This is a genomic window from Halorubrum sp. FL23 (assembly GCF_052439115.2).
Classification (GTDB): Archaea; Halobacteriota; Halobacteria; order Halobacteriales; family Haloferacaceae; genus Halorubrum; species Halorubrum persicum.
Genome location: NZ_JBQVRO020000007.1, coordinates 1 through 110,237 on the forward strand (window position 1 = coordinate 1; position 110,237 = coordinate 110,237).

General features: G+C 70.0%; 108 protein-coding genes and 2 tRNA genes (1 of these 110 running past the window's edge). 41 read left to right on the forward strand and 69 right to left on the reverse strand.

The genetic code is table 11. The features are described 5' to 3' along the window. Window positions 1–124: 124 nt before the first annotated feature. Window positions 125–538, forward strand: a complete 414-nt coding sequence (locus ACT4MF_RS10035; RefSeq protein WP_444682525.1) for a DoxX family protein — start codon at window positions 125–127, stop codon at window positions 536–538. Between the two features lie 20 nt (window positions 539–558). Here the strand turns inward: ACT4MF_RS10035 and ACT4MF_RS10040 are convergent, their stop codons facing one another. From ACT4MF_RS10040 to ACT4MF_RS10060, 5 genes are all read right to left on the reverse strand, one after another. After that, window positions 559–1,635 (reverse strand): CNNM domain-containing protein, encoded by a 1,077-nt coding sequence (locus ACT4MF_RS10040; protein WP_444682526.1) that lies wholly within the window; start codon window positions 1,633–1,635, stop codon window positions 559–561. Window positions 1,636–1,723: 88 nt separating this feature from the next. Further along, on the reverse strand, window positions 1,724–3,046 hold the full coding sequence (gene hisS / locus ACT4MF_RS10045; protein ID WP_099253992.1) for a histidine--tRNA ligase: 1,323 nt from the start codon (window positions 3,044–3,046) through the stop codon (window positions 1,724–1,726). Window positions 3,047–3,146: 100 nt separating this feature from the next. After that, window positions 3,147–3,602, reverse strand: a complete 456-nt coding sequence (locus ACT4MF_RS10050) for a DUF892 family protein (RefSeq protein ID WP_099253991.1) — start codon at window positions 3,600–3,602, stop codon at window positions 3,147–3,149. Window positions 3,603–3,706: 104 nt separating this feature from the next. Beyond that, a complete protein-coding gene (locus ACT4MF_RS10055) occupies window positions 3,707–4,300 on the reverse strand; it encodes a DUF7411 family protein (RefSeq protein WP_099253990.1) in 594 nt (197 codons plus the stop codon). After that, window positions 4,301–4,654: a DNA-binding protein gene (locus ACT4MF_RS10060; protein WP_444682527.1), complete on the reverse strand. Its 354-nt coding sequence runs from the start codon at window positions 4,652–4,654 to the stop codon at window positions 4,301–4,303. It abuts the gene before it with no gap. A gap of 123 nt (window positions 4,655–4,777) precedes the next feature. Here ACT4MF_RS10060 and ACT4MF_RS10065 point away from each other — a divergent pair, with 123 nt between their 5' ends. Then, the gene (locus ACT4MF_RS10065; protein ID WP_444682528.1) at window positions 4,778–5,884 is read left to right on the forward strand and encodes a 60S ribosomal export protein NMD3; all 1,107 of its coding nucleotides are present in this window, start codon (window positions 4,778–4,780) and stop codon (window positions 5,882–5,884) included. 90 nt (window positions 5,885–5,974) lie between these two features. On the opposite strand, the gene ACT4MF_RS10070 is transcribed toward ACT4MF_RS10065, so the two are convergent. Next, on the reverse strand, window positions 5,975–6,166 hold the full coding sequence (locus tag ACT4MF_RS10070) for a DUF7317 family protein (protein ID WP_099254016.1): 192 nt from the start codon (window positions 6,164–6,166) through the stop codon (window positions 5,975–5,977). Between the two features lie 377 nt (window positions 6,167–6,543). Next, window positions 6,544–8,457, reverse strand: a complete 1,914-nt coding sequence (locus ACT4MF_RS10075; protein WP_099253987.1) for a helicase C-terminal domain-containing protein — start codon at window positions 8,455–8,457, stop codon at window positions 6,544–6,546. 103 nt (window positions 8,458–8,560) lie between these two features. On the opposite strand from ACT4MF_RS10075, the gene ACT4MF_RS10080 reads away from it, so the two are divergent. Next, window positions 8,561–10,630, forward strand: coding sequence for an AMP-dependent synthetase/ligase (locus ACT4MF_RS10080; RefSeq protein ID WP_444682529.1), 2,070 nt, complete (start codon window positions 8,561–8,563; stop codon window positions 10,628–10,630). A 48-nt stretch (window positions 10,631–10,678) separates the two neighbouring features. On the opposite strand, the gene ACT4MF_RS10085 is transcribed toward ACT4MF_RS10080, so the two are convergent. The 10 genes from ACT4MF_RS10085 to ACT4MF_RS10130 form a co-directional block, all read right to left on the reverse strand. Next, on the reverse strand, window positions 10,679–11,989 hold the full coding sequence (locus tag ACT4MF_RS10085; RefSeq protein WP_444682530.1) for a tRNA (N(6)-L-threonylcarbamoyladenosine(37)-C(2))-methylthiotransferase: 1,311 nt from the start codon (window positions 11,987–11,989) through the stop codon (window positions 10,679–10,681). A 112-nt stretch (window positions 11,990–12,101) separates the two neighbouring features. Continuing rightward, window positions 12,102–12,419, reverse strand: coding sequence for a helix-turn-helix domain-containing protein (locus tag ACT4MF_RS10090; protein ID WP_099253984.1), 318 nt, complete (start codon window positions 12,417–12,419; stop codon window positions 12,102–12,104). A gap of 107 nt (window positions 12,420–12,526) precedes the next feature. Then, complete coding sequence (locus tag ACT4MF_RS10095) at window positions 12,527–15,073, reverse strand: PAS domain-containing sensor histidine kinase (protein ID WP_444682531.1); 2,547 nt, start codon at window positions 15,071–15,073, stop codon at window positions 12,527–12,529. 113 nt (window positions 15,074–15,186) lie between these two features. Next, complete coding sequence (gene sucD, locus ACT4MF_RS10100) at window positions 15,187–16,056, reverse strand: succinate--CoA ligase subunit alpha (RefSeq protein WP_099253982.1); 870 nt, start codon at window positions 16,054–16,056, stop codon at window positions 15,187–15,189. Continuing rightward, window positions 16,053–17,198, reverse strand: a complete 1,146-nt coding sequence (sucC, locus tag ACT4MF_RS10105) for an ADP-forming succinate--CoA ligase subunit beta (RefSeq protein WP_099253981.1) — start codon at window positions 17,196–17,198, stop codon at window positions 16,053–16,055. The genes sucD and sucC overlap by 4 nt, the downstream gene beginning before the upstream one ends. A gap of 143 nt (window positions 17,199–17,341) precedes the next feature. Next, window positions 17,342–18,751 carry a class II fumarate hydratase gene (locus tag ACT4MF_RS10110; RefSeq protein ID WP_099253980.1) on the reverse strand — a complete coding sequence of 470 codons (1,410 nt, stop codon included), beginning with the start codon at window positions 18,749–18,751 and terminating at the stop codon, window positions 17,342–17,344. 200 nt (window positions 18,752–18,951) lie between these two features. Beyond that, window positions 18,952–19,275 carry a BolA family protein gene (locus ACT4MF_RS10115; RefSeq protein WP_444682532.1) on the reverse strand — a complete coding sequence of 108 codons (324 nt, stop codon included), beginning with the start codon at window positions 19,273–19,275 and terminating at the stop codon, window positions 18,952–18,954. 96 nt (window positions 19,276–19,371) lie between these two features. Continuing rightward, window positions 19,372–19,725, reverse strand: a complete 354-nt coding sequence (locus ACT4MF_RS10120; protein ID WP_444682533.1) for a hypothetical protein — start codon at window positions 19,723–19,725, stop codon at window positions 19,372–19,374. Between the two features lie 168 nt (window positions 19,726–19,893). Next, window positions 19,894–20,994: a copper-containing nitrite reductase gene (nirK, locus tag ACT4MF_RS10125; RefSeq protein WP_444682534.1), complete on the reverse strand. Its 1,101-nt coding sequence runs from the start codon at window positions 20,992–20,994 to the stop codon at window positions 19,894–19,896. 195 nt (window positions 20,995–21,189) lie between these two features. After that, a complete protein-coding gene (locus tag ACT4MF_RS10130; protein ID WP_444682535.1) occupies window positions 21,190–21,849 on the reverse strand; it encodes a helix-turn-helix domain-containing protein in 660 nt (219 codons plus the stop codon). 368 nt (window positions 21,850–22,217) lie between these two features. Here ACT4MF_RS10130 and ACT4MF_RS10135 point away from each other — a divergent pair, with 368 nt between their 5' ends. Beyond that, window positions 22,218–24,800: a heavy metal translocating P-type ATPase gene (locus tag ACT4MF_RS10135; RefSeq protein ID WP_444682536.1), complete on the forward strand. Its 2,583-nt coding sequence runs from the start codon at window positions 22,218–22,220 to the stop codon at window positions 24,798–24,800. Between the two features lie 53 nt (window positions 24,801–24,853). Here ACT4MF_RS10135 and ACT4MF_RS10140 read toward each other — a convergent pair whose 3' ends face one another. The 6 genes from ACT4MF_RS10140 to ACT4MF_RS10165 all read right to left on the reverse strand — a co-directional run bounded on the left by ACT4MF_RS10140 (window position 24,854) and on the right by ACT4MF_RS10165 (window position 31,538). Next, window positions 24,854–25,543, reverse strand: coding sequence for a hypothetical protein (locus ACT4MF_RS10140; protein ID WP_444682537.1), 690 nt, complete (start codon window positions 25,541–25,543; stop codon window positions 24,854–24,856). Window positions 25,544–25,628: 85 nt separating this feature from the next. Next, window positions 25,629–27,353 carry a cytochrome c oxidase subunit I gene (locus ACT4MF_RS10145; protein WP_444682538.1) on the reverse strand — a complete coding sequence of 575 codons (1,725 nt, stop codon included), beginning with the start codon at window positions 27,351–27,353 and terminating at the stop codon, window positions 25,629–25,631. A gap of 1 nt (window position 27,354) precedes the next feature. After that, on the reverse strand, window positions 27,355–27,897 hold the full coding sequence (locus tag ACT4MF_RS10150; protein ID WP_099253972.1) for a cupredoxin domain-containing protein: 543 nt from the start codon (window positions 27,895–27,897) through the stop codon (window positions 27,355–27,357). A gap of 304 nt (window positions 27,898–28,201) precedes the next feature. Then, window positions 28,202–29,590 (reverse strand): heme o synthase, encoded by a 1,389-nt coding sequence (locus ACT4MF_RS10155; RefSeq protein ID WP_444682539.1) that lies wholly within the window; start codon window positions 29,588–29,590, stop codon window positions 28,202–28,204. A 135-nt stretch (window positions 29,591–29,725) separates the two neighbouring features. Then, complete coding sequence (locus ACT4MF_RS10160; protein WP_444682540.1) at window positions 29,726–31,051, reverse strand: 5'-deoxyadenosine deaminase; 1,326 nt, start codon at window positions 31,049–31,051, stop codon at window positions 29,726–29,728. Between the two features lie 88 nt (window positions 31,052–31,139). Then, on the reverse strand, window positions 31,140–31,538 hold the full coding sequence (locus ACT4MF_RS10165; protein ID WP_099253969.1) for an SHOCT domain-containing protein: 399 nt from the start codon (window positions 31,536–31,538) through the stop codon (window positions 31,140–31,142). 119 nt (window positions 31,539–31,657) lie between these two features. Between ACT4MF_RS10165 and ACT4MF_RS10170 the strand changes: the two genes are divergently transcribed. Beyond that, on the forward strand, window positions 31,658–32,305 hold the full coding sequence (locus ACT4MF_RS10170) for a non-canonical purine NTP pyrophosphatase (RefSeq protein WP_099253968.1): 648 nt from the start codon (window positions 31,658–31,660) through the stop codon (window positions 32,303–32,305). Window positions 32,306–32,321: 16 nt separating this feature from the next. Here ACT4MF_RS10170 and ACT4MF_RS10175 read toward each other — a convergent pair whose 3' ends face one another. From ACT4MF_RS10175 to ACT4MF_RS10190, 4 genes are all read right to left on the reverse strand, one after another. Then, window positions 32,322–33,662, reverse strand: a complete 1,341-nt coding sequence (locus ACT4MF_RS10175; protein WP_099253967.1) for an aminotransferase class III-fold pyridoxal phosphate-dependent enzyme — start codon at window positions 33,660–33,662, stop codon at window positions 32,322–32,324. 235 nt (window positions 33,663–33,897) lie between these two features. Then, on the reverse strand, window positions 33,898–34,173 hold the full coding sequence (locus tag ACT4MF_RS10180) for a PadR family transcriptional regulator (RefSeq protein ID WP_004046948.1): 276 nt from the start codon (window positions 34,171–34,173) through the stop codon (window positions 33,898–33,900). Between the two features lie 373 nt (window positions 34,174–34,546). Next, a complete protein-coding gene (locus tag ACT4MF_RS10185; protein ID WP_180271692.1) occupies window positions 34,547–34,693 on the reverse strand; it encodes a DUF8555 family protein in 147 nt (48 codons plus the stop codon). Between the two features lie 131 nt (window positions 34,694–34,824). Further along, window positions 34,825–35,049, reverse strand: coding sequence for a hypothetical protein (locus ACT4MF_RS10190; RefSeq protein ID WP_444682541.1), 225 nt, complete (start codon window positions 35,047–35,049; stop codon window positions 34,825–34,827). A 208-nt stretch (window positions 35,050–35,257) separates the two neighbouring features. Here ACT4MF_RS10190 and priS point away from each other — a divergent pair, with 208 nt between their 5' ends. The 4 genes from priS to ACT4MF_RS10210 are packed head-to-tail and all read left to right on the forward strand — an operon-like array spanning window position 35,258 to window position 39,411. After that, window positions 35,258–36,421, forward strand: coding sequence for a DNA primase small subunit PriS (priS, locus tag ACT4MF_RS10195; RefSeq protein ID WP_444682542.1), 1,164 nt, complete (start codon window positions 35,258–35,260; stop codon window positions 36,419–36,421). Beyond that, window positions 36,418–37,503 carry a DNA replication complex subunit Gins51 gene (locus tag ACT4MF_RS10200; RefSeq protein ID WP_444682543.1) on the forward strand — a complete coding sequence of 362 codons (1,086 nt, stop codon included), beginning with the start codon at window positions 36,418–36,420 and terminating at the stop codon, window positions 37,501–37,503. The genes priS and ACT4MF_RS10200 overlap by 4 nt, the downstream gene beginning before the upstream one ends. Window positions 37,504–37,514: 11 nt before the next feature. Further along, window positions 37,515–38,141 carry a DUF998 domain-containing protein gene (locus ACT4MF_RS10205; protein ID WP_444682544.1) on the forward strand — a complete coding sequence of 209 codons (627 nt, stop codon included), beginning with the start codon at window positions 37,515–37,517 and terminating at the stop codon, window positions 38,139–38,141. Between the two features lie 25 nt (window positions 38,142–38,166). Next, entirely contained in the window at window positions 38,167–39,411 is a 1,245-nt protein-coding gene (locus ACT4MF_RS10210) for an MBL fold metallo-hydrolase (protein ID WP_444682545.1), read from the forward strand. Window positions 39,412–39,440: 29 nt separating this feature from the next. Here ACT4MF_RS10210 and ACT4MF_RS10215 read toward each other — a convergent pair whose 3' ends face one another. Next, window positions 39,441–40,319 (reverse strand): hypothetical protein, encoded by an 879-nt coding sequence (locus tag ACT4MF_RS10215; RefSeq protein WP_444682546.1) that lies wholly within the window; start codon window positions 40,317–40,319, stop codon window positions 39,441–39,443. Further along, window positions 40,316–40,903, reverse strand: coding sequence for a DUF7344 domain-containing protein (locus tag ACT4MF_RS10220; protein WP_444682547.1), 588 nt, complete (start codon window positions 40,901–40,903; stop codon window positions 40,316–40,318). The genes ACT4MF_RS10215 and ACT4MF_RS10220 overlap by 4 nt, the downstream gene beginning before the upstream one ends. Window positions 40,904–41,354: 451 nt before the next feature. Here ACT4MF_RS10220 and ACT4MF_RS10225 point away from each other — a divergent pair, with 451 nt between their 5' ends. From ACT4MF_RS10225 to ACT4MF_RS10235, 3 genes are all read left to right on the forward strand, one after another. After that, complete coding sequence (locus ACT4MF_RS10225; RefSeq protein WP_444682548.1) at window positions 41,355–42,152, forward strand: hypothetical protein; 798 nt, start codon at window positions 41,355–41,357, stop codon at window positions 42,150–42,152. Between the two features lie 384 nt (window positions 42,153–42,536). Then, entirely contained in the window at window positions 42,537–42,992 is a 456-nt protein-coding gene (locus tag ACT4MF_RS10230) for a hypothetical protein (RefSeq protein ID WP_444682549.1), read from the forward strand. Between the two features lie 166 nt (window positions 42,993–43,158). Continuing rightward, a complete protein-coding gene (locus ACT4MF_RS10235; protein WP_444682550.1) occupies window positions 43,159–44,712 on the forward strand; it encodes a hypothetical protein in 1,554 nt (517 codons plus the stop codon). 108 nt (window positions 44,713–44,820) lie between these two features. On the opposite strand, the gene ACT4MF_RS10240 is transcribed toward ACT4MF_RS10235, so the two are convergent. Next, window positions 44,821–45,078 (reverse strand): hypothetical protein, encoded by a 258-nt coding sequence (locus ACT4MF_RS10240; RefSeq protein ID WP_099256260.1) that lies wholly within the window; start codon window positions 45,076–45,078, stop codon window positions 44,821–44,823. 147 nt (window positions 45,079–45,225) lie between these two features. Here ACT4MF_RS10240 and ACT4MF_RS10245 point away from each other — a divergent pair, with 147 nt between their 5' ends. Continuing rightward, complete coding sequence (locus ACT4MF_RS10245) at window positions 45,226–46,044, forward strand: inositol monophosphatase family protein (protein ID WP_444682551.1); 819 nt, start codon at window positions 45,226–45,228, stop codon at window positions 46,042–46,044. Between the two features lie 13 nt (window positions 46,045–46,057). Here ACT4MF_RS10245 and ACT4MF_RS10250 read toward each other — a convergent pair whose 3' ends face one another. From ACT4MF_RS10250 to ACT4MF_RS10265, 4 genes are all read right to left on the reverse strand, one after another. Then, entirely contained in the window at window positions 46,058–46,675 is a 618-nt protein-coding gene (locus ACT4MF_RS10250; protein ID WP_444682552.1) for a metal-dependent hydrolase, read from the reverse strand. Between the two features lie 69 nt (window positions 46,676–46,744). Then, complete coding sequence (locus ACT4MF_RS10255) at window positions 46,745–47,530, reverse strand: ABC transporter permease (RefSeq protein WP_444682553.1); 786 nt, start codon at window positions 47,528–47,530, stop codon at window positions 46,745–46,747. Further along, complete coding sequence (locus ACT4MF_RS10260; RefSeq protein WP_444682554.1) at window positions 47,523–48,473, reverse strand: ABC transporter ATP-binding protein; 951 nt, start codon at window positions 48,471–48,473, stop codon at window positions 47,523–47,525. Before ACT4MF_RS10260 ends, ACT4MF_RS10255 begins: the two co-directional genes overlap by 8 nt. Next, window positions 48,463–50,052: a COG1361 S-layer family protein gene (locus ACT4MF_RS10265; RefSeq protein ID WP_444682555.1), complete on the reverse strand. Its 1,590-nt coding sequence runs from the start codon at window positions 50,050–50,052 to the stop codon at window positions 48,463–48,465. The genes ACT4MF_RS10260 and ACT4MF_RS10265 overlap by 11 nt, the downstream gene beginning before the upstream one ends. Before the next feature lie 223 nt (window positions 50,053–50,275). Between ACT4MF_RS10265 and ACT4MF_RS10270 the strand changes: the two genes are divergently transcribed. Next, window positions 50,276–51,355 carry a pyridoxal-phosphate-dependent aminotransferase family protein gene (locus ACT4MF_RS10270; RefSeq protein ID WP_444682556.1) on the forward strand — a complete coding sequence of 360 codons (1,080 nt, stop codon included), beginning with the start codon at window positions 50,276–50,278 and terminating at the stop codon, window positions 51,353–51,355. A gap of 302 nt (window positions 51,356–51,657) precedes the next feature. Here the strand turns inward: ACT4MF_RS10270 and ACT4MF_RS10275 are convergent, their stop codons facing one another. From ACT4MF_RS10275 to tbsP, 8 genes are all read right to left on the reverse strand, one after another. Then, window positions 51,658–52,785 (reverse strand): putative sulfate/molybdate transporter, encoded by a 1,128-nt coding sequence (locus tag ACT4MF_RS10275; protein WP_444682557.1) that lies wholly within the window; start codon window positions 52,783–52,785, stop codon window positions 51,658–51,660. An 87-nt stretch (window positions 52,786–52,872) separates the two neighbouring features. Next, complete coding sequence (locus ACT4MF_RS10280; protein WP_444682558.1) at window positions 52,873–53,565, reverse strand: DUF8135 domain-containing protein; 693 nt, start codon at window positions 53,563–53,565, stop codon at window positions 52,873–52,875. Further along, window positions 53,562–54,527: a hypothetical protein gene (locus ACT4MF_RS10285; protein ID WP_245851713.1), complete on the reverse strand. Its 966-nt coding sequence runs from the start codon at window positions 54,525–54,527 to the stop codon at window positions 53,562–53,564. The genes ACT4MF_RS10280 and ACT4MF_RS10285 overlap by 4 nt, the downstream gene beginning before the upstream one ends. Before the next feature lie 117 nt (window positions 54,528–54,644). Next, window positions 54,645–55,481: an RAD55 family ATPase gene (locus tag ACT4MF_RS10290; RefSeq protein WP_099256252.1), complete on the reverse strand. Its 837-nt coding sequence runs from the start codon at window positions 55,479–55,481 to the stop codon at window positions 54,645–54,647. A 60-nt stretch (window positions 55,482–55,541) separates the two neighbouring features. After that, on the reverse strand, window positions 55,542–56,543 hold the full coding sequence (locus tag ACT4MF_RS10295; RefSeq protein WP_444682559.1) for a beta-ribofuranosylaminobenzene 5'-phosphate synthase family protein: 1,002 nt from the start codon (window positions 56,541–56,543) through the stop codon (window positions 55,542–55,544). Window positions 56,544–57,014: 471 nt separating this feature from the next. After that, window positions 57,015–57,353 (reverse strand): cupin domain-containing protein, encoded by a 339-nt coding sequence (locus tag ACT4MF_RS10300; RefSeq protein ID WP_444682560.1) that lies wholly within the window; start codon window positions 57,351–57,353, stop codon window positions 57,015–57,017. Between the two features lie 85 nt (window positions 57,354–57,438). Then, the gene (locus ACT4MF_RS10305) at window positions 57,439–59,130 is read right to left on the reverse strand and encodes a YcaO-like family protein (RefSeq protein WP_444682561.1); all 1,692 of its coding nucleotides are present in this window, start codon (window positions 59,128–59,130) and stop codon (window positions 57,439–57,441) included. Between the two features lie 83 nt (window positions 59,131–59,213). Then, window positions 59,214–60,029 carry a transcriptional regulator TbsP gene (gene tbsP / locus ACT4MF_RS10310; RefSeq protein ID WP_444682562.1) on the reverse strand — a complete coding sequence of 272 codons (816 nt, stop codon included), beginning with the start codon at window positions 60,027–60,029 and terminating at the stop codon, window positions 59,214–59,216. A gap of 224 nt (window positions 60,030–60,253) precedes the next feature. On the opposite strand from tbsP, the gene glyA reads away from it, so the two are divergent. The 4 genes from glyA to ACT4MF_RS10330 all read left to right on the forward strand — a co-directional run bounded on the left by glyA (window position 60,254) and on the right by ACT4MF_RS10330 (window position 63,573). Then, window positions 60,254–61,501 (forward strand): serine hydroxymethyltransferase, encoded by a 1,248-nt coding sequence (gene glyA, locus ACT4MF_RS10315; RefSeq protein WP_444682563.1) that lies wholly within the window; start codon window positions 60,254–60,256, stop codon window positions 61,499–61,501. A gap of 78 nt (window positions 61,502–61,579) precedes the next feature. Continuing rightward, window positions 61,580–61,990, forward strand: a complete 411-nt coding sequence (locus ACT4MF_RS10320) for a DUF3054 domain-containing protein (protein WP_099256246.1) — start codon at window positions 61,580–61,582, stop codon at window positions 61,988–61,990. Window positions 61,991–62,176: 186 nt separating this feature from the next. Next, window positions 62,177–62,479 (forward strand): DUF8015 family protein, encoded by a 303-nt coding sequence (locus tag ACT4MF_RS10325; RefSeq protein WP_444682564.1) that lies wholly within the window; start codon window positions 62,177–62,179, stop codon window positions 62,477–62,479. A 95-nt stretch (window positions 62,480–62,574) separates the two neighbouring features. Then, on the forward strand, window positions 62,575–63,573 hold the full coding sequence (locus ACT4MF_RS10330) for an ornithine cyclodeaminase family protein (protein ID WP_099256244.1): 999 nt from the start codon (window positions 62,575–62,577) through the stop codon (window positions 63,571–63,573). A gap of 46 nt (window positions 63,574–63,619) precedes the next feature. On the opposite strand, the gene ACT4MF_RS10335 is transcribed toward ACT4MF_RS10330, so the two are convergent. The 3 genes from ACT4MF_RS10335 to ACT4MF_RS10345 all read right to left on the reverse strand — a co-directional run bounded on the left by ACT4MF_RS10335 (window position 63,620) and on the right by ACT4MF_RS10345 (window position 66,390). Beyond that, complete coding sequence (locus ACT4MF_RS10335; protein WP_444682565.1) at window positions 63,620–64,015, reverse strand: hypothetical protein; 396 nt, start codon at window positions 64,013–64,015, stop codon at window positions 63,620–63,622. A 73-nt stretch (window positions 64,016–64,088) separates the two neighbouring features. After that, window positions 64,089–65,156, reverse strand: coding sequence for an mRNA surveillance protein pelota (locus ACT4MF_RS10340; RefSeq protein WP_099256243.1), 1,068 nt, complete (start codon window positions 65,154–65,156; stop codon window positions 64,089–64,091). A 25-nt stretch (window positions 65,157–65,181) separates the two neighbouring features. Then, on the reverse strand, window positions 65,182–66,390 hold the full coding sequence (locus tag ACT4MF_RS10345; RefSeq protein ID WP_444682566.1) for a DUF4013 domain-containing protein: 1,209 nt from the start codon (window positions 66,388–66,390) through the stop codon (window positions 65,182–65,184). 308 nt (window positions 66,391–66,698) lie between these two features. Between ACT4MF_RS10345 and ACT4MF_RS10350 the strand changes: the two genes are divergently transcribed. The 3 genes from ACT4MF_RS10350 to ACT4MF_RS10360 all read left to right on the forward strand — a co-directional run bounded on the left by ACT4MF_RS10350 (window position 66,699) and on the right by ACT4MF_RS10360 (window position 68,441). Continuing rightward, window positions 66,699–67,127: a DUF8159 domain-containing protein gene (locus tag ACT4MF_RS10350; protein ID WP_444682567.1), complete on the forward strand. Its 429-nt coding sequence runs from the start codon at window positions 66,699–66,701 to the stop codon at window positions 67,125–67,127. Then, window positions 67,124–68,059 carry an alpha/beta hydrolase gene (locus ACT4MF_RS10355; protein ID WP_444682568.1) on the forward strand — a complete coding sequence of 312 codons (936 nt, stop codon included), beginning with the start codon at window positions 67,124–67,126 and terminating at the stop codon, window positions 68,057–68,059. Before ACT4MF_RS10350 ends, ACT4MF_RS10355 begins: the two co-directional genes overlap by 4 nt. A gap of 70 nt (window positions 68,060–68,129) precedes the next feature. Continuing rightward, window positions 68,130–68,441 (forward strand): thiamine-binding protein, encoded by a 312-nt coding sequence (locus ACT4MF_RS10360; RefSeq protein ID WP_444682569.1) that lies wholly within the window; start codon window positions 68,130–68,132, stop codon window positions 68,439–68,441. 18 nt (window positions 68,442–68,459) lie between these two features. On the opposite strand, the gene ACT4MF_RS10365 is transcribed toward ACT4MF_RS10360, so the two are convergent. The 3 genes from ACT4MF_RS10365 to ACT4MF_RS10375 all read right to left on the reverse strand — a co-directional run bounded on the left by ACT4MF_RS10365 (window position 68,460) and on the right by ACT4MF_RS10375 (window position 71,373). Further along, window positions 68,460–69,968: an RtcB family protein gene (locus ACT4MF_RS10365; RefSeq protein WP_444682570.1), complete on the reverse strand. Its 1,509-nt coding sequence runs from the start codon at window positions 69,966–69,968 to the stop codon at window positions 68,460–68,462. A gap of 95 nt (window positions 69,969–70,063) precedes the next feature. Next, window positions 70,064–70,495, reverse strand: a complete 432-nt coding sequence (locus ACT4MF_RS10370; protein ID WP_444682571.1) for an archease — start codon at window positions 70,493–70,495, stop codon at window positions 70,064–70,066. Further along, entirely contained in the window at window positions 70,492–71,373 is an 882-nt protein-coding gene (locus ACT4MF_RS10375) for a DUF502 domain-containing protein (RefSeq protein ID WP_444682572.1), read from the reverse strand. The genes ACT4MF_RS10370 and ACT4MF_RS10375 overlap by 4 nt, the downstream gene beginning before the upstream one ends. 184 nt (window positions 71,374–71,557) lie before the next feature. On the opposite strand from ACT4MF_RS10375, the gene ACT4MF_RS10380 reads away from it, so the two are divergent. Both ACT4MF_RS10380 and hmgA read left to right on the forward strand, forming a co-directional pair. Continuing rightward, the gene (locus ACT4MF_RS10380) at window positions 71,558–72,031 is read left to right on the forward strand and encodes a GNAT family N-acetyltransferase (protein WP_099256235.1); all 474 of its coding nucleotides are present in this window, start codon (window positions 71,558–71,560) and stop codon (window positions 72,029–72,031) included. A 183-nt stretch (window positions 72,032–72,214) separates the two neighbouring features. After that, window positions 72,215–73,438, forward strand: a complete 1,224-nt coding sequence (gene hmgA, locus ACT4MF_RS10385; protein ID WP_099256234.1) for a hydroxymethylglutaryl-CoA reductase (NADPH) — start codon at window positions 72,215–72,217, stop codon at window positions 73,436–73,438. 25 nt (window positions 73,439–73,463) lie between these two features. On the opposite strand, the gene ACT4MF_RS10390 is transcribed toward hmgA, so the two are convergent. The 3 genes from ACT4MF_RS10390 to ACT4MF_RS10400 form a co-directional block, all read right to left on the reverse strand. Then, window positions 73,464–73,781 carry a DUF2250 domain-containing protein gene (locus ACT4MF_RS10390; protein WP_099256233.1) on the reverse strand — a complete coding sequence of 106 codons (318 nt, stop codon included), beginning with the start codon at window positions 73,779–73,781 and terminating at the stop codon, window positions 73,464–73,466. A gap of 90 nt (window positions 73,782–73,871) precedes the next feature. Next, a complete protein-coding gene (cofH, locus tag ACT4MF_RS10395) occupies window positions 73,872–75,299 on the reverse strand; it encodes a 7,8-didemethyl-8-hydroxy-5-deazariboflavin synthase subunit CofH (RefSeq protein ID WP_099256232.1) in 1,428 nt (475 codons plus the stop codon). Between the two features lie 118 nt (window positions 75,300–75,417). Then, window positions 75,418–76,347 carry an HFX_2341 family transcriptional regulator gene (locus ACT4MF_RS10400; RefSeq protein ID WP_099256231.1) on the reverse strand — a complete coding sequence of 310 codons (930 nt, stop codon included), beginning with the start codon at window positions 76,345–76,347 and terminating at the stop codon, window positions 75,418–75,420. A 167-nt stretch (window positions 76,348–76,514) separates the two neighbouring features. Between ACT4MF_RS10400 and ACT4MF_RS10405 the strand changes: the two genes are divergently transcribed. The 4 genes from ACT4MF_RS10405 (at window position 76,515) to ACT4MF_RS10420 (ending at window position 83,027) form a co-directional block, all read left to right on the forward strand. Further along, window positions 76,515–80,039 carry a pentapeptide repeat-containing protein gene (locus tag ACT4MF_RS10405; protein WP_444682573.1) on the forward strand — a complete coding sequence of 1,175 codons (3,525 nt, stop codon included), beginning with the start codon at window positions 76,515–76,517 and terminating at the stop codon, window positions 80,037–80,039. 108 nt (window positions 80,040–80,147) lie between these two features. Beyond that, window positions 80,148–81,455 carry an acetamidase/formamidase family protein gene (locus tag ACT4MF_RS10410; protein WP_444682574.1) on the forward strand — a complete coding sequence of 436 codons (1,308 nt, stop codon included), beginning with the start codon at window positions 80,148–80,150 and terminating at the stop codon, window positions 81,453–81,455. Window positions 81,456–81,523: 68 nt separating this feature from the next. Continuing rightward, window positions 81,524–82,603, forward strand: coding sequence for an aminopeptidase (locus tag ACT4MF_RS10415; RefSeq protein ID WP_444682575.1), 1,080 nt, complete (start codon window positions 81,524–81,526; stop codon window positions 82,601–82,603). A gap of 139 nt (window positions 82,604–82,742) precedes the next feature. After that, window positions 82,743–83,027 carry an amphi-Trp domain-containing protein gene (locus tag ACT4MF_RS10420; RefSeq protein WP_099256227.1) on the forward strand — a complete coding sequence of 95 codons (285 nt, stop codon included), beginning with the start codon at window positions 82,743–82,745 and terminating at the stop codon, window positions 83,025–83,027. Window positions 83,028–83,043: 16 nt separating this feature from the next. On the opposite strand, the gene ACT4MF_RS10425 is transcribed toward ACT4MF_RS10420, so the two are convergent. Continuing rightward, window positions 83,044–83,604 carry a response regulator gene (locus ACT4MF_RS10425; RefSeq protein WP_099256226.1) on the reverse strand — a complete coding sequence of 187 codons (561 nt, stop codon included), beginning with the start codon at window positions 83,602–83,604 and terminating at the stop codon, window positions 83,044–83,046. Window positions 83,605–83,811: 207 nt separating this feature from the next. On the opposite strand from ACT4MF_RS10425, the gene pan2 reads away from it, so the two are divergent. The 3 genes from pan2 to ACT4MF_RS10440 all read left to right on the forward strand — a co-directional run bounded on the left by pan2 (window position 83,812) and on the right by ACT4MF_RS10440 (window position 86,129). Beyond that, entirely contained in the window at window positions 83,812–85,035 is a 1,224-nt protein-coding gene (gene pan2, locus ACT4MF_RS10430) for a proteasome-activating nucleotidase Pan2 (protein ID WP_099256225.1), read from the forward strand. A 91-nt stretch (window positions 85,036–85,126) separates the two neighbouring features. Next, entirely contained in the window at window positions 85,127–85,672 is a 546-nt protein-coding gene (locus ACT4MF_RS10435; protein WP_444682576.1) for a pyruvoyl-dependent arginine decarboxylase, read from the forward strand. A 79-nt stretch (window positions 85,673–85,751) separates the two neighbouring features. Next, window positions 85,752–86,129, forward strand: coding sequence for a DUF5811 family protein (locus ACT4MF_RS10440; RefSeq protein ID WP_095637418.1), 378 nt, complete (start codon window positions 85,752–85,754; stop codon window positions 86,127–86,129). Window positions 86,130–86,136: 7 nt separating this feature from the next. Here the strand turns inward: ACT4MF_RS10440 and ACT4MF_RS10445 are convergent, their stop codons facing one another. From ACT4MF_RS10445 to ACT4MF_RS10455, 3 genes are all read right to left on the reverse strand, one after another. Beyond that, window positions 86,137–87,006 (reverse strand): M14 family metallopeptidase, encoded by an 870-nt coding sequence (locus ACT4MF_RS10445; protein ID WP_099256223.1) that lies wholly within the window; start codon window positions 87,004–87,006, stop codon window positions 86,137–86,139. Between the two features lie 98 nt (window positions 87,007–87,104). Further along, entirely contained in the window at window positions 87,105–88,688 is a 1,584-nt protein-coding gene (locus ACT4MF_RS10450; protein WP_099256222.1) for a lipopolysaccharide biosynthesis protein, read from the reverse strand. Window positions 88,689–88,751: 63 nt separating this feature from the next. After that, window positions 88,752–89,771 (reverse strand): aldo/keto reductase, encoded by a 1,020-nt coding sequence (locus tag ACT4MF_RS10455; RefSeq protein ID WP_444682577.1) that lies wholly within the window; start codon window positions 89,769–89,771, stop codon window positions 88,752–88,754. Window positions 89,772–89,885: 114 nt separating this feature from the next. Between ACT4MF_RS10455 and ACT4MF_RS10460 the strand changes: the two genes are divergently transcribed. Together ACT4MF_RS10460 and ACT4MF_RS10465 are read left to right on the forward strand one after the other, a co-directional pair. Beyond that, a complete protein-coding gene (locus ACT4MF_RS10460; RefSeq protein WP_099256220.1) occupies window positions 89,886–90,215 on the forward strand; it encodes a transcription factor S in 330 nt (109 codons plus the stop codon). Between the two features lie 117 nt (window positions 90,216–90,332). Next, window positions 90,333–90,971, forward strand: a complete 639-nt coding sequence (locus tag ACT4MF_RS10465) for a type IV pilin domain-containing protein (RefSeq protein ID WP_444682578.1) — start codon at window positions 90,333–90,335, stop codon at window positions 90,969–90,971. Window positions 90,972–91,096: 125 nt separating this feature from the next. Here the strand turns inward: ACT4MF_RS10465 and ACT4MF_RS10470 are convergent, their stop codons facing one another. The 7 genes from ACT4MF_RS10470 to ACT4MF_RS10500 all read right to left on the reverse strand — a co-directional run bounded on the left by ACT4MF_RS10470 (window position 91,097) and on the right by ACT4MF_RS10500 (window position 96,600). Continuing rightward, complete coding sequence (locus ACT4MF_RS10470; RefSeq protein ID WP_444682579.1) at window positions 91,097–91,744, reverse strand: alpha/beta hydrolase; 648 nt, start codon at window positions 91,742–91,744, stop codon at window positions 91,097–91,099. Window positions 91,745–91,772: 28 nt separating this feature from the next. Further along, a complete protein-coding gene (locus tag ACT4MF_RS10475; RefSeq protein WP_444682580.1) occupies window positions 91,773–92,171 on the reverse strand; it encodes a DUF5778 family protein in 399 nt (132 codons plus the stop codon). A 67-nt stretch (window positions 92,172–92,238) separates the two neighbouring features. After that, the gene (locus tag ACT4MF_RS10480; protein WP_444682581.1) at window positions 92,239–93,930 is read right to left on the reverse strand and encodes a PKD domain-containing protein; all 1,692 of its coding nucleotides are present in this window, start codon (window positions 93,928–93,930) and stop codon (window positions 92,239–92,241) included. A 77-nt stretch (window positions 93,931–94,007) separates the two neighbouring features. Continuing rightward, on the reverse strand, window positions 94,008–94,964 hold the full coding sequence (locus ACT4MF_RS10485) for an HhH-GPD family protein (RefSeq protein ID WP_444682582.1): 957 nt from the start codon (window positions 94,962–94,964) through the stop codon (window positions 94,008–94,010). Between the two features lie 25 nt (window positions 94,965–94,989). Continuing rightward, a complete protein-coding gene (locus ACT4MF_RS10490; protein ID WP_444682583.1) occupies window positions 94,990–95,673 on the reverse strand; it encodes a DUF7384 family protein in 684 nt (227 codons plus the stop codon). A 95-nt stretch (window positions 95,674–95,768) separates the two neighbouring features. Next, window positions 95,769–95,840 (reverse strand) — tRNA-Thr (locus ACT4MF_RS10495). A 94-nt stretch (window positions 95,841–95,934) separates the two neighbouring features. Beyond that, entirely contained in the window at window positions 95,935–96,600 is a 666-nt protein-coding gene (locus ACT4MF_RS10500; protein ID WP_444682584.1) for a DUF7114 family protein, read from the reverse strand. Between the two features lie 59 nt (window positions 96,601–96,659). Between ACT4MF_RS10500 and ACT4MF_RS10505 the strand changes: the two genes are divergently transcribed. From ACT4MF_RS10505 to ACT4MF_RS10525, 5 genes are all read left to right on the forward strand, one after another. Further along, window positions 96,660–97,355 (forward strand): enoyl-CoA hydratase/isomerase family protein, encoded by a 696-nt coding sequence (locus ACT4MF_RS10505; RefSeq protein WP_444682585.1) that lies wholly within the window; start codon window positions 96,660–96,662, stop codon window positions 97,353–97,355. Between the two features lie 111 nt (window positions 97,356–97,466). Further along, a tRNA-Gly gene (locus ACT4MF_RS10510) sits at window positions 97,467–97,537 on the forward strand. Window positions 97,538–98,141: 604 nt separating this feature from the next. Then, the gene (gene thyA / locus ACT4MF_RS10515) at window positions 98,142–99,170 is read left to right on the forward strand and encodes a thymidylate synthase (protein ID WP_099255757.1); all 1,029 of its coding nucleotides are present in this window, start codon (window positions 98,142–98,144) and stop codon (window positions 99,168–99,170) included. Continuing rightward, a complete protein-coding gene (locus ACT4MF_RS10520; RefSeq protein ID WP_444682586.1) occupies window positions 99,170–99,772 on the forward strand; it encodes a dihydrofolate reductase in 603 nt (200 codons plus the stop codon). The genes thyA and ACT4MF_RS10520 overlap by 1 nt, the downstream gene beginning before the upstream one ends. 180 nt (window positions 99,773–99,952) lie before the next feature. After that, window positions 99,953–100,129 carry a DUF7501 family protein gene (locus tag ACT4MF_RS10525; RefSeq protein WP_444682587.1) on the forward strand — a complete coding sequence of 59 codons (177 nt, stop codon included), beginning with the start codon at window positions 99,953–99,955 and terminating at the stop codon, window positions 100,127–100,129. A 71-nt stretch (window positions 100,130–100,200) separates the two neighbouring features. Here ACT4MF_RS10525 and ACT4MF_RS10530 read toward each other — a convergent pair whose 3' ends face one another. The 3 genes from ACT4MF_RS10530 to ACT4MF_RS10540 are packed head-to-tail and all read right to left on the reverse strand — an operon-like array spanning window position 100,201 to window position 103,503. Next, window positions 100,201–101,373 carry an ABC transporter permease gene (locus ACT4MF_RS10530; RefSeq protein ID WP_099255755.1) on the reverse strand — a complete coding sequence of 391 codons (1,173 nt, stop codon included), beginning with the start codon at window positions 101,371–101,373 and terminating at the stop codon, window positions 100,201–100,203. Then, a complete protein-coding gene (locus ACT4MF_RS10535) occupies window positions 101,370–102,113 on the reverse strand; it encodes an ABC transporter ATP-binding protein (RefSeq protein WP_444682588.1) in 744 nt (247 codons plus the stop codon). The genes ACT4MF_RS10530 and ACT4MF_RS10535 overlap by 4 nt, the downstream gene beginning before the upstream one ends. Next, window positions 102,106–103,503, reverse strand: coding sequence for a COG1361 family protein (locus ACT4MF_RS10540; RefSeq protein WP_444682589.1), 1,398 nt, complete (start codon window positions 103,501–103,503; stop codon window positions 102,106–102,108). The genes ACT4MF_RS10535 and ACT4MF_RS10540 overlap by 8 nt, the downstream gene beginning before the upstream one ends. Before the next feature lie 168 nt (window positions 103,504–103,671). On the opposite strand from ACT4MF_RS10540, the gene ACT4MF_RS10545 reads away from it, so the two are divergent. Together ACT4MF_RS10545 and ACT4MF_RS10550 are read left to right on the forward strand one after the other, a co-directional pair. Further along, complete coding sequence (locus ACT4MF_RS10545) at window positions 103,672–104,442, forward strand: archaeal proteasome endopeptidase complex subunit alpha (protein ID WP_180271802.1); 771 nt, start codon at window positions 103,672–103,674, stop codon at window positions 104,440–104,442. A 177-nt stretch (window positions 104,443–104,619) separates the two neighbouring features. Continuing rightward, complete coding sequence (locus ACT4MF_RS10550; RefSeq protein WP_444682590.1) at window positions 104,620–105,501, forward strand: MOSC domain-containing protein; 882 nt, start codon at window positions 104,620–104,622, stop codon at window positions 105,499–105,501. A 53-nt stretch (window positions 105,502–105,554) separates the two neighbouring features. Here the strand turns inward: ACT4MF_RS10550 and ACT4MF_RS10555 are convergent, their stop codons facing one another. Together ACT4MF_RS10555 and ACT4MF_RS10560 are read right to left on the reverse strand one after the other, a co-directional pair. After that, window positions 105,555–106,433 (reverse strand): hypothetical protein, encoded by an 879-nt coding sequence (locus tag ACT4MF_RS10555; RefSeq protein WP_099255750.1) that lies wholly within the window; start codon window positions 106,431–106,433, stop codon window positions 105,555–105,557. A gap of 74 nt (window positions 106,434–106,507) precedes the next feature. Next, entirely contained in the window at window positions 106,508–107,377 is an 870-nt protein-coding gene (locus ACT4MF_RS10560; RefSeq protein ID WP_444682591.1) for a CheF family chemotaxis protein, read from the reverse strand. A 170-nt stretch (window positions 107,378–107,547) separates the two neighbouring features. Between ACT4MF_RS10560 and fer the strand changes: the two genes are divergently transcribed. After that, window positions 107,548–107,937: a ferredoxin Fer gene (fer, locus tag ACT4MF_RS10565; RefSeq protein ID WP_099255748.1), complete on the forward strand. Its 390-nt coding sequence runs from the start codon at window positions 107,548–107,550 to the stop codon at window positions 107,935–107,937. Window positions 107,938–108,064: 127 nt separating this feature from the next. On the opposite strand, the gene ACT4MF_RS10570 is transcribed toward fer, so the two are convergent. Beyond that, window positions 108,065–108,715, reverse strand: coding sequence for an HVO_0476 family zinc finger protein (locus tag ACT4MF_RS10570; RefSeq protein WP_099255747.1), 651 nt, complete (start codon window positions 108,713–108,715; stop codon window positions 108,065–108,067). 157 nt (window positions 108,716–108,872) lie between these two features. Between ACT4MF_RS10570 and prs the strand changes: the two genes are divergently transcribed. After that, on the forward strand, window positions 108,873–109,727 hold the full coding sequence (gene prs / locus ACT4MF_RS10575; protein WP_444682592.1) for a ribose-phosphate diphosphokinase: 855 nt from the start codon (window positions 108,873–108,875) through the stop codon (window positions 109,725–109,727). Between the two features lie 2 nt (window positions 109,728–109,729). Here prs and ACT4MF_RS10580 read toward each other — a convergent pair whose 3' ends face one another. Next, a protein-coding gene (locus ACT4MF_RS10580) for a sugar O-acetyltransferase (RefSeq protein WP_444682593.1) crosses the window boundary here: on the reverse strand, window positions 109,730–110,237 show its 3' portion. 50 nt of this gene lie beyond the right edge of the window; 508 of the gene's 558 nt are visible here — the last part of the coding sequence; the start codon falls outside the window, past its right edge; its stop codon occupies window positions 109,730–109,732.

The window sequence follows — 110,237 nt, forward strand, 5'->3', positions numbered from 1 at the left end:
TACGTTCGCTGAGGCGCTCGGTTTCGGCCATAGACACTCTGAAGTCGAGCGCCTCATTCTCTAACTTAACGCGACCGCCGGCTTCGCACGTCGATTTATGTGTCATGCTACCGTGTGTATACGTATGACCGACGACGACCCGACACAGCCGACGGAACCGCCAGCCGACGCCGGAGCCGCGCCCTCGCGGCTCGGCCGCGTCCTGCTCGGGGTCGGCCTCGCCGCGCAGGCCTCCGAGGACTTCCGCGACATGGACGACACGATCGAGTACGCCGAGTCGGCGGGAGTGCCGGCGCCCGATCTCGCCGCCCCGTTCGCGTCCGGGATGATGGTGGCCGCGGGCGTCGGGATCGCGCTCTGGCGGCTCCCGCGGATCGCGACCGGCGCGGCCGTCGCCTTCCTGACGGTGGTGACGGCGACGATGCACGACTTCTGGAACGCCGACGAGGACGACAAGAGCGGCGAGCGGCTCGCCTTCTTCGGCAACCTCGCGATGCTCGGCGGGGCGCTGGTGTTCCTGCGCGAGGCGTTCAACTGAGGTCCGCAGAGCGCGGGCCGCTACAGCTCGTCGGCGTCGAGCGGGTCCTCGAGCTGTCCCATCACCGCTTCCAGCGCGTCGGTCGCGGTGAGGAGCCCGACGGTCTCGCCGTCCCCGAGCACGAGCGCGATCTCCTGGTTCTCCGCTTGGAACCGGTCGTACGCGTCGCTCGCGTTGGCGTCGGCCGAAACCGTCATCGGCGGCGCCGCGATCTCGGCGAACGTCACGTCCCCCCGCTGGAGGGCCTCGAAGTTGGAGACGATCGAGGGGGCGTACACGATCCCCTCGAACTCCTCCGGCGACTCGCCCACGAGCGGGAAGCGGCTGTGCGGCGTGTCCCGGATCCGGTCGAAGTTCTCGGCCGGCGACGCGGCCGTCGACAGCGAGACGATCTCGTCGACTGGCGTCATGATCTCGGTCACGTCGACCTCGTCGACGGCGAGGGCGTTGAGCACTTCCTCGCGCCGCTCCTCGGGGAGTTCGACCTCCTCCATCATCGACCCGAGGCGCTTGCGGAGCTCCGCGCGCGTCTCCAACACCTCGCTTTCGGCCTCCGTCCACGACCCCGTCATCTCGACGCCGAACAGCCTGAGGGTGGCTTTCGCGACCCAGTCGCCGACCTTGATCACCGGGGAGATGAGCCACGCGAACCAGTACAGCGGCCGCGCGCCGTACTCCGCGACCTGCTTCGAGCGCTCGACGCCGAGGTACGTCGGGGTCTGTTCGCCGTGGGTGAGGTGGACCATGTTGATGATGAAAAAGCCGAGCAGCGACCCCGCGCCGGCGGACGCGAACGCCGTGTTCTCGAACAGCGGCGCGAACAGCGCGGCGAGCCCCGGCTCCGCGACGATACCGAGCGCGATGCTCGTCCCGGAGATCCACACCTGACAGGTCGTCAGGTAGAACTCCAGATCGTCCGTCATCTCCCACGCGCGCTGCAGTCCGGGGGTGTCCATCTCCGACTCGGGGTACTGTCTGAGGCGCGTCAGGCCGAACTCGATCGCCACGAAGTACGCGTTGATCAGGATGAGGGCGACGCCTGCCGCCACGCGGAGGCCGACCTCGCCCGGAGGCATCGCCGTCGACAGCGGGGTCATCGTCTTCAGGTCCCGGCGCGCGCTTGAAAAGCGTTGAGGGGGGAGTCGGCTGACGGCGGTCGGCGACGCGGCGGGACGCGCCGGGGGGTTACTCGTAGTCCTCGTACGTCGGCAGCCCCTCTTCAGGCGGGAACTCCTCGACCGGCACGGTCGTCTCGTCGCCGCTGTCCATATCCTTCACCGTGTACTCGCCGTTCTCTAGGTCGCGCTCGCCGACGACCACGACCGTCTCGGCGTTGATCGAGTCGGCGTAGCCGAGCTGGGCGCCGAACGAGCGGTCGGAGACGTCCTGTTCGACGACCACGTCGTCGCCGAGCGCGCGGAGGTCGCGGGCGAGCGCGGCGGCCTCGCCGCGCGTGTCGCCCACGCTCAGCACGTAGTAGTCGGTCGAAAGCTCCTCGTCGGGCCAGACGCCGGCGCGCTGACAGAGGAGTTTGAGGGTGGCGTGACCGGGCGCGACGCCGACCGCGGGCGTGGGCTGGCCCCCGAAGCTCTCGATGAGGTCGTCGTAACGACCGCCGCCGAAGACGGAGCGGGACACCTCGCCGGTCGAGTCGAAACACTCGAAGACGACGCCGGTGTAGTAGTCCAACCCGCGGGCGGTCGTCAGCGACACCTCGCAGAACTCCCCGGCGCCGAAGTCGTCGGCGGCGGCGAGCACGTTCCGGAGGTTCTCGACCGCCGCCTCGACCTCGTCGCCGCCGGCCTCGGCCACGGCGTCGAGGTCGTCGGCGGTTTCCACGTCCGCGATGAGGGCGTCGAACTCGCGGGCGGTCGCGCGGTCGAGCCCGGCGTCAGAGAGGAGTCCGAGGTACTCCCCGTCGCCGACCTTCGCGCGCTTGTCGACCGCGCGGATGGCGGCCGCGGTGTCGACCGCGTCGGGGTCGTCGGCGAGCGCCCGGACGAGCCCGCCGAGGATGTCGCGGTGCGAGACTCGGAACTCGAAGTCGTCGCCGGTGAGCCCCAGACTCGTGAGCGCGTCGGCGGCGACCGCGAGCACCTCGGCGTCGGCCTCGGGCGCCGAGGAGCCGAACACGTCGATGTTCGTCTGGTAGAACTCACGGAAGCGCCCCTGCTGGACCTGCTCGTAGCGCCAGAACGGGCGAGTGGAGACCCACTTGATCGGCTTCGAGAGCTCCTGGCCCTTCGCGACGACCATCCGGGCGACCGTGGGGGTGAGCTCCGGCGTCATCGAGACGCCGCGCCCGCCCTTGTCGTCGAAGGCGTACAGCTCCTCGACGATCTCCTCGCCCGACTTGTCGACGTACATCTCCGTCCGCTCCAACGCGGGCGTGGCGATCTCGCGGAAGCCGTACCGGCTCGCGGCGTCCTCGATCGCGTCCGTCACCTCGCGACGAGCCGACTGCTCGCCGGGGTAGAAGTCGCGGAATCCCTTGAGGCCGTCGTACATGCACGTCGGTTCGACGAGCGTCCGCTTGAAAGCATCCTTTCGGTGCGGGATCGCACCGGCCGGCTCCCGAGTCGCGGCGCCGACGCGCCGCCCGTCCCGCCTAGTCGCGCTGGTACTCCTTCTGGAACCCGCGGAACTCGGTCCGGTGGGCCTCCTCGTCGGAGAGGAGGGTCACGGCGAGATCCTCGGTGACCGGATCGTCCGCGTCCTCCGCGGCGTCGATCAGGCTGCGGTAGGTCGCGATCGCGCCCTCCTCGGCGTCGAGGACGCCGTTGATCACCGACAACACGTCGGTCGAGTCCGCGGGCGGCTGTAAGGAGTCCTGCTTGGCCGTGAACTCCGCCGACCCCGGTGGGCGCGCGTCGAGCTGTTTGAGCCGCTGCCCGAGCTGCTCGGCGTGGCCGAGCTCCTCCTGGATGTCCTGCTGGAGGCTCTCTTTGATCTCCTCGGCGCGGACGCCGTCGAGGACGATGGCGTTCGTCTGGTAGTTCATCACGGTCTCGATCTCGTCGGCGTAGGCCTCTCGAAGAAGCTCGACGACTCGTTCGGATGACATACGCGAAGCAACGAGCGCGGGGTCAAAAGTCGTTCCGGCGATCCCGGCTCGGCGAGAACTCGGCGGTCCCGCCCGGAGCGACGCGCGCCGGGCGCACACGCCGGTCAGTCGTTCCGGCCGTGCACGTACGTCTGGTCGTGGTCCGGGAACACTTCGGCGACGGTCTCCTCGCCGTGTTCGCCGGCGATGAGCGTTCGCAGCTCGTCCTCGTAATCCGCCTTCGGGACCTCTTCGCTCGGCCCCTGTTGGACGTCGAACGTCTCCTCGACGAGCCGGTCGACCGCGTGGCGGCCGAACCCGGAGAGCGGGGAGATGTAGTCGATCCCGTGGCGGTCTTCCAGGCTCTGCGCCTGGGCCCGCGACACCGTGGGGACTCGGTCGTCACGGCGCGTGCCGTCGGCGATCGCGTCGACGTCGCGGCTCGCGATCGCCTCCAAGGCGTGCTCGTGAACGCGCTGGATCCCGTTCCGCGGGTAGCCGTCGTCGATCATCGTCCGGGCCGCCTCCTCGGCGACCGCTCGGTCGAGGTCGACGCGCTCGAAGGGGAACCCCAGCTCCGTGGCCGCGCGCTCGGCGTGCTTCCAGTCCTCCGTGAGCCCGAAGCTCCCGGTGACGCAGCGCACGTCGTAGAACCGGTCGAGCAGGTGAGCGGCGAGCGAGGAGTCTTTCCCCCCGCTGTACAGCAGCGCGAGCTCCATCTATCGCCGCTGGATGTCGAAGCTCTGCTGGTCGGGCTGGAGTTCTTTCAGGAGGTCGCGCATCTGGTCCTCGTCGATCTGTCCCTGAATCCGGCCGCTCTGCGCGAGCGCCGCGACCTGCTGTTTCACCTTGTCGCCGAACTCCGGCTTGGACATCGCGACCGCGTTGAGCCGCTGCCGCGCGCCGTCCGTGAGGTACTGTTTGAGCACGGCCTCCTGTTGGGCCTCGGCGCGCTCCTGTGCCTGCTGTTGGGCCTCCGCGTCGGCGCCGCCGCCCTGCTCGCGCTCGCGGAGCTCCTGCATCTTCTTCTCTCGCAGCTCTTCGAGCCGTTCGTCGTCGGGGTTTCCGCTCATACGCACCCGTTCTCGGTCCGCGCGAAAAACGATTTCGGAGGGATCGGGTCTCGTGGTGGCTCCGGCGCCCCCGAGCGGGGCGGTCCGCGCCGCTTAAACGCCTCCTCGGCGTAGCCGCCGGTAATGAGCGAGTCGCGGGAGTTCTGTCCCCGGTGTGGCGACGCCGTCCCGGAGCGGCGCGAGCCGCTTCCCGGCGACCCCCGAGGGCGGGACGCGCTGCTGTGTGACGACTGTTACTTCGAGGACTTCGAGCTGGTCGACGCGCCCGACCGGATCGAGGTATTGGTCTGTTCGGGCTGCGGGGCCGTCCGCCGCGGCGAGTCGTGGCGCGACGTGGGCGCGCGCGACTACACCGACGTTGCCGTCGACGAAGTCGCGGAGGCCCTCGGGGTCCACGTCGCCGCCGAAGACGTCGAGTGGGGCGTCGAACCCGAGCAGGTCGACGAGAACAACGTCCGGATGCACTGCCGCTTCTCGGGGGTCGTCCGCGGGACGCTCCGTTCGGCGGAAGTGACGGTCCCCGTGAAGATCTCGCGGGGGACCTGCGACCGGTGTGGCCGCATCGCCGGCGGCTACTACGCCGGGGTCGTGCAGGTGCGCGCGGACGAGCGCGATCTGACGCCGGCCGAGCGCGCCGAGGCGCTCGACATCGCCGAGTCGTACGTCGCCGATCAGGAGGCCGACGGCGACCGCGAGGCGTTCATCACGGAGGTCAACGAGACCGACGACGGGCCGGACATCAAGCTCTCGTCGAACCGGCTCGCGCAGAACGTCGCGACGCGGATCACGGAGTCGCTCGGCGGGAGCTTCGAGTCGTACCCGACGCTCGTCACCGAGGACGGCGACGGCAACGAGGTGTACCGGGTGACGTTCGCGGTCCGCCTCCCGCGCTACGCCGAGGGCGAAATACTCGACCCGGAGGACGGCGACGGCCCCGTGCTCGTCACCAGCGTCGCCGGTCGGCTCCGCGGCGTCCGCCTCGCTACGGGCGAGGAGTACACCTCGGAGTTCGAGGACGCGGCGGCCCCGGACGCGACCCGACTCGGCCGCCGAGACGACGCGACGGAGACGACGGTGGTGACGGTGGAAGACGAGAACGCGATCCAGGTGCTCGACCCGGTCACGTACGAGGCGAAGACGGTCCCGAACCCCGCCTTCGTCGACGGCGACGAGGACTCCGTGCTCGCGTTCGAACACGGCGGCGAGGTTCACCTCGTCCCCGAGGCGTAGACGGCGCGGGCGGAAGAGCCCCGTCTGGGCGCCGCTGCCAGTCGTCGCTGCGAAAGAGAAGAAATCCGTCGTCCCGCGTGTCGCCGTCGGTCAGTCGGCGTGGGCCGGCTGCTCGTTACCGAGCGCGGCGGCGCGCTCCGACTCGGTCACTTCGATCCCGCGACGCTCCAGCTGGTCGATGAACTCTGCCTCGCTGAGACCGGCCTGTGCGGCCGCCTGAGACAGTGTCAGTGTACGTGCACCGTACAGCGTCAGCGCGGTCGACAGACCCTTTGTTGCCATATCTACCATACCGGCGTGATGGTTTATGAAGGTTACTAATCGATTGAGGTTCCTGATACACCTTATACGATATATATTGACGGTTGATCAATCCGTGGGTGTATAATGCATGCTGAACGGCCCCTCATTCAGTTGGCGAGGGGAGACCGGCGCCGCTTCGGCCGCTGACCCGCGCCCGCAGGAGTTATCACGCTCTGCGGTCGTATCCGGTGTATGGACAGACAACAGCTGTTCGCGCTGTTCTTCGCGTTCCTCATGGTCAGCTCCATGGCCGCGTGGGGCGTCACGCTCCTGTAAGCGCTGAACGGAACCGGTCCGGAATCCCCCGATCCCCGTCGCTGATCGGTGTCCGCGACACCCTCCCTCGCCGGTGTCTCCTAGCCGTCGCCCCAGACGTCTGAGAGCGGGTGGTCCTTCCGGCGCTCAGCGTCCGCTTCCGAGCGCGTTCGCGTTGCTCCGTCCCCCTCGCCGCTCCCGGCGGTCGACTCCGACTCCGTCCCGCCGGACGCGCTCGAACCGTTCGTACGGGAGCCGCCGCCGTGGCTCCCGCGCCCACCCGATTCGTTCCCGAGGGTCCTCCCGCGCTCGCGGGCCGCCCGGGACGGCCCGGACGGCGCGGCGTCGATGCCGGCCAGCGCCGCGTCGGGATCGAAGTCGGGCAGCGTCGGCGTCGTCATCGCGTCGATCTGGTCGCGGAACCACGGCGGCGTGTCGGCCTCCGCGCGGTCGAAGAGGTCCAACAGCGAGTCGTCGGCGAGGTACGTCGCCCCGTGGTCGTCGGGTGCGCGCACGACGCGTCCGCACGCCTGAATGACGGTCCGGAGCGCGGTCCGGTGATACCACGCCCACTGGTCGTCGGCGAGCCGGCGGGCGACCCGAGAGTCGTTGGTGTTGCGGTACGGCGCCTTACACACCACTTGCCAGCGACAGAGGTCGCCTTTCAGGTCGAGCGCCTCCTCCATCTTCACCGAGACGAACACCTCCGGGTCGTCGCTCGCCTTCCACGCCGCCAGCTCCGCGTCGCGGTTCGCACGGTCGTGTCGGCGGACCCGCGCGGCGACGCCGAACTCCCCGAGCAGCTCCGTGAGTCGACCGGCGATATCGTACGAGTGCGCGTGGATCAACCCCTTCTCGTCGGGGTGTTCCGCCATCAGCCGGACGATGAGCCGGGCGATCTTCGGCACCGTCTCGTCGCGGTGCTCGTAGGTCATCTGGCCCTGCGTCACGTCGTACAGGGGACGGTGCGCGAGCGGGAACGTGTGCTCGACGTCGACGAGGGCGACGTTCGCGGGGTCGAGGCCGACCCCCCGACAGAACGCCTCCTTCGAGAGGATGGTCGCGGACAGCAGCGCGAACGTGTTCCCGCGGTCCCACACGGTGTGTCGGAGGTAGCGAGCCGGATCGAGGGGTTTGATCGCGAGCGCCGACCCCTCGCCGTCGGGCTGGTCGACAACCCAGGTCGTCGGCGACTCCGGGTCGCGGTAGTCCTCCAGGAACCAGCCGAGCTCGCTGATCAGCTCCTGCAGGCGGTCCCGACGCGCGACCTCCTCGCGGTCGAGTTCGGGGCGGCCGGTCAGCTCGTCTTTCGCCCGCTTGGCGGTGTCCCGGAGCGACGCGGCGAACCGCGCGGTGCGGTCGAGCGCGTCCTCCTCGGGGCCGGCGTCGGCCGCCACGTCGGGGACCCCGACCTCGTCCCACACCGGGACGCGGTCGGGCGAGAGCTCGATCGTCGCGTACATCTCCGCCCACTCCGCGAGCCCGTGGGCCTCGTCGATCACGACGGTGTCGCGCTTGCGGAACACCTCCGAGCCGGCGGTCCGCATGAAGTACGCCAACGTCATCGCGGCGTAGCGGTTCCCGGAGGCGATGGCGCGGTCGGAGAAGTACGGACACCGGTGTTTCACGGAGCAGTCGAACCCCTGCTGGCGGACGCAGGGGGCGCGGTTGACCGGCGTGTCGTGTTCGCCGGGGAGGATGCAGTCGTAGTTCGATTTCCCCCGAATGACCGCCAGATCGTCGAGCAGGCCGTCCGCCTCCACGTCGTCGATCTGCGACACCTGCGGAGTGGTGTAGTAGGCGCCGGTCGCCTCGCTCGGGGCCGTCTCCTCGACGGTCGCCGACGCGCCCATGATCGCCCGCGCGAGGAGGGACTTGCCGCTGCCGGTCGGCGCGCGCACCAGGACGACGTCGTTGCCGGCCGCGAACGCGTCGCGGATGTCCGCGAGCGCCCGCTCCTGTGCCCCCCGAAAGCTCGGGGCGGGGAACTCGGCGGGGATCCGATCGGGGTCCACAGAGGTCCCTCGCCCTCTCTCGGGATTAAACCCTCGCGTTCCGCCCCTCGAATGAACTCGAAACTACCCAACCGTTTATACTGTTTGGGCGGGAGTTCGTGGTATGAACTGGCGAGAGGCGGAGCGGGAGTTCGCGGACGACGTGGTCGCCCGAGAGACGCTCCCGCGCATGTTCGAACGCGCCGCAGAGCGCAACGCGGACCGGCTCGCCCAGCGGTACAAGGGCGGGATCTACGACCGGTCGTTAGTCTCCGCCGGGGTGCTTCCGCCAGCCTCCGCGGGCGAGTTCGCCGACCTGACCTACGCCGAGATGCGCGCGATCGTCCGGCGGCTCGCGGCCGGCTTCCGCGAGCTCGGCGTCGACGGCGACACCCGCGTGGCGCTGTACGCGCAGACCCGGATGGAGTGGGCCCAGACCGACTTCGCGGCGCTCGCCGCGGGCGCGACCGTCACGACCGTGTACGCCTCCTCCTCGCCGGCTCAGCTCCGCTACCTGATCGAGGACCCGGAGGCGACCGTCGTCGTGGTGGAGGACCGCGAGCTGCTCGACGAGGTGCTCGCGGTCGCCGACGACCTCGAACACGACCTCGACGCGATCGTCTCGTTCGACGACGTGGACGCGACCGATCTCGACGCGGAGCTCGGCGGTGCGGGTGCCGACGGCGACGCCGGCCTCTCCGCCGACGACGTGTACAGCCTCGGCGAGGTCCACGCCCTCGGCGACGACGCGTTCGACGAGGACGCCTATCAGTCGTGGATCGACGCGGTCGACGCCGACGACCTCGCGAGCCTCATCTACACCTCCGGCACGACGGGCAAGCCGAAGGGCGTCCGGCTCACCCACGCCAACTTCCGGGAGAACGTCAACCAGTGTTACCGGCGGTTCGCGAACCGCCCGGACCGCGACCCCGACGTACCGGGGATCAGCGCCGCGTCGACGACCCTCTCGTTCCTCCCGCTCGCGCACGTCTTCGAGCGGCTCGCCGGCCACTACATGATGTTCGCGGCGGGCGCGACCGTCGGCTACGCCGAGAGCCCGGACACCCTGCGCGAGGACTTCGGGCTCGTCCGGCCGACGACGACCACGAGCGTTCCGCGCGTCTACGAGAAGCTGTACGACGCGATCCGCGAGCAGGCGGGCGAGTCGCCGGTGAAAGAGCGCATCTTCGAGTGGGCGGTCGGCGTGGGACAGGCCCACCACGAGGCCGACGACCCGGGCGCCCTGCTCGACGCGAAGCGCGCGATCGCCGACCGGCTCGTCTTCTCGTCGGTCCGCGAGGCGATCGGCGGCAACATCGACTTCTTCATCTCCGGCGGCGGGTCGCTGTCGGCGGAGCTGTGCGCGCTGTACCACGCGATGGACCTGCCCATTCTGGAGGGGTACGGACTGACTGAGACTTCTCCCGTCATCAGCGTCAACCCGCCAGAGGAGCCGAAGGTCGGCACCATCGGCCCGCCGGTGGTCGACACCGAGATCGCGATCGACGACACGGTCGTCGGCGAGGAGGTCGCGGACCTCGCGGGCGACGTGGGCGAGCTGCTCGTCCGGGGTCCGCAGGTGACCGACGGCTACTGGAACCGCCCGGACGCGACCGCGGAGGCCTTCACCGAGCCGGATCGGATCCCGGAGGACGCCGTTCTCGCCGGGACGCCCCCCGCCGAGCGCGAGGGCGACCCCGACGAGCCGTGGTTCCGCACGGGCGACATCGTCCAGCTCCGCCCCGACGGCTACGTCGCCTTCCGCGAGCGCGCGAAGCAGCTGCTCGTGCTCTCCACCGGGAAGAACGTCGCCCCCGGCCCGATCGAAGACCGGTTCGCGGCGAACGAGTTCGTCGAGCAGTGCGTCGTGCTCGGGGACGGTCGGAAGTTCGTCTCCGCGCTGATCGTCCCGAACTTCGAGAAGGTGGCCGCGTGGGCGGACACGCGCGGCGTCGATCTCCCCGACGACCACAGGGGAATCTGCAGCGACGACCGCGTGCGCGATCGGATCCAGGAGGAGATCGACCGCGTCAACGAGGAGTTCGAGCGGTACGAGCGGATCAAGCAGTTCCGGCTCGTCGACGAGGAGTTCACCGAGGAGAACGACCTCCTCACGCCGACGATGAAGAAGAAGCGGCGCAACATCTTGGACCGCTTCGCCGACGAGGTCGAGATGATCTACGAGGAGGCCTGAGCGTACGAGGAGGTCTGCGCGTACGAGGAGACCTCACGGCGCGTCCCGTCAGTCGTCGCCCGGGACTCGACCGGCGTCGTCGGCGCCCGCGGCGTCCGAGGCCGTTTCGTCGACCGGGTCGCCGAACGCGTACACCGTGTTGTGACCGGTCACCTCCACCTCCACGAAGTCGCCCACCGCGACGCCGCGTTCGGTCGCGTTCTGGACGATGATCTGGCGGTAGGCGCCGTCGCGGCACTTCACGGAGTCGCCGGTCCCCTCCTCGACGACGAGCACCTCGAAGCGCTCGCCGACCATCGACTCGTACGCCTCGCCGACGACCTCCATCTTCAGCTCCGACATCGCCTTCGAGCGCTCTTTCTTCACGGTCCCGCCGAGCCCCTTCATGTCGGCGGCGTCGGTGCCGGGGCGCTTCGAGAAGCGAGTGACGTTGATCTTCTCCGGGCGGACCTCGGCGAGGAGGTCCATCGACCGCTCGTGGTCGGCCTCGGTCTCGGTCGGGAAGCCGACGATGAAGTCGGTCGAGAGCGTCCAGTGGTCGAGCCGGTCGTCGAACGTCTCGACGATCTCCCGGAACTTCTCGACGCGGTGTTGACGACGCATCTCCTCGAGCACCTCGTCGGAGCCCGACTGGACCGGCGCGTGGATGAAGTCGTACAGCTCCTCGTTGTCGGAGAACACGTCGGCCAGCTCGTCGTGGATGCCGTGGATCCCGCCGGGGTTGGCCATCCCGAGCCGGACGCGAAAGTCGCCGTCGATGTCGCAGATCCGGTCGAGCAGCTCCGGGAGCTTCCGGTCGCCGTCGTCCCAGCCGTACACGCCGGTGTCCTGGCCGGTCACTCGGATCTCCTTGGCGCCCGCGTGGACCAGCGCGCGGGCCTTCTCGACGTTCTCCTCGACCGACGGGGAGTCCACCCGTCCGGTCGCGAACTTCGTGATGCAGTACGAGCAGTTGCTCATGCAGCCCCGCGCGATGGGGAGGATGCCGACGACGCCGTCGAGGACGGGCTCGGCGTCGGGCGTGACCGTCGGGCACTCGCCGTTGAGCACGTACGAGGGGACCTCGTCCCAGTGGAGGATCTCGGCGTCGACGTCGGCCTCCTCGAACGCCTCGCCCTGCGCGAGCGCCATACAGCCGGTGACGACGAGCTCCGCGGTTACCTCTTCCAGCTCCTCGGCGCGCCGGAGCATGTTCCGCTCCGTCTTCTCGACGACCGTACAGGTGTTGAGGATGGCGACATCCGCGTCTTCGGGACCGTCTGCCGGGCGGTGGCCGCCGTCGCGCAGCGCCCGCTCTATCTCCCGGCTCTCGCCCCGGTTGGAACTACAGCCGTACGTTTCGATGTGATACGTCGCCATCGAGTGGGCTCACTACCGGTCGCGCGGGCAAAAACGCGACGGATCGGGGGAACGGGAGATCGAGGGAAGGGGATCGGGCGAAAACGGACCGGGAAGCGAAACGCGGTCGGCGTCAGTCTTCGGCGACCGCGGTCGCCGTCGGCGCTTCCGCGTCGGGGTCGGAGGCCGCCTCGGGATCCGAGCCGGTCGACCGCTCCGACTCGGGGACGGTGGCGTAGACGGACCGCCGGGCGTCCTTGGGACAGAGCCCCTCCTCGACGAGCCCGACCTCGGTGAGCTTCTCGACGGCGAACCGAACGGTCCGAGTCGAGAGACGCGTCTCCTCGGCGAGCCCGGTCTGGTCGAACCGGCCCTCCTCGTCGAGGACGTAGTAGACCAGTTTGGCGCTCGGCGGGAGCGGCTCGAGCAGCTCGCGGGTGCCTTCGTCCATACCCAATACGCACGGTCGAGTCGGGCATAACCGTGACCCGGGTGTGCGCAGATCTCGCACGTCCACGACCGTTTTATATACACCGTCGGTCGCAGCGCGTCCCACTGTCAGCGGTCGGTCCGGAACTCGAACCGCGCGCCGTCTTCGTCGATCACGTCCATCGACCACCCGTGGGCGGCCGCGATCTCGCGAACGATCGCGAGCCCGAACCCCGTCCCGCGCGGGTCGTTCGACGTTCCGTACTCGATCGCTTCCTCGGGATCGATCTCGAAGCCGACCCCGTCGTCGGCGACGTAGAAGCCGTCCGCGAGCGCCCCGACGCTGACCGTGACGCTCCCTGCGTCGGCCGCCGACTCGGTGACCCCGTGTTCCACGCTGTTCGTGAACAGGTTCTCCAGCAGGGTCCGCAGGCGCTCCGGGTCGGCCTCGACGGCGAGCGTCCGCTCGGGCAGCTCCAGCGTCGCGTCCGCGGTGTCGACGCTCCGCCACGCCCGCGCGGCCGCGTCGGCGAGCGAGACGGACTCCAGTTCGTCGACGGTCCGCCCCTGTCGCGCCAGCGCGAGCAGGTCGTCGATGAGCTCCTCCATCCGGTCGTGCGCGGCCGCGATCCGTGCGAGTTCGTCGAGCGCGTCGTCGTCGTCGATTTTCGTCCGGGCGATATCCAGCCGCCCGGCGGCGACGTTGAGGGGATTCCGGAGGTCGTGGGAGACGAGTCCCGCGAACTTCTCCAACCGATCTATCTCCCGCTGCAGCTCCGCGTCGCGGTCGCGGAGCTGGGCCGTGCGACGGGCGTCGTCGAGCGCGACGGTGACGTTCGCGCCGAGCACCCGGGCCAGCTGTATCGCGGTGTCGTCGAAGAACCCCGGCTCCCGGGAGCCGAGCGGCATCACGCCGTGGTCCCCGAGCGGAACGACGAGCAGGCTTCGGTGTTCGCCGTAGCCGATGGCGGTGTCGACCGCGTTCAGGTCGTCGACGACGATCGACTCCCCGGTCTCGAACGCGTCCCACAGCCGTCCGTCGCCGGGACCGAACGCGGGTCGCTCGCCGAGCGCCTCGGTCGCTTCCTCGCTGAGCGCGGTCGGCAGCAGCGCCTCCGCGTCGGGGTCGTACAGTCGGACGCCGCTGCTCGGGAACCCCAAGATGTCGACCGCGGCCCGCGCCGCCAGCGCCGCGATCTCCTCGCGGTCCCCGCCGCGGAACATCTCGCGGGTCGTCTCGTGGAGCCGCCGGAGGGTGCGCTCGATCCGCTTCTGCTCGCCGATGTCGGCGTAGACGTTGTAGATGATCGTCTCGTCCGGCCGCTCGACGGGAATGACGTTGAGGATGAAATCGCGGAGCCCGTCGGCCGTCTTCCGGCGCACCTCCCGGCGAAGCGGCTCGTCGGCAGCGATCACCGCCGCGGGGTCGATGTTCGGTTCGTCGTCCGGAACGACCTCCTCGCGGATCGTCTCGTAGTCGTTCCCCGCCTCGGAGAAGCCGAACGTCTCCTCGAACGCCCTGTTGGTGGCATCGAGCCGGCGCTCGCTTCCGTCCCCGCCCGCCGTCCTGGCGACCGGCAGCGGCAGGTCCTCGAACAGCGCGGAGAGCCTGTCGCGCTCCGCCCTGAGTGCGTGCTCCGTCTCGAGCTGTTCGAGCGCGTCGGCGGCGTGGGCGGCCAGCAGCTCGGCGAACTCCACGTCGCCGCCGTCGAACGCGGCGTACCCGTCCGAGACGGCCTGAAACACCCCGTACGCTCCGATCGGAACGCTGATCGCGGAGCGGATGTCGTCCGCCACCGGTTCGGCCAGTTCCTCCGCACCGGCGCGGGCGTCCGGATCGCCGGTCGCCGAGTCGGACTCCGCCCTGCCGCCGCTCCGTCCCGGACTCTCCGGATCTTCGAGGGCGTCCGGATCCGCGGGGTCGACGCTGAGACTGTCGACGACGATCGTCCGCTCGTCGGCGGCGGTGGCTCCGACGACCCCCTCGCCGACGGCGAACGTCCTGACTTCGTCCTCGCCGACGCTCGCCGAGCGCGCCGCGGGGACGAGTTGGTCGCCGCGGCGGTGCAGCGTGACGCAGCGGTTGAAATCCAAGATCCCCTCGGCGGCGTCGACGACGCGCTCGAACACCTCGGCGGCGTTCTCGGCCGCCGACACGTCGGTCGCGAACTCGTGGATCGCGGTGACCTTCGCGTTCACCTCCCGGAGGTCGCGCTCGGCCCGGCGGCGGCTGAGGGCGTTTTCGACGCTGTTCGCGAGCATCTCGTACCGGTCGCGGCCCACCCCTTTCTGGAGGTAGTCGGTGACGCCCGCCGAAATCGCCTCGCTCGCGATCTCCTCGCTCCCCCGTCCGGTGAACAGCACGAACGGGAGTCCGGGGTCGATCGCCCGGGCCTGTTCAAGCAGTTCGAGCCCGTGAGTCCCGGGCATGTTGTAGTCGCTGACGACGCAGTCGACCCGCTCCTCGCGGACGACGTCGAGCGCCTCGGTCGGCGAGGTCCGCGTCACCGTCTCCACCCCGTCGAGGAGGCGCTCGACGTGCGTGGCGGCGAGGTCGGCCGCGCCCGGCTCGTCGTCGACGAGAAGCACCCGCCGGGGCCCGCCCCCGGCCGGCTCCGATCCCCGGAAGGCGTCGACCTCCGGCCCGCCCCGGTCGCCCGTGGGATCGGTATCCATACCCACACCTCACGCTACGAGTAATTTTACCTTTCGTTCCGGCGACCGAAGCTGAGAACGGCGCGAAAACGGGTGTGACGGAGCGGCTGCTCCGTGCGGCGCGCGGAACGGCGCTACAGGAACTCTTCGACGTGGTCGGCGACTTCCTCAGGGGTGTCGCCGACGGGAACGCCGGCCTCGTTGAGCGCGTCGATCTTCGACTGCGCCGTGCCCGTGCCGGAGCCGGAGACGATGGCGCCCGCGTGGCCCATGCGCTTGCCCGGCGGCGCGGTGCGACCGGCGATGAAGCCGGCGACCGGCGTGTCCATGTGTTCGCCGATGAAGCGGGCGGCCTGCTCCTCGTCCTCGCCGCCGATCTCGCCGCACATCACGACCGCGTCGGTGTCGGGGTCGGCCTCGAACGCCTCGAGGGCGTCGATGAAGGAAGTCCCGATGATCGGGTCCCCGCCGATGCCGATGGCGGTCGACTGACCGAGCCCGCGCTCGGTGAGGTTGTCGACCACCTGGTAGGTGAGCGTGCCGGAGCGGGAGACGAGCCCGACGTTCCCCTCGGAGAAGATGTTGCCGGGGAGGATGCCGAGTTTCGACTCGCCGGGCGTGATGATGCCCGGGCAGTTGGGGCCGAGGAGCCGCGTGTCGGTCTCACTCAGGCGCTTGTTCACCTTCGCCATGTCCTGGGTCGGGATCCCCTCGGTGATCGCGACCGCCAGATCGAGGTCCGTGTCGAGCGACTCGAAGATCGCGTCGGCGGCGAACGCCGGCGGCACGAAGATGACGGAGGCGTCCGCGTTCTCCGCTTCGACGGCCTCGTCGACGGTGTCGTAGACGGGGACGCCGTCGACCTCCTGGCCGCCCTTGCCGGGCACCGCGCCGGCGACGACGTTGGTGCCGTACTCGATCATCTGGCCGGCGTGGAACTTCCCTTCCCCGCCAGTGATACCCTGTACCACGACGCGCGTGTCGTCGTCGACGAAAATGCTCATTGGGTCACCTCCTCGGCGTTCTGCACCGCACGCTGGACCGCGTCCTCCAGCGTCTTCTCGACCTCCACGAGGTCCGTGTTCAGGATCTCCATCCCCTCCTCGGCGTTCGTGCCGGCGAGCCGGACGACCACCTTCTTGGGGATCTCGTCGAACTGCTCTAAGGCCTCGTTGATCCCCTTCGCGACCTCGTCGCCGCGGGTGATCCCGCCGAAGATGTTGAACACGACGGCGTCGACGTTCTCGTCGGAGAACACCATGTCGAGCGCCTGCGTGACGCGTTCGGCCTTCGCGCCGCCGCCGATGTCGAGGAAGTTGGCGGGCGCGCCGCCGTAGTAGTCGACCAGGTCGAGCGTCGTCATCACGAGACCGGCGCCGTTGCCGATGATGCCGACGTTCCCCGAGAGGCGGACGTAGTCGAAGCCGTACTCGCCGGCCTTTCGTTCGAGGTCGTCCTCGTAGGACTCCTCGGCCATCTCGGCGAGGTCGGGCTGGCGGAACAGCGCGTCCTCGTCGATGTTCATCACGGCGTCCGCGGCGACCACGTCGCGGTCGTCCGTGATCATGACGGGGTTGACCTCGATCTCGGAGGCGTCGTTCTCCTCGTAGAGGTCGTACAGCGTCGAGAGGATCGAGGCCACGTCGAGCGCCACGTCGGCGTCGACGCCCGCCTCGTAGACGACCTTACGGGCCTGATACGGGTGGAGCCCGAACGCGGGGTCGACGTGCTCGCGGGCGATCGCGTCGGGGTTCTCCTCGGCGACCTCCTCGATGTCGACGCCGCCCTCGGTCGAGACCATCAGGACCGGCTTCCCCTCGCCGCGGTCCATGGTGACGCCGACGTACAGCTCGTCGACGAAGTCGACGCCGGCCTCGACGAGGACCTGATCGACGGTGTACCCCTTGAGGTCCATCCCGAGGATCTCCTCGGCGTACTGCTCGGCCTCGTCGCGGTCGGTCGCGATCTTGATCCCGCCGGCCTTGCCGCGGCCCCCCACGTGGACCTGCGCCTTGATCGCGGCCGGGTAGCCGATCTCGTCGACCGCGTCGAGCGCTTCGTCGACAGTCGTCGCGAGCCGGGAGTCCGGTACGGGAATCCCGGCGTCGGCGAAGATACTCTTCGCTTGATGTTCGTGTAGTTTCATCCATTTCGAAGGGCGGGAGACTCCGGCTTAAATTGTGCCGATCCGGCGCGAATGACTCCTCCCGGCGCCGGCAAGCGACGCCGGAGAACCCGGCGGTCTCGATCGTTACCGGCGATCAGTCACCCACAGTCAGTCGCCGACGGTCAGTCGTCGTCGCCGAGGATGACGCGGTGGGTCATGGCTTCGGGGTCGAGCACGTCGTCGGCCTCCGCCTCGGTGAGGTACCCCTCGCTCACGGCGACCTCGCGGACGCTCTTTCCGTCCGCGAGCGCCTTCTTGGCCACTTTCGACGCCTTGTCGTAGCCGATCGCGGGGTTGAGCGCGGTCGCGAGCGCCATCGACTGCTCGACGCGCGTCTCGCAGTACTCCTCGTTGGCCTCCAGCTTCGCGACGAAGCGCTCGCCGAACGTCGCCGCGGCGTTCGAGAGCAGCTCCGCGGACTCGAGGAAGTTGTGCGCGAGGACGGGCTTGTAGAGGTTCAGGTCGATCTCGCCGCGCGCGGCGCCGGCCGAGATCGCGGCGTCGTTGCCGACGACCTGCTTGTGGACCTGATTGACCGACTCGGCGACGACCGGGTTGATCTTCCCCGGCATGATCGACGACCCGGGCTGGTTCTCGGGCTGCTCGACCTCGCCGAGCCCGTTGCGCGGCCCCGACGCGAGCAGGCGGAGGTCGTTGGCCATCTTGTTCATGCTGCCCGCGATCGTGCGGAGCGCGCCGTGCGCCTCGGCCATCGCGTCGTGGGCGGCCTGCGCCTCGAAGTGGTTGTCGGCCTCGCGGAACTCCGTCCCGGTCTCGTCGGAGATGTACTCGGCGGCGAGTTCGGGGAAGTCGGGGTGGGTGTTGAGCCCGGTGCCGACCGCGGTGCCGCCCAGCGCGAGTTCGCGGAGGTTCGACTGGACGCTCTCGGCGCGCTCGATACCCTTCGCGACCTGCGTCCGATAGCCGCCGAACTCCTGCCCGAGCCGGATCGGGGTGGCGTCCTGCAGGTGCGTCCGACCGGTCTTGACGACGCCGTCGAACTCGGTCTCCTTGGCCTCGAGCTCGGCGTGGAGCGTTTCGAGCGCGGGCACGAGGTCCTTCTCGACCGCTTCGAGGGAGGCGACGTGCATCGCCGTCGGGATCACGTCGTTGCTCGACTGCCCGTAGTTGACGTGGTCGTTCGGGTGGACGACGCGGTCGCCGATCTCCGCGCCGGCGATCTCGGCGGCGCGGTTGGCGATGACCTCGTTGGCGTTCATGTTCGAGGAGGTACCGGAGCCGGTCTGGAACACGTCGACCGGGAACTGGTCGTCGTGCTCGCCGGCGATGACCTCGTCGGCGGCGGCGACGATCGCGTCGGCGGTGTCGTCGTCGATGAGGTCCAGATCGCGGTTGGCCTGCGCGGCGGCCTTCTTCACGACGCCGAGCGCGCGGATGAACCGGCGGCTCATCGGGATCCCCGAGATGGGGAAGTTCTCGACGGCGCGCTGGGTCTGTGCGCCCCAGTAGGCGTCTGCCGGCACCTGCATCTCTCCAAGGCTGTCCTCCTCCGTGCGGTAATCCTCACCCATGCGTGCGCGTTCCCGGGAGACCGGGTAAAAGCTACTGGAAGCGGCCGGCGTTCTCGCCGCGCGGGAAGCCGGGTCCCGCGCCGGCCCCAACTCGAACGAGACCGCCAGCGCGGCGGCCCCCGAACGGATTCCTCCGAGGGCACGACGGGGGCGTATCACACGGGTCGACGGGGTGGTCGGCGGGAAACGATCGCAGGCCCCTACGTCTCGTCGACCGGAAACAGCCCGGCCTCTCGGAGCGCCTCGTCGAGGCTCCCGTCCCCGTGTTCCGCGTACGCTTCGGGGGTGTACGTCTTGATCTCCAAGGCGTGAACCGACCGGGTCATGTGGTCGCCGACGGCGTCGTACACGCGCTGGTGCTGGTCGACGAGCGACTCCCCGTCGAAGGCGGGCGAGACGACCCACGCCGCGAAGTGAGCGTCCTCGTCCTCGTCGTCGTGGACGCGGGGGGTCGTCACGCGGGCGACGGCGTCCGGGATTCCCTCCTCGATGAGCTCGGCGATGTCCGCCGGGTCGATGGTCATACTCGCCGTCGGGGCCGCCTCGGCAAAAAGCGCCCGCATGATCGGCGTCCGTCGCGCGTTCGGTTCCGGCTCCGGGTCGTCCGGAGCGAGTCCCGTTCAGTTGTCGGTCCCGTTCGCGGTCGTTCCGTCCTCGGCGTCGCTCGACTCGTCGTCGGCCTCGGTTCCGTCGCTCGTCGATCCGTCGTCCCCTCCCTCGGTCGCCTCGAAGATCCGAGCTTCGCCGAGGGTGATGTCCAACCGGTCGAAGTCGCCGATGTCGGCCGGCGCGTCGCTGATGAGGAGCCGGAAGTTACCGGTGAGCGTTTCGGCCCCATCCGAGCCGTCCGAGTCGTCGGTTCCGTCCGAGCCATCAGACGGCACCAGTCCCCCGTCCCCGGCACAGCCGGCGAGCATCGCCGCGCTCGCGCCCGCGCCGAGCGTCTCGCGGCATCGCTCGCCGTACTCGGCCATGGTGTTCGCCGCGAGCCCGGGGAGCTCGTCGGCGCCGGCCGCGGCGCTCTCGAGGCAGCCGGCGAGACCGAGAGAGGTCGCCGACCCGGCGAGTTCGAGGGCGCGGCGCCGAGTGTGTAAGTTTGCCGTGGGTCTGCTTATCGTGGGCGGTGAGTCGTCCAGCGGCGGTCACTCGCCGCCGGAATCGCCGTTGGGGTTGGGGTCGTAGATGTCCGGTCTCTGTTCGCCCTGCACGTCGAGGACACCGAGAACCCCCTTGCGGACGACCCGAGTCAGCGAGTGATCGACGAGCTTGATCGGACCGGGCACCGGCGTCTTGATCTCGGCGGCGGTGACGGTGCCGGGCCTGACCGGCGTCGTCTCCACGAACCGGGCGGGGTCCGAGACGAGGTCGCCGTCCCGGTAGAGCTTGTCCCAGACGTTGCCGATCGCGTGCCACGAGCTGCTGAGGTTCGGGCCGCCGTTGGACATGAAGACCCGGATCCGCTCGTCCTGCTCGACCTGGATCCGACCGTACCCCGACTCGGTGAAGGCGTACGCCTCGCCGTTGTAGGTCACGTAGGTCGGGTCCTCGGATTTGGCGGCCTCGAGGCTGAACTTGTGGTGGCCCTCCTTGCCCGCCGCCTTGTCCGTGTAGATCTCGTGCTGGCCGAGGTAGAGCTCGCGGTCGACCTCCGGAAGCCCCCCTTTCGGCTCGACGAGGATGGCACCGAACATGCCCGCGCTGATGTGGTGGTCCATGTTCGGGACCGCACAGTGGTAGATGTGGACGCCGGGGTAGGTGGCCTTGAACTTGATCGTGGCCTCCTCGCCCGGCGCGATCGTCGTCGCGTCGGCCCCGCCGCCGGGCCCGTAGACGGCGTGGAAGTCGATGTTGTGCGGCATCTTGCTGCTCTCGGGGTTCCGCAGCGTGAGGTTCACCGTGTCGCCCCGGCGGACGCGGACCATCGGCCCCGGAACCCGACCCTCGAAGGTCATGTAGTCGAAGGTGACGCCGGGCTCGATCTCGGCGGTCAGCTCCTGCGTCTCGAGGGTCACGTCGTGCGTGCGCGGCTGGCTCCAGTCGACCGGGTCCGGCACGTCAGTCGGATCCGCGGCGATCCTGTCCACGTCGACCGACGCGGCGCCGGACGAGTCCGACGTTTGGGCCGACGTGGTCGACGCCGCGGCGTCCGTACTGTCCTCGGCACAGCCGGCGAGCGCGGCGACCCCGCCGAGGCCCGCGGCTTTCAGGAACGAGCGCCGTTCGATGTTGGGGAGTAGCGTCATTGTCTCTGCCTCCGGTTGTGGATAGACAGTTATACTCTGTATAATTGCACAATTATTCTCATTTTGTGGGCGAATTCCTGAACATCATCGCCCGATTTTACTTAAAGGATGTTCGGGGGCGAGCGGACGGCGGCCGAACCCGCTCGCTCCCCGGGGAGTCCCGGTGCGATCGCGGGGTCGGCGCGGGGGCGGGCGTCACTCGGTCGCTTCGTCGGCGTCGGCCTGCGGCGGAAGGTCCTCGGCGAACCGCTTGACGGCGACCTCTTCCGCGCGGTGGAGCGCCTCGCTGCAGGTGGACTTCGCGAATCCGGCGCAGTCGGCCAGGTCGGTGAGCGAGCAGGTTCGCGGCGTGTCGTAGTACCCCTCCTCGATCGCGCTGAGGAGCAGCTCCTGTTCGGTCTCGGTCAGGAGCTGGCTCGCCTGCAGCCGCTCCTGGACGTGCTTGACGCGGAACTCCAGGCCGAGGTCGTCGAACTGCCGGTCCAGCTCCGAGATCCGGTCGTGGGCGCCGGTGACGTCGATGATCGCGTCGCCGTCGCTGATCTCGACGGGCATCTCGAAGGGGACGCCGGATCGCTTCGCCGCGAGGAGCAGCAGCGGCGCCGAGGTTTCGAACTGCACCGTAACCTCACGGTCGGCCCGCCCCACGACCGAGGTCTCGGTGACGGACGGGTGCGACTCCATCGCCTCGAGCACCGCCTCGACGTCCGGGGCGGTTATCCACACGAGCGCGAACCCCGGGCCGTCCCCGGGGAGCCCCGCGATCACCCGAAACGTCGCCTCCGGGAACTCGCGGGACACGTCGGCCGCCCACGGGCCGTCCGGAAGCTCGACGACCAGGCGTGCCTGTGTCATCGGTCTCCTCCGCCGGCAGCCGGCGCTGGTTCGGACCGCGGTCGCGGGAGCGGGCGTCCCCTCCCCGACCGCCGGGTCGTGAGCGTGACGCGTCGTCGGTCGAGGGCGTGTTCAACCATCGTCGGACGATCTCACGTGGGGTCCGAGATTGGAAGATGACACCGGACGTTCCCGCCCGCTGACGCGACCAGCCGAACTATTCGGGAGGCGGGCTTATACCCGTCTCAGCACGGAACGGGGCCCGCCGCTTCCGGGCCCGACGGGTCGCGGCGCCGACCGATCCCCACCCGGCCGCGCCGCCGATCGTCGGCGACGTCCCGAACACGTTCGCGAATAGGGTCTCGTGGGTGGCCGACCGATCACGACTGATGGCCGACTGTCGGCTCTGTGATCTCCCGACCCCGGACCCGCCCGTCACGACGCCCGGCGTCGACGGCGAGTTCTGCTGTCGCGGCTGTCTGGAGGTGGCTCGCCGACTCGACGAGGCGGACGGCGGCGACGCGGCGAACGACGACGAGACGGAGGGGAGCCGGACCGAAGGAGCGGTGGCCGGAGAAGACCGCGCGCCGGCCGGAGACGACCACGCGGCGCCCGAGTCGGCGCCCCCGTCGGACGCGGCCGAGGCCTATCTGGCGGTCGACGGGATGCACTGCACCACCTGCGAGGCGTTCCTCGACCTGCGCGGCGACGATCGGGCGGGCGTGCACGCGGTCGATGCCAACTACGGGACCGAGACCGCTCGGGTCGTCTACGATCCGGAGGAGATCGCGCGCGCGGAGCTCCCGACGGCGCTCTCCGGATACGGCTACACGCTCCGGTTTCGGGACGGGTCGGCGACGGAGAGCGGTCGCGGGGCGGCTGCAGACGCCGGGCAGGGTGAGGCGAGCCCGGCAGACCGAACGGTCGAGCGGCTCGCGGTCGGCGGCTTCCTCGCGATGTTGATCATGCCGTGGTACGTCCTGTCGCTGTACCCGAGCTACCTCGGCGTCGAGACCAACGTCCTCGCGATCGACACGACCACCGCCGCGGGGCGGTATCTGCCGCTGGCGTTCATCGCCCTCCTGACGACCGTCCTGCTGGCGTACACGGGGGCGCCGCTCCTCCGCGGCGCGTACGTGAGCGTCCGGGCGCGTCGGCCGAACATGGACCTGCTCGTCGCGGTGGCCGCGCTGTCCGCGTACGCGTACAGCACCCTCGCGCTCGCGACCGGCAGCACGCACCTGTACTACGACGTCACGGTCGCGGTCGTGATGGTCGTCTCGCTCGGGCGGTACTACGAGGGCCGAGTCCGCGCGCGGGCGAACGACCTCCTCGAAACCGCCACGGCCGCTCGCGTCGAGTCGGCGACGCGCGTGACCGACGCCGGCGCCGAAACCGTCCCGATCGCGGACCTCGAGCCGGGCGACCGAGTCCGGGTCACGCCCGGCGAACGCGTGCCGATCGACGGCACCGTGATCGAGGGGACCGCCGACGTCGACGAGTCCGTGCTCACCGGCGAGTCGCTGCCGGTGCGAAAGGAGCCCGGCGAGACCGTCATCGGCGGCGCGACGCTCCTCGGCGATGTCCGGGCGGCCGACGGCGGAGCGGACGAGTCGGCCGGCGCGATCGTGATGGCGGTCGGGGAGGACGCCGAGAGCACCGCGGACCGCCTCGCCGCCGCCCTCTGGGAGGTCCAGACCGCGACCCCCGGTATCCAGCGGTTCGTCGACGCGCTCGCCACGGTGTTCGTGCCGGTCGTGTTGACGATCGGGCTGCTCGTCGCCGGCTGGCGGTTCGTGACCGGCGGACCGATCGCCGGCGCGATGCTCGCCGGACTGACCGTCCTCGTCGTCTCCTGTCCGTGCGCGATGGGGCTCGCGACCCCGCTCGCCGTCTCCGGCGGGCTCCGCGACGCGCTCGATCGCGGCGTTGTCGTCACGGACGCCTCGGTGTTCGAGGTGGCTCGGGACGCCGAGACGGTCGTGTTCGACAAGACCGGGACGCTCACCGCGGGGGAGATGCGCGTCAGCGGCACGTACGGCGACGACCGGACGCTTCGGCGCGCCGCCGCGGTCGAACGCCGCGCCGACCATCCCGTCGCGGACGCGATCCGGGAGGCTGCGGCGGGCGATCAGGTGGTGACAGACGACCGCCCACCGACCGACGATCGCCCTCCGATCGACGATCGCCCACGAGAGACGCGGGTGGAGTCGTTCACCCGCCATCCCGGCGCCGGCATCTCCGGGACGCTCGCCGCCGGCGACGGCGGGGAGTCCGATTCCCGGCCCCCCGGTTCGCGCGTCGTCGTCGGGACCGCCGATCTCGTCGAACGCGAGTGCGGTCCGCTCCCCGAGGATCTGCGGGAGCGCGTCGACACCGTCGCCGATCGGGGCGCCCTGCCGGTCGTGGTGGGATGGAACGGCGCCGCCCGCGGCGTGATCGCCGTCGAGGACCGCGACCGAGCCGGCTGGACGGCGGCCCTCGAAGCGTTCGCCGACCGGGAGGTGGCAGTCCTGACCGGCGACGAAGGCCCGCGGGCCGACCGGTTCCGGCACCACCCCGCGGTGGACGAGGTCTTCGCCGGCGTGCCGCCGGACGGGAAGCTCGAGGCGATCCGCGGGTTCGCCGCCGCCGGGCCCACCGTGATGGTGGGCGACGGCACCAACGACGCGCCGGCGCTCGCGGCGGCCGACCTCGGCATCGCGATGGGCGACGGGACGGCTCGCGCCGTCGAGGCCGCGGATGTCGTGATCGCCGGTGAGGACCTTCGAGCGGTCGAGACCGTGTTCGACCTCGCGGCGGGGACGCGGCGGCGCATCCGAGAGAACGTGGCGTGGGCGCTGTGTTACAACGCGGTGGCGATCCCGCTCGCGGTCGCGGGAGCGCTCAACCCCTTCTTCGCCGCCCTGGCGATGGCCGCCAGCAGCGGGATCGTCGTGACGAACTCGACGCGGTCGGTGCTCCGGGAGTGAGACGCGAGGGGTCGGCCCCGCACCACCGGAGCGGTGGGCAGTCCGACGCCCCCTCAGACCGTCCGAACGAACCGACGGAGGGTCTCGCCGTTCGGGCCCCGGAGCTCGACCACGAACTGCGCCCCGGAGGGGCCGTCGGAGAGCGACTCGCGGGGCGCCGAGACCGCGTACGGCGGCTCGCCGCTGCGGTCGATCTCCTCACCCCCCGCGAGGAGCACCACGTGGTCGACCCCCTCGGCGGTCTCGAGCTCGCAGGTGATCGGGTCGCCGCCCGTCTCGCAGACGAGGTCCGCCGTCACGTCGCCGCCGTCGGCGCCGAAGCCGGACGAGAAGTCGAGCAGCATCACGCCCGGCGCGAGGGTGCCCACGAGCGCGACGATCACGAGGAACGTCGTGAAGTTGATCGTCGACCCGTTGCGGGCGATCCGCCTGACGGTGGGGTTCTCCGCGGTGCGGCGCAGTCGGATCACCGCCGGCACGACGAGCAGGTGCGTGAGCGGCCCCCACGCGATCAGGACGAAGCCGTACGCGATCGCGTACCGGAGCGCGATCGCCTCGGTCCAGTACGCCGTCAAGACGTTCCCGCCCATCCACAGGAAGAACCCGAGGAAGACGAGCGCGCCGCTCTTGAGCCAGCGCCAGACGGGCGTGTTCGCGTAGTACACGCTCAGGAAGTCGCGCCACGCCTGGCGTACGATACCGCCGAGTCGCGTCCGGGTCGTCGGTCGGGAAGCGTCGGTCATTCGTGGGATGTCTCGTTGTCGGTCGGGCGGCGATCGGGTCGGTCGTTCGGGCGTGAGAGCAGACGGTGGTCCGGACGGTCGGCGCCTACGCGCCGATCGCCCACAGCTGGGTCAGGAGGTACCAGTTCAACACGTAGACGGCGGCGAAGACGCCGAGGAAGATCAGACAGAGCGTGAAGGTCCCGCGGAGTTCGACCGCGTGGATCGGCTCTCCGCCGTCGGCGTGGAGCCCGCCCTCGGGCAACATCCCGCCGTCGTCGCCGGCGGGGAGCCGACCGCCGAACAGCAGCGAGCCGACCGAGACGCCGACGAACAGGACGCCGGAGAGGATGGCCAGGAGCGCGAAGACCCCGAAGATCATGAATATCGGGATCGCGGCCGAGAAGCTGAACTCCGAGCCGGGGATGTTCCTGACGGCCTCGGCGGTCCGGCGCGGCACGCCGTAGAGGATCCCGGCGTACATCAACATCAGCGTGGCGACGCTCATCGCGGCCCCGTAGGCGTACGGGATCGCGCTCGCCAGCGTGTCCGAGACGTAGTCACGGCGGAACATCGTCTTGATGACGAAGAGGACGAGCCCGAAGAACGCGAGCGTCGTCCCGAGCGCGACGGTCGCGTGGAAGTGACCGACCGTCGCGAGGGTGTTGTGCCAGGTCATGTTCACCTGCACCTGCCCCATCACGACGCCGGTGATCCCGCCGAGGAACCCGAAGAGGATGATGCTGAAGATCGTCGAGGCGAAGACGGGGTTTCGCCACGGCGCGGAGGTGAGCCAGCCGAAGAGCCCGCCGCCCTGTCCCCGCCGCCGCCGACCGGCCTCGATGCCCGCCGGGATCGCGAACGCGTGGATCATGCTCGCGAAGGCCGCCCCGTAGAAGGCGTAGGAGGTGTTCCAGATGCGCCACCCCGCGGACATACCGGGGTCGACGAGCAGGTGGTGGGCCGCCCCGAGGTTGATGAAGAAGAGGTAGAGGATGAAGGCGGTCCGCGAGACCTTCTCGGAGATCACCACCGCGCCGCCCACCACGTGCGTCAGGAAGTACCACACCGTGATCATCGCGAGCAGGTTGATCTGCTGTGTCCCGTGGCCGACGATCCAGTAGAGCTGCCGATAGATCCCCGGGTCCACCGAGGCGATGAGGTCGATCCGCCAGGCGAGCGCGTACGCGAACGCGGCGATCCCGCCGAGGATCGCCTCCACGGCGATGATCCCGGTGACGAACGCGCCGAAGGCGACGAGCGGGAGGGTTCTGCTGCTGTCGCGGGTCGCCGTCCAGATCGTCGCGAAGAACGGCACCGCCGCGATCGTGGCCCCCAGCAGGAAGAGGATCGCCGTGCCGTAGAACCACGGCGTGACGGGAAGCGGGACGTACGCCGTCAACAGCGGCGCCTCGTTGGGCGCTTCGGCCAGCCAGATGGACGCGTTCACGCCGATCGCCCCGGCCACCATCGTGACCCACCCGAGGGTCGCGAGCCGACGGAGCGGGAGCTTCCGGCCGAGCACCATCGGACCGCCGACGTAGAGGACGGCGATCTCCATGAACACCATCCAGAAGATGAGCAGGTTCCACGCGTGTATGCTCAGATGCGTGTAGTAGCTGCTCGGGTCGAGGAGGCCGACGAACTCCCAGCGCGTCATCGCGACGGAGAACGCGAAGCTCCCGCCGACCGCGAGCGCGATCACCGCGGTCAGTCCGAACAGCTTCACGTAGTTCTCCACGGATCGGTGGATGTCGAGTCCGGTCACCGAACAGGTTCGGAAGCCGTCCGACCCGTAGTCGTTCCGGAAGAGGGAGGCGATCGCCGACATGCTACCCCTCCACCACCGTGAAGCGACCGTGCATCGTCCGATGGCCCTGTCCGCAGAACTCGTTACAGACGACGTGGTAGGTGCCCGGCTCGTCGAAGGTCATCGGGATCACCCACTCGGAGCCCGGGAACACCTGGAGGTTGATCTGCTTGTTCAGGTTCTCTTCCGGCCTGACCGAGAAGCCGTGCTGCACGTCGTAGGCGCCGAGGTGGATGTCGTACTCGCGTCCCGCCTCGAGGACGGCCGGGAGTCCGTCCCAGTTGAACCGCATCGCGCCGACGTACACGTCGTCGCCGGGCGGGATCAGGCCGTCGTCCGTCTCCTCGGCGGCCTCCTTGTACTCGCCGACGCGCTCCTGATACTGGTCGGGGTCGACCTCGTACGTCGTGCCGATCGGGTTCTGGTCGCCGAACTGCGTGAACCCCGCCATCCACGTGAAGATGCCGAGCGACCACGCGCCCGCGAGCCCCAGCCAGATGCTCTCGCGGCGGTGCACCGGCGTGTTCCACCAGTCGTCGTCGGGGTCGTCGAGTGGGTTGCTCATCTCTCGGTCACCTCACTGGGAGCGACAGGAGATCGAGCAGTCCCCACCCGACGTAGGCCACGAGAAAGAACACGATCGCCGCCGCGGCCAACAGCCAGATGCGATTATAGAGGCGTTGCATCGCTGGAACGTCGTCACCGTCGGATCTCGTACGGTTGCTCATCGGTCGCTCACACGGTCCGATACACAGATACGCATGGTGAGCGTTATCACGCACATGTTCGCCCGGCGGTGTTGAACCGGATCGGCGACGACCCGCTTCGGACGAGGCGAGCGCCGCGGCGGTCCGCCGCGCCGGCCCGGCTCACATCGCGAACGTCTCCACGAGGATCGCCGCGAGGACGGCCCCGAGATAGGCGTTCGAGGCGTGGAAGCTCCGGTACGCGGCGGCCCGCTCCTCCCCGGCGTCCCGCTGGTCGACGTCGTACTGGCGGACCACGCTTCGCACGAACAGCGCCCCGAGCGCCGTGGTGGTGACGGCGTAGAGGACGCCGAGCCCGGTGACGCTCCCGAGCAGGACCGCGGCGATCAGGGTGACGCCGAGCCACGCGAGTATCCGTCGCCGCGCGGTCCCGACGCCCGCGACGACCGGGAGCATCGGGTAGTCGACCCGCGCGTAGTCCTCGCGGTGAGCGATCGCGAGGTTGTAGAAGTGCGCCGGCGTCCAACAGCAGACGACGGCCGCGAGCAGGACGGCCGGGAGGCGGACGGTCCCGGTCACCGCGGCGTACCCGATCAGGGCGGGCAGGGCACCGGACCCCCCGCCGATCACGGTGTTCCACTTGGTGGTCGGCTTCAACAGCACCGTGTAGACGTACGCGTAGTAGACGATCGCCGCCGCGGTGAGCGCGGCCGCGAGCGCGTTGACGAGGGCGAGCATGACCGCCATCGAGGCGAGGACCAGCGCGACGGCGAAGCCGACCGCGCGCCGGACGCCGACTCGATCGGTCGCGATCGGTCGGTCCGCGGTCCGCCGCATCTTCCGGTCGCGGTCGCGCTCGTAAATGTGGTTGAACGCCCCGGACGCCCCGGTCGCGAGGACGCCGCCGCCCAGGGTCGCGACGACGGTTACGCCGTCGAGCGTTGCGCCGCCCGCGGCGGCCAACCCCATCCCGGCCAGCGCGAGCAGGCACAACAGCCACATCAGCCGGGGTTTTGTCAGTTCGAGATACGCCCGCCCCCGGTCCCGAAACGAGAGCGCGCCGCCGCCGGGCGCCGAGGAGTCGGCGTTCCCGTCAGGTTCGTTCGACGACGCCCGATCGGCCGAGCCAGCCGGAGAGCCGTCGGCGCTCGAGCCGCCCAGAGAGCCGTCGGCGCTCGAGACGGTCGCGGTCGCCTCGACCCTGAGCACGAGCGTGACGAGGAGCACGGCGAACACCGCGACCCCGCCCAACAGGTGGAGGCCGCCGTCGAACGGGACGACGCCGGTCTGCCCCGCGAGCCCGACGCCCGCCTGTCCCGCGTAGGCGATCAGGACGGCGATCGTTCCGACGCGGATTCCGCGAGCGGCCGCCGTCCGCTGGGCGACGAGCGCCGTGACGGCGAGGAGCGCGCCGACGGCGACCGCGGCGACCTGGTGGATCGCGGCGACCGCGGCACCGGCGTCCGCGGCGGCAGTCGCCCCGAGCGCGACGAGCAGATACGTCCCCACGACTGACCAGACCAGAAGCGTCGTGAGCCGTGGTCGATCCATACGTCGGACTCGGCCCGCGTCCCCGCGTTCTTTCCCCCGAATATGTTCGACGCGTCGGTCCGGCGGCAGAGATGGCGCTCCGCGAGCGTCTCGGGGAGGCCGGTGCTCTCACCCCCGCCGACCCCGTCTGCGGGGTTACAGTTCGGTCGTCTCGATGCCGGCCTCCTCGACGACGCGTGTCGCGTGGCGGGTGGCGCGTTCGCGAACCGCGTCGGCGTCGATCCCGACGTGCTCGCCGTCGTCGTACCGGACTCGCCCGTCGACCATGGTGAACACCACGTCGTCGCCGTGGGCGGCGTACACCAGGTGCGAGAGCGGGTCGTGGAGCGGGGTGGCGCGGGTGCGGTCGGTGGTGATCCCGATCACGTCCGCGCGCTGTCCCTCGCGCAGCGCGCCGAGACGGTCGAAGCCGGCGGCGCGCGCACCGTTCACCGTCGCCATCTCCAACACCGTCGGGGCCGGAAGCCGGGTCGGGTCGCGGGCGTCGACCTTCCCGAGGAGGCTCGCCTGCCGCATCTCGGTGAAGGGGTCGAGCGTGTTGTTGCAGGGCGGCCCGTCGTTGCCGATCGCGACCGTGACCCCGCGGTCGAGGTAGTCCTGCACCGGGGCGATCCCCGAGGCGAGCTTCATGTTCGAGGAGGGGCAGTGGGTGACGACCGTGTCGGTGTCGGCGAGGACCTCGCGCTCGGCCTCGTCGGTGTGGACGCAGTGCGCGAGCGTCACGTCCGGGCCGGTGAGTCCGACCTCGTCGAGCCAGAGGACGTTTCGCATTCCCGTCTCCTTCTCGACGGCGGCGATCTCGTCCTCGTTCTCGCTCGCGTGCGTGTGGATCGTCACGCCGTCGTGGCGGTCCGCGAGGTCGCGACAGCCGCGCAGGCACTCCTCCGTACAGGAGACGGCGAACCGCGGCGTGACCGCGTAGCGCACCCGACCGTCGGCGGCGTCGTGGTACTTGCGGATCAGCGACTCGCTCTCCGCGAGCGCGGCGTCGGTGTCTTCGATCAGGCCGTCCGGCGACTCCTTGTCCATCAGCACCTTCCCGAGCCGCGCGCGGATCCCCGTCTCGATCGCCGCCTCGAACGCCTCCGCGGCGTGGTTGACGGAGAGGTGGTCGACGACGGTCGTCGTCCCCGACTCCAGACACTCCAGGTAGCCCAGTTCGGCGGCGGCGCGTGTCGCGTCGGCGTCCATCGCGGCCTCCATCGGGAGCACGGCGTCGAACAGCCAGTCGAGCAGCGCGGCGTCGTCGGCGATCCCGCGGCCGAGCGACTGCACGGAGTGCACGTGGCCGCCGATCAGTCCGGGCGCCACGATGTCGAGGTCGCGTCGCTCGTGGTCGGGGTACGCCTCGCGGAGGGGTTCGGCCTCGCCGACCGCGGCGATCGTCTCCCCCTCGACGACGACGGCGCCGTCGGGGATCACGGTCTCGGGATCGGCGATGACGGTTCCGGCGATCAGCATGTCCGTCCGTTCCTGACGGTCGGAGCGTAAGAGGGTGTCCGTTCGGAGCGGTTCCGGAGGCCGCGCGTCCCCGGGCACCGATCACCGACTACTCGAACTCGATGTCGCGCTCTCGCTCTCGCTCGCGGTTGGGACCGTCTTCGACGCGCCCCGCCAACTCTTCGGTCTCCAGTAGCCGGTCGAGTTTCCGTTCGAACTCCTCCTCGCCGATCTCGCCGGTCGCGTACCGCTCGCGGAGCGTCGCCAGCGGGTCATCCTCGGCGGCCGAGATCGACTGCTCGGCCGGCACCTCGGCGCCGACGAGCGGGAAGTCGTCCCCCAGAAGCACCACCAACGGGATGAGGATGAAGAACCCGAGGATGAACGTGGCGGGGATCAACGGTCCCAGTATCTCGGGGAGGAGCACGGCGAACAGCGCCGTGACCCCGAACGAGAGGATCGCGATGAGTCCGATCAGCCGCTTCTTCTCGAACGTCGGGAGGGCCATGTCGCACAAAGCCCGGTGAATCAACAAAAACGTACTGCCGCAGTTCGACGGCCGCGCCGGCGGGTCCGCGCTCGCCCGCGACCGACGGCTATTCGTTCCGGCCGCCCGCATCCCCACCCGTGCTCAGATACGTGACGACGAATCCCGGGAAGGTGCGCGAGGCGGAGCGCTACCTCCGGGACGGTTCGGTGGAGCGGCTCGACTTCGACTACCCAGAGATCCAGGCCGCGGAGCTGGGGCCGATCGCCGCGCGCGGCGCCCGCGAGGCGTACCGCCACCTCGGCGAGCCGGTCCTCGTCGACGACGCGGGGCTGTTCGTCGAGGGGCTCGACGGCTTCCCCGGCCCGTACTCCTCGTACGTCGAGGAGACGCTGGGGATCGAGCGCGTCCACGACATCGCCGCCGACCTCGACGACCGCCGGGCCGCGTTCCGCTGCGTGCTCGGCTACTGCGACGGCGGGGGGTTCGCCGCGACCCCGGATCCGGTCGACCGCGGCGACCGGGACGCGGCCGCGGCGGCGGGGCCGAGCGGAGGCGGGACCGAGCCGGACGGAAATGCGCCGACCGACCCGCTCCCGGTCAAGCTCTTCGAGGGGTACGTCCCCGGTCGGATCGTCGCGCCGCGCGGGGAGGGCGGATTCGGCTACGACCCGATCTTCGAACACGACGGCGAGACGTTCGCCGAGATGGACACCGACCGGAAGAACGCGGTGTCACACCGCGGGCGCGCGTTAGAGAAGTTCGCGGAGTGGTACGCGGACCGGTAGGCCGACGGCCCCGCGGCTACGCGGCGCCCTCGATCGCCGCGGTGAGGAGGTCGCAGCCGAGCGCGATCTCGCGTTCGGTCACGTCGAGCGGCGGAAGGACCCGGAGCACGTCGTAGCCGCACGCCAGCGTGAGCAGCCCCCGCGAGAACGCGCGCTTCAGGACCGCGTCCCGGCGCTCCTTCGAGTCGAACTGGAGCGCGAGCAGCAGCCCCTTCCCGCGCACGTCGTCGACGCCGGGGAGGTCGGCGTCGCGCATCGTCTCCTTGAACTGCCGCCCCCGGACGGTGGCGTTGTCCATCAGGTCGTGTTCGCGGATCGCGTCGAGCGTGAGCGCGCCCTGCGCCGACGCGATGATGTCTCCCGCCCCCCACGTCGACGAGAGCCGACTCTTCTCGTCCGGGAACACGTCCGACCGGGAGATCGTCGCGCCGACGCGAAGCCCCTTGGCGCTGGTGATCACGTCGGGTTCGAGCGCGTAGTGGTCCGACCCCCACCGTTCGCCGGTGCGACCGACGCCCGACTGGATCTCGTCGGCGATCAGGGTGATGTCGTGTTCGTCGGCCAGCGCGGCGATCTCGTCGGTGAACGCCTCCGAGGGGAACCGGTACCCCCCCTCTCCCTGTATCGGCTCCATGATCAGGTACGCCACGTCGTCGGGGTCGACGTGCCCGCGTTCGGGGTCGAGCTTCCGCCGGAGCTGCGAGACGCCGTCGGCGAAGAAGCCGCACGAGCAGGTCTCGGCGGTGCAGGTGCGGTCGTCGCAGAACGGCACGTCGTGCACGCCGCTTATCTCCGGGAAATCGCGGCGGTACACGGATTTGGACCGATTGAGCGAGAGCGCGCCCAGCGTCCGCCCGTGGAACGCCCCGTCGAAGGTGATCGCGTGTTTCGCGCCGCCCGACTCGTCGTACGCGATCTTGATCGCGTTCTCGACCGCCTCCGCCCCCGAGTTCGAGAGGAAGACGGTGTCCATATCGTAGTGTGCGGTGACCTCCGTGAGCCGCTCCATCAGTCCGGACGCGCCCGGGACCCCGTCGCCCGGCGACTCGCCGCCGGCGACGTAGAAGTCCTGTCCCGCGATCTTCAGCGGGTCGACGAGGTCGAACTCGGCGAGCGGCTCCATGATCAGCGGGTTGTTGTAGCCGAGGGGCGCGGCGGCGACGTGACTGGTGAAGTCCATGAGAACGTTGCCGTCGACGTCGGTACAGAACGGGCCCTCGGCGGGCGCGGTGCGGTCCCAGACGAACTCGTAGACGTACGTGCTCGGCGCGGCCGACTCGTGGTGGTACTCCACCCATTCCCGCGCGCGGTCGCCCGGGAGGTCGGTCACGTCGGGCGCTGCGGTGTCGCGATCCATGCCGACGTGTGGCCCTCGGAGCGAATAAAGGAAAGGCGATACGGCCGACGTTGGAGAAACGTCCAACTCCGGGCGAAAAGCGTCCGGTCTCGGTCAAAATATCAGCGGGGAGCGGCCGAGCGACCGGACGTGTCGGCAGATCGAAGACGAGCGGACGAACGAGAGACACGGAGGGCCGGCGAAGGCGCGAGACGAGCCGTTGTCGACCGCCGGATCCGTCGGTGGGGTCGGTCGATCAGTGGTCGACGTACTGCGCCTCCCACTCGGTCCGCGCGTCGATCTCGCGGCGGCCGCGGCGGGTCAGCGTGTAGTAGTTCGTGCGCCGGTCGCGTTGGCCCTTCTCGACGAGCCCCTTCTCGACGAGCGTATCGAGGTTGGGATAGAGCCGACCGTGGTGGATCTCCTTCTCGTAGTAGTCCTCGAGCTCTTCCTTGATGGCGAGTCCGTGGGGCTCGTCCAAGCCGGCGATCACGTAGAGCAGGTCACGCTGGAAACCTGTGAGGTCGTACATACAACGATCTACACATACCTATCGTGAATAAATAAATATACCGTTATATGGAGCGCCTATCTCTCCGTCACCCCGTGTAGTCGACGGATTTCACGGGATCCGTTCTGTCAGCGGAGCAACCGTCATCTCGACATTGCGCCCCTGAGCCGTCACACACTCGTTTCTACTCCGTGATGTGTTCGGGTTCTGAGACGGTCACGGTCGTCGCCGACGGCGCTGCGGCTCGTCGGTGTTATCGTCGGAAAGAGGCACGCCCGACGCGGAAAAAAGCCGCGTCAGGCCTGCCGATTGGTCCCCGCTGACGCTTCGGCCCTCCAGACGAAGCGTCACCTGAACGTACAGGGTACCGACTGATAAACCTAACGAGCGCGCGCTACATGTGTTCTTCTTCTAACACCCAGCCGAGCGCGCGCTTGTAGTGGGCGAACAGCTCCTCGACGCCGCGGTGGTTCATCTCCTCGTCGTCCAACTGCTCGCGGAGGAACTCGTACTGCTCGCGAACCTCGTCTTCGGAACGCATGTCACGTGGTACGAAGCGGTCCCGGTTAGTGTTGTGGCCGGGTATCCGTCGAGGGGTCGTCTCGGGAGGCAGATCGGGTCCCGTTGGCGGGGTTCTCGGAGCGGAGAGAGATCGCGTGCCGAAGGCGCCGGTCACCGATACCACGAGACCAGCACGCCGACCACCAGCAGCGCGCCGACGGCGGTCAGTATTCCGCCGAACCGCGGCGACCAGCCGAGCGTCGCTACGCCGAGGAGCGTTGTCACGCCGAGCATCGCCGTCAAGAGACCGGTCAGCAGGAATATCGCGCCCCAGATGACGTCGGGGATCAGTTTCGCTACCTCGTCTATGAGCACGTCGAGTATCTCGTCGAGCATGGGGGACAGCCGCGTTCGGTCATCGGCGCTGCCAGACTAAACACTGCCGACGGGGCGCGGTTCGCCGGACGGAACGCCGTCGGATCGCGTCCGGTCACTCGGGGTGAAGCGGGTTCGACGGGTCGACGCCGAACGTCCGAGGCCCCGGCCTCGTCGGTCGCCCGCGAACGATACGTTGATACGTCGACCGCGGGTACGAGGTGAGACGATGGACGACCGGACGCGCGAGTACCTCAAGGGCCGGTTCGGCGACTACTACCGCCGGGCCTCGCCGGCGCTCCCGCCGGACGCGAACCTCCGCGAGTGGGGCCACATCCCGTGGACTCCCGGGTCGGGAACGACGATGCTCCGTCACCAGTCGCTGTACGACCTGGGCGACGTGGACACGTTCTTCGCGGACAACGCGCCCCGGCACGCGTACTTCTCGGCCGCCCGCTACGACGATCCCGGCGCGTCGACGATGTCGCAGAAGGGGTGGCGCTCCGCCGACCTCGTCTTCGACCTCGACGCCGATCACCTCCCCGGCGTCGACCCGGAGACCACCGCCTACCCCGACATGCTCGCCGCGTGCAAGCGGGCGCTGTTTCGGCTCCTCGACTTCCTCGACGACGACTTCGCGTTTGACGACCTCACCGTGGTCTTCTCCGGCGGCCGCGGCTACCACGTCCACGTCCGCGACGAGAGCGTCCGGGCGCTGAACAGCGACGCGCGCCGCGAGATCGTCGACTACGTCCGCGCGATCGACCTCGACACCGAGGGGCTGATCCGGACGGTCTCCGACCGCGGCACGACGAAGCGCGTCCTCCGCACCGAGGGCGGGTGGGGGGCGCGCGTCCACGAGGCGCTGATCGAGTACGCCGACGACCTCCGCGACATGGACGACGAGGACGCCCGCGAGCGCCTGATGGAGCTCGACGGGATCGGCGAGGGACGCGCGGAGACGATCCTCGGCGCCTTCGAACGCAACCCGACCGCGGTCCGCGAGGGCAACGTCGAGGCCGGCGGGCCCGGGGTCCGCCGGCTCGTCTCCGCGCTCGCCGCGCAGGTGACCGCGACCGACACCGCGCCGATCGACGAGCCGGTCACCACCGACACCCGGCGGCTCATCCGGCTTCCGGGCACGCTCCACGGCGGCTCCGGCCTCGTCGTCACGCCGATCGAGCGCGAGGAACTCGCCGATTTCGACCCGCTCCGCGACGCGGTCCCGGACCGGTTCGTCGGCCGCGAGATCCGAATCGAGACCGACGTCGATCGGACGGTAGAATTAAACGGTGAGCGCGTTAGAGTTGAACCCGGCAGAAACACCGTGCCCGAGTTCGCCGGAGTCTTCCTGATGGCTCGCGGCGAGGCGCGGAAAGCCCCCGAACGATGAACCTCGACGAGCTCAGATCGGCCCAATCGAAGGAACGCCGCAAGGACAGCCTCCAGCACCTGCGGGACTCCTTTTACGACGACGTCGCCGCCTACGTCGCCGACCTGCGCGCGGCCCGCGACCGCCGCGCCGAACAGGTCGACAAGCCGTTCTCCGACGACGACGTTCGCCGGATGTCGGACGAGGTCGAGACCGCCGAGGAGGTCGCGGAGGCGCTGTACGAGCGCCGCGTCGGCAAGGTCGTCAAGCTCGCGTCGTTCGCGGCGGCGGACATGCCGGTCGACGCCGACGGCATGACCACGGAGGAGCGACAGCTGTTCGACGACCTCGTCGACCGCATCGGCGAGAACAAGTCGCGCGTGCTCGACGTGCTCGCCGGAGAGGCGCCTCCGGCCTCGTCCGACGCGGCGGGCGCGGACGCCGCGGACCCGGTGGAAGCGGCGGAGGCGCTCGGAGAGGGAGATCCGACGAACGCGACGGACACACCCTCGTCCCCGGGCGAGCCCCCCGCCGCGGAGCCGTCGCCTGCTGCGGACCCACCCCCGCCGACCGATCCCGAACCGCCGGCATCGGACCCCTCCCCCCCGACCGACCCGCCGTCGCGCGAGGTCGACGAGCAGACGGGGAGCGCGGGGACCGAAGGGGGAACCGACGCGCTCGCGGGCGCCATGGGCGGTTCGGACGAGGAGGTGGCCGACGCCCTCGACGCCACGACGGACGGCGGCTCGCGGCCGGCAGACGACTCGACCGCCGGGGGCGGGGCGACCGCGCCCGACGGCCCGACCGAGGTCCCGCCGGAACCGGCTCCACCGGGGGCGCCCGACGTTGACGCCGACGACGGGACGCAGGCGGCAGGGAGCGACGACACCAGCGTCGCCGACGACACCCCCACCACCGCAGACAACGCCCCTGCCGCTTCCGACGCCACCGATCGCGCCACGGTCAGGATCACCCGCGACGTGGGGTCGATCTTCGGCGTCGACGAGCGGGAGTACGACCTCGCGAGCGAGGACGTCGTCACCCTCCCCGCCGAGAACGCGGACCCGCTGGTCCAGCGGGACGCCGCGGAGCGCCTCGACTGAGACGGGGTTCGATGTTCGCCGCCGACGATGTCGGCGGTGTCTCTGCTTCCCGCTCCCTCGGCGCCGCGGCCACCCTGCTCGCGCTCGGCGGGATCGCGGTCGCCGTCCTCCTCGACCCGACGTTCTCGTGGACGACCGACGCGCTCTCCGACTTGGGGGTCCGCGACCGAAGCGCCCCCGTCTTCAACTGGGGGCTCGTCCTCGGCGGCGTCGCGGGCATCGGCTACGCCCTCGGTCTCCGGCGGTCGGCGTCGGGGCGCGGGGCGGTGACCGCGGCCCGCGCGGCGGTCCTCGCACTCGCGATGGTCGCGATGGCCGGCGTCGGCGTGTTCGACCTCACCGGGCCGCTCCACGCCCCGGCCGCGGTCGGCTTTTACGCGCTCGTCACGGTCGCGTTCGCCGTCGACGGTCTCGCCAGGCGCGGGACGGTCACCGGTCGACTCACCCTCGCGTTCGTCCCGGTCCACGTCGCCGTCTGGGCGACGTTCGTCGCGGGGTGGTGGCCGGTGTCCGGGCTCGCGCTCCCGGAACTCCCCGGGGCGTTCATGCTCGCGGCGTGGGTGTGGGTCCTCGGACCGCTGCCGGTGCTCGGCTCGGCCGGGCCGCCTTCCGGAGACGCCGGGACCGACGAGCACTAACGCCGCGGGCGAGTAACTCCCGACGATGGAGGTCGAGTTCCTCGGCGGCGCCCGCGAGGTGGGACGGAGCGCGGTCCTCGTCGACGACGCGCTCCTCCTGGACTACGGCCTGCTGACCGCGGACCCCCCGCAGTACCCCCTCCGCGACCCCGAACCCGACGCCGTGGTGGTCTCGCACGGGCATCTCGACCACGTCGGCGCGGTGCCGGCCCTCCTGAAGGGCGACCGCCGACCGGCGATCCACTGGACGCCGCCGACCGCCGAACTCGCGCGGACGCTGGCCCGCGACACCCTGAAACTCCACGGCAACAGCCCCCTGTGTCCCTTCTCGGAGGAGCACGTCGCACGGCTCGGCGAGGTCGAGGAGCGCCACGCCTATCGGGAGCCGTTCGTTGTCGAGGCGGGAGGGACGGAGTACGAGGTGACGCTGTTCAACGCCGGCCACATCCCGGGGTCGGCGCACGTGACGGTCGACGACGGCGAGACCGCCCTCCTCTACACCGGCGACTTCCACACCGACGACCAGCGCCTCGTCTCCGGGACGACCGCCCGCCCCGACGCCGACGCCGTGATCTGCGAGTCGACGTACGCGGACGTGACCCACGAGGACCGCGGCGCCGTCGAGGACCGATGGGCGGAGCGCGTGCAGACGGCGATGTGGGAGGGCGGAACCGTCGTCGCGCCCGCGTTCGCGATCGGGCGGACCCAGGAGCTCATGCTCGTCGCCGAGGCGAACGGCCTGACTCCCTACGTCGACGGGATGGGCGTCGAGGTGACGCGGCTGGCCCGCCGGCACCCCGAGTTCCTGCGGGATCCGGAGGCGCTCCGCCGGGCGACGGGGGGCGCGCGCTTCGTCACCGGTCGGGACGGCCAGCGCGAGCGGATCGCGGGCGACAACGAGCTGATCGTCACCACCTCGGGGATGCTCGCCGGCGGTCCGGTTCACTCGTACCTCCCCGCGATCCGCGGCAGTCCGACCAACTTGGTGACGCTGACCGGGTATCAGGTCGAGGGGACCCCCGGTCGAGAGCTTCAGGACCACGGCCGGCTGGCGATCAACGGGACGGTCCGCCCCGTGAGCGCTCGGGTCGAGTCGTTCGACTTCTCCGCGCACGCCGACCGCGGCGGGCTGGAGGCGTTCCTCGACGCCTACCGCGGGTCGAGAGTGCTCGTGAACCACGGCGACCGCTGCGAGGGGTTCGCGGCGGACCTGCGCGAGGACGGGTTCGCGGCGAGCGCGCCGGAGTTGGGGGCGCGGGTCGAGTTATGACGCCGATCGCCGATCGGCCGTGAGAGCGGTCACCCGTCGCCGCTGCTCCCGTTGACGACGACGCTGCCGTTTTCGACCGAGGCACTCGCCACGAGTCCCTCGTCGACCGTCCCGTTGTAGGCGACGCCGTCGGCGGTCGCGGGCGTCTCGTAGACTCCCGCGTCCCAGCCGGGATGGAAGTAGGTGACGTTCCGGTCGGGGAACTCGACGGCGACGATCTTCCAGTTCGCCGGCGTGGCGTTGACCTGCCGACGAATCTTCGTCATGGTGTCGAACGTCGCCGTCCCGTCGAACTCCACCTCGGAGAGATCGCCGGTCGGCTCGGTCGGCGGATTCCCGACGATCCACACGTCCGCGGCGACCGCTCCGCCCTCGCCGTCGACCAGCACGCGCCCGTTCGACGCGTCGTCGAAGCTGACCCCCGTCACCGTCGGCCCCTTCGGCACGCAGGTCACGGTGTGGGTGCGGTCCAGCGAGACGCTGACGCCGCCGCCGTTCCCGTCGGCCTCGAACAGGAGCGGGACTGTTGTCCTGGTGTCGCAGCGAATCACCAGCGTCACCCGACTCTTGCTCCCTTCGCCGAGCGCTTCGGGAGCCGACACGACAGTCACCCGGCCGTGGTCCGACGACACCTCGACGTCGAACTCGCCGAGGTCGGAGTCGAATTGGTTGCGGTACTCGACGATGTCTGTGGGCTCTCCGTCGTGGACGGTGTGGTTGACCGCCTCGTAGCCGAGGTACGCGCTCTCGTCGTCGGTCACGTTGACCGCGAGCCCGCGGTCGGCCTCCATCGCCGAGAAGCCCGCGGTGCCGAATATCAGCCCGACCGCCGCCGTGAACGCGAGCACGAGGCTCAGCGTCCGCAGGGCGCTCACGCGGGCCGGCGGCGATCGGGTTGTGGCGTTCATTCGCGCTTGCGCAGCTCCGGCGGTTTCTCGGTGTCGCCGAGGCGCGCTCTGCGTCCGATGACGTGGTGGACGACCGCCGAGATGCCGAAGGTGGTGGCGGTGAACACGCCGACATCGAGCGGTTCGAGCGCGGCGAACCCCGGCGTTCCGGTGGCGACGGCGAGCAGGAGCGAGACGGCGACGCCCGCGAGCCCGACGTAGTAGAGGCTCCACGGGATCTCCCTGCTCCCGAGGACCTCGACGTAGATGTCGAGGCTCTTCAGTTCGGGCGTCGGCGCGACGACGTTCGTCTCCTCGTCGACCGTCACCACGTTCTTCTCCTCCAGTTTCGGCAGGTGCGTGCGCTGGAGCGTGCTGTACACGTTTCGCCGGTCCTCGTACCGGACCTCCTCCGGCTCCACGCCGACCTCCCACGCGGTGACGTGCGTGGAGAGCTCGGAGACCTCGAGCGGACCCTCGGCGCGCTTGAGCGCGTGGATGACGAAGCGTCGACGCCTGTTCGACAGCACTTCGAATATCTCCTCTTCGGACAGTTCACCTCCGTTTCGGGCCGATTCGTTCGTCGTAACAGCTGTAGACACCATTGATGTGAGCACCCCGAATCGACGCCGGTGAGCACCCCTCCCAGAACCGGCGTTATTCACCTATATCGTGTGTGGGGTCTTGTCATAAATGGGTTGTATAGTTAATTGATTAGTTTCAGAAAGAGTATGGGAGCAGCGACAGATCGTTGGGCAAACGAGGACTCGCTGAGGCCAGTACGCAGTCCCAACCGGTTCTTCAGGCTGTCGTTGATTGTCCGCACGCTCGTCAGAACTGATCAAACCGGCGGTTTGGTCGGCTTCAGGATCGCCACGATGCGAGCAACGAGGCGCACACGCGGCACATCACGCCCCGCCCGTCACCTCAACGAGACCGGCACGCGAACATGTCGAGAATATCATAACGAAGTACATCCCCCCGTATGTGATAGCCAAGCACTCCCGGTCCGGGCGTCCGGGTTGCGGGGGTGTGTGAACACAGGTGAGATACGATATGGATCGTCGCAAATTCGTGATCGGACTCGGATCGCTCGCTGCCGGTGGGGCAGCTGCAACAGGGACTGGTGCGTTTACGAGTGCAGTCGTGCCGCGTAGCGCGGATGTTACGGTTCAAAACGACTCAAATGCGTATCTGCAGCTCGAAGCTGGTGGAGCTCGTGGCGTGGGGGATCGAATTGGACAGGAAGGCGGCGAGCTGTACATCGACTTCGGTAAAGACGCGAGCGGATCTGGTGTTAATGATAATGCGACGTACCAGATCGGCGCCATGAACGACGATGGAAAGGGTGACGGAATCACATTTGACAGTCTTTACGATGATGATAGTGCTCCAGCGGCCAGTGGTGACGGAGAGCCGTACGTGGAGTCTTCGGGCGAGGATCAGTCAGCGTTCGTCGTCCGCAACATGAGTGGACAGACGCTCGACCTCCAGATTGGTATGAACACCGCATCGGCAAACACAGGTGCGACAGTGTACCTTCAGGGGAAGGCGACCGCTATCAGTGGTGATGATGGATCAACCAGCACTGATGACCCGAGCCAACTGGACGGTGCGACGGCCACGAACACCGCCGAGCTCGATCTCAGCGACCCGACCACTGGTCAGGGCGACGCGCTGCAGGCCTTGAGTTTCAACAACGCTAACGATCCAGACGAAGCGATTCCCCCGGGCGAGTCGGTGTACGTCTCGATCCAAGTCGATACGAGCGACGGTGGAACGCCGGACGGTCGTTCGCTGGCTGAAGAGCTGACGATCAGTGCCAACGAAGCCGCGGATCCCGGCGTGGAGTGATCCACAATTAGAGGCGTGTTGTACACCTGAGTCACCACAGTCGGCCGGTATACCCTCTCAGCACGCCTCCAATTGGTGGGGATCAACTATGAAATGTACCAAAACTTCGGTTGGTGGACCACAATTCCCACAACCAGTAGCTGCGCTGGAGTCGGGGTCACGTTGGTCAGTCCGATGCAGCGAGTCTAACGTGAGGAACGAGTGATAATGAGACGAAGACAATTGCTACTCGGGCTGAGTGCGACCGTTACTGGTGCAAGTGCCACTCTCGGAACGGGAGCATTTACTTCAGCACAGGTGAACCGGACGGCAGATATCTCAGTCGCTGACGATTCGCAGAGCCTAGTTGGACTAATTCCGAATGATAAAGTCGCTGGTGTAAAGATGGATGAAGACGGACAATTAACGATATCTATCACCGATCCAGGCATAAATGTTAGTTCTCTCTACCAGTTCGGCTACTTTACTGAGACGTACCCCAAGGTGACGCCAGAATGGTTCACCCTAGAGACTACGAACGATCCGATTGGTGCCGACGTTAATGACTTCCAGTCCGCGTTCTTGATAGCGAATCAGACGAACACCGCGATGAATGTCACATTCACACTAGACCCGACCAGCAGTCGGTCGGATGCCAGTGATACGAGTTTCGTGTTCGAAATACATGACTCCGATGGGAAAGTGAGTGAATTGCGGTACCCGAATCAGACCGCCTCATCCTCACTAGAACTCGGTTCGGGAGACGCACTAGGTGTCTCCTTCGTCGTGAACGCACTGGATGGAGATGTTGGCGACTTCTTTACCGCATCTCTAAAAGTTGGAGCAGGAGCAATATCCTGATCGGCACCAGCATTTTCTGGTACTCATTTTCTCTATCAGATCTACTATGAGTACTAGTTTTGGTAGATGAATTACACCTGAGTTTGTATCCAAACCATCGAGGACCGATTACTTTGGTACCTCTAGATATATCACCTTGTTAATGTCGACTCGAGGATCAACCGCGTTGTTCGCACTTGCGACTGCCGCAACTGTTGTCCTCCTCGCCGTCTCTACCAGCGCGGTCGTCCTCGACGATCCCGCCGACCCCGTCACCGACGACGTCGCCCTCCAGCCCGGCGACAACCCCTACGCCTACCTCGACGAGGACGATGAACTCGCGATCGACATAAGCGAGGACAACCCCCGGATCGACGCCGAGGGGGTCAACGTCGACGCCGTCGCCACCGAGAACGCGCTCTTCTACATCACCTACGACGGGAACGCGTCCGCCGAGGCGTGGATCGAACACGAGGGGGTGGGCGTCACGTTCGTCGTCGACGGCGAGTCGGTCGAGAGCCCCGACGACGCCGCGCGGCTCGCGCCCGAGGACGACGCCGTCCCGGTCGGCGTCGAGATCGACACCCGCGTGGCCGAGATCGCTCCGGGTGACCGACTCATCGACGAGATTTCGGTCCACGCGCGGGTCGCGGAACCGGAGGAGCCGGACGCTGTCGACGGCGCTTCCAGCGCCACGGGCGGCCCCGTCGTGTCGATGGAGCGCCGGACTCCGGCGGTCCGCGAGATCGAGGTGCGGTCGATCGTCGGGGGCGCCGACACCGACCTCGACCTCGACGGCCTCCACGTCGGCGACCCCGGAGTCCGGCTCGACACGCTGACGTTCGTCCGGGCCGCGCCCGGCGACGCGAGCCTCGTGGTGCGCGGAACGACCGAAGCACCGACCGGATCCGCAGACACCGAATCGCTCCGGTCGCTCCAGCCCGGCGTCGACCCGCTCGGCTACTACACGGTCACGTTCGCGGAGGGCGACCAACCGATCGAAGAGGCCACCGCGACGCTCGCGGTCGATCGCGAGCGCCTGGCGGCCGCGGGCGTCGCCCCGGGACGGCTCGCCGTCTACCGGGAGACCGACACCGGCTGGGAGCGGGCTGAGACGAGCGTCGTCGACGCGAGCGGGGACGCGGTGCGGATCGAGGCCGTTTCCGCGGGGTCATCCGCGTTCGCTGTCGCGGCGGAGCGCCCGGCGCTCGTCCCCGCGGAGATCGCACTCTCGACCGAGACCGTCGCGCCCGGCGAGGCGGCGACGCTCGGTCTGACGCTGTCGAACGCCGGACCCGCCCCCGCCGAGAACGCCGAGATCCGGATCGAGACCGCGGGCGACGCGCGAACCGTTTCCGAGGGGCCAGTCGTGATCGACGCGGCTCCGGGCGCGGAGGGGACGGCGACGGTGACCGTGCGGTTCGACGATCCGGGTACCTACGACCTCGTGCTCGCGGGCGATGCGCTCGCCGAGCCCGCGGCTGCGGGCACGATCACCGTGACGGAGCCGGAGAGATCCGGTGCGGTCGGTTCTGGGGGAGGCGCAGGCCGCGGCGACGGCTCGGGCTCCGGCGGCACGGCGGGCGAGGGGGAGTCACCGGGTGACGAGGCGGACGACGGGACCAGCGAGACCGCGCCGACGGAGCCCGCTGAACTCGACCTCGCTGACCTCGCCGGACTGGTCGCGCTGGTCGCCATCGTGCTCGCCACCCTGTACCTCGTCCGGCGGGCGCCCCGCTGACCGCTGGGGCGACGAGCGAACGGGTACCGACGGACCGATCGCTGGGCGGACGAGCGAATGAGAGAGGAAGCGAAGGGAGATCCGTGACGGCCGCAGAACAGCCGGGCCCTACGCCCCGCCGTCGGTGTACGCCCAGTCGTCGAGGACGCGCTCGGCGGTCGCATTCGCCTCGGCGGGGCTGGGGCAGTCCCCGCCGACGACCTCGTCGGCGAGGTCGCAGGCGAGCGCGTAGACGGCCGAGCCGTCGGCGCGCTCGGCGACGCGCTCGAACGTCGGGCGGTAGCCGGCGGCCGCGCGCTGTCCGGTCTCGTCGAGGGAGGCGTCGATGGCGTACTCGAGCTGGCGGACCGCTTCCTCTGGTTCCATACGCGTTCCTCTACCCCGGACCTACTTAAACATACTCGGATTCGGAATTGAGTTAATTATTCATCGCCGGCGCCGCTCGCGGAACCGTCGCCGGCGCCGGATCCGCGAGATCGACGTGTATACGCGTTTGGCGGTCGGAGCGTGCCCATGACCGACACAGACGACCGCGCCGCCGTCGCCGAGCGCGCGGCTCGAGCGGGCGCGCGGGTCGCGAACGACCGGTTCCGGAGCGACATCGCGGTCGAGACCAAAGGCGAGGACGACGTGGTGACGGAGGCGGACCGGGCGGCCCAGCGCACCGTGATCGAGGCGATCCGCGAGACGTACCCCGACGACGCGATCGTCGGCGAGGAGGAGGACGAGCGCAAGACGGTCCCCGACGAGGGCGCCGCGTGGGTGATCGACCCGATCGACGGCACCAACAACTACGTCCGGGACATCCAGGTGTGGGGGACCGCCGTCGCGGCCGTCGTCGACGGCGAGCCGGTCGCGGCGGCGACCGTCGCACCCGCGTTGGGCGACGTGTACACCGCCGACGCGGACGGCGCGTACCGCAACGGGACGCGGATGCGCGTCAGCGACGTGTCCGACCCGCGGCGGGGCGCGGTCGACCCGACGCTGTGGTGGGCGTTCGACTCCCGCGACGCGTACGCCGCCGCCTGCGAGGCGATCGTCCGCCGGTTCGGCGACCTCCGCCGCCTCGGCGCCGCGCAGGTCGTCCTCCCGACCGTCGCCGCGGGCGGGCTGGAGGGGACCATCTCGAACCTGCGGGCGAACCCGTGGGACTCCGTCGCGGGCGTGTTCATGGTCAGGCAGGCGGGCGGGAGAGCGACGGACCTCGAGGGGAACCGCTGGCGACACGACTCGACGGGGCTCGTCGTCTCGAACGGGGCGCTCCACGACGAGGTGCTCGACGCGGCGCGCGCGATCGAGGGCCTCGGCCCCGCGGGTCGCGGTCGCGAGTGAGCGCGACCGCTTCCTACCGCCTCGCGTCGTCGTCGTGGTACCGGTCCGGGAGGTACGGCAACAGGGTCGCCGGGGCGTAGGGGGTGATCCGGGCCGCGAGTTCGGCGAGGTACCGCCGCGTGACCGTGTACACGGCCGCGACGAGGAGGGTGCCGAGCACGACCCGCCGAAGCGGCGTGTCGAGCAGGTAGAGGAGCGGGAGCGCCAACCCCACCGACAGCGCAAGGTCCTCGACCGCGCCGTCGTACCGCACGAGTCGCCGCGGGGGGATCCACGCCCCGTGATAGTGGTTGTACACGGCGCGGTCGGAGTTCCCCTCCCACGGGCGCAGCTCTAACCCCCCGCCGTACATGTCGGCGACGCTGTGCAGGGCCGCCCCGAGGAGGAAGAGGGCGGCGGCGACGGTCGCCGCCGACGGCACGGCCAGAGCCGCGACGAGGGCGATCGCCGCGAACAGGCTGTAGTACACGGGGAAGTGGAGCGTTTTCCGGTGGCCGACGTACATGTCGAGGTCCGGAAAGAGCCCCCCGAGGAACCCGGCGACGAACCCGATCGGCGCCAGTTCCGGGGCCACACGCACCAACGGCGCGGCGAGCAACATCCCGCCGAGCACGTGGGTCGGAAGCATCATCGTCGTAACTGAAGCGACAGAAACGTATTAACGTATCGGCGAACGGAAACGCCCGCTTATCCGGTGATATCACACGTCTCGGCGCTCGAACAGGGCTTGTGAGAGCAGAAGCAGGCCGACGACGGCGACGAGGAGGATGGTCGAGTCGATCGGCTCGAACGACCCGTCGATCAGGATCGGCGTCGGGTCGTAGTACTGCGTCGGGCTCAGATACTGTATCCAGTCGTACCCCTCGGCCCCGCCGACGACGGACTCGACGAGATACAAGGCGAAGACGGTGCCGACGGCCCCCCGCTCGGCGATCGCCGCGCGGTCGGCGGCGACCGAGAACGCGAGGCCGATCCCCGCACAGACGAGGAGGAACGGGACCGATAACAGATGCGTGAGGAGCAGGTGATCGAGGGGGATCGTCTCCCCGGCGGCGACGACGAACAGGTAGATGATCGGACCGCCGAGGGCGTTGACGGCGACCATCGGAACGAGCAGCGCGGCGAACTTCTCGACCAGCAGCCGGGAGCGCGTGACGGGAAGCGACAACAGGAGGTCCATCCGCTCCGTCTCGACGTCTCGCGCGACGACGCCGCCGCCGACGTACGCGAAGTACAACCCCAGTCCGAGCAGCCAGACGAAGTTGAACACCTGCGCGCCGAGGAACCCCTCGATGGTCGACAGGCTCTCGATGCCGAACGCCTCCAACATCGCCGGCGGCAGCTCTTCGAAGATGTCCTCGTAGTCGACCTCCTCGAGCACGGTGAAGTACCAGACGATGAACCCGGTGTACGCCCCGATCCCCGCCGTGAGGATCGCAGCGCCGCGGATCCGTCGCTTCCCCTCGTACCGCGCGGTCTCAAACATCCGCCGGCCCCGCCCCGTCGCCCGCGCCTTCGCGCTCCCCGTCCGCCGTCCCTTCGCTCCCGTAGTAGTGCGCGAACACGTCTTCGAGCGGGGGTTCGCCGATCTCCACGTCGCGGATGTCGTGCGCCGCGAGTTCGCGGAGCAGCGCGTTGACGTCGCCGGCGTAGATGAACTGGACGCCCTCTGCGAACCGCTCGGGGTCGATGACGCCGTCGAGGCCGGCTATCGTCTCGACCGCCGCGTCGTCGGCGTGAGCGCGCACGTGCTTCCCGCCGCGGTGGAGCAGGGCCTCGACGTCCTCGAGTTCGACGAGCGCCCCGGCGCGGAGAATGCCGACGCGGTCGCAGACCCGTCGCACCTCGCTCAGCACGTGCGAGGAGAAGAACACGGTCGTGCCGCGCTCGCGCTCGTCCCGGACGAACTCGTTGAACGCCTCCTGTTTGAGCGGGTCGAGCCCGGCGGTGGGCTCGTCCATGATCACGAGGTCGGGGTCGTGCATGAACGCCTGCACCAGCCCCAGCATCCGTCTGTTCCCGGTCGAGTAGTCGCGGACCGGTCGCTCGATCGGCGGGGTGAACAGCTCCAACAGCTCCGCGCGGCGACTGCCGCCCTTCATCGCGGCGTGGTAGTCGAGCACGGCCTCGCCGGTCACGCCCTCGTCGAATGCGAGATTCGCCGGGAGGTACCCGATCCGACGCTTGGCCGCGGTCAGCGCGGCCTCGTCGCGGATGTCGGCACCGAGCACCCTCGCCGTCCCCGAGGTGGGCTTCAACAGCCCGAGCAGCAGCCGTATCGTCGTCGACTTCCCCGCGCCGTTGGGGCCGAGGAAGCCGAACACCTCCCCCTCGCTCACGGTGAACGACACGTCGTCGTTCGCGACCACGCTCCCGAACGCCTTCGTCAGCCCCTCGACGACGAGGGGACGGTCGGTCTCACCGGACATAGAACCACCACGCGCCGGCGGCGACGAGGAGCAGGAGGACGACCAACACCACGGCCTCGATGGGGACCTCGCCGCCCGACGACGCGACGACCGAGGCGGCGACCGTCGCGGTGTCGCCGGTCACGCGGACCCCGTCGGGGTCGGTGTAGGCGATGTCGACGGTCGCCGGGTACCGGCTCTCCGGCGCGTCGCCGTCGACCGCGAGGTCGAACGCGGCCTCTCCCGTCTCTCCGGGGGCCAGCGACGGGATCACGGTCGTTCGGAACTCGCTGTCCAGCGGCGCGTCGACGGCGAGCCGCAGCTCGACATCCCGGACCTCGACGTCGCGCCGGTTCGTCACGGTGAGCCGCAACACGCCGTCCTCGCCGGCGACGAACCGCGGGTCGACCGGGGAGACCGCCACCGCGTCCCGCCGCTCGGCGACGGGGACGCGGACCGCCTCGCGGGTCGTCCGCTCGGTGTCGGCGGCGCTCCGGTAGCTCGTCGCGAAGCTCACCTGCTGGGGGACCGAGTCGGCGCTCGCCGGGACCGCGCCGCGGAACCGGAAGGCGGCGCTCTCGCCGGCGGCGAGGTCCCCGACGGCGTACCGCTGACTGCGGGAGACGAACGGCCCGTCGCCGACGGCGACGACGACCGCCCGAGCGTCGACCGGCCCGTCGTTGCGGATCGTCCCGCTCACGCTCCCGTTCTCGCCGACGCGAAGCGCGGAGTCGTCGACGGCGATCGAGAACGACTGCTCGGCGAGCGGTCGGACCCCGACCGGGAGTCCGTCCTGGGCGCCGCGGATGCCCTCGTCGTCGGTGTACCGCACGGTCCCGGTGAGGTCGAACGACTCCGCGGCGGCGTCCGCGCTGACGCTCGCCGGGAACCGGACCGTCGCGTTCTCTCCGGGGGCGAGTCGGTCGACGCGCGCGGTGTTCCGTTCCGTCTCGCCGAGGGTGAGATCGGGACCGTTCGCGGCGAGTTCGACCGACAGGTCGCGGGCGAGTTCGCCGCCGACGTTGGTGACGTTCGCCGCGATCGTTCCGGAGTCGCCGACCTGCACGTCGGCGTCGACGGTCCGCATCGCGAACCGGGGGCCGTCGTCGACCGTCACCGACACCGACTCGGTCCGCGTTCGCGATCGGTCCTGCACGACGCCGCTCCGCGGCGCCGAGAGGTGCGTGTACGAGTACTCGAGCCGCACGTCGAGCGTGTACGTCCCCGGCTCCGCGTCCGCCGGGACCCTGACCGAGACGGGCACCTCGCGGACCGCGCCGTCACCGATCGACCCGACGGCGAACCGGCCCGTTTCGACGACGAGCGGCGAGCCGTCGGTCCGCACGTCGACGACGACGCTCCGTGCGGTCGTGACGGTGTCCCGCCGGAGGTCGGACCCCGCGTCCACGTCGCCGTCGTTCGCGATCTGCACCGCGAGATCGGTCGCCGTCCCCGGCGACACGGTCGACTCCGGGAGGTACACGTCCAACTCGGGCTCGCCGCGCACGAACGGCGGTTCCTCCTGCGCGCCGGCGAGACCGGCGAACGCGCCGACGAGAAGGATCGCCGCCGCGAAGAGGGCGAGCGACCGTCGAGCCATTCACGCCCCCCGCCCCTCGGTCGGTTCGCACCCGCCGGGGAAACTGGCCGACTGTGGCGGGTGGCGGCCTGTTCGTGTCATACGTCGAACTCCATTCGCCGGCTTATATACTTACCCGTGGGCCGGGTGAGAGGCGGGCGCCGCCTTCGTCGCCGGCTCTGACGACGGCACCGACACCGGAGTCGGGCGGCGCGCTTATGCGGATGGAACGCCGTGACGGCGTATGCTCATGACCCCGGGGCCCACCGCGGTCCCCGCTCCCGTCCGCGACGCGATGAGCCGCGAGCTGATCAACCCCGACGTGGACCCCGAGTTCCACCGGATCTACGACCGGCTGACCGACCGGCTGGCGACGGTGTACGGCGTCGATACTGACGGACCGGCCGGCGAGTCGACCCGCGACGTGGTCGTTCCCGGCGGCGAGGGGATCCTCGGGCTGGAGGCCGCGATCGCCTCGCTGGTCGAGCCGGGGACCGAGGTGCTCTGCCTCTCGAACGGGCTCTACGGCGACGGCTTCGCCGACTTCGTCGCGGACTACGGCGGCGAGGCGACGCTGGTTTCGACCGATTACGACGACTCCCTCCCGCTCGCGGAGCTGGAGTCGGTCCTCGACGACCACTCGTTCGACGTCGCGACGATGGTCCACTGCGAGACGCCGACCGGTACGCTCAACGACCTCGAGCCGGCGCTCGACCTGTTGGCGGAAGCCGACGGGGAGATCCTCACCGTCGTCGACGCCGTCTCGTCGCTCGGGGGCGTCCGGGTGCCGACCGAGCGGATCGACGTGTGCCTCGGCGCCTCCCAGAAGTGTTTCAGCGCGCCGCCGGGGCTCACCACCGCCGCGATCAGCGACCGCGCGTGGGCGGCGATGGAGGAGCGAGAGCCGCACTCGCTGTACACGAACTTCCTCCCGTGGCGGGACACCGACGAGGGGTTCCCGTACACCCACCTCACGACCGAGGTCGTCGCGCTCGACGCGGCGCTCGGACTGTGGCTCGACGAGGGGCTCGACGCGGTCCGCGAGCGACACCGCGCCGCCGCGGCCCGGTGTCGCGAGCGCGGCGCGGAGCTGGGGCTGGCGCCGTATTCCGACCCGGAGCGCAGCTCGCCGACCGTGACGGCCTTCGCGGTGCCCGGGCGGGCACAGGAGCTGCAGACGCGCCTCCGCGAGGAACACGACGTGCTCCTCGCGACGGGGCTCGCGTATCTGGCCGACGATATCCTGCGCATCGGGCACATGGGACACAACGCGCGGGTCGAGCGGGTGGACGAGGTCATGGACGCGCTCGAAGAGGTGTTGTAAGTAGTGGGTGGATCGGTCGCGGACGAGTCCGGTTTTGGTGCATCCGTTCGTTTATAAGTGGTTGCTGACGGGAGATCGGCAGTGAACACCTCCAAAGCCCCAGCCGGTGAGGCTGCCCCTTTGAGTCCCGCCCCGCACAGCACCGCCCGCACCTCAGGCCTCCCCAGCCTCGTCAGTCGCCTGCGGCGACTGACTCCAGCGAGAATGAAAGATTCTCTGGCAGCCGGCGCGTAGCGCCGGCGACCTCGCGCGGTGCTGTTCGCGCCCCCCGGGCGCTCACAGGCGCACGCCACCGCAGTTGTTTATAAGCGATCGGCGTGCTCGTTTCCGCGTGCTCTCACTCGCTCCCACGCGAGGTGGGCGACGATCCCGAGCAGGAACGCGACGCCGAGGTTCGTCGCCAGCGCGACGAGGCCGATGGCGACCGAGAGCGCGACGTTCTCGGAGTCGACGGCGTTGCGAGCGAGCGAGACGGCGACGATCGCGAGCAGCGCGCCCAGCATCGCCACCGGAAACGCGTCGAGGAGGGCGGGCGTCGCGAAGGGGACGGCGACGAGGTAGCCGGCGCCGAGCACGACGTTCGCGCCGCCGGTCCGGGCGCCGAACGCGTGCTTGCCCGCGACGCCGTCGCAGCCGTGGCACATCGGAATCCCGCCGAGCGGCACCGCGACGAGGTTCGTCACGCCCATGCTCGCCGACAGCTCGTCGGGCGTGACGTCGGCGTCGAACAGGTCGGCGAACAGCAGGGAGGTCGCCAGCGCGGCGTTCCCGATCGTCATCGCGAGCTGCGCGGCGATCCCGTCTGCCGTGTTCCGGGTGATCGCCCCGGCGAGCACCCGCAGCGAGAGCCCCGGCGGCGCCCCGGGCCACTGCGGCGCCGGGAGCCCGGCGGTGACGAGCGCGAACGCGATCCCCACGACCGCGACCGCGAGGGCGCTGGCCCTCCCGTGCCCGGCCAGCGCGGCCGCCGCGGCGATCGCGACCCCCGCCGCGGCGAGGACCGGGTCGCCGAGCGCGAGGTCGACCCCGGTTTCGAGCAGGACCAGGCCGACCGCGAACTGCACCCCGCGGATCACCGGCTCGCCGATCCAGCGCTCGACTCGCGCGAGCGCCCCCGTGACCCCGATCGCGAGGAGGAGCGCGCCGAGGACGAGCCCGGCGAGCGCGAGCTCCGCGTACGTCAGCGCGCCGGCGATCGCCAGCGCCGCGAGCGCCTTCATCGGCTCGACCGACACCGGGAGCCCGTACCGGACCCCCCAGACGATCTGGAAGATCCCGAACCCAACGAGCGCGTGCGGGAGCGACACGTCCGTCAGTAGCGCGAGCGCGACGACCAGCGGGATCACCGTAATCGAATCCCCTATCGCGCCGGTGAGCGATCCTGACCCGAAGGTGACGCCCTTCTCGCCCGGTTGTCGAACTGTTCCCACGAACGGAACGCTCTCGGAACCCGACTCCCTTGAGCGTGTCCAGAAACCGTCTTCGATCCCGCGACCGCGATACGTGCCTGATTCCGGTTACTCTCCTCGGCTCGCGTCGAACGTCGGATCGTCCTCGTCGACCATCGGGCAGTTCCGGACCCGGAACTCGTCGAACCCGACGGCCTCCAGAATCGTCGTTCCCTCGTGGTCGCAGGCGACCGTTGGCGGCGCCGAGAAGTGCGGGCACTGCTGGCAGTACGTCCGCTTCGAAATCACGCGCTCCACGTCGGCGTCGACGAACCCCTCTCTGAGGCCGGCGCCCGCCGCGTCCTCGTCGAGCGACTCCCAGACGTCCTCGTCCCCGACGCTACCGACGTCCATCTGCTCGAACATGTCGTCGAGGTCTGCGTCGGTCTCGCCGGTCGCCGGGCCGAGTTCGTCGAAGGGGTCGTCGGTCTCCCCTCGACCCGCGTCCGCGGCAGACCGTCCCCCGACCGCGCCGCGGTCGCCGTCGGCGTCCGCGTCGGGTTCGCGATCGTCCGTCTTCGCTTCGCCGAAGAGCGGTCTCCCGGCGTCGGCGCTCTCCGGGTCGGCCTCTGCCGGATCGAGGCCCTCCGCGTCGACATCGATTTCGGGGGCGTTCTCCCCCGAGATGTCGTCGTCCAACTCGGCGAACGGGTCGTCCACCTCGCCGGCGTCCTCGATCGACTCGTCGCCGAACAGTTCGTCCGCGCTCTCGCTCTCGCCTTCGTCCGCGTCAGCGACCGGATCCGCTTCGTCGTCGGTCACGGCTCGTCGCCCCCGTCGGTCTGGCGAGTGCTCACGTTGCCGCCGGAGCCGGAGGCCGCTCGGCGGTCGCTATCGTCCGCGCCGCCGCCGGCGTCCCCGCCCACCTCGCCGTCGAGCGCCGGCTGGTCGCCGACGACCAGTCGCGAAGTGCCGAGGAAGCCCGGGCTCGGTTCCACCTCCTCGAACCGGCGGCCGCAGTGGGGACACTCGGGCGCCGTCAACAGGCCGATGTCGACGGTGTTCCCGCAGTTCGTGCATTTGGCCTTCCGGACCCCCGCGCGGTTCGCGGCGGCGGTGACGGCGTCGAGCCGCTCGCGGTCGGCCCGGTCGCGCTCGGCCGCCTCGAGCCGCCGGCGGACCCTCACGACCGCGCTCGCGACGCGCGAGAGCTTCTCCTCGATCTCGTCGAGGTCGTCGACGCGGTCGTCGAGCCCCTCCAGATCGGCTACTCGGGCTTCGAGGTCGTCGATCCCCTCGGTCCGGTCTCGCAGCTCGTCGAGGTCGTCGAGGTCGTCGAGCCGGGACTCGACGCTGGCGAGCCGGTCGTCGAGGGCGTCGATCGTCTCCTCGACCGCCTCGCCGACGGTCGCCGTCGCGGCCGCCTCGGCCTCGACTTCGTCGACGCGGTCGGCGACCGAATCGAGGTCGGCCGCGATCGCGTCCAGCCGGTCGCCCATCTCCTCGTGGGTGTGGTCGGCGGGGGCCTTCGCCTCCAGATCGTGGTACAGATCCACGAACCGCTCCCGGAGGTCCCCGATCTTCTCGTCGACCTCGGCGTCGAGGTCGTCGAGTCGCGTCCGGATCGCCGCCACCTCCTCCGCGTCCGGAACGTCGACGCCCTCCGAATCTGCGAGCGCGACGATGGCGCGCTTCAGCAGCTCCTCGCGGCCGACGTCGGTCTCGTCGGCGGCGCTCTCGATCGCGGCGTCGACCGTCTCGTCGGTCGGATCGAGATCGCTCATCGCGGATCCTCCGTCATCTACGCTCCGTTTAGCGGGGAGACTTAAGTAATCTGTCGCGCCGTTCTCCGGATCGATACTCGGGGACGGACTCCGGGCGTCGCTGGTACGGGTTAGGGGTCACCGGATCTTGCGCACGTCGCTGATGTCGAAGCCGCCGTCGTGGATCTCGGTCTCGAACCGGACGATGTTCTCCGACTCCAGCCGGGAGAGCACCCCGCGGAACTCGTGGACGAACATCGTTCTGGCGCGCTGCGAGCCGCCGCTCTCCCAGGTGAACTGGAGGGTCCCGCCCGCGGCGTCCATCAGCGCGCCGAACTCGCGGTCGGAGATCGAGTCGGTGTTCACCAGCACGAGGATGAGTCCGCCCCACTCGTAGGCGGCCTTCTTGAGCCCTTTCATCACCATCGCCACGTCGCTCCACTCGAGGTCGTCGTCCACCATCGAGATGAGGTCCGTCACGGAGTCGATACAGACGAGGCTGCCGTCGGCGTGCGCCGACAGGTAATCGCCGAACGCGGTGAGCACGTCCTCGTACTCGCCGCGCTCGCCCAGCTCCGTGATCGAGGTGGTCTCGTCTTCGTACCAGTCACGCGGGATCGGGCTGAGCTGGAAGTACTCGGGCGAGAGGTCCCGGAAGTTGATCCCGTCGATCGCGGCGTCGACGATCTCGTCGGCCATCGTGTACCCCATCTCCCGGGTGATCGCGTCGGTGTCGGCGGTGAAGGAGAGGTAGTGCACCTCGTCGGGGAGCGCCGCGCTGGCGTGGAGATCGCCGTAGTAGAGGTCGAACAGCTCCGCGTCGGCTCGCCCGAGGGCATTCATCGCGGCGCTGGTGTACAGGAACTCGCGCGCGCCGGCGCCGGACTCGCCCGCGAGCAACACGACGTTCCCCGGCGGCGCCCCGCCATCGAGGATCGAGTCGAGCCGGGCGACGCCGAACGGAAGACTCGGCATGTTCCGTATGGGGAGGGCGCTCCGCTTAGTGTTGTTGCTCGTTCGCCGACCGCGCTCGCCTCACTCCCGCTCTGTCACCCGCGCCCCGTCGGCGGCCGCCGCCGCGACGGAGACCGTCCCGTCGACGCCCGCCTCGGCGAGCGCCCGCTCGCCGGCGGTCGCGGCCGCGCTCGCGTTCGCGGCGTCCGTGACCCCGTACACGGTCGGCCCCCACGACGACTGCCCGGCGCCGAACACGGCCGCGGCGTCCGACAGCGACGCCACCACGTCGCCGACCGGCGGGCGGTAGACGCCCCCCTGCTCGTCGGCGTACCACGCGCCGTTCAGGCGACCGATCTCCGCGACCGCGGCGCCGAAGCGCTCCGCGTTCCCCTCCGCGATCGCCGGGAGCGCGCGCCGGGTGACGATCCCGCCGATCCGGTCGGCGAGCCCGGGCTCCGCCCGCTCGACCGCGGTCCGCATCGCGTCGTCCTCGGCGTCGCCGTTCCGACCGGGCGCGGCGTTCGGGCGCACGAGCAGGAACCGCCACTCGTCCGGGACGGCGTGGCGGGCGGCCACCGGCGGCACGGTCCACTCGCCGTCGGCCGGCCGGTCGGTGGTGAACCGCGCGGTGGGGTGGCCGGCGTCGAGCACGAACCCGCCGGCCTCGAACGTCGCGACGCCGACGCCAGAGCGCCCGCCGCGACCGAGCGCCGGCGCGCGCTCCCGGACTCGGGGGTCCCGTCCGTGGGCGGCCGCGACCCCTGCGAGCGTCGCCGCGGCCAGTTGCGTGCCGCTCCCGAGGCCGGCGTGGCGCGGAAGGGTCCGGCGGACCGCGATTCGAGCGCCGCCGACACCGAGGAGGTCGGCGGCGAGAGCGGCGTACTCGCGCACCTCGTCGCGGACGGCCGGATCTGCGGCCGACGGCTCGACCTCGACGCTCACCGCTTCCGCCCGTTCCGCGTCGACGACGACCCGCGGCTCCGCGAGTCCGAGTCCGAGGGCGCCGTACAGCCGCTCGTGCGAGAGGCTGAGGTTACAGAAGCCGAAGTGAAGCCGCGCCCCGGCGCTCACCCGTGGCATGGATGCCCCCCGCTTCGGGACGGACTGATAAAGGGTGCGTGACAGTGGCGGGCGTTGCCTCGGTACGTGGACCGTGGATAGACGCGTCGCGATTGACGCGGCCGCGTATACGCGGTTGCTGGCGGATCGTCGATGAACCCCTCCAAAGCCCCAGCCGCTCGCTTATAAGTGATCGCTGACGCCGGGTAGGCGGTGAACTCCTCCAAAGCCCCAGCCGCGAGGACTCGATGGGCTCGCTGCGCGCTTCGGTCGCTCACGTTGTTCGCTCCCTGCAGTGCTTGCGTCGCCCGTCTTCGCCCTCGCGGCTGCCCCTTTGAGTCCCACCCGCACAGCGACCGCACCTCACGCCTCCCCAGCCTCGCGGTTCGCGCTCTCCGAGCGCTCACCGCTCCCTCGCGCGTGCGATTCGCAGCCTGACGGCTGCTCACCGGCACGCGCCACCGCAAGATCTGCCACCGCCGGCCCGGACGATTACTCCTGCCAGTCCGGGTTCGTCCGCGGCGGCGAGAAGATGTCGTAGCCGACGACCGGTTCGTCGCCGTCGTTGCGCGCCGCGTGCGGCTCGCCGCCCGGGATCACGTACGTGTCGTCCGCCTCGACGACGCGCTCCTCGCCGTCGACGACGAAGGTGATCGTCCCCTCGGTGATCACGCCGACCTGCTCGTGCGGGTGGTCGTGCTCGGGGACCGCGGCGCCGGGATCGATGGCGAACCGCTGGATGCTCGTCTCCTCGCCGGCGGCGCCCTGCGTGAGAAACACGCCGTCGACCGCCTCGACAGCCTCCACGTCCGCGTCCGGAAGTACGTCCATGCGCGAGTGAGCGGCCGGGAGCGGCTTAAACCGGCCGGATGTGGCAAGCGGGCTCGACGTGTTCGCGCCCGGGCCCCCCGACGGGTCACGGGAACGGGTGGTACTCCTTCTCGAGATCGGGCTCGAACCCCATCGACCGCGGCACGTCGCCGGCGCGGTCGCCGAAGAACGGGTCGCCCGTGAACAGCGGCTGCGCGCCGGGGACGAGCACGCGGACCGCCTCGAAGCCGAGCGCGGCGAGGTCTCGGGTCGTCGTCCGCGCGACGTACGGCTCCAGCCCGACCGTCTCCACGCGCTCGACGACGGCGGCCAACTCGTCGGCGCCCGAGCGGTCGGGCTCGCCGAGCGACGCGGCGGGCACGGTCGCCTCCGGATCGAAGAACGCCCGCGTCTCCGCCGGGAAGTCGGCGTGGCGACCGATCGCCGCGCCCTGCTCGGCGGCCGCGTCGGCCCCCATCGACCGGAGTTCGACCCAGTTCTGCAGCGCCTCCGCGAGCGCGCTCCGGGCCGCGGCGGTGGGATCGAGGTCGGCGCCGGAGCCCGCCGCGAAGCGGGGCCAGTCGCCCTCGCGGTGGACGCCGACCGCGACGACGGGCACGTCGATGTCGGTCGTGACGAGGAGGGGGGTCACCGACAGCGACTCGGCGCGGGCGCGCTTCTCGAGCTCCGCGAACCCCTCGTCGTCGACCTCGATCCCGAGCGGGTCGGCCGTCGAGTACCAGCTGGTCATCGTCGCGTCGCGCTCGATGACCTCGTAGAGCCCCGACAGCGCCGCGTGCGGCCCGGAGTTGCCGAGGCCGAGCCCGGTCGTGATCGCGGGGCGATACCGATTCTCCGGCGGCGGGAAGCCGACGAACTCCGCGGGTAGGCTCGCGGCTTCGCCCGTGCCGAGGTGTTCGCCGGTCACCCACGGGAGCCGGTCCTCGCGGGCGTACGACTCCGCGCTCTCGGGGCGGACGAACGCGTCGGGAGTGACTGGGTTCGGGACGTTCGCCGCCGGCGCGCGCGTGAACGACGCCTCCCGGTACACTCCGGCGGCGTACCGCTCCAACCCCTCGCCGAGCGCCTTCATGAACGCGGCGTCCCAGCCGGCGTCGACGCCGCCGCCGAACTCGGCCGCCCGCGCGTCCGAGAACGGCGTCGTGTCGGCGACGCGCGCGACGTAGTAGGGCACGGGGAACGACTCCTGCTCGCCGACCTCCGAGAGCGGGCCGACCCGGGGGTCGACCGCCCGCTCCGCGCGGTCGACCGCGTCAGACAGCGACCGCTCTTCGCCCTCGCGGGGCAGCGCGTCGCCCGGGTCGTCCCCGCAGCCGCACCCCGGGACCGGGAAGAGGGTCCGCTCGGCGCCCGGCACCTCCGCGACCGTGTCGCCTACCGGGTCGCCGGCGAGCAGCCGGATGACGCGGCGTCCGGCCACCGCGCCGGCGTAGCGCACGGCCGATCGCCGGCCGGTCGGCGCGTCGGCCGCCTCGGCCCCGCCGCTCGCGACGCGTCGGCGGAGGCAGTCGTAGCAGGTCTCGTCGAAGGCGGTCACCGCGGCGTCGACCGCCGAGACGGCGACGCCGCCGAGCCCGCCGACCTCGATCGCGACCCAGCGGTCGAGGTGCTCGTCGGCGGTCGCGAACGTCTCCGAGCCGGCGGTGTCGATCACGACCGCGAGGTCGAACCCGTCGAGCAGCCCCACCTCGACGGGCATCACGTTCACGTCGACGTCGCCGAGCGCGGCCGAGACGGCCTCGGCCGCGGGGCCGTCGCCGACAAGTCCGATGTCCATGTCCCTTCCGAGGCGAAGGAGCGAAAAAAAGCCGCGGGTGACGGTGTCGCGACGGGCGGCGCCCACCCTTCGACGTCGGTCGGCTACGCCAGCATCTCCGCGACTTCGTCGGCGAGCGCGGCGGCGTCGAGGCCCTGGAGGCGCTCGTCGCCGAGCTTGAGCCGGAGACGGGGACGACCGACGTCGATCGGGACCTTCTCCGTGTCGATGATCCCGAGGTCCTCGAGTCGGGTCTTCGTCCGGGAGAACGTCGCCTTCGAAGCGATCCCGACGTCCTCGCCCCACTTCGAGATGTCGTACAAGAGCACGTCGTTCTTCGCGGCGACGAGCAGGGAGACGGTCACCTCGTCCAGCCCGCCGTCGTCGCCTCGGGCGGAGTTTATCGAGGCGAGCACGGCGTCGAAGTCCTCGCGGGTCGCCTCGCCGATCTCGGCCGCCATCGTCTCCCGGACCCGGCTGATCGCGGGGGTGCGGAGGCCGTACGTCTCGGCGTCGTCGAAGGCGTCGCTGTGGGTCTCGAACACCTCGTCGACGAACTCCTCGTCGTTCGAGGCGAGCGCGGCCACGTGGTCGTCGGTGCTCACGAGCACGACGACCCGCGACGGGGAGACGAACAGCGCGTTGTCGACGGCGTCGTCGAGGACGCGGAGGTGGAGCGCGCCGTCGGCGACGAGGTCTGCCGCCTTCGACGCCACGAGGAAGTCCTCCATGACGCTCTTCAGCGTCCGTTCGTCGACGAGCATCGACATCTCCGGCAGGTCGTCACGACCGATCGCCGCCTCGACCAGCGATACGATCGTCTCCGGAGAGGGGTCGACGACGAACAGCTCCTCGTCGTCCCCCTCGAACGCCGCGTCGAGGACGTTCTCGACGTCCGCCTCCAGTAAATTTGACACCATCTATCTCTCCGGATAAAAGCCAGTTGCGTATTTAATATTAACGGGATTAGGAGGGTGAACAACGGGTTATCAGCCGCCGAAACCCTCGAAAATGGGGAATACGATGTTTTCACCGATCGCCCCCGTTCCGCCCGGGTGAGACCGTGCCGGGCGGCTCGGCCGGGGCGTCGCGCGACCACCGACGTGACGCAAGGATTAATGCGTGATCGAACGGGGGTTTCTACATGGACCACGAGCACGTCCGGGAGGTCGATCCCGCGGTCGCCGACGCGCTGGACGGCGAGCGCGACAGGCAGGAGCAGACGCTTGCGATGATCGCCAGCGAGAACCACGTCAGCGAGGCGGTACTGGAGGCGCAGGGGAGCGTCCTCACCAACAAGTACGCCGAGGGCTACCCGGGCGGGCGGTACTACGCCGGCTGCGAGTACGCCGACGAGGTCGAGGAGCTCGCGATCGAGCGCGCGAAGGAGCTGTGGGGCGCAGAGCACGTCAACGTCCAGCCGCACTCCGGGACGCAGGCGAACCAGGCCGTCTACTACGCCGTCTTGGACCCCGGCGACAAGATCCTCTCGCTGGATCTGAACCACGGCGGGCACCTCTCGCACGGCCACCCCGCGAACTTCACCGGGCAGATCTACGAGGTCGAGCAGTACGAGGTCGACGCCGACACCGGCTACATCGACTACGAGGGGCTCCGCGAGGCCGCCGAGGAGTTCGAGCCGGACATCATCGTCTCCGGCTACTCCGCGTACCCGCGCACGGTCGACTGGGAGGAGATTCAGGCGGCCGCCGACGCCGTCGACGCCTACCACCTCGCCGACATCGCTCACATCACCGGGCTCGTCGCCGCGGGCGTCCACCCCTCGCCCGTCGGCGTCGCCGACTTCGTCACCGGCTCGACGCACAAGACGATCCGCGCCGGCCGCGGCGGGATCGTGCTGTGCGACGAGCAGTTCGCCGACGACATCGACAAGGCCGTGTTCCCCGGCGGGCAGGGCGGCCCGCTGATGCACAACGTCGCCGGCAAGGCGGTCGGGTTCAAGGAGGCGCTCGACCCCTCGTTCGACGAGTACGCGCAGAACGTGGTCGACAACGCCGACGTGCTCGCCGAGACGCTTCAGGACCACGGCTTCACCCTCGTCTCCGGCGGCACCGACAACCACCTCGTGCTGGTCGACCTCCGCGACTCGCACCCGGACCTGCCGGGCGGCGACGCCGCCGACGCGCTCGCGGCCGCGAACATCGTCCTCAACGGGAACACGGTCCCCGGCGAGACGCGCTCGCCGTTCAACCCGTCGGGGATCCGCGCTGGCACCGCCGGGCTCACGACCCGCGGCTTCGACGCCGCGGCGATCGAGGAGGTCGGCGACCTCATCCACCGCGTCGTCGACAACGTCGACAGCGACGACGTGATCTACGAGGTCGGCGAGCGCGTCGTCGAACTCTGCGAAGAGCACCCGCTGTACGAGTAGCGCCGCGCCGGCCGGCGGCGCCCCGACTGCCCGACCGAATCCGTACGTACAAAGTAGGGGGGGCTCCGACGGGTCGACATGGACGACTCGTCGTTCCTCGCAACACGACTCGACCGCGACGCCGCACCCCTCGCGGTCGGTGACCTGATCGCGCTGATCGTCTTATTGACGGTCGGCGCGCTCAACCACAGCACCGTCGAGTTCCTGTCTTCGAACCCCCTGTACCTGCTGGAGGTGTTCGCGCCGTTCCTGATCGGCTGGGCCATCGTCGCACCCCTGATCGGCGCGTACTCGGCCGGGGCGGTCGAGACCGCGAAGTCGTCGATCCCGCTCGTGATCCGGTCGTGGATCCCGGCCGCGGTCGTCGGCTTGGCGCTTCGCCACTTCGTCTTCCGCGGGAGCGCCGCGCCCGCGTTCGCGGTGGTCATGCTCGTTCTCGGATCGGTCGCGCTCGGCGGCTGGCGCGCGCTGTACTTCAAGCTCCGATAGGCGGTCACGTTTTTTCGAGCGGCGGTCGCGGTTACGCTTCGAGGGCCGAGCCGACACGCCGTTATTCCTCGCCTGCACCGACCTCGCTCGCATAAGTTATAGAAACGTTTGACGTGGCCTCTTGGAGAGCCACACAGAACCCCGAACAAGATTTAATAGCGATTTTGCCGTACTGTCGTATGGAGCATGACTGGGTACTACGACTACGTTCTCGGGCTCATTCCGGCGGCGTTGATCGGCGTGACAGCCGCTCTGAACCTGGTCGGACTGTCGTTGACGGCCGCGCTCCTCGGGGGCGCACTCGCCGCGGGAGCCGTCATGGCCCACGCGGTGTTCGTCAAGGCCCCAGTCACGGGCGACCCCCGCGTCCGGACCGATCGCCCCGCGGAGCGCTCTGGCGGTCGATCACGAATCGGGGGATTGCGGACCGGCCGATCACGGACTGATAGATCGCGGACTGATAGATCGCGGACCGGCGGCGCCGACTGACGGCACCCGGTCGTCGAGACGGACCGACTGACGACGGCCGCCCGCGAGTTCCGGTTCCCTATGGGATTTAGTTCCTCGCGCCCGACCGGCCCGATATGACCGACGCCCTGTTCCTGACGAGCGCCGAGGTCGACGACCTCGCCGAGCCGGCCGACTACGTCGCGGTCGTCCGCGACGCCTACCGCCAGATCGGCGAGGGCGCGCCCGCGGAGCCCCGGACGAAGCTGTTCAACCGCGATCCCCCCGGGATGTTCACCACCTACGCCGCGCTGCTGCCCGAGACCGGCGCGATGGGGGGGTACACCTACTCCGCCGGCTTCGGCGCGGGCGACGCCTGGTTCATGACGCCGCTGTTCGACGCCGAGTCTGGCGAGCCGCTGGCGCTCCTCGACGGCGCCTCGATGAACCCCTTCAAGACCGGCGCCGCGGGGGCGGTCGCGGTGGACGCGCTCGCCCGCGCCGACGCGACCGAGATCGCCGTGATCGGGAGCGGCGCGCAGGCCCGCGGTCAGCTCGCCACGACCGCGACCGTCCGCGAGTTCGAGGCGGTGCGCGTCTTCTCTCCGACCGCGGAGCACCGCGAGGCGTTCGCCGAGTCGTTCGACGACCGACTCGACGCCGACGTGTCGGCGGTCGGGAGCGCGAGCGAGGCCCTCGCCGGCGCCGACGTGGTCATCACCGCGACCACCGCGAGCGAGCCCGTGATCGACGACGGCGACGTCGAGCCCGGCACCCACGTCACCGCGATGGGGCAGTACCACCCGAAGAAGAACGAGCTCCCGCCCGAGCTCGTCGCGCGGGCGACGTACGTCCCCGACCTCCGGGCGCGGGCGGCGCAGGACGCCGGCTCGTTCCTCGCGGCGGTCGAGGCGGGGCTGATCGACGAGGATCACGTCGCCGCCGACCTCGGGGAGGTCGTCGCCGGCGATCACCCCGGTCGAACGAGCGACGACGAGGTGACCGTCTTCGACTCGGGCGGGAGCGGCGTCGAGACGGTCGCTGCCGCGCACATGCTCTACGAGCGAGCGAGCGAGGCGGGCCGGGGACAGACGATCGCCTTCGCGCCCGCGAGCGAGGCGTTGACCGGCGAGTAGCACCGCCTTCTCGCCCGATCCGCGATCTGACGGGGGTGTGGACCCCTCACCGCCGCGTCAGCGTTCCCGACGAATCGATGTCGAACGACAGCGTGTCGCTCTCGTTCCCGTCGTCCGGGTAGTAGTGGACGTGGTCCTGATCCGTCAGATCGCTGTTCTCCTCGTAGAGGCCGTACTCGACGAGGTACGGCCGTCGCTCGGCGACCGCGTCACGGACCGCTTGGCCGCCCGGGTCGACGTCGATCGCTCCCGAGAACGCTCTGGCATCGCTTCTGGAGTCGGATCCGTCCGCCCGCAACAGCGTCACCTCGACCGTGTACGGGACCTCGGAGTGGTTGAACACCGTCAGGGAGAGCATTGACGAATCGGAGACCGACCCCGAACAGCCGGCAAGCCCCACGCAGAGGGGGACCGCGCCTTGGAGGAGGGTACGCCGTCGCATGGGTGATGTGCCGCCACGACCGGTAAGTGTTTTCCGGCGCAACGGGACGCGGCCCGGTCGCCGCCAGCGTCCCTCACTGCAGTCGGTAGCGCAGGATCGCGGCGATCCCGCCGAGGTTGGAGAGCTGCTGGCCGGGGTCGAACTCCGAGGAGAAGACGACCACGTCGCCGCCCTGCTGTTCGACCGACTCGATCACCTCGTTGACGTCGATCTCCCAGTCGCCCTCGTTCTGCCGCTCCTGCCGGAGCCGGTCGTCGACCACGAGGAGGGTCTCGATCGCGCCGAACTCGGCGGCTTCGGCCACGTCTTCGGGGCCGTAGGTCGCCTTCGCGCCCTGCGCGATCTCGGCGGTGAGGTCGTCGATGAGCGTCGCCTCCCTGGCGATCCGGGTCTCCTTCTGGACCTCGTCGACCGCGCCGCGCTTGAGCACCTCGTGGACTCCGCGGTCGCCGGCGGCCGAGGTGTCGACCGTGGTGATCCGGTCGGCCAGGTCGCGGTACTCCTCTGTGATGTAGTCGAGCGCGTCCTGCTTCGTGAACCCCGGTCCCGCGAGGATCACGGCGTCGGCGTCGAGGTGCGCGAGGGCCTCGCCCAGCTCGGCGAACAGCTCCTCGCGCGGCCGCGAGTAGTCGCCCTTCCCGGTCGGCTTCGTGAACGAGGCGTACTCCTCGGTGCCGTACTGCTGGACGGTGTGGACGTAGGCGGCGCCCTCCTCCACGGTCGCGATGGCCACGTCGGGGTTCTCGGCGGCCTCGGTCGCCTCCTCCAGCCGCTCGGTCTGGTCCGGCTTGAAGTGTTTCTCCACCGTGATCTCGTCGTGTTCCTCGACGTTGATCGTGTGATGGGCGTTGAGCTGGTCCTCGCGCGAGCAGCCGACGATCACGCCCGACACGCGGAGCCGGTTGGCGAACCGGGCGAACTCCACGTCGTCGACTTCGAGCGTGACGAACAGGTGTTCGCGCTGGCCGCCGGTGTCCCGCATCTGATCGTCGTTCCGCTGTATCCGACGGGTGGTGTCGCCCTCGACGAGGTCGCCCGGTTCGAGGACGTGCGCGAGGTGCCAGAGGTCGTCGACGTTCTCGGGGACGAGCGTGAGCCGCTCTCGGCCCTCCTCGCCGTACCCCCGTTCGGAGATGCGCATACCCGACCGTCGCCCCGGCCGCGTATCAACTCTTGTCTTCTGGCTCGGCGACCTCGACGCTCCACTCGAACGCCTCGTCGGTGGCGGGCGCATTGTCGCCGCCGGGCGCCTCGTCGGTGGCGGACGTGTCGTCGGCGGCCGCGCCGCGGGCTCGATCCCCGTCGTCGGCCGCCCCGTCCCTGGCGCGCTCGTTCGACTCTCCCCCCGCCGCATACCAGTCGAACCCGCCGTCGGCCCCGAGGGCGCCACCGGAGCCGTCTGGCACGGTGCCGCCTGATACGGCGCCGTCTGGCACAGAACCGTCGACGCCGGCCCTGCCGGCTTGCCGCTCACCGATCGAGACCGACCGCCCGATCTGGACCGGCGGCGGCACTTCTGGCGTCGAATGACGCCCCCGATCGAGCGACCGATCGGCCGCTTCCGTCCGGGTCGACTCGCTCGTCTCGCTCGCCTCGCCTTCGGCTCCCGGGTCGGCGACCGACAGCGTCGCCCCCGCGCCCCGACCGTACAGTCCGTACGCGACGACGCGGACGACGAAGACGAGCCCGAGGCCGACCACGAGCGGGACGAACGGCCCCGCCAGCGCGTAGCCCGCCCCCAGCGTCGCGGCCGCGACGACCCACGCGGTGGCGTACGATCCCGACCCGGCGACGCCGGCGACCCGGCCCGGACGGAAGCCGTCGCGAAGGCGCCCGGAGGCGGCGAACGCCGCGAGCGCCGCCGGCCTGACGTACGCGAACGCGAGGAGGTACGCCATCGCGACCGTCCCGACGAGTCCGCCGGCCACACCGCCGACGGCGGCTACTCCGCCCTCACCGAGGGCACCTCGGACCGCGGTGACGGCGGGAGCGGGGTCGACGGCGCCGCTTCCGAGGATCCCGGCGGCGAGCGCCGCGAGCCCGAGTCCCAGCGCCAGCGGCGCGAGCAGGACGGCGCTCACGAGCGCGGATTTGATGCCGTCCCGGTAGAGGACGTTCCACGCGACGACGGGCGGTGCGCCGTCGGCGTTCCCGCTCTCGATGGCGGCCGCGAGGACGCGGACGAAGTAGCCGCGGGCGACGAACGCGGGCGCGAGCGCCAGCGGCGCGAGCAGGACGAGGGGCGGGAAAAACAGCGTGCCGGCGATCCACGCCGGAGTGAGGACCCACGTCAGCAGCGTCAGCACCCCGCCGACGACGAAGACGCCGCTCGTGTCCGTCGAGCGCGTCAGCGCGGTCACCGTCCCCCGAAGCATATCAGATCCTGTGACGCGACACTGATAAAGAGTAGCCGAAATCGGAGAGTCGACCGCGGACCGGAGGTCGGTTTTGGCCCGACCGATCACCGATTTCGGCCCCTCCCGAGAGTTTATATAATATCGTGGAATACTACCGAGTGGCCGCGCGGGATAATCGTGTGCCTCTGACAAAACCGATCCTGGCCGTCTCCCACGACGGCCTTCCCCCCGTCCGCGGCTCTTCAAACGAATCGTTTCTCACGCGTTGAGCGACTGCGCCGCTCGGACGCCGGTACCGATTTATCTCGCCCGGACGTGGGTCGCGTATGACCGGCGACGAGCGGACGACCGAGGTGGAGCCGACGCTCCGCAGCTACGGGATCAGCGTCGAGGCCGTCGAGGGGGGCGATCCGCTGGATCTCACGTACATGACGGCCTTCCCCGGCCGCGAGGTGCACCACGGCGAGATCGGGCGTGCGCTCAACGCGCTCCTCGACCGCGCCGAGGCCGACGCGTGGGACCCTGTCCGCGTCGAGGCGACCGTGGTCCGCTCGCCGGGCGACGTGCTCGGGACGTGGCACGCGAAGGCGACGTGGTTCGAGGCGCTCCTCTCCTACGAGATCAGCGAGACCGAGTTCTCGACGCGCGTGTTGGAGACGCTGACCCACGCTGACGAGCCCGCCGACGCCGACGGATCGGTCGCGGACAGATCGGCCGCGGACGGCGAGCCCGCCGACGCCGGGGACGAAGCGTGACCCGTCGGGACCCGGTGAACCGGGCGCAGCGACGGCTCAGCCGCCCGCCGCGCGAGCGGTTCGCCACCCGCGAGCTCGCGTTCGACGCCGACGGCGACACCTGCCGCGGCACGCTGTACCTGCCGGGCGGCGACGGCGAGGACCCGCCGGTCGTCGTGATGGCGCCGGGGCTCGGCGCGGAGCGGAGCTTCGGCTACCCGGCGGTCGCGGAGCGGTTCGCGGACGCCGGCTACGCGGCGTTCCTCTTCGACTACCGCGGGTTCGGCGCGTCGGACGGGGACTCGCAGCTCGTCGATCCCGAGGGGCAGCGCGCGGATTACGCCGCCGCGATCGACCGCGTTCGTCGGGTCGACGCGGTCGGGCGCGGGCTGGTGCTGTGGGGCGCGTCGCTGTCGGCCGCGCACGTCCTCACGCTCGCGGCGGAGCGGCGCGATCCCGACGCCGTGATCGGCGCGGTCCCGATGCTCGACGGGCGAGCGATCGCCCGGCGGCGCGGCGGGCGCTATCTCGCGCGCTCCGGGGTGGCGGGCGTCCGCGACCTGCTCGGTCACCGATTCGGTCGCGGTCGAACGGTCCCGATCGTCGGCACCGCCGAGGAGCTCGCCGCGATCACGGAGCCGGGGACGAAGCGGAAGTACCTCGATCTGGTCGACCGCGAGTCGGCGTGGCGCAACGAGACGCCCGCGCGGTCGCTGCTGGGGCTCGTCGGCTACCGCCCGGTGACGCAGCTCGACGAGATCCGAGCGCCGACGCTGCTCCTGGCCGGCACCGACGACGCGATCGTCGACAGCGAGGCCGTCGTCGACGCGGGCGAGGCGTTATCGCGCGGGACCGTCGTCACCATGCCCGCGGACCACTTCTCCCCGTTCGGCGACGACTTCGAGCCGGCGATCGGCCATCAGCTCTCGTTCCTCCGGGACGCGCTCGACTGAGGGAGCCGCCGGGGCGACTCCCGCCGCGTCGCGGTCCGATTTTAAGTGCTCCCGGCGCGGACGATCGGGCATGACCGTCATCGCGCTGTTGAGCGTCGCGCCGGTGATCGAGGAGAGCATGGCCGGCGAGGTCGCGAAGGCCGTCGCCGCGCTCGACGAGTTCGACGTGAGCTACGAGACGAACCCGATGGGAACCGTGATCGAGGCCGACGACGCCGAGACACTGTTCGCGGCGGCCGCAGCCGCCCACGACGCCGTCGACGGCGACCGCGTTTCGACGGTGCTGAAGGTCGACGACAAGCGGACGAGCGACGGGACCGCCGCGGAGAAGGTGACTGCGGTCGAGGAGCGCCTCGGTCGGGAAGCGAAGCGGGAGCGTTGACCGGCCGCTCCAACCGATCTACCCCTTGATGTTGCACACCGGGAACGTCCGCGCGACCTTGTCGCCGATGCCGAGGTCGTCGCTGACGCGGATCACCTCGTCGATGTCCTTGTAGACGCCGGGCGCCTCCTCGGCGATGGTGGCGCCGGACTGCGCCTTCACGTAGATCTGCTGGCCGGCTTCGAGGTCGTCCTGCACGTCGCCGCCCCAGAACTCCTGTTTCGCCTGCGTCCGGCTCATCAGCCGCCCGGCGCCGTGGGCGGTGGAGCCGAACGAGACCGACATCGACTCGGCGCCGCCGCGGAGCACGTACGAGCCGGCGCCCATGCTTCCGGGAATGATGACGGGCTGGCCGGCGTCGCGATACACCTCGGGTACGTCGTCGTGGCCCGCGGGGAACGCGCGGGTCGCGCCCTTGCGGTGGACGTACAGCTCCCGTTCCGTCCGGTCGACCGCCTCGTCGCCCACCGCGGGGCGGCCGTCGGCGTCGACGCCGACCTCGTGGGTCTCCTTCTTGGCGATGTTGTGCGCCACGTCGTACAGCAGTTCCATCCCGAGATCGTCGATGGGATCGGCGTCGAACACCTCGCCGAACGTCTCGCGGGCTTGGTGGGTGATCAGCTGGCGGTTCACCCACGCGAAGTTGATGCACGCGCCCATCGCGCCGTAGTACTCCTCGGCCAGCTCGGAGCCGGCGGGCGCGGCCGCGAGTTCCTTGTCGGGCAGGTCGGCGAGCAGGTCGCCGTGCTCCTTCTCGATCCGCCGGAGGTAGTCGTTGCAGGTCTGGTGGCCCAGCCCGCGGCTCCCGCAGTGGATCAGGACGACGATGCCGTCCTCGCGGAGGCCGTACTCCTCGGCGACCCCCTCGCGGAACACGTCGGTGACGCGCTGGACCTCAAGGAAGTGGTTCCCGGAGCCGAGCGACCCCATCTGGTTGCGTCCGCGGTCCATCGCCTTCTGCGAGACGTACTCCGGCCGCGCGTCGGGCCGTCGCCCCTCGTCCTCGCAGCGCGCGAGGTCGCTCTCGATCCCGTACCCCGCCTCGACCGCCCACTCGACGCCGCGTTCGAGGGCGCCCTCGATCGCGTCGGCGTCGCCGCCGATGACGCCGCCACCGCCGAGTCCGGACGGGACCGCCTCGAAGAGCGCGTCGACGAGCTCGGACTCGCGGCCGCGCACGTCGTCGTAGGTGAGGTTCGTCCGGACCATCCTGACGCCGCAGTTGATGTCGTAGCCGACCGCGCCGGGCGAGATACAGCCGGTCCGGGCGTCGATCGCGCCGACGCCGCCGACGGGGAAGCCGTACCCCTGATGGCCGTCGGGCATACACAGGGCCGGCTCGGCCATCCCGGGCAGGTGCGTGGCGTTTTTCAGCTGTTGGAGCGAGTCGTCCTCGCCGATCTCCTCCAGCAGGCTCTCGCTGGCGAGCACCCGCGCGGGGACGTTCATGTCGCCCTCGCGGGGGATCTCCCAGACGTGCTCGCGCACTTTCTCCAGCCGGATCCCGTCGAACTCGCGCGTGGTCATACCCCGGCGTTTGGCGCGGGGGGAGAAGGGCGTTGCGTCAGCGGGCGCGAGTCGGCCGGTCCCCCGCCGTCACCCGGTTCGCTCGCCGGCGGCCGTCACACGTCGAACACGACGTACGCGTACCACTCGTCGCCGCGGCGTTCGAGGGTCATCTCGGAGTACGTGACCGCCTTGATCTCTCGGGCCGCGACGGCGTCGAGGGGGACGCCGCGAGCCGTCGCCTCGGCGGTCCACGCCGCGCTGTCACCTCCCGCAGCGTCGCCCGACCGCGACACCGTACACCGGTGGTCGGCGGGGAGGACGAGCCGCACGTCGCGCTCGTAGATCAGCTGATCGAGGTAGTCGAACAGCAGCGCCTCGCGGCTCTCGGCGGTCACGGTGAACTCGAAGCGGTCTCCCTGCTCGGGGACCGCCTCGCAGCTCGCGGCGGTGAGCCCGTCGGCGACGGCCTCGAACAGCGCCGCGAGTGTCGGCGCGGTCGCCTCGACCGCCACGTCGGCCGTGTGTTCTCGGAGCGTGTGACTCATGACTCGTTCCCCCCGTCTCGGCTCGAGTGTTCGACCTCGGTTCCGGTGTCGGCCTCGGTTCCGGTATCCGTCTCGGTCTCAGTTTCGGTGTCCGTCCCGGTGTCGGTCCTGGTCTCGGTCCCGGTCTGCGTGTCGTACTCGGACCGGAACTCCGAGCCGATCCGATTCTGCGCGCCGATCCGCTTGAGCTCCTCGGGCGAGAGCCCGCCCGCGTCTGCGTCCGCTCCCTCGCCGCTGAGCGCGACGCCGCTCGTCACGATCGCCCGGATCCCCTCGTCGACCGTGAGGTCCACGTCGACGATCCGGTGTTCGGGGACGAACACGACGTGGCCGCCCATCACCGGATTCGGCGCCATGGGCATGAACAGCGACCGCATCTCGCCCCCGTCAGCCCGGTCGGCGATCGACGCCGGCGTCTCGCTCGTGACGAACGCGAGCGTGTAGCTCCCCCCGGTGGGGAACTCGACGAGGACGACGTCCCGGAAGTTGCCGGTGTCCGATTCCAGCATGGCGTCGCTCATCTGTCTGAACCCCTGGTACACCGACCCGACGCCCGGGATCTGCTCGATACCGTAGTGGGCGTACTCGACCGCGAGCTCCCCGTACCGCGTCGATTCGACGAGGATCCCGAGCACGAGGATCGACGCGACGAACACGATCGGCGTCGCGATCTCGATGGCCACCTCCCTGCTGATCGGGAGCGTCGCCGGAGGCAACACCGGCACGATCGTCGACGAGAACGCGTCCAGATAGTTGTAGATCGCGTTGAACACCACGCTGAGCACCACCAGCGTGATGACGGAGGGGACGATGACGGCGACGCCGGTGAGGAACGCGCGGCGGAGTCGCTTCCGGCCCGCCGGTGACGGGTCGATCATTACCGCATCGACGGCCGAGCGCGACAAAACGTTTCCGTCGCCGTGCGGACGGGCGCGATCGGAACGGTCACGCGAGCCACGTCCCGGCCACGAGAGTCGCGTCCCGGCCACGCGGGCCGCGTCCGACTGCAACCGTGCCCGGTGGCGGTGGAGTTATATCCTGTTGGCGTGTTAGCCTTCTGCAGTGAGCGTCAACGTGGAAAAGCGGACGGAACCGCCCGGCGAGGCCGACCACGCCACAGAGGCGTGGGAGCTCAAAGAGCGGATCCGGTCCGAAGAGGGCGTCCTCCGACAGCGGCGGGGTTTCTTCGTCGACGCCTACCGCCGCTCCACGACACACCTGCTCGTCGAGAACGACGCGGTCGTCGCGTTCGCCTCCGTGCGGCGCGACGGCTACGTCCTCTTTCTCGCGGTCCACCCCGATCACCGCGGACGCGGCCACGCCGAACGCCTCATCGCCGACGTGGCCGAGGAGAACCGGTCGGTCACCTGCCACGCCCGCACGACCAACACCGGAGCGCTCGGCTTCTACGAACACCTCGGCTTCGAGGTCGTCCGCCGGATCGACAACTACTACGAGGACGGGGGCGACGCCTACTACCTCAAACTCGGCGGCGAGTCGCTCCGCGATCGGCTCTCCGGGTTCGTCGGCCGGTAGGTCGCGTCGGTTTCATCGGTCTCGCCGGTCTCGTTGGCCGCGTCGCTCTTGTCGCTCTCGTCAGTAGGGTCGCTCCCGCCGATCGCCTGCTCTGCCACACACGCCGGTCGTGCCGAGTCGCAGACCCCCTCTAGCGCCGCCGGAACCGATAGCCATTAGCACGCGCCGGGAGGACACCCGGTCATGACCGAACCAACTCCCGCGTCGCTCGCCGACCGCGTTCGCGAGGGCGACGTGCGCTTCCACGAGCTCGAAGAGCACGCCGACGCCGACACCGCCGCGGCGGCCCGACGCCGTCTCGTCGGCGAGACGGCCGACGCGGACGTCGACGCCCTCGGGGAGTACGCGTTCGACGCCGCCGACGCCCACGGGTCGAACATCGAGAACATGGTCGGCGCCGTGCAGGTGCCGATGGGCGTCGCGGGCCCGGTCGCGGTCGACGGCGGCGCGCTCTCGGGCGAGCGCTACCTCCCGATGGCGACCACGGAGGGCGCGCTGGTCGCCTCGATCAACCGGGGGTGCTCGGTCGTCAACGACGCCGGCGGGGCGACCGCGCGCGTGACGAAGAGCGGGATGACCCGCGCGCCGGTCTTCCGGGTCGCCGACGTGGCCGAGGCGGAAGCGCTCGTCTCGTGGGTCCGGGACAACGAGGCGACACTGCGCGAGGCCGCCGAGTCGACGACGAGCCACGGCGAGCTGCTCGACGTGACGCCGTACGTCGTCGGCAACAACGTCTTCCTGCGGTTCCGCTACGACACCAAGGACGCGATGGGGATGAACATGGTCACCATCGCGACCCGCGAGGCCTGCGACGCGATCGAAGCGGAGACGGACGCCTCGCTCGTCGCGCTCTCCGGGAACCTCTGTTCGGACAAGAAGCCGGCCGCGATCAACGCCGTCGAGGGGCGCGGGCGCTCCGTGAGCGCCGACGTGGAGATCCCCCGCGAGGTCGTCGAGGAGCGGCTCCACACCACGCCGGAGTCGGTCGCCGAGATCAACACGCGGAAGAACCTCGTCGGCTCCGCGAAGGCGGGCGGGCTCGGCTTTAACGCCCACGTCGCCAACGCGGTCGCGGCGATGTTCCTCGCCACCGGACAGGACGAGGCGCAGGTCGTCGAGGGCGCGAACGCGATCACGACCGCGGAGACGACGCCCGACGGCGATCTGTACCTCTCCGTGTCGCTCGCGAGCCTCGAAGTGGGGACCGTCGGCGGCGGGACGAAGCTCCCGACGCAGGCGGCGGGACTCGACGTCCTCGGCGTCCGCGGCGGCGGCGACCCCGCCGGCAGCAACGGCGACGCGCTCGCGGAGGCGATCGCCGTGGGCGCGCTCGCCGGCGAGCTCTCTCTCCTCGCGGCGCTCGGCTCCAGACACCTCTCCTCCGCGCACGCGGATCTCGGGCGGTAGCCCGGTGAAATCCGGTCGGCTCCCGTCAGTCCGACCACGCCGCGCAGTCCTCGCGCAGCGCGTCGCGGCCGGCGTCGGTGACTCGGAAGACCTCCTCGCCTGTCACCTGCTCGACGAGCCCCGACGCGTCGAGCGCGTCCAGCCGCGACTCGACGTGGTCGACGTACAGCCCCGTGTTGCTCGCGACGAACGCCGGGTAGTCGGTCCCGGCGTCGTCGAGATACGCGAGCACCCGCTCGTCGGTGCGGGTGAGCGCGGCGCTCCGGCGCTCTGACCCGCCGTCAACCTCCTCGGACTGCGCGTCGCTTTCCGATCCGGGAGCCGGTGCGTCTGACGAGGGCATTCTATGAGTGTTAACGTGTACCAATGGTAAGAGTATTCCGGTGGTTCCCGTTCGCTGGGAGCCGTACCGGTCGCCGACCCGCCGGCCGGGTCAGTCGTCGGCGCTCGCGGAGTCGCCGTCGGGGGCCGGCCCTTCGTTCGACCGATCCGAGAGCATCGGCGTGCCGTCGGCGCGGGGACCGAGTCGCGGTCCGTGGGGGCCGTCGTCGGGATCGATCCGGCGACGGCTGCGGTAGTCGGTGGAGCGCTCGACCGGGACGCGGCCGATCGCCGTGATCATCTCGACGTAGTCGTCGAACGAGCGGTATTCGCCGTACTCGCCGCCGGCGCGTTTCGTGATCTCCTCCGAGAGGATGGTGCCCATGAAGTCGTCGGCGCCGCAGTTAAGCAGTTTCAACCCGTGGGCGTCGCCCGACTTCACCCACGACGCCTGCACGTGGTCGACGTTGTCGAGGAAGAGGCGCGCGACCGCGACGACCAGTTCGTCCTCGTCGCGGGACGGCCCCGACTCGACGACGCCGTGGCGGTAGAGTGGTGTGTTCTGGTGGATGAAGGAGAGCGGAACGAACTCCGTAATCTGCCCGGTGCGGTCCTGGAGGTCGCGGATCACCCCCAGATGCTCCGCGCGGTGGGCGACCGTCTCGACGTGACCGTACATCATCGTCGCGGTGGTGTCGAGGCCGGCGGCCATCGCGCCCTCCATGGCGTCGACCCAGTCGCCGGTGCGGATCTTCCCCGGGCAGATCACGTCGCGGACCTCGTCGACGAGGATCTCCGCGGCGGTGCCGGGCGCGGAGTCGAGGCCGGCGTCGGCCAGCTCGCGGTAGACGGTCTCGTACTCCCAGTCGGTGCCGCGGGCGGCGTGATACGCCTCTTCCGGGGTCATCGAGTGGACGTGGATCCCGCCGACCGACATCGCCTCGATCTGCTCGAGGTAGGTGCCCGGATCCGTGGCGTACCGGGCGGGCGGCTTGTAGTTCACCGCGCTCTCGGGGTCGTCGTACGACCGGAGGATCTCGTGGTGCTCCTCGTTCAGCGCGAGCGCGGGGTGGAGCCCCGACACCGAGCACACCTCGTAGACGCCCATGTCGAGGGCGTCCTCGACGATCGCTCGGGATTCGGCGGGCGTCTTGGTGAACCCCGCGTGGTCGGCGTCGCTGTCGGCCTCGAAGGCGTGCGCGGAGTCTTTGAAGTTACAGAACAGACAGCCCGTGTTGCAGGCGGTCGTGACGTTGTTGTTGAGGTTGGCGACGAAGGTGACCTCGTCGCCGACCGTCTCTCGGCGCCGCCGATCGGCGAGTTCGAGGACCTGCTCTTTGCGGATCGGATCGATCCCGTCCGCGTCCGTCCCCGTGGCGAGCAGTTCGATCGCGTCGTCGACCGAGAGGCGGCTCCCGTCGCGGGCCTTCGCCAGCGCGTTCTCGAACGACTGATCGGTCGACGGCTCGGCGAAGCCGAAGTCGCCGTCGAGGTCGGCGGCGTCGCGGTCTGTCGCGTCGGAGTCCCGCGCCGGAGTCATCGCGTGTGTCTCCCCGTCCCACGGATAAAAACGGGGCGGTCACGACACCCGACGGAGCGGTGGATGCGATCGCGCGGACGGGCGCGCCCCTCCCCGACCGATCGGCGCCGGCAGTCGCTCACGCCAAGTCCCGGTCCTCGCCGGCGTGCGCTCGGACCCAGAGCTCGCCGATCCGAGAGAGCGTGGTCCGGTAGGACTTCCCGCGCTCCTCGCGCTCGATGTACCCCTTGCCGCCGGGGCCGAGCCGGTCGACGTTGTAGATCACCTTCGAGCGGAAGGAGTCGGTGTACTCCTCGTTGAGGTCGTCGGCGAGCGTCTCGGCCAGCTCCGACACCGACTCGAACTCGCCGTGCTCGCCGAGGGTGAACAGCACGAGCTCCTCGAACGGCTTGACGTTCTGGAAGGAGGCGACCGGGAGTTCGATCACGTGGCTGTCGCCGATGCGCTTCGCGCCGATGGTGGTGCCGCGCTCGTCGAACTCCGCGAGCAGGTCGGTGGTGCTCGCGAGGCGGTCGGCGACGCGGTCGTCGTCCACCGCGTCGTCCTCGACCAGCTCCTGCAGGAGGTCTCGGTTCGCCCGCAGCTCCTCGGCGAGTTCGGTCTCGAGGTACTTCTCCGGGGCGGTGTAGTAGGTGTGGATCCGGTCGCGGTCGTCCTGTCGCTCGACCATGATCGAGTGGGCCGCAGTCGCGAACGCGAAGGAGACGGGACGCGGCATCGAACAGAGGTTCACCCACACCTCGCGTTCGTCGGAGTCGCCGACCCCCTCGTCCCGGTCGAGCTCCGCGTTGATCAGGTCGTATGCGCGCTCGAAGGCGGCGTCGTAGTCGTACACGTCGTCCAACTGCTCGCGGACCGTCTTGGCGCCGAGCAGGTTCCGGAAGTCCTGTTCGAGCTTCCGGGCGATGTTGCGCGAGTACTCGACGTTGGCCTCGCTGCCGACCGTCCCCTCCAGGAGGATCACCCGGTCGACGTCGAACTGGTCCCGGATGAGCGGGGCGATCATGCGGTCGTAGTCGAAGCCGACCGGCACGACGTGGGTCTGCATACGGACGGGAGTACGCGGGAGAGCGGTAAAAAGGGCTCCTCACCGCCCCGACAGATCCCGACCCGGGTTCGGCGGGGCGGCGGCCGTGCTGATGCGCCCGCCCGCAAACGTGCGGGCGAGTACCAAAATTAAAGTCCCTGTCTTCACATTGACCTGTCAACATACCGATGGAGGGGAGGTGTACGTACCGATTCGATCCAGACGAGTACGACGCGACGGGGATGGCCGACACCGGAATCGACGAGGTGTGGCACTGTCCTCACGACGCTCACGCCGGCGCGGACCGCTGCGTGTTCCACCTGTCGAGCGACGCCCGCGACGAACTCGGCGTCGACGACGACGCGGTCGCCGACCGGCTCAGGGAGGTCGCGGGCGAGCGCGGGAAGACCGCGAAACAGCTCTTCGGGGCCCGGTTCGGCGACGTCTCGCTCCGCCACGAGATCCTCGCCGCCGCCGACAAACACCCCCTCGACCTCAGAGGCGCGACGGTGGCCGGCACCCTCGATCTCACCGCGTCGGAGTTCGAACAGCGAATCGACCTCACGGGCGCAGAGATCGGGGCGATCGACTGGACGGAGTCCGCGTTCGACGCGCCGGTCGACCTCTCCGGCGCCGTCGTTCGCGGCGAGGCGACGCTCACGGCCGCCGTCTTCGAGGGCGATGTCGACCTCGTCGGCACGACGTTCGAGGGCCCAGTCGACGCCCGAGAGGTCCGGTTCAACGGTGACACGTCCCTCCGCGAGACCCGATTTCACGACGCGGCGACGTTCGACGGGGCCGAGTTCCGCGGCGACGCGAACCTCTTAGACGACGACGCCTGCTTCGAGAACGCCCGCTTCGACGCGCCCGTCTCGTTCGCGAAGGCCGCCTTTCGGTACGCGGACTTCGTCGGCTGCGAGTTCGGCGCCGACGCGACGTTCGACCGAACGGCGTTCGGCGGCGACGCGGAGTTCGCGGACGCGACGTTCGAGGCGACGGCGACGTTCGCGTCCGCCGCGTTCGACCGCGACGCCGCGTTCGACCGGGCGGCGTTCGGTGGCCGCGCCGACTTCGCCGAGGCCCGCTTCGACGGCGACACCGCGTTCGCGGGGGCGACGTTCGCGGGGCCGGCGACGTTCGCGGGCGCGGAGTTCCGCGGGCGGGACAACCTCGAAGACGACGACCTCTCGTTCGCGGACGCGACGTTCGAGGCGGCGGCGACGTTCCGACGGGCGGTCGTCGGCTTCGCCGACTTCGCGGGGCTGACGGCCGCGGACGAGCTCGTCTTCGACGAGGGGCGCTTCGTAGAGGAGGTCAGCTTCGCGGACGCGACGCTGGCGTCGCTGTCCTGTGACGAGGCCCGATTCCGGAACGACGCGAGCTTCGAGGCGGTCACGGTTTCGGGGCCCGCGACGTTCCGGGGCGCCGAGTTCCAGGGCGGCGACAACGTCGACGACGACGACCTCTCCGTCGCCGACGCCGCCTTCGGCGACGACGTCGACTTCCTCGGCGCCCAGTTCGGCTACAGCGACTTCTCGGGCGTCTCCTTCGGCGGCGACGCCGTCTTCGACGAGTCGCGCTTCGACGACGACCTCTCGTTCGCGGACGCGACGTTCGAGGCGGCGGCGAGCTTCGACGAGTGTCGCTTCGACGACGACGCCGCCTTCGACGGCGCGGCCTTCACCGGTCGGGCCAGCTTCCGCGGCGCGGAGTTCGACGGCGGGGACAACGTCCGCGACGACGACGTGACGTTCGCCGACGCCGCCTTCGGCGGCGACGCCGACTTCTACCGCGCGGAGTTCGAGTACGCGAACTTCGAGGCGGCGGTCTTCGAGCGCCCCGCGAACTTCGAGGCGACGCGCTTCGCCGGCGAGGGCGGGTTCCGGGACGCCGCCTTCCGGGGCGAGACGACGTTCGCCGAGGCGCGGTTCGACGACGACGCCATCTTCGAGGACGCGGCGTTCAGCGCCCCCGTCTCCTTCCTCGGCGTCGAGTTCGTCGGCGACTACCACGAGGACGACGACGCCGCGTTCTCCGGGGCCCGCTTCGACGACGAAGCGGACTTCCGCGAGATCGAGTTCGGCCAGACCGGCTTCGACGACGCCCGGTTCCTGGGGGCCGTGTCGTTCCGGGAGTCGCTGTTCGGCCGCGCCCGCTTCGAGGACGCGCTGTGTGAGGAGTCGGTCGACCTGTCGTTCACGCGATTCACCGAGCCGGTCTCCTTCGACGGCATCGCGTTCGAGTCCGGCGTCACCGTCGACGAGGCCCGGTTCGAGAGCGACGCGAGCTTCGTCGAGTCGACGTTCGAGGAGGGAGCGACCTTCCGCGGCGTCGAGTTTCAGGGCGGCGCGCACACGGTCACCGACGCGGACTTCGAGGCGGCGACGTTCGGCGACAGCGCCGACTTCAAGCTCGCCGAGTTCCGCGTCGCCGACTTCTCCGGGGTGGAGTTCGAGGGGACGGCGCTGTTCGAGCGCACCGTCTTCGAGGACGACGGGACCTTCCGAAACGCGTGGTTCGGTGCGTCGGCGATCTTCTCTCGGTCTCGGTTCCTCGAGGAGTCCGACTTCTCCAGCTGTCGCTTCGAGGGCGAGGCACACTTCGACGAGCTTCGCTTCGAGAAGGACAGCACCTTCGCGGACGCGGAGTTCGACGACGACGCGACGTTCCGGTCGGCGGAGTTCGAGGGGAGCGCGAACATGCACAACGACGACGCCAGCTTCGAGGCGGCGACGTTCCGGCAGACGGCCGACTTCGACAAGGCGTCGTTCCTCTACGCGAACTTCAGGCACGCGACGTTCGCCCGAGACGCCACGTTCACCGACGCAGAGTTCGCACACTCCGTCGTCTTCCGACCCCGCCCCGACGAGTCCGAGACGCTCGTCGATCTGAGCAACGCGACCGTGCGCGGCGGGACGCTCGGCCAGCCCGAAGACGGGGACGCCTTCTACGACTGTACGCACGCGGAGGTCTGCGACATCACGCTCGACGACACCGACTGCACCCACGGCCTGTTCAACCACTTCCGATTCTGTAACACCGACTTCCACGGCTTCGATTTCACGGCCCACAAGACGTACCTCGCGCGGAACAACTGGGAGATCCACACCTTCGCCGCCTCGGAGGCGGCTCACCGATCGACGAACCGAGGCCAGTTCACGCCGGCCACGCTGGAGAACACGTATCTGAAGGCGAAGAACTGTGCGAGCGACTTCGGCGACCGCAAGGCCGCCGCGGAGTTCTTCATCAAGGAGATGGTGTACCGCCGGCGGAAGAACTGGCGCGCCACGTTCACCCGCGAGGAGGACGTGTCGGCCGTCAACCGCACCAGGGCGCTCGGCAAGTGGATCGGGAATAAGGTGCTTCACCAGACGTGCGGGTACGGCGAGCGGCTCTGGCGCGTGGTCTACGTCTCCGCCGTGACCGTGTTCATCTGGGGAGTGTTGTACACCACGACGACCGAGGGAACGACGGGCAGCAGCGGGCTCACGACGCAGGGGATAAACGGCTTCCCGAACCTCCTCACGCCGGAGGGAGCGGTCGTCCTCGGGAAGAACATGTACTTCAGCATGGTGACGTTCACCACACTCGGCTACGGGGACATCCAGCCCGTGGGGTCGACCGCGCGTGCGCTCGCCGGCCTCGAAGCGTTCCTCGGTGCGCTCCTCGTCGCGCTCGTCGTCTTCGTGTTGGGGCGCCGGGTCGCCTGGTAACCGGCGCGCGCCCTCCATCCTCACGCCTCTCTCTCGAGTCGAACGGCCCCTCGACGCCCGTCCGCGAGCAGTAGCGTTATTGGCGAGACGCCCGCACTACACCATGGTATGTCACAACAAGGCGTTCAAGAGGAGCTGTACGTCGACCAGTACACGCTCGGACTCGTCGGCCCCGATCAGGAGTGGGCCGGAACGGTCGCGGACGGCGGGACGGTGGAGACGTACACGCCGCCGGGGTGTTGGGGACCGATGGTCACGCCCTCGTTCCGCGGCGGCCACGAGGTGACCCGCCCGATCCGGGTCGAGGGCGCGGAGGTCGGCGACGCGATCGCGATTCACGTCCGCGACGTCGAGGTGACGAGCATGGCGACGAGCACCGGGTCGATGGCGGAACGCGAGGGGGCGTTCGGCGACGACCCCTTCGTCGACCACCGCTGTCCGGAGTGCGGGACGACGTGGCCCGACTCCGTCGTCGAGGGCACCGGCGAGGACGCGATCCGCTGCGCCGAGTGCGGCGCCAACGCCTCCTCGTTCGGCTTCGAGTACGGCTACACGGTCGCCTTCGACCACGAGAACGCGGTCGGCATCACCCTCGACAAGGAGGGCGCCCACGCGCTCGCGACCGACGCCGAACGCGTGATGGACATCCCCGAGAACGCCCGGCAACACCCAATCCTGCTGTACGAGCCGGACGGGATGCCCGGCACGCTCGGTCGCCTCCGCCCCTTCATCGGGAACATCGGCACGACGCCCCCGGTGACGATGCCGGACTCGCACAACGCGGGGGACTTCGGTCAGAACCTCATCGGCGCCGATCACGACTACGGCGTCGAGACCGAGACCGACCTCGAGAAGCGCACCGACGGCCACATGGACATCCCGGAGGTCCGCGCCGGCGCCACGCTGATCTGTCCCGTGGCGATCGACGGCGGCGGGGTGTACGTCGGCGATCTCCACGCGAACCAGGGCGACGGCGAGCTCTCCCTCCACACGACCGACGTGAGCGGCACCGTCACCATGGACGTGGAGGTGATCGAGGGCCTCGACCTCGACGGCCCCGTGCTCCTGCCGAACGAGGAGGACCTCCCCTTTATCAGTCGGCCGTACACCGACGCGGAGCGCGAGGCCGGCCGCGACCTCGGCGCGGACCACGGCGTCGACGTCGAGGACGACATGGCCCCGATCCAGGTCGTCGGCTCCGGCGCCACCGTCAACGACGCCACGCAGAACGCCTTCGACCGCGCGGGACGGCTGCTCGACATGAGCGAGGGCGAGATCCGCGCCCGGTGCACGTTCACCGGCGGCGTCCAGATCGGTCGGCTCCCGGGCGTCGTCCAACTCGATCTGCTGGCGCCGCTCGATCTGCTCGACGAGCGCGGCCTCGGCGACGCGGCACGGGAGCAGTACGGGCTGTAGCCGCTCTCTCGCGGCGGGCACCGAACCCGGAAGGAAAGCCGTAATTCCCCGGCCGCGAAACACCGTGCATGGACGCACGCATTCGCGAACACGCGGAGATCATCGCCGACCACTCGACCGACATCCAGTCGGGCGACGACGTGGTCATCCAGCTGCCGAAGGAGGCCGAGGACCTCGCGGTCGCGCTCCACGAGGTCTGTGGCGACCGCGGCGCCAACCCCGTCTACCTCAACTACTCGAAGCGCGCGCAGCGCGCCTTCAAGCGCTCCGCAGACGAGTTCACCGAGCCGAGCCACCGGCGCGCGCTCTACGAGGAGGCCGACGTGTTCATCATCGCGCGCGGCGGCGCGAACGCCACCGAGGACGCCGACGTCGACCCCGAGACCAACGCGGCGTACAACCGCGCGATGGAGGAGGTGAAGCGGACGCGGCTCTCGAAGACGTGGTGTCTCACGCAGTACCCGACCGCGAGCCACGCCCAGCTCGCCGGGATGAGCACCGAGGCGTACGAGAACTTCGTGTGGGACGCCGTCTCGCTCGACTGGGACGAACAGCGCGAGTTCCAGGCGGAGATGGTCGAGATCCTCGACGCCGCCGACGAGGTCCGGATCAAGTCGGGCGAGGAGACGGACCTCACGCTCGACGTGTCGGGCAACTCCACGCTCAACGACGACGGCGAGGCGAACCTCCCCGGCGGCGAGGTCTTCACCGCGCCGGTCCGCGACGGCGTCGACGGCGAGGTCCACTTCGATCTCCCCCTCTACCGCTACGGGCGCGAGATCGAGGGGGTCCGACTCCGGTTTGAGGACGGCGAGGTCGTCTCGCACTCCGCCGAGCGCAACGAGGACCTGCTCTCCGGCATCCTCGACACCGACGAGGGCTCCCGCCGTCTCGGCGAGCTCGGCATCGGGATGAACCGCCAGATCGACCGGTTCACCTACAACATGCTGTTCGACGAGAAGATGGGCGACACCGTCCACATGGCGGTCGGCTCCGCGTACCCGGAGACGGTGGGCGAGGAGAACGCGGTCAACGAGTCGGCCGAGCACGTCGACATGATCGTCGACATGAGCGAGGACTCCGTCATCGAGGTCGACGGCGAGGTCGTCCAGCGCGACGGGACGTTCGCCTTCGAAGACGGGTTCTGAGCGCGGCCGGGCAAGCGCTTCGGGCGGGCGGGCGTTGTGAGCGACGGGCACTGCGAGCGGCGGACGCTGTGAGCGGCGGGATCGCACCGCCCGACGATCGACGTCCGCATTTATCACTCCGGGGCGCGTTCCTCGACGTATGCCCGAGGAAGTTCTCTTCAAATCCGAGAGCGCACAGAGCCGAGCGGACATCGCCGCCTACCTGCGGACCGTCGCGGACTCCCTGGAGGCCGGCGACCCGATCACGCTGAAGCGGGGCGGGGAGTCGGTGACGATGGAGCCCCCGGCGCAGCCGACGTTCGAGGTGAAGGCGGAACGCGAGGGACCGGCCGACGCCCTCGGCGAGCTGAGCGTCGAGTTCGAGTTGGAGTGGGATGAGGGCGGCGACGGCAGCGAGGCGAGCGGCGACCTGGAAATCGAGTAGTCGAGAGACGGCAGAGCTACGGGACGTTACCGGGTACTTCGACGAACGCGTCGCGGGCGGAGAGGTGGTCGAGCGTGCTGTCGACGCGCTCGCGGACGCGCTCCATCTCCTCTAAGATCTCTTCGTACTCGTCGGTGTGCGTCGTGTCGGCGGCCTCCAGCGCGGCCTTCTTCGACGCCAGCGCGAAGAACTTCTGACTGTGCTCGTCGAACTGCGCGCGGTGGAGCAGCACCTCCACGAGCCCGAGAAGGTCCTCCTTCGTGACGGGCTTCGTCTTGTAGTCGTCGAACGGCATCTCGACGATGTCCACGTCGGGTTCGACCGCGGTCAGCATCGCGACCCGCGCGTCGTACCCCTCGCCGCGGATCGCCTCCAGCACCTCGTGGCCCGACATGTCGGGCATCCGCCGGTCCAAGAGGACCACCTCGACCGAGTCGTCCATCATCGAGAGGGCCTCCTCGCCGCCGGTGGCGATCCGCACCTCGTAGGCCGTGTCGAGGTACACCCGGTACAGCTCGGCGAGATCGGGCTCGTCGTCGACCGCGAGAACCGTGTGCTTCGTTTCGGTGTCGCTCATGCTCGGAGGACTGCGGTCCGCTGATCGCCCGCTGAGGTTCCCGAGATGGCGCGGTCGACTGCTGTTCGTACGCTCATGACGCAGTCTACTCGGGAGATTGGTTAAAACCTTGACCCATGGATATCAAGATCGATACTTTCGGTCGGACCGGGAGACCGCCGTGACCCAAAGGCACATTTACGCGCGCTTCGTAACCGGGGACAACGAATGTCTCATAGCCCCTCACTGCCCGACCGTCCCCGTCTGGAGCTCGATCCGGAGATGAGCGAGACGGAACGGCTCGAGGCGATCCGCCAGCACTACCGGCGGATACTGCAGGTCAACGACGAGCTCGAGGACCGGCTCGACGACGCACAGGACCGACGCGGCGAGCTGAAGGCGGACGTCGACGAGCTGAAGCGGGAGAACGAGGTGTTGAAGACCTCCTCGCTGTACATCGCCTCGGTCGAGGAGATTACCGATGACGGCGTCGTCATCAAGCAGCACGGCAACAACCAGGAGGTGCTGACGCAGGCGTCAACGACGCTCGAGTCCGACCTTCGGCCGGGCGACCGCGTCGCCATCAACGACTCCTTCGCGGTACAGCAGGTGCTCGACGACGAGACCGACTCCCGGGCGCAGGCGATGGAGGTCACGGAGTCGCCGGACGTCACCTACGCGGACATCGGAGGCATCGACGAGCAGATCCGCGAGGTCCGCGAGGCGGTCGAGGACCCGCTCGAGGACCCCGAGCAGTTCGAAGCCGTCGGCGTCGACCCGCCGAGCGGCGTCCTCCTGCACGGCCCGCCGGGCACGGGGAAGACGATGCTCGCGAAGGCGGTCGCCAACGAGTCCGACGCCACCTTCATCAAGATGGCCGGCTCCGAGCTCGTCCGGAAGTTCATCGGCGAGGGCGCCCGGCTCGTCCGGGACCTGTTCGAGCTCGCCGCGGAGCGCGAGCCCGCCGTCATCTTCATCGACGAGATCGACGCCGTCGCCGCCAAGCGGACGGACTCGAAGACGTCGGGCGACGCCGAGGTCCAGCGCACGATGATGCAGCTGCTCTCGGAGATGGACGGCTTCGACGACCGCGGCGAGGTCCGGATCATGGCCGCCACCAACCGCTTCGACATGCTCGACGAGGCGATCCTGCGTCCCGGTCGCTTCGACCGCCTCATCGAGGTGCCCGAGCCCGGCCCCGAGGGCCGCGAGCGCATCCTCGAGATCCACACGCAGGAGATGAACGTCGCCGAGGGGACGGACGTGGGCGCGGTCGCTCGCGATCTGGAGGGGTACAGCGGCGCCGACATCGCGTCGCTGGCGACCGAGGCCGGGATGTTCGCGATCCGCGACGGCCGCACCGAGGTCACGCAGGCCGACTTCGAGCAGGCGCGCGAGAAGCTGCAGGACGCCGAGCAGACCGAAGAACAGGTCATCAACTACCAGTACTGACCGGCGTCCCGCCGGCTCGTCGTGCTCGGTCCTTACCCTCCTGCCGCCCGCTTCGTAACCCCTTACCTCCCGCGCCGCCGACCTCCCGCCGATGAACACCATCCACGTCGCCGGCGGCGTCGGCGTCGCCGACACGGCGATGGCCTCCTACGACGCCGCGCTCGCGGACGCGAACCTCCACAACTACAACCTCGTCGCGGTCTCCTCGGTCGTCCCCGCCGAGGCGACCGTCGAGTCGGTGGCCGCGGCCCCGGACCTCGGCCCCACCGGGAACCGGCTCACGGTCGTCGAGGCGCGCCGGACCGTCGGGCCGGGCGACGCGGTCGACTTCCGCGAGGGCGGGCGCGCCGGCGCGGAGGACGCCGCCTCGAAGCGAGCGCCGCGTCGCCATCCGGACGTGATCGCCGGGCTCGGCTGGGCGACCGGCCCGGGCCCCGGCCTCTTCTACGAGGTGACCGGCGAGGACGCCGCCGACGTGCGCGATCGGATTCACGCGGGGCTCGACGCGGGCGGCGACCTCCGCGACTGGGAGCTCCCCGACCGCGAACTGCGCGTCGAGGCCGCGGCCGCCGAGCCCGACCGCTTCACGACCGCCGTCGTCATCGCCGCGTACGGCGAATCGGAGCCGATCCTGTAGCCGGATCGACGGCGAGCCAGCGCGGATCGCCCTCGCCGACGCCTTTTTGAGTGGGCTCCGCGTATCAGACGTGTCTTCGATGAACGGCAATAACCCGTACGCCGGGGCACCGGGTGTGACGAACGCGGGAGAGCCCGCGGCCGTCGACCTCTCTCCGGACCAGAAACGGCGTCTCCGGCGCGCGGTCGCCGGAATCGTCTCGCGAACCGAGTCGTATCTCCCGGACAGCTACGCCGTCGGCTCCGAGCTGTCGGTCGGCGCGAACGGACCGCAGGCGACCGTCGCCGTCAACCCGCCCGCGGGCCACCCGGTCTCGGCGGGATTCACGCCGGACCCGGACGAGCTGGAAGCCGGTATCGCCGACGCCGACACCGACGAGGTCGCGCGCGGGCTGGCCGCGAGCGCCGCGATGCAGGTGATGGACGCGGTCGGCGACGTGACGCCGACCGCGAAGTGAGCCCGGGCTACTCCGTCTCCGCTTCGTCGACCCGTTCGCCTCCGGCGGCCGTTTGGTCCGCCGACGCCGGCGGCTCCAGCGTTCCCATCACCCGCCCGTAGATCCCGAATATCTCCTCGTACCCCTCCTCGCTCGCGAGGATCGGGACCACGCCCTCCTCCTCGACGCGGTGCGTGTACACGTCGTCTTCGGCGAACACCGCGCCGACGGGAATCTCCTCGAAGTTCGCGAAGTGGACCGTGGGCTCGCCGCTCCCCTTCGGCACCTCCTTGTCGCCCGCGACGACCGTCGTCTCGCTGAACGTCGGCGGCTCGTCGTCGACGGCGCCGTGCGCTCGGAGGAACGCCAGACACGCCTCGTAGCCGAACTCGACCGCCGTTTCGCTCCCCTGTCGACCGACCTCGATCGAGACGGTGTTCGGGACGGTGGAGTCCAGCGTCGTCCCGCGGAGCCCGCCCGCGTCGACGACGTAGTCGACGGGCATCGCCGTCACGCTCCGGCGCACCGACGGCGTGAGGTCGCTGTAGATCGCGAAGGGCGGCGGCGCGCTGTGGGAGGTGTGAAGCGCGAGCACCGCGTCCATCCCCTCCAGTTCGGCGGCGAGCCGCGGCGCGAGCGCGCGTTCGTACTCGTCGCTGTCGGCGTCGCCCGGGAACGCGCGGTTCAAGTCGGTGTCGGTGTACCGCGTCTCGGCCGCCAGCGCCGGCTCGTTGGCGACGATCAGTCGAACGATCCCGTCACCGGCGCCGTCTTCCGGCGCGTCGAGCGCGTCGGCGAGTCGCCTGACGATCCGCTCGCCGGCGGGCTCGTCACCGTGGATCCCGCCGACGATCGCGACGCGGGCCGACCCGGCTGACCCGCGGTCGATCGTTTCCATATCTCCACTACGCGTCGCCCCGGATAAAGTGTCGCCGTTCCGGGTAGCCGACGCCGAGACGCGTCTCGGCCGACGCCCGGCGGAACCGCGTCAGCGCGCTACCGACCGAGCCGATCCGCGAGGGCGGCGCGGTACCGCCCCGCCAGCTCGCGCGCGACGAGCCGGTCGCGGGGGTCGACGCCGAGGGCGCGGAGCGCGCCGACGTAGACCGCGACTCCGGCCACGGACCCGACGACGACGGCGGTTCCGCCGGGGACGACCTCCCGGATCGCCCGCATCGCGAGGAGGGCCACGCCGCCGGCCGCGAGCGGCGTGAGGTAGGTGCGGTCGAACGGCCACAGTCCCTCGAAGCGACGCAGCAGGACGACCTGAATCCCGTTCTGCACCGCGATCGCCAGCGAGGTGCCGAGCGCGGCCCCGACGAGCCCGTACCGGACGACGAACGCGTAGGTGAGAGCGACGTTGAGGACGGCGAGCAGCCAGTCGAGCGCCATCCGGGCGTACTGGTGGTCGGTCATCATCAGGAGCCAGCCGGTCGCGCCCACCGCGCTGCCGACGAACACCCCGCCGAGGTAGACGACGAGCGGGACGTAGCCGGCCACGTACGGGTCGCCGAACAGCCCGAGCAGCTCCCGTCCGAACACGACGAGCACGGCGAGGACCGGGATCACCGTCGCGACGATCTGTCGCGTCACGGAGGTGTACACCGCGTTGAGCGTCTCCGTCTCCCCCTCCGCGTACAGCTCGGAGGCGACCGGCGGCAGCAGCTGGTTGAACGAGAGCAGCGGAATCCACGCGATCGCGATCAACACGAGGACGACGTTGTACACCCCCGCGGCGGTCGCCGTCAGCAGCGCTCCGACGAGCAGCACGTCGACGCGGTTCTGGAACACCTTCCCGAGGCTGCTCATCGCGACCGGCGCCGCGTGGTCGTAGAACCGTCGCGCCTCCCGGCTGACGCCCCGAAGCGACGGGACGACTCCGGTCACCCGCGCGGAGAGCGGCGCGGCGACGGCGGCGAGCAGCGCGGTCGCGGCGACGATGCCGCCCGCGACGCCGACGACCGAGTAGCCGAGCGCCAGCGCCCCCACCGCCCCGACGAGTCGGACGCCGGGCCGGAGCAGCTTGTTGAAGGCGATCTCGCCGCGGGCAGAGCCGACGGCGCGGAATATCGCGGACGCGATCATCACGACCCCGAGCAGCCCGACGAGGAGGCCGAACGCGCGCATCGTCGCCGGGAACGCGGCGTCTGAGACGGTGCGCGCGTTGATCCACGGGGCGGCCAGCCAGATCCCGCCGGCGATCGCGGCCCCGAACCCGAGCGTCGTGGCGTACGCGAGCCCGGCGACGACCCCTTGTCGGTCGGGAGCGCCCGCGTACTCGGGGAGATATCGCTGGAGCGCCGGCACGCTGCCGAACGTGACGAGCCGCGAGAGCAACTGGGCGATCCGCCACGCCAGCGCGTACACGCCGTACGCGGCCGGACCGAGGCTGCGCGCGAGTACGAACTCCGTCGCGGCCGTGAGCGCGCGCTGGCCCGAGACGCCGCCCGCGGTGACCACCGCTCCGCCCGCGATCGTCAGCAGCGCCTCGCGCTCGTCGTCGGGGACGGCGTCGTCGGGGTTCCCGCTCGACGCCGCCTCGCGTTCGCGGTCGCTTCCGGCTCCGGCTCCGTCGTTCACGGGTCACCTCGACGTGACCCGGCTCCGGACAAAAGCGACTCGTTCCGCCGGCTGTCGGCTCCGCTACCAGCGCTGGTGGACGTGGTCGCGGACGAACTCGTCGTACACGTCCGAAACGACCTCGCGTTCGTCCTCACCGAGCGGTGCGAGGTCGCTGGCGGCGGCGTTCGCCCGGATGTGGTCCGGCGTCGTCGAGCCGGGGATGACCGTGGAGACGGCGTCGTGGTCGAGGATCCAGCGCAGCGAGAGCTGCGGGAGCGAGAGGTCGTCGCCGGTCGCGTCGGTCGGGTCGTCGGCGACGGCGTCGACCCGCTCTGCGAGCGCGTCGGCGGCGTCGAGGCCGACCTCGTAAGGGACGCCGGCGAACGTCTCGCCCACGTCGAACGCGTCGCCCTCGCGGTTGTAGTTGCGGTGGTCGTCCTCGGCGAACTCGGTGTCCCGCGAGAGCGCGCCGGTGAGCAGCCCGGAGGCGAGCGGCACCCGGCAGATCACGCCCACGTCGCGGCCGGCGGCCTCGTCGAGGAACAGCTCGGCGGGCCGCTGGCGGAAGGGGTTGAAGATGATCTGGACCGACTCGACGCCGGGGTACTCGATCGCCTTCAGCCCCTCCTCGACGCGCTCGACGCTGACGCCGTAGTTCGCGATCTTCCCCTCGGCCGCGAGTGTGTCGAGGGCGTCGAACGTCTCCGGCTGATAGTACGCGTCCGTCGGCGGGCAGTGGAGCTGGACCAGGTCCAGCGTCTCGGTCCCGAGATTCTCCCGGGACCGGTTCACGAACCGGCGGAGGTTCGCCTCGGTGTACCGCTCCGCGACGTGGGGATCGAGCCGGCGGCCCGCCTTCGTCGCGACCGTCACGTCGCCGGTCGCGATCTCGTCGTCGAGCACGTCGCCGAGGATCTGCTCCGAGCGCCCGTCGCCGTACACGTCCGCGGTGTCGAAGAAGTCGATTCCGGCGTCGCGGGCGGCCTCGACCGCGTCGACCGCCTCGGACTCGCTCACGTCGCCCCAGTCGCTCCCGATCTCCCACGCGCCGTAGCCGACCTCGCTGACCGCGCCGACGTCGCCGAGCGTTCGGTGGTTCATGTTCACTCTCACCTGATCGGGGCGAACGCAAGGGCGTTCCGGAGGCGGAACCGGGGCGCGGTCTCGGACCGCAGCCACGGGAGCTAAACGGCTCGACGCCGTAGCACGCCGCATATGCAGTTCTGTGACGACTGCGGCTCGATGATGGTCTCTCGCGACGGAGAGATGGTGTGTCAGAACGACGACTGCGGCGCCACCACCGAGCGCGACGAGGCGCTCGCCGCCGAGTTCGAGTCGACGACCGAACAGACCGGCGACGAGGTGATCGAGACGGAGGAGGGCGCGAACTTCGAGGGGAAGCCGACCGCCAACGACATCGTCTGCGACGAGTGCGGCCACGGCGAGGCGTGGTACACGATCAAACAGACCGGCGCCGCCGACGAGCCCCCGACGCGCTTCTTTAAATGCAAGGAGTGCGGGCACCGGTGGAGAGGATATAACTAATCCCAACCTGACGCTGCCGATTTGGGCAGATTGGGGCTCTGGCCCTATTGTGAGAAAACCGCGGGCGTCGCGGGCGGTTAGGTCGGCAGTTCTTACCCTCGGAGGCGAAGTGTCGGCATGGACGAACGGGCGATCTCTCCCGTCATCGGCGTCGCCCTCGTGGTCGTCATCACCCTCCTCCTGGCGACGATGTTCGCCGCGGGCGCGGTCCATCTGGCCGACTTCGACAGCGAGCGCGAGGACGTGCACGACCTCACCGACGGACCGGTCGACGGGGACGCGGACGCGACGGCGGGCGACGAGTCACACGCGGGCGAGCTCGTCCGGGCCGTCGACGACGGCGCGGGCGCGACGACGACACACGTCGTGAACTACACCGTCGCCGCCGACTCCGACACCGCGGGCAACTCGCTCAACTCCGTCACGGTCGAGTACGAGAGCGGATCGGTCGACGTGAGTGGCGTCGACGAGCGAGCAGCCGTCACGCTCGTGGGTATCGACGGCGACCGGGACGGGACCGTCGAGACGGACGCGACCGGCGACGTGGAGTGCTGTCCCCCCGGCGACGGCGTCATCGTCTCCGACGGGGGGAACACCCTCCGAATCGAGTTTTCGGGGAGCTACAGCCTGGAAGCGGGCGACGCCCTCGCCGTCAGATACGAATCGGTGACGAACCCGAGCGCGGGTGAGTACGGCGTCAGCGTCACCGTCAACGGCGAGGTGAACGACGGGGGCGGGAGCGTTCAGATACGCTGATCCCCTGCGAAGGCGACCGATATGAGCCGCTCGGCTGCTGCCTCTGTGTCGGCGTCGCTGAACGGGTTGAGAAGCAGATCGACGAGGAGCGCGGGCACCGCTGGCGCGGGTACAACTGACCCCCGTCAGTCGTCCCGCAGCCGCGACCCGAGAAACGTCGCCGCCGCGTCGCCCACGTCGCCGGCGCGCCCGACGAAGAAGTGGTCGGACGCGAACGCGACCGTCTCGATCCCCAGCTCCTCGGCCCGCTCCACCACGGGCTCCCAGTCGGCCGTCGAGTCGCGCGTCGCGTAGAGGGCTCGCGCTTCCACGTCGAGCGCGACGAGATCGTCGAGGGCCGCGACCGCGTCGACATCGGGGTTCAGGCGGGCGGTCGGCGCGAGCGCGCAGACGCCGGCGAGTTCGGGACGGGAGGCCGCCGAGACGAGCGCCACCGTGCCGCCGAACGAGAAGCCGAACAGCGCCACCCGGTCGTAGCGCTCGGTCGCCCAGCCGACCGCGTTGTCGGCGTCGGTGCTCTCGCCGTACCCCTCGTCCCAGTCGCCGTAGTCGAACCGGAGGCAGTCGATCCCCTGATCGGTGAGCGCGTCGCTGACGGCGGTCAGCCGCTCGTCGCCGCGGTGGCCGCGCTGCTGGGGGTGCGGCGGGCAGGCGACGACGACCGCGTCGGCGCGAGAGTTCTCGGCGGCGGCGTCGCCACCGCCGTCGCTCGCGGCGGTGTCGAGGGTGGCGCGCACGTCCCGGCCGCCCGGGATGAGAACGGTGTCGCTCACGGGAGTTCGAAGGGAAAGCCGCCGCCGTTCAGGGGACCTGGGTCACGCGATCGACGCCGTCGAGGTCGGCGAGGTCGCTCGCGAGCGTCTCCTGATCGACGGTCGCCTCGTAGTAGAAGACGAGGTCGAAGGTGCCGTCGCGGAGGAGCTGCTGGCACTCCCAGACGAACGCCTCGTCGTCGAGGGTGCGCCCCTGGAACTGGTTCGACGAGAAGTTCGTGTCGTCGTTGCCGGCCTCGATGTACGCCTCGCCCTTGCCGGCGTGGTCGGCGATGACCTCGTTGATGGCGACCGTGAGCTCGTGCATCTCGAGGTCCTCCTGCCCGCCGAGCGTCGTGTGGACGATACAGCCCGCGAGTTCGATGTCGCCCGGCTCCAGCAGGGCCTTCGTCCGCGTGTAGAGGTCGGCGTCGACGGTCTCGTTCATAGCGTTCTGTTCCGGCTCCCGTGATAAACGGGTAACGGTTCCCCCGGCGGTGTCTCGGACCGAAGGGCTAGTCGCCCTCGGCGTTGTCGCCGCCGTCGCCAGGCCCGAGGCGCGATCGCATGAGGTATCCCGCCCCGACGAGCGACGAAACAGCAGTCCCGACGCCGAATCCGGGTATCTCGACGGACGACGTTCCGTCGTCCGAATCGTCCTCCGCGCCCGTCACTTCGAGCGGGTCGGCGCTCTGAGAAGCGCGATCGGCGTCGTCGGTCACGGTCAGCGTCACGTTGAACCCGCCGCTCTCCGTGTAGGTGTGGGTCGCCGTCTGACCCTCTCCCGTCCCCCCGTCGCCGAAGTCCCACCGGTACTCGACGATCTCTCCGTCCGGACTTGACGACTCGGTCGCGTCGAAAGCGACCTGCTGTCCCACCGACGGCGACGTCGGTGCGTGTTCAAACGCCGCGGTCGGCTCTTCGCCTCCCGCCGCGTTGTCACCGCTTCCGTTGTCGTCGGTGCTATCGTCAGAGCCGCCGTCGTCCGCCTCGTCGTCGTTTCCGCCGCTCACTTCTTCGACCCGGACGGACGCACTGGCTTGGTCGCTGCCGGACCGGACGACGATCTCTCCGTCGGTGACGTCAGATTTTGCGGTTTCCCACGTCAGCGTTGCCGTCGCCGTCTCTTCCGGATCGAGAGAGAAGGTCGCCGAGTCGACCACCGACCCGCCGGTCGATTCCAACGTCACGTCGGTGGTCCCGGTCGCGCCGCCGGCGTTCGTGACTTCGACGGAGACCTCGAGTCGCTCGCCGGCCTCGACGGGCGACGTGGTCGACGCGATCGACACGTCGTACGCGGGATCGCCGCCCTCTGATTCGGTCCGTATCTGATCGATCTCGCCCGCCGAGAGCTCGGCGCGGTAGATACGGAGGTCGGACAGCTTGCCCACGAGGAGGCCGTACCAGTCGGGATTTCCGGTTCCGTACCAGCTTCCGATCGTCTGGTGAGACCAGTAGTTCGTGTTCCGTGGGCTGTAACCGTCCATCTCGTCGTCCGAAAAGCGGACCTCCCCGTCGACGTGGATCCGGATGGCGTTCGCCGGGTCGAACACGACGGCGACGTGGTGCCACTCGCCCACGGAGACGTCGAGCTCGGCGTCGACGTGATCCTCGGTCGAGTACACGACGCCTCCTCCGAGATCGCCTGTGCGGAAGGACAGCCGGACGGTCTCCGCATCGCCCGTGTCGGGTCGTCCCGCAAACACGTACTCCGCGTCGTTTCGCAAGAGGTGGTGGTTCGCCTCCTCACCGTTCGGTTTCCCGCCCTCGCTCCGATCGAAGTAGACCCAGCCGACGACGGTCGCCGGACCGTTGTCACGCCGAGCGATACTCAGCTGTGGATTATCCGACCCGGAGCCGACTTGCATCCCGTCGTCGCCATCGAACTGAACCCCCGACCGCCCGCCGAACGTTCCGACTGAGGGGTTGCCGTACTCTGCGGCGCCGTCGGCGTTCCCGACGGTGTCTCCGAACCCCTCCGCGAACGGCCAGCGAGCGACGAGATCGTCCGCCCTGACGAGATGCCCGTCGGCGGCGACGGACGGCATTCCGACCGCACCGAGCACCGAGCCTGCGGCGATCGCCCCCAACACGGTCCGCCGCCCGACCCGCGAACCGCGCGTCTCCCCGCTGTCACTGGAGGGGATACTCGCCGACACGCCCCGCTCGTCACTACTGTGCGAAGTTCGCGCGTTTTCACCAGCCATGACTACCGACACGAAATCCAATATTAAAGAATTTGTCATGTATGCAAACGGTGGCGGGGCGAAACCTTGTCTGACCCTTACGACCGGAGTCGAACCGCGATTCCACCGCCTTCCTCTTCCACTGCTACGAGCCCGTCGTCCGCGAGGTCCGCGATCAGCCCGCGGAGCCACTCTCGACCGTACTCGCCGCCGGGCGAATAGTCGACGCGGACACGGGGGCCGAGCTCGTCGAGCGCCAGCTCGTCGTACTCGCCGAGGACCCGAATCACGCGCCCGCGGAACTGCCGGCGGCTTCCTTCGAAGCTCGGCTGTTCGGGCACGTCGGGCGCGGTGAAGTCGCCGGTCTCGTAGGCGTGACACCACCCGCGCCACGGGCACCCGGCCTCGTCGCAGCGCGGCGTCGTCCCGCAGGCGACGCCGCCGAGCTCCATGATCGCGTTGTTCCAGACGCGGGAGCCGCCGTCGGGCAGCACGTGCGAGGCCACCCGCGCGAACGCGTCGTCGTCGTCCGGCACCGCGAAGGCGCGGTGGAGCACCCGCTTCACGTTGGTGTCGACGACGGCGTCCCCGTTGTTGAACGCGAACGACGCCACCGCGTTCGCGGTGTACGGACCGACGCCCATCAGCTCCTGGAGCGCTTCCGGGGTCTCCGGGAACGTCCCGTCGTACTCGCCCTCGATCTGCCCGGCGGCCTCGTGGAGATACTTCGCGCGGTTGTTGTAGCCGAGCGAGTGGTCCGACCAGAACGCGACCACGTCGCCGCGGTCGGCGGCGGCCAGGGCCGCGGTCGTCGGCCACTCCTCGATGAAATCCTCCCACGCGGGAACGACCCGATCGAGCTGCGTCTGCTGGCTCATCACCTCGCTGACGAGGATCTCGTAGGGGTCCTCGGTGCGCCGCCACGGGAACTCGCGGTGGTCCGCCTCGTACCAGTCGATGAGCGCCTCGCGGACCGCGCCGAGGTCGGTCGGCAGCGCGGGGGCGTCGCCGTCGTCGACGGCGCCGGTCGCGGCGGTCGCGTCCGAGTCGGTCATTACCGTCGGTCGGGTCGGCGGCGGTTTATCCGTGCTGGTCCGCGTCGGACCGTTCGTCGGTGTCGTGGCGCTCGTCCGCGTTTGTCCGGACCGGCTCCATCGTTCGCGGGTCGCGGTCGGGGCCCGGATACTCGCCGCCGACGGCCTCCGGGTACAGCCGCGCCGGCGAGAAGACGGTCGCGAACGCCCGCGGCTCGCGAACGCTCACCGCCATTCGGTCCCGAAGCCCGGCGGCGGCCCGCGCTCCCGTCAGCGACGGATCGAGGCTCACGACCTGCATCGCGCCGCCGCGGTACGCCGACGCCAGCGCCGGGTGGTCGCCGGGGGGTTGCGTCACCGGCTCGCGCCACGCCTCGATCGCGTCTCGCCAGGCGTCCGCCAGCCCGTCGCCCGCCAGCGCGCCGATCACCGCCTCGGCGTCGTCGAGGAGCGGGTCGCTGGCGACGAGCGTCGTCCACGCGTGCGAGCGCAGCGCGTCGAGCGCCTCGCGGGCCGGCCCGCCGACGAGGAGGTCGGCCGCGAGCACGTCGGCGTCGGCGACGACGCGGGCGGGGCTCGGATCGCGGTCGACGGGCGGAAGGTCGTCACTTCCGGCGGTGTCGCGATCCCCGGCGTTGGCCCGTCGCTCGGCGAGCGCCGTGCTCACCGTCTCGGCGCTCACGTCAGCCCCGGCGGCTCGGTCGAAGAGGTCGGCGAAGGTCGCGGTCATACGGGACCCGTCGGCGGCGACGGGTATCGGGTTTGCGGACGACGATCGGACGGGTTGTCGGCAGCGGGGCTATCCGATCGAGGGACTGCGAGAAGAGCCTAGGCCGAGATTTGAACTCGGGGTCTCGTCCTTACCAAGGACGCGCTTTACCGCTAAGCTACCCAGGCGCAATCAGTCGTTGACGGGAGTCGACTTTAGGGGTTTCGATTCGGGGGCGTTCCGTCACGAAGACACACACCGGTCCGTCGCCGTCGGGCGACCTCACCGGTCCGTCGCGCTCACGGCGCGGTCGGAGATGTCGGCGATGCGGTCGGCCGTCGTCTCGGGGAGCGCGCGGCCCGGCGGCGGGAACTTGCCGTCGTAGTCCGCCGCCAGATCGCGGGCGTACGTCAACAGCTCCTCGGGCGGGTCGCCGCCGACGGCGGTGGTGCCGGCGACGACGGCGAGTTCGAGCGCGTCGATCTCCAAGTTCCGGTCGAGCGCGGTCGCCGCGGCGGGATCGGTCCCCTCGCGGTCCCGGAGCGTCTGGTCGCGGCCGAACGCGCGCACGACCTCGACCGCGGCCGCGGCGGCGTCGGTGCACGCGAGCAGGGCGAACCCGCGCGAGACGAGCACGTCGGCGGTGAGCACGTCCATGTCGGCGTCGATGTCCGTCTCCCGCGTGGCCGCGGTCGCCCACGGCTCCTCGTGGGCCACCGACCGGGTGAGCCGGAGCCCCTCGTAGATGAGCTGTACGCCGGCCGCCCGGTCGACCACCGCGTCGGGGTCGACCTCGGGGTCGACCGCGCGGGCGGTGACCAGCGCCAGCACTCCGGGCGTTACGGCGGCGTTCGCGATCCGGTCTTCGAGGGCCTCACGCAGCTGATCGGGCTCGACGTCGGCGAGCGCCTCACACGCGGCGTCACGCGCTCGCGCGGCATCGTCCATTACGTAACGGTAGTCGATCGAGGGGCAAAGACCTTTGGAAACGAACGGGATACCACGGTGTGATCCGCACCCGAGACGACGACGGGGTCCGCGTGGTGACTATCGACCGACCGGCGCGCCGGAACGCCCTCCGACCCGATGACCTGAGCGCGCTCCGCACCGCCGTCGCCGACGCCGACGCGCCGGTGACGTACCTCCGCGGCGCCGGCGAGGCGTTCTGCGCCGGCGCCGACCTCGACGTGGTCGCCGCCCTCGACGACCCGGCGTCGTTCGCCCGCGCCGGCCAGCGCACGGCCCGGGCGATCGCGGACGCGGAGACGGTCGTCGTCTGCGGGATCGACGGCGCGGCCCGCGGCGGCGGCGTCGAGATCGCGCTCGCGGCCGATCTCCGGGTGGCGACGACGGCGGCGACGTTCGCGGAGCCCGGCGTCGCGTTCGGGCTGTTCGGCGCGTGGGGCGGAACGGTTCGGCTCCCGCGGGTGATGCGCGAGGGCGACGCGCTCGACTTCGCGCTGTCGGGGCGGGTGCTCGACGCCGACGAGGCGCTCCGCACGGGGCTCGTCTCCCGAGTCGTCGACGACCCGCGATCGGTGGCGGACGCGATAGCGAGCGGCGAGCGGGACGCCCTCCGCGCGATCAAACGGCGGGTGCGCGACCGCCGCGACGACGGGACGCAGGAGCGCGCGGAGGCGTCCGCGTTCGCCGACCTCGTGCACGCCCACGCGGACGATATCGCAGCGATGCGCGGGGAGTGACCCCGAACTGCACCCGGCGTCTCGCCCGCTCCCCGTCACGTCATCCGCCCGCCGTCAGTCGGATGTGACAGGTTTAAGTGATCCTCCAACCAACCACCGAGTGCGAAGCACGCACCGGTAGTGTAGTGGTATCACGCAACCTTGCCATGGTTGCAACCCGAGTTCAAATCTCGGCCGGTGCACTTCCGACTGACTTCGTCAGTCGACGTTTGTCTCACTACGTTCGACAAACTCCGTTCAGTCGTGCACCGCCCTGACTCCCCGCTCGCTGCGCTCGCGTGGAGTCTCGGCCGGTGCTTTCTCTAATCGGTCTAGTTAGATAGTCACGAGTTTCCTAATCAGGGTTAGGCGCGCGCCTCCGAGTGGCCGCGCCCGGCGGCCACGAGGAGCGCGTGCGAGGGAGTCGACCGGCGCTTATAAGCGCCGGTCGACGAGGCTGGGGAGGCGTGAGGTGCTGTGCGGTCGCGGGTGGGTGGGACTCGAAGGGGCAGCCGCGAGGACGAAGCACGGCGATGTAAGCACTGCAAGGAGCGAACGGAGTGAGCGACTGAAGCGCGCAGCGAGCCGCGCGAGTCCTCGCGGCCGGGGCTTTGAAGCTGTTTACCGTCGGTCTGTCGACTGTTTATAAACGATCGACCGGACCGGCGGTCCCGTCTCCGATCGAACTGTAGGCGAACTCTTCTACACACCGATCCGAACCCCAGACCGTCACGGTTAGGTTCGCCGGTTCGTTTGAACACGTAAACCCGTCTCGCCGGCCGCCACACCGACGAGCCCGATCTCACCATGCAACAGTACCTCGATCTCGTCGACGACACCCTGTCGACGGGCACCTACAAGCCGAACCGAACCGGCGTCGACACGATCGCGACGTTCAGCGGGCAGTACACCGTCGACCTCTCGGAGGGCTTCCCGCTCCTCACGACCAAGAAGATGGACGGCTACCGGTGGAACTCGCTGATCCACGAGGTGCTCTGGTACCTCTCCGGCGAGGAGCACATCCGGAACCTCCGCGAGGAGACCAAGATCTGGGACGCGTGGGCCGACGACGAGGGGCGTCTCGACACCGCTTACGGCCGGTTCTGGCGCCGCTTTCCCGTTCCGGACGGCGTCGACGCGCTCCCCGGCGAGTCGTGGCCGGCGGACGCGCACCGCTGGGTGACCGTTGAAGCGGGCCCCGACGGCGCCGAGCGCCGGACCTTCGACCAGATCCAGTACGTCCTCGACACCCTCGAAGAGAACCCGCAGTCCCGGCGGATGGTCGTGAACGCGTGGCATCCCGCCAACGCCGCCGTCTCGACGCTGCCGCCGTGTCACTACACCTTCGTCGTGAACGTACAGGACGGGCGGCTCAACCTCCACCTCACGCAGCGCTCGGGCGACATCGCGCTCGGGGTCCCGTTCAACATCGCCGCGTACGCCCTGCTGGCGAACGCGCTCGCGCAGCGGACGGGGTTCGAAGTGGGCGAGTTCGGCCACACCGTCGTCGACGCGCACGTCTACTGCGGGCGCGGCGAGCGCGGGAAGTGGTACGCGAACAACCTCAAATACGTCCAGGACCGGATCGAGGCGGTCGAGAGCAAGGCCGACTACCTCGACGTGAAGAGCTGGGTCGAGCGGACCGCCCCCGACGAGGCGGACGGCGAGGAGGGGTACGACCACGTCCCCGGCCTGCTCGAACAGCTCTCGCGGGAGCCGCGCGAGCGCCCCCGGATCGAGATCGCCGACGTGCCGCTCGACGAGCTCACGTACGCGGACATCGAGGTCGTCGACTACGACTCCGCGGACGGCATCTCGTTCGCGGTCGCGGAGTGATGGCCGGCGACGCGTCCGCCGGCGGCGACGCCGACGCAGCCGAGGCCGCCGCCATCGACCTCGTCCTCGTCGCCGCGGTCGCCGAGAACGGCGTCATCGGCGACAGCGGCGGCATGCCGTGGCACTACCCGGCCGATCTGGCGCACTTCAAGCGGCTCACGACCGGGCATCCCGTGATCGTCGGCCGCGCGACCTACGAGAGCATCGCCGACCGGATCGGCGGCCCGCTCCCCGACCGCACCAGCGTCGTGTTGACGACCCGCGACCTCGACCTCCCCGAGGGCGCCGTCGTCGCGAGCGACACTGACGACGCGGTCGACCTCGCGGCCGCGGACGCCGCCGAGCGCGGCGTCGACGAGGCGTACGTCATCGGCGGCGCGACGGTCTACGAGCAGTTCCTCGACCGCGCTGACCGAATGGTGCTGACGGAGGTCCCCGGGCGACCCGACGGCGACACGCGCTTCCCGGACTGGGACGCCGCGGAGTGGTCGGAAACCGAGCGCGAGGTCGTTGCCTCCGAGGTCGGGGACTCCGAGAGCGACGACGAGGCCGGCGGCGACGGCCACCTCGCGTTTGTCACCTACGAACGAACCGCCGACTGAAGGGGGCGACCCCGATCTCGCCGTCCGCTCGAGAATCATCGTGTGCCGATACGGTCTCAAATAAATCTCTTCTCTGTGCATCCGCCCAGCTAACGCGGCGGTATTGTCTGAAACACCGGGATATATCGCAAACGGTGATCGTGATAACATTTTTGAGCACAGACCATGTTATGTGTACTCATGTCACTGCCAGAAGCCGCGACCGAGCCCGAGCGCTGCCCGTTCTGCGGGTCGGACATCGCGTCCCCCGGCGCGGGATTCATGCGTCACGTGGAGAACGAGCCCCAGTGCCGCGACGCGTTCGACACGTGGCGCGACCGCGTCAGCGACGACATGCGGGGCGGCTGGGCGGGGTGAGGAGTACGTGCGGGGCGGCTGGGCGGGATGACGACGACACGACGCGGTCGCCGGACCCCGAGGCAGGCCGGTCAGCTCCGCAGCGCTTCCACGGGACGCTCGTTCGCCGCCTTCCACGCGGGATACGCCCCGCTGACGAGCCCAACGCCGACGCCGAACACGAGCGCCAACAGGAGGTAGTAGCCGTTCGTCGGGTCGAGCACGAGCGCGGCGTCGACCGCGGGCGTCGCGGCCACGAGCCCGGCGACGAGCAGCACGGTCAGCAGTGTCCCCGCCGCCGCGCCCGCGGCACCGATGAGCCCGGCCTCCGCGAGCAACACGCGCAACACGTCCCGGCGCGTCACGCCGACCGCGCGCATCACGCCGATCTCCTGTCGCCGCTCGACGGTGCTCATCAGCATGACGTTGAGGATCGACACCCCGGCGACCACCAGCGAGATGGCGCCGAGCCCGAGGAGGAAGGTGCTCAGGAGGTCGAAGAAGCCGTTGATCTCGTCGACGACCGCCGCCAGCTCGAACAGGTCGACGCGCTCCTCGCGGGCGTTCACCTCCTCGCGGATCGCGTCCGCGGCCGCTCGCGCGGTCTCCCCCGACTCGGCGACGATCAGCGCCTGCGCGTAGCCGTCGGCGGCGAACGCGGACTCCGGGAGGAAGACGGCGTCGTCGGGCGCGACCGGGCTGAACGTCTGGCTCTCGGCCAGCACGGCGACGACGCGGACCTGCGACCCCGCGATCCCGACGGTGTCGCCCGCGCCCACGCCGAGGTCCTCGGCGACGCCCGCGCCGACGATCGCGCCCTGCCGGTGGCGGTCCGGGAGCCTCCCTTCGGCGGCCTCGAACGCGAGCCCCGGCTCCTCCACGCCGTAGACGGTCGCGAAGGTCTGACCGCTCGCGCCCTCGACGACCGCGCTGTCGGAGTACAGCGGCACGACCGCCGGATCGCCGACCGCGGGGTCGTCGACGGCGCGCCTGACGGCCGCCACGTCGGCCGCCGAGAGCGACTCGACGCCGGCGTCCGCGTTCGGCGAGACCACCACCTGCGTGCCGATGTCGCCGATGGCGTCGTCGGCGCCGAGCGCGAGCACGTTCCCGAAGATCCCCAGCGCCGCGACCGCGAGCACGCCGATGCAGACGCCGAGCACCGCGAGCACCGTCCGCACGCGGTTCCGTCGGAGGTTCCGCCCGGCCATCGCGACGGCGGGGCGCCAGCCGCGGAGCCGGCCGGCGACGCCGTCGCCCGTCATCGGTCACCCGGCGTGAGCGCCGACTCGGCGTCCCGGTCCGACCGGGGGCCGTCCGTCGCGTCCGATTCGGCGGGGACGCCGCCGATGAGCACCCCGTCCGTGAGCTCGACGACCCGGTCCGCGAACTCCTCGACGAGCGGGTCGTGCGTGACGGCGACCACGGCGACCCCCTCCGTCTTCACGCGCTCGAACTCGGCCAGAATCGACTCGCCGGTCTCCGTATCGAGGTTCCCCGTGGGCTCGTCCGCGAGCAGCACCGCCGGCTCGTTGATGAGCGCCCGGGCGATGGCGACCCGCTGTTTCTGCCCGCCGGACAGCTCCGACGGCTCGTGATCGAGCCGGTCGCCGAGCCCGAACCGGCCGAGCAGGTCGGCGGCGCGGTCGCTCGCGTCGCCCGGGTCGAACGCGGTCGGGAGCGCGACGTTCTCGACCGCGGTCAGCGTCGGCAAGAGGTGGAAGTCCTGGAAGACGAACCCGATCGATTCCTTGCGCGCCGCGGTGCGCTCGGCGACCGTGAGCTCGGTCACGTCGGTCCCGTCGAGCAGGCGCCACCCCTCGGTGGGGTCGTCGAGCAGTCCGAGCACGTTGAGCAGCGTCGACTTCCCGGAGCCGCTGGGACCGACGACCGCGACGAACTCCCCCGGCTCGACCGCGAAGTCCACGTCGTCGAGCGCCACCACCGGCTCGGCCCCCCCGCCCGGATACCGCTTGGTCACGCCGCGGAGTTCGACGCTATACATCGCGGCGACGGATCACGCTCCCGGCGACGGCGACCCCGGCGCCGCCGACGACCCCGATAACTCCGAGGGCTCCGAGCGTTCCGACGGCGCCTCCGCTTCCCTCCCCGCCGTCGCCCGCATCGGGGAGCGCCACCGTCGCGGTCTCGGTGTACCGAACTCCGCGTTCGGTGTACGCGATCCGGATCGGGAGCTCGTTCGCCACGGAGGCGTTCGCCGCGGTCCGCAGGTCGAAGGCGACGAAGTCGCCCGCGCCGACGCTGCCGACGAAGTACTCTCTCCCGGCCGGCGTCGGCTCGACCCCGTCGGCGCCGGCGACCGAGACGACGACCCCCTCCAGCTCGCCGGTGCCCGCGTTGCCGAGGTTGGCGTCCACGATCACCCGCCCGTCGGGGGTCGTCTCGACGGTCGCGTCGGTGACGGTCGGATCCCCCTCTCGGGGCGGGTACCGCAGCGTCGAGGACGCGGTCCGGTTCGCGCCGGCACCCGCCTGCGCGTCGGGCCGAGACCGGAACGCGGCCGTGACCGTCACGTCAGAGCGCTCGCCGAGAGGGCCGAGGTCGATCACCACCTGCCGCTCCTCGCCGGGGGCGACGTCCTCGACGACGAAGGGGCCGGCGTCGACGGCGGGCTCCGTCTCGCTCCCCTCGTCGTCCGCTCCGACCGGCGTGCCGACCGCGGTCAGGCTCACGCGGTCGGCGGTCGACGTTCCCGTGTTGACGACGGTCACGGCGACCGGCGAGTCCGCCGCCCGCACCGACTCGGTCGCGTCGCCCTCGTCCGTCTGGAGCCCGCCGCCACCGCCGCCGAAAACGCCTTCGAGGCCGCCGACGTTGATCCCGCCGGCGCTCTGTTCGTCGTCGTCGCTCTGGAGGTCCTCCGGCGAGAGTGCCCGCGTACGCACGTCGAGCGCGACCTCGGCCGGCTGCACGTCGACGATCGCGTCGCGGGTCACCGTGACGGTCCCGCCGTCGTCGTCGCCGCCCGTCGACTCCTGCTCGGCGACGACCTCGACCGTGAGCCGGTGTTCGCCGGGGTCGTCGAAGCGGGTCCACAGGACCACGTCGGTCGCGTCACCCGCCGAGAGCGCCCCGACCGCGGTCGCCTCGTCGCGAGGGTCGTCGTCGTCCTCATCGCCCGCGTCGAGGAGGCGGACGCTCGTCACGTCGGCCGCGGCCGGGCTCCCGCCGGAGTTCGAGACCGTCACGTTCAGCGCCGTCCGCTCCCCGACGGCGGGCTCGCTCGAGCTCACGTCGACCCCGTCGATCGCGATCCGGGCGTCGGGCACCGCCGCGGCCGCGCTGGCGGCCCCGAGGAGCGTCAGGAGGGCCAGCAGCGCGGCTGTGGTTCTCGTGGATGTCAATGTCACCCCTGTTAGGAGGCCACGCGACATATATCCGTCGTAGGCGGGGGTGTCGCGGCGAGCGCGTCGCCCGCCCGACGTGGACGTATAGGGTGCCGGGTCCCGGTCCGCCTGTACCGGTTACGGATGCTTTTTCAACCGTCCGGCGTAAGAAGGGGTAATGAGCCAGTGCGACACCGCGAGAGCGGGTGATCGACGATGATGGGCGGTAACGACCAGCAGGCGTACGACCGCGGCACGTCGCTGTTCTCGCCGGACGGCCGGATCTATCAGGTCGAGTACGCCCGCGAGGCGGTCTCGCGGGGCGCACCGAGCGTCGGCGTCCGGACGGGCGACGGCGTCGTCTTCGTCGCGATGTCCCGCGCGTCCTCGACGCTGATGGAGGCCGAGAGCATCGAGAAGCTCCACAAGCTCGACGACCACCTCGGCACCGCGAGCGCCGGCCACGTCGCCGACGCCCGCCAGCTGATCGACCTCGCGCGCCGCCAGTCGCAGGGGAACCGCCTGCGCTACGGCGAGCCGGTCGGCGTCGAGACGCTGACGAAGTTCGTCACCGATCACATCCAGGAGAACACCCAGCGCGGCGGCACGCGCCCGTACGGCGCCGCGCTCCTCATCGGCGGCATCGACGACGGCGAGCCGCGCCTGTTCGCCGCCGACCCCTCCGGGACCCCCAACGAGTGGAAGGCGACCGTCATCGGCGGCGGCCGCTCCGACATTCAGGGCCACCTCGAGGAGGAGTGGACCGAGGGGCTCTCGCTCGACGCGGGCGTCGAACTCGGCGTCGCCGCCCTCGCGGCCCACGACGACGAGTTCGAGCCGGCCGACCTGGCCGTCGCCACCGTCACCGAGGCCGACGGCTACCAGACCCTCTCCGTCGAGGAGATCGCCGAGGCGTTCGACGCGGCCGGCCTGACGACCGAGGACGACGAGGGCGACGAGGCGGACGACGCCGACGACGAGGAGTAGCTCACCCCTCGGACTTTCGGCCCCGATTTCGTCGTTCTGCCGTCCGTCTTTTCTCTCTCTACGCCGTCCGTTTTTCATTCTACGCCGTCCGTCTTCTTGCTCTATTCCGTCCGTCTTCTCGCTTTACGTCGTTCCCCCTGTCCAGAGTCTTTTGTCATCGCCCGCCGAACCACGGGTATGGCACGCATTGCGGACCTCGTCGCGTACCCGCTGAAGTCGAACGACGGCGCCGCTGTCGATCGCGCCGACCTCGGGCCGAACGGCGCCCTCCGCGGCGACCGAACGTACGCGCTCGTCGAAGCCGGCGTCGACCCGCACGCGGCCTCGGTCGGCGGCGACGGCGGGTACGTCAACGGGAAGGCCGAGCCGGCGGTCCACGGGCTCTCGGCGAGCTACGAGCTCGCCGGCCCGACCGACGCGACGCCGACCGCGGTCACCCTCTCGCGGCCGGCGCGTCCCGAGACGGGGGCCGACGCGGAGACGTGCACCTTCGCGCTTCCCGCGGACGGCGAGGCGCTGGAGGCGTGGGTGGGGGCGTACCTCGGCTACCCGGTCGACCTCGTCCGCGAACCGGACGGGGGGCTCCCCGACGACCGGGCCGCGCCGGGGCCGACGGTCGTCTCGCGGGCGACGCTGGAGACGGTCGCCTCGTGGTTCGACGAGGTCGCCGACGCCACGGAGATGCGGCGACGGCTCCGACCGAACCTCGTGCTCGACGACTGCCCGGCGTTCTGGGAGGACCGGCTGTTCGCCGACCACGGGGAGGCGGTCCGCGTCTCGGTCGGCGGGACCGATCTGCTCGGCGTCAACCCCTGCCAGCGCTGCGTCGTCCCCTCGCGGCACCCGGACACGGGCGAGCCGATCGACGGGTTTCGCGAGACGTTCCTCCGGAAGCGCCGCGAGACGCGTCCGACGTGGACCGAGAGCGACCGGTTCGACCACGACTTCCGCCTGATGGTCAACACGGTCGTCCCCGAGAACGAGTGGGGCTCGACGCTCGCGGTCGGCGATTCGGTCGAGATCGAGGGCGTCGAGCCGGTACCGGTCGACGAGAACTGAGAGCGGCTGAAAAAACGGGCCGGACGGGGTCGGTCCCCACTCCCTGTTGACGGTTACCGGCCGCCGTCGGTCATCGCGACCGGATCCCCGTCCGCGAGTTCGCCGTCGGCTTCGGGATCGGGCGCGCCCGCGACCGGCCCCGCGGATCCGTGCCCCTCGGCCGCCGGGTCCGCGGCGCCGAAGTGGGTCCAGAGGGTGGCGCCCACGACCGCGTAGGCGACGAGGTCGTAGTGGACCGTCCCGTCAAATCCGGTGAACGCGGCGGCGGTGCTGTAGGCGAACAGCGCCGTGACGCTCCCGACGAACAGCGCGTCGGTCGTGAGCCGCCCCTCGGCGAGCTCGCTGGCCGCCCGGCGGATGAACGGGCCGCAGGCGACGAGGAACGCGATCCCCGACAGCGAGCCGAGGTTGACGAAGAAGTGCGTCGCCATCTGCGAGTCGAGGAGCGACTGGAGGTACGAGACGGTGACGGGGTCGTAGAACAGCCACTCGATCCGCGTCGGGTACAGCACCGCGATGTACGGCGTCGCGACCATCAGCCCGAACAGCACGGCGACGGCGACGCGGGCCGACGCGAACTGCGACGCCCGGCGCGCCTCGAACGCGCGGTTCGCGGAGTCGACGACGAGCCCGCACGACTCCAACGTCTCTTGGAGGTCGTCCCGCTCCACCGACGGAGCGTGGTGGACGCCGACGGTGCCGTTCCGCGCGGTCGCCGACGCGGCGCTCACGCCGTCGTGGTCGCGGAGGACGGCCTCCAGCAGGGCTTCCCGGCGCTTCGTGTCGATCCCGTCCACGGAGAAGGTGTCGTGGACGTGCGGTTCGGGCACTCGAGCGACCCGTGGCCCCGAGCCGGGATCGGACGCGTCGATCCCCCGATCGTGGACCACGGCGTCGAGCCGCGTCGACCGCCCGTGGTGGTCGTCTGCCATGTGAACTACCTACACGTGTACGGGCATGAAACTTCCCCTGTTCGCGGGCGAAGCGCGAATTTGGGGTGGGCCGGTTACGAGTTGACCGACTCCATGTACGAGGTGACGATCATCTGTCCCTTCCGCGTGAGCACGGCGCCGGCGTCGCCGTCGACGACGAGGTTCTCGTCGCGGAGCGTTTCGAGGACCATCTCCGTCTGCGTGACATCGCCGGTGATCACGTCGGCGATGTTCGCCTCGCCGCCGGCGGAGTAGATCGACACGAGGATCTCCAGCTGTTCCTCCGTCGGGTCGAACGCCTTCACGTCCTCCATCACCTCGTCGTACTCCAGTTTGATGTACCGGCCGAGCACGTTCAGGATCCGCTTGTCGGGGACGGTCGCGATCGAGGTGACGGTCTGGGTGTCCGGAACGTGGCGGAACACGAGCGCGGGGCGCTTTTTGCCGGCGATCGTGCGGTTGGTCCGCTCGTAGTCGATGACGCTGGAGAGCTCGACCGCGAACGGGTCGGGGCAGTCGTCGAAGCCGATCGCGCCCGGCGAGAGCCGGATCGACGCGGTGTGGTCCGAGGCGTCCGTGACGCGGCCGCCGAGCTTCGCCGGGTGGCGAACCGTGACCGTCACGCCGCGCAACAGGGCCTTGAACAGCACCCGGATGAACCGCTCCATGTCGTCCGGCTCGCCCTCGACGAGGGCCGTGCGCCTCTTGCCGCCCTCCTCGTAGGCGAGGGTGACGCTGTCGCTGAAAAACGACTGGAGATCGCCGGGGACGGTGCCGACGACGACGTCGAACACCTTCGAGAGGGGGACGGTCGTCTTCGCGCCGTCGGTGGCGAGCACGAGCCGCCGCTGGCTCAGGAGGACACGGCCCGAAACGGGTTCGTCGCTTCCGAGGTCGGAGGTGTGGACGCGACCGACGAAGTCGGCGACGACGGACTCTTCCATCGGACACTGCTTGCCACCCTCCGGTATTTACTGTTACTCCTGGCGTATCAGTCGTGATAACGCTCCAACACGTGCAGAACGAACGTGTTCGGACCCTCTGGGGGGGTCGATCCCGCGAGAAAAACGCAGAACAGCAAAGCCTAATGAGGTGGGCATCAAACCGGGAGTTGATGCCCACAGTAGAATACCTCAACTACGAAGTGCTCGACGACCACGGCTGGTCGATGGACGACGACAACCTGTTCGAGGAGGCGGCCGACGCCGACCTCGACGAGGAGGACTACGGTTCCCTGGAAGTGAATCAGGGCGAGTACATCCTCGAGTCCGCCGAGGCGCAGGGCTACGACTGGCCCTTCTCGTGCCGCGCCGGCGCCTGCGCGAACTGCGCCTCCATCGTCAAGGAGGGCGACATCGAGATGGACATGCAGCAGATCCTCTCCGACGAGGAGGTCGAAGAGAAGAACGTCCGCCTGACCTGCATCGGTAGCCCGGCGACGGACGAGGTCAAGATCGTCTACAACGCGAAACACCTCGACTACCTGCAGAACCGCGTCATCTAACGCCGCACCGACCACGCCGCGGTCGCACTCACAGACGGTGTTCGATGTGGGTCACCCCCATCGGTGCCACCGTTTTTTCGACGGACCCGCTTCGACGAGCGACGGCTCTCCTCCGAACGTCTCCGTCCTACCAGGCCGACCACGCCGTCAGACTCTCGTCGCGGGCGTACACCCGCTTGCAGTCCTTGGCGTAGGCGAAGTCGCCCTCGTGGTCGAGCTTCTCGTGGCGGTACTCGGGGGCGTCGGCGCGGATCTGAACGCCCTCGACGACGAACTCCTCCTCGCCGAACACCTCGGTCTCGCCGACGGTGAACTCGTAGTCGCCGGGCACGTTCACCTGCAGCGACCGCGTCTGGTCGGCGTTCCCGTCCTTCGGGTGGAGCGTCACCGGGACCGAGACGTTGTCGACCGCGCGGGTCCACAGGGTCTCGACCTCCTCGATGTCGGCCTCCTCGACGCGCTGTTCGGGGCCGACCTCGATCCCGGTCACCCGGACCTGCATCAGGGCGTCCGGGGAGTCGACGACGAACTCCTCGCCCGTGGCGACGTAGGTGTCCGCGGGCACGTCCATCTCGGTCGAGAACGACTCGCCGTCCTGGGAGACGACGACGGTCAGGCCGACCGTCTCTTCCTCGGGGATCTCGGCTTTGTGCGTGTGGTCGCACTCGGTACAGCGGACGGTCGCCTGTCCGCCGGGGCGCAACACTTCGTGGACGGTCTCCTCGCCCGACGAACACGACGGGCAGACGAGGCCGACTCGGTCTCCTGTGTCGGTCATTACGGCGTCGTATCCGTCGCTCGCGTAAATATCCGCCCCTGTGACCGCGGTGCGGCACACGCTCGCGTGGGGCTCGGTGGGCCGCCGCGCCGCGAGGCCCGCCCAGACGCGAGAGAGTAAGGAAACTGGTTTATCGGTGTCTGGGGTACGGTCGCCCATGATCGTACCCGGATCCAGCTCACAGCAGCTCGCGGCCGCGCTCGCCGAGGAGACGGGGCGGCCGCTGGCGACCCCGACATACGACCGGTTCCCGGACGGCGAGGGGCTCGCCGCGGTGCCCGACTTCGCGGGCGACGAGGCCACGATCGTCGCCGCGACCGACGCCGACGCGGCGTGGGTCGAACTGCTCCAGCTCCAGGACGCCGTCCGCGAGGCGGGCGCCGAGCGCGTGACGACCGTGATCCCCTACATGGGGTACGCCCGACAGGACCAGTCGTTCGGCGACGGCGAGCCCGTCTCGGCGCGAGCGATGGCCCGAGCGATCTCGACCGGGACCGACCGCGTCGTGCTCGTCAACCCCCACGAGGCCGGCGTCGCCGACTTCTACGACGTGCCCGTGGAGACGGTCGACGCCGCGAGCGTGCTCGCGGAGCCTCTGCCGGCCGCCCTCGACGACCCCCTCTTCCTCGCGCCCGACGAGGGCGCGGTCGGCATCGCGGAGACGGTTCGGGACGCGTACGGCGCCGGCGACACCGACTACTTCGAGAAGCACCGCGACCGCGAGACGGGCGCAGTCGCGGTGTCGCCCTCCGACGCCTCCGTCGAGGGCCGGGACGTGGTCGTCGTGGACGACATCGTCGCCACCGGGTCGACGATGAGCGAGTCGGTCGCCGTGCTCAACGACCGCGGCGCGGCGCGGGTGCTCGCGGCCTGCGTCCACCCCATGCTCGCGGCCAATGCCGTGACGAAGCTCCGCGGCGCCGGCGTCGACCGCATCGTCGGCAGCGACACGCTCGAACGCGGCTGTAGCGTCGTCAGCGTCGCGCCCGTCCTCGCCGACGCGCTTGAGTAGCGCTACTCTATCTCTCGGATCACCCGCGCCGGATTTCCGCCGACGACGACGCGGTCCGGCACGTCCTCGGTGACGACCGCGCCCGAAGCGATCACCGCGCCGTCGCCGACCGTCACGCCCGGATTGAGCACCGCGCGGCCCCCGATCCACACGTCGTCGCCGACGGTCACCGGCTCAGCGCGCTCGCGACCTGTCGCGCGCTCATCGGGGTCGATCGGATGGATCGGCGTGTAGACGTGGACGCCCGGCCCGAGCAGGCAGCGGTCGCCGAACGCGATCGGGTTGGTGTCGAGGAACACGCAGCCGTAGTTGGCGAAGAAGCCGTCCCCGACCGCGACGTTGTAGCCGTAGTCGCAGCGGAACGGGGGCTCGACGGTGGGGTCGTCGCCGACCGCATCGAACAGCTCTTGCAGGAGCGCCTCGCGGTGCGCCGACTCTGCCTCGGTGGTGTCGTTGTACCGCTGGGCGAGGTCGCGGGCGCGCTCCCGGTCGGCGACCAGTTCGGGCGCG

Excerpts from the sequence above, each read along its gene's own strand:
- ACT4MF_RS10035 (WP_444682525.1), top strand. The coding sequence starts at position 125 with ATGACCGACGACGACCCGACACAGCCGACGGAACCGCCAGCCGACGCC.
- ACT4MF_RS10040 (WP_444682526.1), bottom strand. The coding sequence starts at position 1,635 with ATGACCCCGCTGTCGACGGCGATGCCTCCGGGCGAGGTCGGCCTCCGC.
- hisS (WP_099253992.1), bottom strand. The coding sequence starts at position 3,046 with ATGTACGACGGCCTCAAGGGATTCCGCGACTTCTACCCCGGCGAGCAG.
- ACT4MF_RS10050 (WP_099253991.1), bottom strand. The coding sequence starts at position 3,602 with ATGTCATCCGAACGAGTCGTCGAGCTTCTTCGAGAGGCCTACGCCGAC.
- ACT4MF_RS10055 (WP_099253990.1), bottom strand. The coding sequence starts at position 4,300 with ATGGAGCTCGCGCTGCTGTACAGCGGGGGGAAAGACTCCTCGCTCGCC.
- ACT4MF_RS10060 (WP_444682527.1), bottom strand. The coding sequence starts at position 4,654 with ATGAGCGGAAACCCCGACGACGAACGGCTCGAAGAGCTGCGAGAGAAG.
- ACT4MF_RS10065 (WP_444682528.1), top strand. The coding sequence starts at position 4,778 with ATGAGCGAGTCGCGGGAGTTCTGTCCCCGGTGTGGCGACGCCGTCCCG.
- ACT4MF_RS10070 (WP_099254016.1), bottom strand. The coding sequence starts at position 6,166 with ATGGCAACAAAGGGTCTGTCGACCGCGCTGACGCTGTACGGTGCACGT.
- ACT4MF_RS10080 (WP_444682529.1), top strand. The coding sequence starts at position 8,561 with ATGAACTGGCGAGAGGCGGAGCGGGAGTTCGCGGACGACGTGGTCGCC.
- ACT4MF_RS10085 (WP_444682530.1), bottom strand. The coding sequence starts at position 11,989 with ATGGCGACGTATCACATCGAAACGTACGGCTGTAGTTCCAACCGGGGC.
- ACT4MF_RS10090 (WP_099253984.1), bottom strand. The coding sequence starts at position 12,419 with ATGGACGAAGGCACCCGCGAGCTGCTCGAGCCGCTCCCGCCGAGCGCC.
- ACT4MF_RS10095 (WP_444682531.1), bottom strand. The coding sequence starts at position 15,073 with ATGGATACCGATCCCACGGGCGACCGGGGCGGGCCGGAGGTCGACGCC.
- sucD (WP_099253982.1), bottom strand. The coding sequence starts at position 16,056 with ATGAGCATTTTCGTCGACGACGACACGCGCGTCGTGGTACAGGGTATC.
- sucC (WP_099253981.1), bottom strand. The coding sequence starts at position 17,198 with ATGAAACTACACGAACATCAAGCGAAGAGTATCTTCGCCGACGCCGGG.
- ACT4MF_RS10110 (WP_099253980.1), bottom strand. The coding sequence starts at position 18,751 with ATGGGTGAGGATTACCGCACGGAGGAGGACAGCCTTGGAGAGATGCAG.
- ACT4MF_RS10115 (WP_444682532.1), bottom strand. The coding sequence starts at position 19,275 with ATGACCATCGACCCGGCGGACATCGCCGAGCTCATCGAGGAGGGAATC.
- ACT4MF_RS10120 (WP_444682533.1), bottom strand. The coding sequence starts at position 19,725 with ATGGCCGAGTACGGCGAGCGATGCCGCGAGACGCTCGGCGCGGGCGCG.
- nirK (WP_444682534.1), bottom strand. The coding sequence starts at position 20,994 with ATGACGCTACTCCCCAACATCGAACGGCGCTCGTTCCTGAAAGCCGCG.
- ACT4MF_RS10130 (WP_444682535.1), bottom strand. The coding sequence starts at position 21,849 with ATGACACAGGCACGCCTGGTCGTCGAGCTTCCGGACGGCCCGTGGGCG.
- ACT4MF_RS10135 (WP_444682536.1), top strand. The coding sequence starts at position 22,218 with ATGGCCGACTGTCGGCTCTGTGATCTCCCGACCCCGGACCCGCCCGTC.
- ACT4MF_RS10140 (WP_444682537.1), bottom strand. The coding sequence starts at position 25,543 with ATGACCGACGCTTCCCGACCGACGACCCGGACGCGACTCGGCGGTATC.
- ACT4MF_RS10145 (WP_444682538.1), bottom strand. The coding sequence starts at position 27,353 with ATGTCGGCGATCGCCTCCCTCTTCCGGAACGACTACGGGTCGGACGGC.
- ACT4MF_RS10150 (WP_099253972.1), bottom strand. The coding sequence starts at position 27,897 with ATGAGCAACCCACTCGACGACCCCGACGACGACTGGTGGAACACGCCG.
- ACT4MF_RS10155 (WP_444682539.1), bottom strand. The coding sequence starts at position 29,590 with ATGGATCGACCACGGCTCACGACGCTTCTGGTCTGGTCAGTCGTGGGG.
- ACT4MF_RS10160 (WP_444682540.1), bottom strand. The coding sequence starts at position 31,051 with ATGCTGATCGCCGGAACCGTCATCGCCGATCCCGAGACCGTGATCCCC.
- ACT4MF_RS10165 (WP_099253969.1), bottom strand. The coding sequence starts at position 31,538 with ATGGCCCTCCCGACGTTCGAGAAGAAGCGGCTGATCGGACTCATCGCG.
- ACT4MF_RS10175 (WP_099253967.1), bottom strand. The coding sequence starts at position 33,662 with ATGGATCGCGACACCGCAGCGCCCGACGTGACCGACCTCCCGGGCGAC.
- ACT4MF_RS10180 (WP_004046948.1), bottom strand. The coding sequence starts at position 34,173 with ATGTACGACCTCACAGGTTTCCAGCGTGACCTGCTCTACGTGATCGCC.
- ACT4MF_RS10185 (WP_180271692.1), bottom strand. The coding sequence starts at position 34,693 with ATGCGTTCCGAAGACGAGGTTCGCGAGCAGTACGAGTTCCTCCGCGAG.
- ACT4MF_RS10190 (WP_444682541.1), bottom strand. The coding sequence starts at position 35,049 with ATGCTCGACGAGATACTCGACGTGCTCATAGACGAGGTAGCGAAACTG.
- priS (WP_444682542.1), top strand. The coding sequence starts at position 35,258 with ATGGACGACCGGACGCGCGAGTACCTCAAGGGCCGGTTCGGCGACTAC.
- ACT4MF_RS10200 (WP_444682543.1), top strand. The coding sequence starts at position 36,418 with ATGAACCTCGACGAGCTCAGATCGGCCCAATCGAAGGAACGCCGCAAG.
- ACT4MF_RS10205 (WP_444682544.1), top strand. The coding sequence starts at position 37,515 with ATGTTCGCCGCCGACGATGTCGGCGGTGTCTCTGCTTCCCGCTCCCTC.
- ACT4MF_RS10210 (WP_444682545.1), top strand. The coding sequence starts at position 38,167 with ATGGAGGTCGAGTTCCTCGGCGGCGCCCGCGAGGTGGGACGGAGCGCG.
- ACT4MF_RS10215 (WP_444682546.1), bottom strand. The coding sequence starts at position 40,319 with ATGAACGCCACAACCCGATCGCCGCCGGCCCGCGTGAGCGCCCTGCGG.
- ACT4MF_RS10220 (WP_444682547.1), bottom strand. The coding sequence starts at position 40,903 with ATGGTGTCTACAGCTGTTACGACGAACGAATCGGCCCGAAACGGAGGT.
- ACT4MF_RS10225 (WP_444682548.1), top strand. The coding sequence starts at position 41,355 with ATGGATCGTCGCAAATTCGTGATCGGACTCGGATCGCTCGCTGCCGGT.
- ACT4MF_RS10230 (WP_444682549.1), top strand. The coding sequence starts at position 42,537 with ATGGATGAAGACGGACAATTAACGATATCTATCACCGATCCAGGCATA.
- ACT4MF_RS10240 (WP_099256260.1), bottom strand. The coding sequence starts at position 45,078 with ATGGAACCAGAGGAAGCGGTCCGCCAGCTCGAGTACGCCATCGACGCC.
- ACT4MF_RS10245 (WP_444682551.1), top strand. The coding sequence starts at position 45,226 with ATGACCGACACAGACGACCGCGCCGCCGTCGCCGAGCGCGCGGCTCGA.
- ACT4MF_RS10250 (WP_444682552.1), bottom strand. The coding sequence starts at position 46,675 with ATGATGCTTCCGACCCACGTGCTCGGCGGGATGTTGCTCGCCGCGCCG.
- ACT4MF_RS10255 (WP_444682553.1), bottom strand. The coding sequence starts at position 47,530 with ATGTTTGAGACCGCGCGGTACGAGGGGAAGCGACGGATCCGCGGCGCT.
- ACT4MF_RS10260 (WP_444682554.1), bottom strand. The coding sequence starts at position 48,473 with ATGTCCGGTGAGACCGACCGTCCCCTCGTCGTCGAGGGGCTGACGAAG.
- ACT4MF_RS10265 (WP_444682555.1), bottom strand. The coding sequence starts at position 50,052 with ATGGCTCGACGGTCGCTCGCCCTCTTCGCGGCGGCGATCCTTCTCGTC.
- ACT4MF_RS10270 (WP_444682556.1), top strand. The coding sequence starts at position 50,276 with ATGCTCATGACCCCGGGGCCCACCGCGGTCCCCGCTCCCGTCCGCGAC.
- ACT4MF_RS10285 (WP_245851713.1), bottom strand. The coding sequence starts at position 54,527 with ATGAGCGATCTCGATCCGACCGACGAGACGGTCGACGCCGCGATCGAG.
- ACT4MF_RS10290 (WP_099256252.1), bottom strand. The coding sequence starts at position 55,481 with ATGCCGAGTCTTCCGTTCGGCGTCGCCCGGCTCGACTCGATCCTCGAT.
- ACT4MF_RS10295 (WP_444682559.1), bottom strand. The coding sequence starts at position 56,543 with ATGCCACGGGTGAGCGCCGGGGCGCGGCTTCACTTCGGCTTCTGTAAC.
- ACT4MF_RS10300 (WP_444682560.1), bottom strand. The coding sequence starts at position 57,353 with ATGGACGTACTTCCGGACGCGGACGTGGAGGCTGTCGAGGCGGTCGAC.
- ACT4MF_RS10305 (WP_444682561.1), bottom strand. The coding sequence starts at position 59,130 with ATGGACATCGGACTTGTCGGCGACGGCCCCGCGGCCGAGGCCGTCTCG.
- tbsP (WP_444682562.1), bottom strand. The coding sequence starts at position 60,029 with ATGGTGTCAAATTTACTGGAGGCGGACGTCGAGAACGTCCTCGACGCG.
- glyA (WP_444682563.1), top strand. The coding sequence starts at position 60,254 with ATGGACCACGAGCACGTCCGGGAGGTCGATCCCGCGGTCGCCGACGCG.
- ACT4MF_RS10320 (WP_099256246.1), top strand. The coding sequence starts at position 61,580 with ATGGACGACTCGTCGTTCCTCGCAACACGACTCGACCGCGACGCCGCA.
- ACT4MF_RS10325 (WP_444682564.1), top strand. The coding sequence starts at position 62,177 with ATGACTGGGTACTACGACTACGTTCTCGGGCTCATTCCGGCGGCGTTG.
- ACT4MF_RS10330 (WP_099256244.1), top strand. The coding sequence starts at position 62,575 with ATGACCGACGCCCTGTTCCTGACGAGCGCCGAGGTCGACGACCTCGCC.
- ACT4MF_RS10335 (WP_444682565.1), bottom strand. The coding sequence starts at position 64,015 with ATGCGACGGCGTACCCTCCTCCAAGGCGCGGTCCCCCTCTGCGTGGGG.
- ACT4MF_RS10340 (WP_099256243.1), bottom strand. The coding sequence starts at position 65,156 with ATGCGCATCTCCGAACGGGGGTACGGCGAGGAGGGCCGAGAGCGGCTC.
- ACT4MF_RS10345 (WP_444682566.1), bottom strand. The coding sequence starts at position 66,390 with ATGCTTCGGGGGACGGTGACCGCGCTGACGCGCTCGACGGACACGAGC.
- ACT4MF_RS10350 (WP_444682567.1), top strand. The coding sequence starts at position 66,699 with ATGACCGGCGACGAGCGGACGACCGAGGTGGAGCCGACGCTCCGCAGC.
- ACT4MF_RS10360 (WP_444682569.1), top strand. The coding sequence starts at position 68,130 with ATGACCGTCATCGCGCTGTTGAGCGTCGCGCCGGTGATCGAGGAGAGC.
- ACT4MF_RS10365 (WP_444682570.1), bottom strand. The coding sequence starts at position 69,968 with ATGACCACGCGCGAGTTCGACGGGATCCGGCTGGAGAAAGTGCGCGAG.
- ACT4MF_RS10370 (WP_444682571.1), bottom strand. The coding sequence starts at position 70,495 with ATGAGTCACACGCTCCGAGAACACACGGCCGACGTGGCGGTCGAGGCG.
- ACT4MF_RS10375 (WP_444682572.1), bottom strand. The coding sequence starts at position 71,373 with ATGATCGACCCGTCACCGGCGGGCCGGAAGCGACTCCGCCGCGCGTTC.
- hmgA (WP_099256234.1), top strand. The coding sequence starts at position 72,215 with ATGACCGAACCAACTCCCGCGTCGCTCGCCGACCGCGTTCGCGAGGGC.
- ACT4MF_RS10390 (WP_099256233.1), bottom strand. The coding sequence starts at position 73,781 with ATGCCCTCGTCAGACGCACCGGCTCCCGGATCGGAAAGCGACGCGCAG.
- cofH (WP_099256232.1), bottom strand. The coding sequence starts at position 75,299 with ATGACTCCGGCGCGGGACTCCGACGCGACAGACCGCGACGCCGCCGAC.
- ACT4MF_RS10400 (WP_099256231.1), bottom strand. The coding sequence starts at position 76,347 with ATGCAGACCCACGTCGTGCCGGTCGGCTTCGACTACGACCGCATGATC.
- ACT4MF_RS10405 (WP_444682573.1), top strand. The coding sequence starts at position 76,515 with ATGGAGGGGAGGTGTACGTACCGATTCGATCCAGACGAGTACGACGCG.
- ACT4MF_RS10410 (WP_444682574.1), top strand. The coding sequence starts at position 80,148 with ATGTCACAACAAGGCGTTCAAGAGGAGCTGTACGTCGACCAGTACACG.
- ACT4MF_RS10415 (WP_444682575.1), top strand. The coding sequence starts at position 81,524 with ATGGACGCACGCATTCGCGAACACGCGGAGATCATCGCCGACCACTCG.
- ACT4MF_RS10420 (WP_099256227.1), top strand. The coding sequence starts at position 82,743 with ATGCCCGAGGAAGTTCTCTTCAAATCCGAGAGCGCACAGAGCCGAGCG.
- ACT4MF_RS10425 (WP_099256226.1), bottom strand. The coding sequence starts at position 83,604 with ATGAGCGACACCGAAACGAAGCACACGGTTCTCGCGGTCGACGACGAG.
- pan2 (WP_099256225.1), top strand. The coding sequence starts at position 83,812 with ATGTCTCATAGCCCCTCACTGCCCGACCGTCCCCGTCTGGAGCTCGAT.
- ACT4MF_RS10435 (WP_444682576.1), top strand. The coding sequence starts at position 85,127 with ATGAACACCATCCACGTCGCCGGCGGCGTCGGCGTCGCCGACACGGCG.
- ACT4MF_RS10440 (WP_095637418.1), top strand. The coding sequence starts at position 85,752 with ATGAACGGCAATAACCCGTACGCCGGGGCACCGGGTGTGACGAACGCG.
- ACT4MF_RS10445 (WP_099256223.1), bottom strand. The coding sequence starts at position 87,006 with ATGGAAACGATCGACCGCGGGTCAGCCGGGTCGGCCCGCGTCGCGATC.
- ACT4MF_RS10455 (WP_444682577.1), bottom strand. The coding sequence starts at position 89,771 with ATGAACCACCGAACGCTCGGCGACGTCGGCGCGGTCAGCGAGGTCGGC.
- ACT4MF_RS10460 (WP_099256220.1), top strand. The coding sequence starts at position 89,886 with ATGCAGTTCTGTGACGACTGCGGCTCGATGATGGTCTCTCGCGACGGA.
- ACT4MF_RS10465 (WP_444682578.1), top strand. The coding sequence starts at position 90,333 with ATGGACGAACGGGCGATCTCTCCCGTCATCGGCGTCGCCCTCGTGGTC.
- ACT4MF_RS10475 (WP_444682580.1), bottom strand. The coding sequence starts at position 92,171 with ATGAACGAGACCGTCGACGCCGACCTCTACACGCGGACGAAGGCCCTG.
- ACT4MF_RS10480 (WP_444682581.1), bottom strand. The coding sequence starts at position 93,930 with ATGGCTGGTGAAAACGCGCGAACTTCGCACAGTAGTGACGAGCGGGGC.
- ACT4MF_RS10485 (WP_444682582.1), bottom strand. The coding sequence starts at position 94,964 with ATGACCGACTCGGACGCGACCGCCGCGACCGGCGCCGTCGACGACGGC.
- ACT4MF_RS10490 (WP_444682583.1), bottom strand. The coding sequence starts at position 95,673 with ATGACCGCGACCTTCGCCGACCTCTTCGACCGAGCCGCCGGGGCTGAC.
- ACT4MF_RS10500 (WP_444682584.1), bottom strand. The coding sequence starts at position 96,600 with ATGGACGATGCCGCGCGAGCGCGTGACGCCGCGTGTGAGGCGCTCGCC.
- thyA (WP_099255757.1), top strand. The coding sequence starts at position 98,142 with ATGCAACAGTACCTCGATCTCGTCGACGACACCCTGTCGACGGGCACC.
- ACT4MF_RS10520 (WP_444682586.1), top strand. The coding sequence starts at position 99,170 with ATGGCCGGCGACGCGTCCGCCGGCGGCGACGCCGACGCAGCCGAGGCC.
- ACT4MF_RS10525 (WP_444682587.1), top strand. The coding sequence starts at position 99,953 with ATGTCACTGCCAGAAGCCGCGACCGAGCCCGAGCGCTGCCCGTTCTGC.
- ACT4MF_RS10530 (WP_099255755.1), bottom strand. The coding sequence starts at position 101,373 with ATGACGGGCGACGGCGTCGCCGGCCGGCTCCGCGGCTGGCGCCCCGCC.
- ACT4MF_RS10535 (WP_444682588.1), bottom strand. The coding sequence starts at position 102,113 with ATGTATAGCGTCGAACTCCGCGGCGTGACCAAGCGGTATCCGGGCGGG.
- ACT4MF_RS10540 (WP_444682589.1), bottom strand. The coding sequence starts at position 103,503 with ATGTCGCGTGGCCTCCTAACAGGGGTGACATTGACATCCACGAGAACC.
- ACT4MF_RS10545 (WP_180271802.1), top strand. The coding sequence starts at position 103,672 with ATGATGGGCGGTAACGACCAGCAGGCGTACGACCGCGGCACGTCGCTG.
- ACT4MF_RS10550 (WP_444682590.1), top strand. The coding sequence starts at position 104,620 with ATGGCACGCATTGCGGACCTCGTCGCGTACCCGCTGAAGTCGAACGAC.
- ACT4MF_RS10555 (WP_099255750.1), bottom strand. The coding sequence starts at position 106,433 with ATGGCAGACGACCACCACGGGCGGTCGACGCGGCTCGACGCCGTGGTC.
- ACT4MF_RS10560 (WP_444682591.1), bottom strand. The coding sequence starts at position 107,377 with ATGGAAGAGTCCGTCGTCGCCGACTTCGTCGGTCGCGTCCACACCTCC.
- fer (WP_099255748.1), top strand. The coding sequence starts at position 107,548 with ATGCCCACAGTAGAATACCTCAACTACGAAGTGCTCGACGACCACGGC.
- ACT4MF_RS10570 (WP_099255747.1), bottom strand. The coding sequence starts at position 108,715 with ATGACCGACACAGGAGACCGAGTCGGCCTCGTCTGCCCGTCGTGTTCG.
- prs (WP_444682592.1), top strand. The coding sequence starts at position 108,873 with ATGATCGTACCCGGATCCAGCTCACAGCAGCTCGCGGCCGCGCTCGCC.